This is a genomic window from Kitasatospora sp. NPDC048298 (assembly GCF_043201465.1).
Classification (GTDB): Bacteria; Actinomycetota; Actinomycetes; order Streptomycetales; family Streptomycetaceae; genus Kitasatospora.
The window spans coordinates 1-105292 of sequence record NZ_JBICYZ010000029.1 but is presented as its reverse complement, the minus strand read 5'-3'; the positions used below and the strand labels follow the sequence as shown (position 1 = coordinate 105292).

The window sequence follows — 105292 nt, the reverse complement described above, 5'->3', positions numbered from 1 at the left end:
TAGGGGGGGGGGCCGGGGGGTTCCGCCGCCGCTCCGCCCGGGCCGACGCGGCGACGGGCTAGGGGTCGGCGTGAACGGTGCTTGGCTGTGGTTTCGGCGGCCCCGGCCAACCTTGGCCGGGGCCGTTGCTTGGGGTTCCTGGGAGGGGTGGGGCAGCCAGTGTGTGGGCGGGTCCGTGTCGCTGGACACGGGCCCGCCTGTTCTTGTCCGTCCCTGTGATGTGCGAGGGCTGAGGGGCGCTCGCGGGGCCGGGCGGGTCAGCGGGCGGCGGCGCGTTGGAGGGCGCTGGCGAGGAGGGCGAGGTCGGTGGGGCCGTTGCCGAGTTCGCGGACCGGGCGGCGGGCGGGCGGGGCGCCGAGCTGCAGCGGGTCTATGGCGACGACGGTGGGCCGCAGGGTGGCGGTGCGCGGGATGCGGCCGCTGATCCGGGCGGTCTGGAAGGCGCTGACCCCGCCGTCGGGCAGACGGAGGTAGCCGCGGCCGGGGGTGTCCTCGGGCAGGGCGGCCGCGTCGCCGAGGTGGATCAGCAGGTCGGAGTCGGCCGGGTCGTCGGTGCGCAGGGCGATCCGGAGCAGCGCGGCCTCGTCCACCTCGGTGCCGGCGCTGTCCTCCGGACGGCCGGTGGCGACGGCGAGGTGGACGCCGAGCGGCCCGCCCCGGCGGGCGACGGCGGCCAGCGCGCGGGCGAGCGGGCGGCCGGCGGCGGAGGTGGGGGAGAGCAGCGCGTCGTAGTCGTCGACCACGACGACCAGCCGGGCGGGTGCGGGTGCGGGGCCGGTCGGGCGGGGGCGCTCGGCGCTGCGCGGCGGGATGATCCGGGGCTTCGTGGCCGCTCCGCCGCCCACGGCGACGGGCACCGGTACGGCCGGCGCCTCCTGCCCGTCCAGACTCTGCCCGTCCAGGATGCGCGCGGCGTGCCAGGAGGCGAAGTCCAGTCCGTCGAACAGCCGCTCCCGCAGGGCGAGTTCGTCCTCCAGTGCCTCGGCCGCGAGCAGCGCGGCGCGCGGGTCGGCGGCGGCGTTGACCCGGCCGGTGACGTGCGGCAGTTCGGTGCAGCCGTCCAGTCCGTCCTGGCCGTCCGTGACGGCCCGGCCCTCGATGATGGTGACGGCCAGCCGCTCGGGCCGCTCGGAGACGGCGAGCGAGGCGACCAGGGTGCGCAGCAACTCGGTCTTGCCGGAGCCGCGGGCGCCACCGATCAGCAGGTGCGGGCCGCCCGGGTCGGGGGAGGGGAGGGTGAGTTCCGGGTCGGCCAGGTCGAGCGTGCAGAGCTCGTCCCGGGTGGTGCCGAGCAGGGCGGTGGCGGCGCCGATGCCGCCGGCGTGCGCCTCCCAGCGGGCGGACAGCTTGGCCGGGGTGACGGTGTCGAGCTGGAGCAGGTCGAGCAGCCGCAGGACGTCGGGCAGCGGGCCGCGGACGGCCGGGGCGGCCTCGCGCAGCGGGGCGAGGACCCGGGCCAGCCGTTCGGCCCAGGCGTCCGAGACGGCGTCCAGCGAGACCTCGTGCAGGGTCTCCCGGCCGCGGGCGACCGGGCGGTCCAGTGAGAGCTGGGTGCCGACCTCGCCGGTGATCAGGGCGGTGGCGCCGAGGCCGCGGGGGAGCAGTTCGGGCTGTTCGGCGAGGCAGATCGGGAAGATGCCGACCGCCGGGCCCTGGCGCAGCAGCAGGTCGAGCGCCTGTCGGGCGGCCTCGCCGGCCGGGCGGCCGTCCACCACGACGACGGTGGCGGGGTGGCCGCCGAGGCCGCTGGGGCCGCTGAGCCGGGCGGTGAGCTCGGTCAGCCGGGCGGTGCCCTGCTCGTCGTCGAGGCCGATCAGCAGTCGGCAGTCCTGGCCGTCGACCGGGCGCAGGTGGGGCAGCCACAGGGCCCAGGCCCAGGTGTCGGCGCGTTCCTCGGCGGTGCGGGCCGGGTCGGCGTCGACCACGACCAGGCTGAGCCCGGTCGGCGGGTGCAGCGCGGCGAGCTGGGCGACGACGGCGCGGGTGAGCGCGTCCAGGCGTTCGCGCGGGCCGCTGAGGCCGAGGCTGCCGGCGGTCTGGAGGTCGAGGGTGACGGGGACGGCGGGGAGCATGGTGCCGGGGGTGGTGCCGGGGCCGCCGGGGCGGTCGGCGGTGCCGAGGCGCAGGGTGAGCGCGTCGGGGTGGCCGGGGCCGCGCTCCCAGAGCCGGGGGCCGGGGCCGACGGCGTTGAGCAGCAGGGTGGCGAGGTCGGGCCAGCGTTCGCGCTGGGCGGCGGTCTGGCGCAGCCGCACCGCGGCGTGGTGGCGTTCGGCGCTCTCCTGGGCGGGCGGCTCGGCGGCGCGGCCGGGCAGCAGGGAGAACAGGCCGCGGCTGCGGCCGGGCGCCGGTTCGGGGGCGGCGGGCGGCTCGACCACGGGCGGCGCGGGCCGGGCCGGGCCGGGGGCGGCGGCGAGCTGGAGGTGGCCGTGGCCGTCGGGGAGGGCGGCGCGGACGGCTCCGGCGGCCTCGGCCGGGTCGGGGGCGGTCACCTGGAGGGTGGACTCGCCGATCCGCAGCACGGCGCAGGGGTCCAGCGGGACGGCGGCCTCCGGCGGGCCGGGCGGGACGAGCCGGCCGTCCAGGGTGGTGCCGTTGGTGGAGCCGAGGTCGCGCACGGAGATCCGGCCGTCCTCGCCGAGGTGCAGGGAGAGGTGCAGCCGGGAGACGTCCGGGTCGTCGAGCGGGACGTCGGCCTCGGTGGAGCGGCCGACCCGGATCTCCCGGCCGTGCAGCCGGTGGACGCCGCCGGCGTCGGGGCCGCCGACCACGCGCAGCTCGGCGGCGGCGGGGGTGTCGTCGGGGTCGTCGGCGGTCGGGTCGGGCTCGTTCAGGCTGAGGACGGCGCCGTCGAGCAGCGGGGGGTGGCCGAGCAGGGTGTGCTCGTCGACCCGGTGCGCCCCGGCGTACAGGTGCACGTGGGTGGCGGCCCGGGGCCCGCGCACGCCCACGGCGCCGGCGAGCGCGCCCGCGATGGCGCCGAGCGCGGTGCCGACGGGCGCGGTGACCAGCACGTCCACGTAGGGGATGGCGGAGCCGGCGGCGGACGGGCCGCTGCGCGGTCGGAGGACGGTCAGCCGGATCTGCATCTCGCCCGCGGGTCCCTTCTGCTGGTGTGAAGCCTGGTACCGCTGCCCGGTGCCGTGGGCACCGTTGGGCCACACGAGTGGCGAGTGTCCATCCTGCCATCCGTCGAGGACGGTCCGCGCACCGTACCGGATTTGACGATCTTGCGATCATCGCCGTGACGGGGGCGACGGGGAGTCAGGTCGACCGCCCCCTCGCGGAGTGCCCCGGGACCTTCCCTAGGGGATCTCCCCCAACCCTTCCCCAGACCGTACGGATGGCCTGTCGAGCACCCCGAAATCCCGAACGGACACCGTTAGAGTGGCCGCAGACACGGGCCCGGCAGGCTCACCGCACCGGCGGAGGAGCGCCCCGCGCGGGCGGCAGGGCAAGGAGTGCGACAGGTGCGGCCAGTCGGCAGCAAATATCTGCTGGATGAGACCCTCGGGCGGGGTGCGACCGGGACCGTCTGGCGCGGCGTGGTGCGCGAGGACGTCCAGGTGCAGGGCTGCGTGCCCGGGCAGCGGGTCGCGATCAAGGTGCTGCGCGAGGAGCTGGCCGCCGACCCGGACGTGGTGATGCGCTTCCTGCGCGAGCGCTCGCTGCTGCTGCGGCTGACCCACCCCAACATCGTGCGGGTCCGCGACCTGGTCGTCGAGGGCGAGCTGCTGGCCCTGGTGATGGACCTGGTGGAGGGCCCCGACCTGGCCCGCTACCTGCGCGCCAACGGCCCGTTCAGCCCGATCGCGGGCGCCCTGCTGATGGCCCAGGTCGCGGACGCGCTGGCGGCCAGCCACGCGGACGGGATCGTCCACCGGGACCTCAAGCCGGCCAACGTGCTGCTCGCCTCCACCGTGGTGGACGGCGCCGAGCGGATGCACCCGCTGCTGACCGACTTCGGCATCGCCAGGCTCGCCGACTCCCCGGGCGTCACCCGCACCCACGAGTTCGTCGGCACCCCCGCCTACGTTGCGCCGGAGTCCGCCGAGGGCCGTCCGCAGACCTCCGCGGTGGACGTGTACGGCGCCGGGATCATGCTGTACGAGCTGGTCACCGGCCGCCAGCCGTTCCAGGGCGACAGCGCGCTCGCCGTGCTCCAGGCGCACCTGGCCCAGGAGCCGCAGCGGCCCAGCACCATGCCCGAGCCGCTCTGGACGGTGATCGAGCGCTGCCTGCGCAAGGACCCGGCCCAGCGGCCCGGCGCCACCTCGCTGGCCCACGCGCTGCGGGTGGTCGCGGCCGGCGTCGGCGTGCACGCCTCCCCGGTGGCGGTGGACGAGGCGCTGGCGGTCGGCGCCCTGCTGCTGCCGGACCCGCAGCCCACCGCCGTCCCCTCCACCGGATCGCCGCTGCCGCCCGCGACGCTGCCGGGCGCCATGGCCGCCGCGCCGGCGGCCCCGGGCGCCGAGGACCACACCCAGGTGCTGCCGTCGACCCCGCCGCAGTACGACCCGGCCGCGGCGACCCGGGTGATGGGCACCCAGCCGCCGCCGGCGCCCCCGCAGGGCGCCCCGGACCGCACCCGGGTGATGCCGCCCGCCGCCGTGCCGCCGCCCCCGCCCGCGACGCCGCCGCAGGAGGAGGCGCCGCACCCGTGGCAGACCCAGCTGCGCGCGGCGCGGGACCGCAACCAGCAGACCCAGGTCGGCTACTTCGGTCCGGAGGACTACGAGGACCTCCCGCAGCCGCAGGTCGCCCCGCCGCCGTTCCAGGCCGGGCAGGGCGGGCACCCCGGGCAGGGCGGCCACCCCGGCCAGGGCGCCCCGGGCGGCCGCCCCGGGCCGCAGCAGCCCGGCGGCTACCGCCAGTCCCCGCCCCCGCCCGGCTACGCCCAGCGCCCGCCGGTGGCCCCGCCGCCGTACCAGGCGGGTCAGGGCGGTCAGGGCGGTCAGCGCGGCGGCCAGCCCGGCCAGGGCGGCCGTCCGCAGCCGCCCGGCGGCTACCGGCAGGCCCCCGCCGGGTACGGGCAGTCGCAGCGCGGCTACCCGCCGCCGCCCGCGCCCACCCCGGTGTCGCGCCGGGCCGAGCCGCCCGCGCCGCAGTACCGGGAGGCCCCGCCGCAGCGCCGCGAGGAGCCGCCGGCACCGGCCCGCCGCGAGCCCGCGCCGGCCCGCGAGCCGCGCCCGCGCAGCCGCAACCGGATGTACATCCCGGGGCTCGGCTGCCTCAAGGGCTGCCTGATGGTGCTGCTGGTGCTGGCCGTGGCCGGGGTGGCGCTGTGGAACTTCACGCCGCTGCCGCAGTACTGGGACAACGTCGTGGGCTGGTTCGACTCGGCGAGCGGCTGGGTGAACAGCTTCTTCGGCAAGTAGCGCCGTCCGGACCGGCGCGAACGCGGATCCGGGCCGGCGCGAGCGCGGATCCGGGCCGGGCCCTGAGCCGATCCGGGCCCAGGTCCGTCCCGGACGGCAATATTGACGCTATGTCGACAATTCGCGAGATTTCTCGGCCGGGACTCCCGCTCAGGGCCCCCCGGGCGGCCCCCGCGGGGCCTCCGGACGCGTAGGTTGGTCGCTGTTGTCCCGCCCCACCGAGCGCGCCGGACCCCCGGAGCGCTCCCGCGCCGCCCACGGAGCAGCATTGGCACGCAAGATCGGCAGCCGGTACACCGTCCACCAGGTGATCGGCCGGGGTTCGGCCGGGACGGTCTGGCTCGGCGAGGGGCCCGACGGCCCGGTGGCGGTCAAGCTGCTGCGCGAGGACCTCGCCGCCGACCAGGTGCTGGTCGGCCGCTTCGTCCAGGAGCGCACCGCGCTGACCAGCCTCGACCACCCCCGGGTGGTCGGCGTGCGCGACATGGTGGTGGACGGCAGCGACCTCGCCCTGGTGATGGAGCTCGTCCAGGGCACCGACCTGCGTTCCCGGCTGGAACGGGACGGCGCGCTGCCGCCGCAGACCGCCGCCTCGATCATCGCCGACGTCGCCGACGGCCTGGCCGCCGCGCACGCCGCCGGCATCGTCCACCGCGACGTCAAGCCGGAGAACGTCCTGCTCGACCTCGCCGCCGCCCCCGGACCGGGCGGCGCCCCGCGCGCCAAGCTCACCGACTTCGGCGTGGCCCGCCTGGTCGACGCCCCGCGCCGCACCCGGGCCACCCGGATCATCGGCACCCCCGACTACCTCGCCCCCGAGATCATCGAGGGCCTGGAGCCGCGCGCCGCCGTCGACATCTACGCCCTCGCCACCGTGCTGTACGAGCTGCTGGCCGGCTTCACCCCGTTCGGCGGCGGCCACACCGGCGCGGTGCTGCGCCGGCACGTCACCGAGCAGGTCCCGCCGATCCCGGGCCTGCCGGACGGGCTGTGGCGGATCATCTCGGAGTGCCTGGCCAAGGCCCCCGCGTCCCGGCTGCGCGCAGCCGAGCTGGCCGCCCGGCTGCGCGAGCAGCTGCCCTCGCTGGCCGGCCTGCCGGTGCTCGCCGTGCCGGGCCAGGGCCGTGCCCCCGCCGAGGAGCAGCTGAGCCCCGGCGAGGCCGTCTACGCCGAGATCGACGCCGCCCCCGGCACCCACAAGCGCCGCCGCGGCCCGGCCGTCCCGTTGGTGCCCGGCGCCGCCCCGGACTCCACCCGGGACACCCACACCAGCCTGCGCCGCCCGTCCGCCGACGAGCTGGCCGCGTACGCGCTCGAGTCCCGCGCCCAGCGCGTCGCCCCGGGCCACCGCCGGGACCGCCAGGCCCTGCTGCGCCGCCGCCGGCTGCTGGCCGTGCTGATCGCCACCGTGCTGCTGCTGGCGGGCGCCGCCGCGGCCTGGACGGCCTTCGCGGCCACCGTCCCGGACGGCGGCCACCCGACCCGTCCGGCGGTGTCGGGCACGGCCCCGCGGGCGCCGTAGCCGCGGCCGCGGCCGCGCCCGTGGCCGCATCCGTACGGTGACGGTGACCGCGCCCGTGACTCCGGGGAAACCGGGGGTGTCGTCATGACCACTGCCGGAACCATTACCCTGGGGGCGTGGCAGCCGTCGATCCTTCCGAAGAGCTCAAGAACCTCGATACGACCATGGGGTCGATCGAGGCCGTCCTCGACCTGGACAAGATCCGGGCCGACATCGCGGTCCTGGAGGAGGAGGCAGCCGCCCCCACCCTGTGGGACGACGTCGCGAACGCGCAGAAGGTGACCAGCCGGCTCTCCTTCCTCCAGGGCGAACTGCGCCGGGTCGAGGGCCTTCGCGGCCGCATCGACGACCTGGGCGTGCTGTTCGAGCTCGCCGAGGCCGAGGACGACGCGGACACCCGCGCCGAGGCCGAGGTCGAACTCGTCGCCCTCCAGAAGGCGGTCGAGGAGCTGGAGGTCCGCACCCTCCTGTCCGGCGAGTACGACGCCCGCGAGGCGCTGATCAACATCCGTGCCGAGGCCGGTGGCGTGGACGCCGCCGACTTCGCCGAGCAGCTCATGCGCATGTACCTGCGCTGGGCCGAGCGGCACGGGTACCCCACCGAGGTGTACGACACCTCGTACGCCGAAGAGGCCGGCATCAAGTCCGCGACCTTCACCGTGAAGGCGCCGTACGCCTACGGCACCCTCTCGGTCGAGCAGGGCACCCACCGCCTGGTGCGCATCTCCCCGTTCGACAACCAGGGCCGCCGGCAGACCTCCTTCGCCGGCGTCGAGGTCCTCCCGGTCGTCGAGCAGTCCGACCACGTCGACATCGACGAGGGCGAGCTGCGGGTGGACGTCTACCGCGCCTCCGGCCCCGGTGGCCAGGGCGTCAACACCACCGACTCGGCGGTGCGCATCACGCACATCCCGACCGGCATCGTGGTCTCCTGCCAGAACGAGCGCTCGCAGATCCAGAACAAGGCGTCCGCGATGAACGTCCTCCAGGCCAAGCTGCTGGAGCGGCGCCGCCAGGAGGAGAAGGCGGCGATGGACGCGCTCAAGGACAGCGGCAGCTCCTGGGGCAACCAGATGCGCTCCTACGTGCTGCACCCGTACCAGATGGTGAAGGACGTCCGCACCGCGTTCGAGGCCGGCAACCCGCAGGCCGTGCTGGACGGCGACATCGACGGCTTCATCGAGGCCGGAATCCGCTGGAGGAAGCAGCGCGAGACCTCGAACGAGGCGTGAGGATTGCGGCCTCGATGAAAATCAAGCACAGCATCGAGGCCGGCATCCGCTGGCGCAAGCAGCGCGAGACCAGCGCCGAGTAGTCACCGCGCAGTCACCGCACGACGCAGAAGGCCCCCGACCGCAGCGGTCGGGGGCCTTCCCGTGTGTCCGGAAGGGTCAGGCCAGTGCCTGCCGGGCGATCAGCGCCACCGCGAGCAGGCCGGCCAGCAGGGCCAGCAGCATCGCGGGGGAGAGCGCGGCGAACGGGCTCTGCTGCTCCTGAAGCCGGGCCCGGTTCGCCCGGCACACCGGGCAACGCCCGTCGCTGACGCGGCCGTTGCAGTTGGCGCACACCAGATGGTCGCAGGTCATGCGATCTCCTCCTCGCTGCTATTGCCAACGCACCGGACGGGGCTTTGGTTCCATGCGCTGCCCTGTACGGGGGAGCGACCGTGACACGGTCGCTCCCTCCACTCTGCCAGGTTCCGGCGGTTCCGGCTCCCGGGCTGTGAGATGCCCTCCGATATTCAGGGCATAAGCGGACATTCTCTCCCATGGCCGGGTCGTTGTCACGGTCGGTCCCTGCGGGCCGGTCGCCGATTCGCGTATGGTCCGAGTCCGGGAGCGGCCCTCTGCGCTCCTTTCGCCCGCCCCCGGGCCGGGCCTCCGGGGCGGACCGACCGAGGACTGGCGCCGCCTAGGATGGCCTCCGTGATGCAGCCGTGATCAGATTCGACAACGTCTCCAAGACCTATCCCAAGCAGAACCGTCCCGCCCTGGACAACGTCTCGCTGGAGATCGAGAAGGGTGAGTTCGTCTTCCTGGTCGGCTCGTCCGGCTCGGGGAAGTCCACCTTCCTGCGCCTGTGCCTGCGCGAGGAGCGCCCCAGCACCGGTGCGGTGCACGTCCTGGGCAAGGACCTCGGCAAGCTGTCCAACTGGAAGGTGCCGCACATGCGCCGCCAGCTGGGCACCGTCTTCCAGGACTTCCGCCTGCTGCCGAACAAGACGGTCGCGCAGAACGTCGCCTTCGCCCTCGAGGTGATCGGCAAGCCCAAGAGCGCCATCAACAAGGTGGTGCCCGAGGTGCTGGAGCTGGTCGGCCTCGGCGGCAAGGAGGACCGCATGCCGGGCGAGCTGTCCGGTGGTGAGCAGCAGCGTGTGGCGATCGCCCGCGCCTTCGTGAACCGCCCGATGCTGCTCATCGCGGACGAGCCCACGGGCAACCTCGACCCGCAGAACTCGGTCGGCATCATGAAGCTGCTCGACCGCATCAACCGCACCGGCACCACGGTGCTGATGGCCACCCACGACCAGGCCATCGTCGACCAGATGCGCAAGCGCGTCATCGAGCTCGACAAGGGGCTGCTCGTCCGCGACCAGGCCCGCGGCGTCTACGGGTACCAGCACTGACCGACCGGCGCTGACCCGTAGGGCCGTCGGCCCGGCCCGCCAGACCAGAGCAGTACCGACCCTGGAGTTGTTTCCGCATGCGTGCCCAGTTCGTCCTGTCGGAGATCGGTGTGGGTCTCCGACGCAACCTGACCATGACCATCGCGGTCGTGGTCAGTGTCGCGCTCTCCCTCGCCCTCGCCGGTTCCTCGCTCCTGGTCCGCGACCAGGTGAACTCCATGAAGGGGTACTGGTACGACAAGGTCGAGGTGAGCATCTACTTCTGCACCAAGGCGGACGCCCGGAACTCGCCCCAGTGCGACAAGGGCGCGGCCACCGACCAGCAGGTCCAGGACATCAAGGACCAGCTGGACAAGATGACCTCGGTGGTCCAGTCCTCGACCTACGAGAGCTCGGCCGAGGCGTACAAGCACTGGAAGGAGATGAACCCGGACAATCCGCTCATCTCCGTCCTGGGCCCGGACGCCATGCCGCAGTCCTGGCGGGTCAAGCTCAACGACCCGACCAAGTACGACGTGATCCAGAGCGCCTTCGCCGGCAAGCCGGGCGTCAAGTCGGTCGAGGACCAGCGGAAGATCCTGGAGAACCTGTTCGGCCTGCTGAACGGCCTCCAGACGGCGGCCTTCGTGATCATGGTGCTGATGCTGTTCGTCGCCCTGCTGCTGATCGTCAACACCGTCCGGGTGTCGGCGTACAGCCGACGGCGCGAGACCGGGATCATGCGCCTGGTCGGTGCCTCGAACTTCTACGTCCAGATGCCGTTCATCGCCGAGGCGGCCTTCTCGGCGCTGCTCGGCGCGGTGATGGCCTCCGGGCTGCTGCTCGGCGGGCACTTCTTCGTCCAGAACTGGCTGGCCGACCGGGTGCAGTTCATCCACTTCATCGGGCTCGGCTCGGTGCTCGCGGTGATACCGCTGCTGATCGTGGTGGGTATGGGCATGGCCGGTGTGGCGGCGTTCTTCACGCTGCGCAAGTACCTCAAGGTCTGATCCCGGACCGCCTCGACGGCCCCGGACGGCACTGCGCCGTCCGGGGCCGTCGGCGTTCCGGGGGCCTTCGTTCCGGTTCGTCCCGTGCGGAGCGGTGTCTACACTCCGGTGCCATGCTGCAAACTCCGCGCAGGGCCCGCCAGGTGGCCGCGCTCAGCCTGGTGTTCGGCGCCGTGCTGCTGGCCGGCGCGGCCACCGGGGCCTGGGGCGACCCGGGCGACCCGCCGCACCGCCCCTCCGCCGACACCGTCCGGGCCGGCGGCGGGCTCCCGGCGGACCCGGCCGGCGCCGCCCTGTCCGAGCAGCAGGCCGAGCACCTGCTGGCGGCCGGCGGCGACCGCTGGGGCGCGTACTACAGCGCCCAGGAGTACGCGGAGTTCAGCCAGGGCCTGGACGGCCGGTACCCGGGCGTCGGCCTCTCGGTCGGCCGCGGCCAGGACGGCGTCACCGAGGTCTCCCAGGTCGCGCCGGGCGGCCCGGCCGCCGCGGCCGGGATCGCCCCCGGCGACCGGCTCGTGCGGATCGGCCGGGACCAGGCCGACCACCTGCCGGTCACCGAGGTGGTCGCGCGGCTGCGCGGCCAGGGCGAGGAGCGCCGGGCGGGCTCCGAGGTCACCCTGGCCGTCCGGCGCGGTGAGGGGCAGGAGCGCGAACTGCGGCTGCGGCGCGTGCTGCTGGACAGCCGGCAGGTCACCGCGGAGCAGCTGGGCAAGGGCGTGCTGCGGGTGACCGTGCGCGCCTTCACCAGCGGCGTGGCCGACCAGGTGCGCGCCGCCCTGCGCGCCCCGCACACCGGCGTGGTGCTCGATCTGCGCGGCAACTCCGGCGGGTTGGTCGACGAGGCGGCCGAGACCGCCGGGATCTTCCTGGACGGCGGAGCGGTCGGCTCGTACCAGGAGCGCGGCGGGACCAGGGAGTTGACCGCCCCGCCCGGCGGCGACCAGCGCACCCCGCTGGTGCTGCTGGTGGACGGCGGCACGATGAGCGCCGCCGAACTGCTGGCCGGCGCCCTCCAGGACCGCAGCCGCGCCGTGGTGGTGGGCTCGCGGACCTTCGGCAAGGGCACCGTCCAGCAGCCCAGCCGGCTCGCCGACGGCGCCGTGCTGGAACTGACCGTCGGCCGCTACTACACCCCGGCCGGCCGCTCCCTGGACGGCACCGGCCTCACCCCCGACGTCCCGGCGGGATCGGGCGAGGAGGCCGACACCCTCGCCCTGCGGGTCCTCTCGGGGCTCGGCACCCGCGCCTGAAGCCCGGCACCCGGCCCTAAAGCAGCTGCCCGATCCGGCGTCGAAGTGCGAGAATGGCCGCGCTATGGCAAAGGAAACCGGACAGAAGCTGATCGCGCAGAACAAGAAGGCGCGACACGAGTACACGATCCTCGACACCTACGAGTGCGGCCTCGTACTCACCGGCACCGAGGTCAAGTCACTGCGCGAGGGGCGGGCCAACCTGGTCGACGGCTACGCCTACATCCAGAACCACGAGGCGTGGATCGACAACGTCTTCATCCCCGAGTACACCCAGGGGACGTGGACCAACCACGCGGCCCGGCGCAAGCGCAAGCTGCTGCTGCACAAGCTGGAGATCCGCAAGATCGAGACCAAGGTCCGCGACGCGGGTCACACCCTGGTCCCGCTCTCGCTGTACTTCAAGGACGGCCGGGTGAAGCTCGAACTGGCGCTCGCGGTCGGCAAGAAGCTCTACGACAAGCGCCAGACGCTGCGCGAGAAGCAGGACACCCGCGAGACGGCCCGCGCGGTGGCGGCGGCACGCCGACGCCAGGGTTAATCCGCTGGACCCTCGCCCGTCGCCTCGCGTACTATGGCGCAAGCAACACGGACGATCACCGTCCGAGCTGTTTCTCAAAAAAACATGGGGATGATCGGTTTCGACAGGGGATGTTGAAACAGGGGAAGCGAGCCGAGGAACGCGGCAATGATCTCGTTAACCACGTGTCGCAAAAAAATAATCGCCAACACTAAGCGCGATTCCCAGCAGTTCGCTCTCGCTGCCTAATAAGCACCGATAGCGCTTGGGTGTCAGACCGGGGGGTTCCCGACCCGGACCCTGGCATAATCTAGGGAACTCAACCGTCCGCCCGGGCTGCGAGGGCGGATGGGAAATCAAACAGCAGCTGGGCCTGTTGGCGGCTTGTCCGTGTGACCGCCAGGGCCGAGAAAAGCACAGCGGACTGCGCTCGGAGAAGCCCTGAATTAACTCCACTGGACCCGGGTTCGATTCCCGGCATCTCCACCACCCCATGTTCACACCGAAGGCCGTTCTCCGCTCCAGCGGAGGGCGGCCTTCGATTTTTGTACGTTCCGGAGCAGCGCGGCCGGGGGGTCGCGGCGTAGGATCATCCGTCCGCTCGTTTTCCGGAGCCGGATTCCGCCGCAACCACCGAGGCCATGCAGAGCAACACGGACACCACCCCCACGGCCGATCACGAGACCGTCCGCACGCGCGAGATCGCCGGTGAGCAGCAGCACCTCGACACCGTCTACCACCGGTTGGAGGAGAAGCTCGCCGAGGCCGAGTACATCCTGGAGGACGCCGCCAAGCGGGTCCAGGTCGGCACCCCCGGCGCGCTCGCCGAACGCGACGCCCAGGTCTACCGCGCCGGCGCCCACCTCCAGCGCCTGAACAACGAGTTCGAGGACTTCCTGTTCGGCCGGATCGACCTCCAGCGGGCCGACGCGCCGGAGGAGCACGGCATCCCGTCGAACACCCCGCTCGACCCGGCCGACCCGGCCGTCGCCGAGACCCTCCACATCGGCCGCCTCGGCGTGCTGGACGCCGAGTACGGTCCGCTGGTGATCGACTGGCGCGCGCCCGCCGCCGCCCCGTTCTACCGCGCCACCCCCGTCGAGCCGGGCCGGGTGATCCGCCGCCGGGTGATCCGCTCCAAGGGCCGCAAGGTGATCGGCGTCGAGGACGACCTGCTGCGCCCCGACCTCACCCCGACCCTGGACGGCGAGGAGCTGGCCGTGGTCGGCGACGGCGCGCTGATGGCCTCGCTGGGCCGCGCCCGCAGCCACTCGATGCGCGACATCGTCTCCTCCATCCAGAGGGAGCAGGACGAGGTGATCCGCGCCGCCGCCGCGGGCGCCACCCTGGTCACCGGCGGCCCCGGCACCGGCAAGACCGCCGTCGCCCTGCACCGCGCCGCCTACCTGCTCTACCAGGACCGCCGCCGCTACGCCGGGGGCATCCTGGTGGTCTCGCCGACCCCGCTGCTGGTGTCCTACACCGAGGGCGTGCTGCCCGCGCTGGGCGAGGAGGGCCAGGTCGCCGTCCGGGCGGTCGGCTCGCTGGTGGACGGCATCGAGGCGGGCACCTACGACACCCCCGAGGCGGCCCGGGTCAAGGGCTCGGCCCGGATGGTGCACCTGCTGCGCCGGGCCGCCCGCGCGGCGCTGGAGCTGGGCGCGCCGCAGGAGCTGAAGGTCGTCGCCCGCGGCGAGGTGCTGAAGCTGGACGCCTCCCGGCTGAAGGCCGTGCGCGGCAACGTGGTGGGCTCCGGCGGCACCCCGCTGAACCTGCTGCGCCCGCGCGCCCGCAGGCTGCTGCTGGACGCCCTGTGGCAGCAGGCCACCCGGGACCTGCCGAAGCCCACCGACCACTACGCCCGGGAGCAGCGCCAGGAGGAGAAGGAGTCCTTCGACGAGTACGTCTCGGACGAGGCGTCGTTCCTGGACTTCCTGGCCGCCTGGTGGCCGGCGCTGACCCCGCGCGGGGTGCTCGGCACGCTGCGCCAGCACCGGCACATCAACCGGATCGCCCGCCGCGCCGTCACCCCGGACGAGGCCAGGCTGCTGGCCGCCTCCTGGCGCCACCTGTCCGCGCGGGGCGAGGGCGCGCTGTCCGCGCACGACGTCGCGCTCGTCGACGAGCTCCAGGTGCTGCTCGGCGAGCCGGCCCGCCCGAAGGTCCGCGAGGTGGACGCGGTGGACCTGCTGAGCGGCCTGGAGGAGGTCACCACCTTCGCCGACCGCAGCACCCGCCAGCGGGACCGCCAGCCGGTCGAGCGCAAGGAGTACGCGCACGTCATCGTGGACGAGGCGCAGGACCTCACCCCGATGCAGTGGCGGATGATCGGCCGCCGGTCCCGGATGGCCACCTGGACGATCGTCGGCGACCCGGCGCAGTCCTCCTGGCCGTTCCCGCAGGAGGCCCAGGCCGCGCTGGACGAGGTGCTCTCCGGCAAGCCGCGCCGCCGCTTCACGCTGACCGTGAACTACCGCAACCCGGCCGAGATCGCCGAGGTCGCGGCGAAGGTGCTGGCGCTGGCCGCGCCGGGCACCCCGTCGCCGAGCGCGGTGCGCCACGTCGGTGTGGAGCCGCGCTTCGCGGCCACCACCGACCTCTCGCCGGAGGCCTTCGGCAAGGCCGCCCGGGCCGAGCTGGAGCGGCTGCTGGCCGAGGTGGACGGCACCGTGGCGATCGTGGTGCCGATGGACCGCCGGGAGGAGGCGGCCGGCTGGGCCGAGGGCCTGGGCGAGCGCGTGGTGGCGCTGGGCAGCCTGGAGGCCAAGGGCCTGGAGTACGACGCGACGGTGGTGGCCGACCCGACCGGCATCGCCGGCGAGTCGGAGGCCGGCCTGCGGGTGCTGTACGTGGCGCTGACCCGCGCGACCCAGCGGCTGACCGTGCTCTCCGGACCGGACGACCTGCCGGACGCGGCCGGCGTGCCCGCGCTGCTGCACGGCTGACGGTTCCCGAGGCCCACGGAAGAAGGCCCCCCACCGGATGGTGAGGGGCCTTCAGACGTTTAGTACACCGACCCGCCATGCTCGCCTCGCGGCAAGTGGTCCCTCGAAGGGACGAAGGTTGGGCCCGGGGGCTTGGATCGAGCCGGTGCCTGTCCAATGTAACGCATCGGCCGGGAGAGGCAAGGAGTGAGCGGGGGAGACCGAGGGCGCCGGACGGGATTGTCGGATCCGCACACTCAATGAACGTTATTTCTGGCTTCCCCCAGGAAGGTGCGACGATCGAGGTCTAGCATGCGTAGGCGATGCCTTCAACAAAATGTTGAGCCTGCGGGACAGACGGAAGAAGGAAGCGTCGATGGCGACGGTGCCCAGTGTCTCCAACTCGATCACGGTACGGCTGGAGGTCCCGGCCCGGGGCAACGCCGTCAGTGCGATCACCACGGCCGTGGAGTCCTCCGGCGGCTCGGTGACCGGTCTCGACGTCACCGCCTCCGGCCTGGAGGCGCTGCGGATCGACGTCACGGTGGCGGCCTCCTCGGTCGCGCACGGCGAGGAGATCGTCGAGAAGCTGCGCGCGATCGACGGCGTGTCGATCGGCAAGGTCTCGGACCGTACCTTCCTGATGCACCTCGGCGGCAAGATCGAGATGTCCTCCAAGCTGCCGATCCGCAACCGTGACGACCTCAGCATGATCTACACCCCGGGTGTCGCCCGCGTCTGCATGGCGATCGCGGAGAACCCCGAGGACGCCCGCCGCCTGACCATCAAGCGCAACAGCGTCGCCGTGGTCACCGACGGCTCGGCGGTGCTGGGCCTGGGCAACATCGGCCCGGCGGCCGCACTGCCGGTCATGGAGGGCAAGGCGGCCCTGTTCAAGCGCTTCGCCGGGATCGACGCCTGGCCGATCTGCCTGGACACCCAGGACACCGACGAGATCGTCGCCATCGTCAAGGCGATCGCCCCGGGCTTCGCGGGGATCAACCTGGAGGACATCTCCGCGCCGCGCTGCTTCGAGATCGAGGCCCGGCTGCGCGAGGCCCTGGACATCCCGGTCTTCCACGACGACCAGCACGGCACCGCGATCGTGGTGCTGGCCGCCCTCACCAACGCGCTGAAGGTGGTCGGCAAGGAGATCAGCGACATCCGCGTGGTGATGTCCGGCGCCGGCGCCGCCGGCACCGCGATCCTCAAGCTGCTGATGGCGGCCGGCGTCGAGCACGCCACCGTGGCGGACGTGCACGGCGTGGTCCACCTGGGCCGCGAGGACCTCACCGAGAGCCTGCGCTGGATCGCCGAGCACACCAACCGCTCGGGCCGCACCGGCACCCTCAAGGAGGCCGTGGCGGGCGCCGACGTCTTCATCGGCGTCTCGGCCCCGAACGTCCTGGACGGCGACGACCTGGCCACCATGGCCGAGGACGCGATCGTCTTCGCGCTGGCCAACCCGGACCCGGAGGTCGATCCGGCCATCGCCCGGCAGACCGCCGCCGTGGTCGCCACCGGCCGCAGCGACTTCCCGAACCAGATCAACAACGTGCTGGTCTTCCCGGGCGTCTTCCGCGGCCTGCTGGACGCCCAGAGCCGCACCGTCAACACCGAGATGATGATCGCCGCCGCCCGGGCGCTGGCCACCACCGTGGCCGCCGACGAGCTGAACGCCAACTACATCATCCCGAGCGTGTTCCACAAGGACGTGGCCAAGACCGTCGCCTCCGCGGTGCGCGAGGCGGCCCTCGCGGGGGCCCAGGAGGCCCCGGCGCCGGCCCGTCCGACCCCCGGCATCGTCGGCACCCTCGACACCTCCGCGTTCCCCACCGTCAAGCTCTGACGGCCGGATCGGGCGACGTGCCGTAGATCGCTCAAATGTACGAATAGTGAGCATGCCTGTCCAGCCCGCCCCGAACCCTTGCGACACAAGGGCGAGGGGCGTGTTTGGGCTTGTCAGTCGTAGGGCGTACCGTAGCCCTGCACGGGGCAGGCGTGTCCGACAAGTACGGAACGTCCCCCTGGTCTTCCGGCGCGTCCTCCCGACCGCCGCCCGCGCCCGGTCCGCCGGAGCCGACGGAGCGTCACACCTCCAACGGGCGGGCGATGTTCGGGTGGCTGGGCCGGGGCCCGATTGGCTTTCTCGGGGCCGGTCGGGGCAGGATTCGTATCCAGGCGGGCGGGCGGGCCTTCGACGGCTCCGGCGCGCGGCATCGGGTGCGGACCCGGCCTGCGACCACGCATTGCCTGCATGAGCACAGTGTGCGGACCTGCGGCCCATCCGGGTGCCCCCCGGTGGGAGCACCGATGGGCCCCCGCGCACCGCAAGCGAACAGACCACAGGAGTACACATGAACCGCAGTGAGCTGGTGGCCGCGCTGTCCGAGCGCGCCGAGGTGACCCGCAAGGACGCCGACGCCGTTCTGGCCGCCTTCGCCGAGATCGTCGGCGAGGTCGTCGCCAAGGGCGACGAGAAGGTCACCATCCCCGGTTTCCTGACCTTCGAGCGCACCCACCGCGCTGCCCGCACCGCCCGCAACCCGCAGACCGGCGAGCCGATCCAGATCGCCGCGGGCTACAGCGCCAAGGTGAGCGCCGGCTCCAAGCTGAAGGAAGCCGCCAAGGGCGCTGCCTGAGCCACCCCTTGAACGCCCGAGAGGCCGGGCTCCCCGCTGGGGAGCCCGGCCTCTCGCCGTCGTGTCCGGACCGTCAGGCCTCGACCAGCTGCTCGCTGGGCAGCTCGACGTGGGCGCCGAGGTCCCGCAGCTTGTCCATGAAGTTCTCGTAGCCGCGGTTGATCAGGTCGATGCCGTGCACGGTCGAGGTGCCCTCGGCCGCCAGCGCCGCGATCAGGTACGAGAAGCCGCCGCGCAGGTCCGGGATGACCAGCTCGGAGCCGATCAGCTTGGACGGGCCGGAGACGACCGCGGAGTGCAGGAAGTTGCGGGCGCCGAAGCGGCACGGGGTGGCGCCCAGGCACTCGCGGTAGAGCTGGATGTGCGCGCCCATCTGGTTCAGCGCGCCGGTGAAGCCGAGCCGCGACTCGTACACCGTCTCGTGGATGATCGACAGGCCGGTGGCCTGGGTCAGCGCGACCACCAGCGGCTGCTGCCAGTCGGTCTGGAAGCCCGGGTGCACGTCGGTCTCCAGGGCGATGGCCTTGAGCTCGCCGCCCGGGTGCCAGAAGCGGATGCCCTCGTCGTCCACCTCGAAGGCGCCGCCGACCTTCCGGAAGGTGTTCAGGAAGGTCATCATCTCCAGCTGGCGGGCACCGCGGACGTAGATGTCGCCCTTGGTGGCCAGCGCCGCGCAGGCCCAGGAGGCCGCCTCCAGGCGGTCCGGCAGCGCGCGGTGGTTGTAGCCGTTCAGCTCGTCCACGCCGGTGATCAGGATCGTCCGGTCGGTGCCCAGCGTGATGATCGCACCCATCTTCTGCAGCACGCAGATCAGGTCGACGATCTCCGGCTCGATGGCCGCGTTGCGCAGCTCGGTGACGCCCTCGGCGAGGACGGCGGTGAGCAGCACCTGCTCGGTCGCGCCGACCGAGGGGTACGGCAGCTCGATCTTGGTGCCGCGCAGCCGCTGCGGGGCGACCAGGTAGGTGCCCTGCGGGTGCTTCTCGATGGTGGCGCCGAACTGGCGCAGCACCTCGAAGTGGAAGTCGACGGGGCGGCCGCCGATGTCGCAGCCGCCCAGGCCGGGGATGAAGGCGTGGCCGAGGCGGTGCAGCAGCGGGCCGCAGAACAGGATCGGGATCCGCGAGGAGCCGGCGTGTGCGTCGATGTCGGCGACATTGGCGCTCTCGACGTGCGAGGGGTCGAGGATCAGCTCGCCGTCCTCGTCACCGGTGCGCACGGTCACGCCGTGCAGCTGCAGCAGGCCGCGGACCACCTTGACGTCGCGGATGTCCGGGACGTTGCGCAGTCTGCTGGGGCCCTGCCCGAGGAGGGCGGCGACCATGGCCTTGGGCACCAGGTTCTTCGCACCGCGGACGCGGATCTCGCCTTCGAGCGGGTTTCCGCCATGGACCAGCAGGACGTCGTCGGTCATCGTTCTCGCAATCCGGGGTGCCAGAGGGGTGGGGAAAGGGGCTCCGGGAGAGAGCCGGTGGTGGACCGGTCGTACGGGCACGTTCGGACCCCCGGCGAAACCGAGTCGGCACCGTGAAGGGCGTCCACCAGACGTAGATGGTAGTAGGCGCGCCGATGGTTCCCGTGAGCCTCTCCCGTGATGGTGCTCTCTCCGGGCCCGCGCCCGCCCCCCGGTACGGCCGTACGGGTGTTCGTCGCGGTGGCCGGTTTCCGGGCGTTGCGGTGTCCGAGCGGTGCCGTTCTGCGGGATCATGTGGGCATGACGGCGGCCCAATCGCACGGAGGCCGGTCCCACACCGGCAGTCTGCTCGTCGCGACGCCCCTGCTCACCGACCCGAACTTCGCGCGGGCGGTGGTGCTGCTCCTCGACCACGACGTCGAGGGGGCGCTCGGCGTGGTCCTCAACCGGCCGACACCGGTCGAGGTGGGAAGCGTGCTGGACGGCTGGAACAGACTCGTCGGACAGCCCGCCGTGGTGTTCCAGGGCGGCCCGGTGGCGCTGGACTCGGCGCTCGGCCTCGCGGTGGCCCCGGGGGAGCCCGGCACCGGCGAGCCGCTCGGCTGGCGCCGGGTGCACGGCGCGATCGGCCTGGTGGACCTGGAGGCGCCGCCCGAGGTGCTGGCCGGCGAGCTGGGCAGCCTGCGGATCTTCGCCGGGTACGCCGGCTGGTCGCCGGGGCAGCTGGAGGCGGAGCTGGAGAGCGGCGCCTGGTACCTGGTGGACTGCGAGCCCGGGGACGTCTCCAGCCCCGAGCCGGAGCGGCTGTGGCGCTCGGTGCTGCGCCGCCAGAGAGGCCCGCTCGCCCTGCTGGCGACCTACCCGGACGACCCGACGATGAACTGAGCCGACCGGCCCGGTGCGGTGACACTGGCCGGGTTTCCGGAGGCGCCCATAGACTTGGCACCCATGAGCACTCTTGAGCCCGAGCGCGGCCTCGGCACCGGCACCCTGGTCGAGCCCGTCCCGCAGGTGTCCAACGGGGACGGCGACCACGAGCGCTTCGCGCACTACGTCCAGAAGGACAAGATCATGGAGAGCGCGCTCTCCGGGTCTCCCGTGGTGGCGCTCTGCGGCAAGGTGTGGGTGCCCGGTCGCGACCCGAAGAAGTACCCGGTCTGCCCGATGTGCAAGGAGATCTACGACGGCATCGGCAAGCCGCAGGGCGGCGACGGCGACGGCAAGTAGTCCGCGGCGCTCCGCGCGACGCCGTTTTGCATAGCACCCGGTTTCCTGGGTGGTCTATGCCAATCGTTCCGGGCGTGGGCAGGATGTCGGAATGGACCTCATTCCCGCACCTTCGAGTGCCGCCCGCCGCCCGGACGAGGACTATCCGCTCGACGCCACCACGACGCTGACCGCACCCCCCGCGCTGGCCGACGCCGAGCGCTGGCTGCGGGCCGCCCTGTCCGCCGCCACCGGGCTGCCGCTCGGCCCGGGCCGGCCGGGCGCGGGCATCGAGCTGGTCCAGGACGCGACGCTCGCCGCCGAGGCGTACCGGCTCACGGTGCGCCCCGGCCACGCCCTGCTCGCCGCGGGAGGGCCGGCGGGCGCCCTGTGGGGCGCGCAGACCCTGCGGCAGCTGCTCGGGCCGGACGCCTACCGGCGGTCGCCGCTGCGCCGCGAGGGCTGGGTGCTGCCCGGCGCCGACATCGAGGACGCCCCCCGGTTCGGCTGGCGCGGCGCGCTGCTCGACGTCGCCCGGCACTTCCTGCCCAAGTCGGACGTGCTGCGCTTCGTCGACCTGCTGGCCGCGCACAAGCTGAACGTGCTGCACCTGCACCTGACCGACGACCAGGGGTGGCGGGTCGAGATCAAGCGCTACCCGAGGCTGACCGAGCGCGGTGCCTGGCGGGACCGCTCGATGGTCGGCTACCGGGCCGGGCAGCGCCGCGACGACCGCCCGCACGGCGGCTACTACACCCAGGACGACCTGCGCGAGATCGTCGCCTACGCGGCCGCCCGCGGGGTCACCGTCGTCCCGGAGATCGACCTGCCCGGCCACACCCAGGCCGCCGTCGCCGCCTACCCCGAGCTGGGCAACACCGACGTGGTGGACACCGCCGCGCTCGGGGTCTGGACCGACTGGGGGGTGAGTCACAACGTGCTCAACGCCTCGGAGGAGACCCTGCGCTTCTTCGAGGGCGTGCTGGAGGAGGTCCTGGAGCTCTTCCCGTCCGAGTTCGTCCACCTCGGCGGCGACGAGTGCCCCAAGGAGCAGTGGAAGGACAGCGCCGCCGCGCAGGCCCGGATCCGCGAGCTGGGCCTGGCCAACGAGGACGAGCTGCAGAGCCACCTCATCCGGCACTTCGACCGCTGGCTGGCCGAGCGCGGCCGCCGGCTGATCGGCTGGGACGAGATCCTGGAGGGCGGGCTCGCCCCGGGCGCCGCCGTCTCCTCCTGGCGCGGCTTCGGCGGCGGGATCGCCGCCGCGAAGGCCGGGCACGACGTGGTGATGTGCCCCGAGCAGCACGTCTACTTCGACCACCGGCAGGCGGACGGACCGGACGAGCCGATCCCGGTCGGCTTCGTGCGCACGCTGGAGGACGTCTACCGGTTCGAGCCGGTCCCCGCGCAGCTGGACGAGGCCGCCGCCCGGCACGTGATCGGCACCCAGGCCAACCTGTGGAGCGAGTTCATGGACAGCGCCAGGGACATCGACTACCGGGCCTTCCCCCGGCTGGTCGCCTTCGCCGAGGTCGCCTGGTCCGAGCTGCCCGCCGCGCCGGCCGAGCGGGACTACGCCGGTTTCGAGCAGCGGTTGACGGCCCACCTGAAGGTGTTGGACGCGCTCGGCGTCGAGTACCGCCCGGCGGACGGGCCGCACCCCTGGCAGCGCTGGCCCGGAGTGGCCGGCCGGCCGATCGAGGGCCCCCCGCCGGTGCGCTAGTCCTACTCATCGGGAACTTCTGAGCGGTCATCCGACGTCAAGAACTGATGAACATCTGCCCTGGCCCGGAGCGGGTCGGGGCAGATACCGCCCGGTATCAGTCCCAATCGGGCAGTCCCGTTCACCGGTCCCGAGATGATCATCGAGCATTGTGTGCCAGAGTTGCCCAACCCGGCCCGATCGCCCGTACCCTACGGGCCAGGCCGGGCTGCTGACGCAGGACGGCACGGCCGAAGGCCGGCGGGCGGCAGGCGATCGATGAGCAAGTGGAGCACGGTGGGACCCAGGTGAACCGGACGATCATGCTGCCGGCCTCCCTCGACGAGGCCGTCGACGCGCTGGCCGCCGCCCCGGCCGCGGTACCGGTGGCCGGAGCCACCGACCTGATGGAGGCCGTCAACGCCGGCCGACTGCGCCCCGCCGCCCTGGTCGGCCTCGGCCGGATCACCGAACTGCGCGGCTGGCGCTACGAGGACGGCGGCACCGCCGTCCTCGGCGCCGGACTCACCCACGCCCGGATGGACCGCCCCGACTTCGCCGCGCTCATCCCCGCGCTCGCCGACGCGGCCCGCACGGCCGGCCCGCCGCAGGTCCGCAACGTCGGCACCCTCGGCGGGAACATCGTCACCGCCGCCGCCGCGGGCGACACCCTCCCGGTGCTCACCGCGCTGGAGGCCAGCGTCACCCTGGCCCGGGCCGGGGGCACCCGCGAGGTGCCGGTCAGTCACCTGCTCACCGGACTCGACCCGGTGCGCCCCGGCGAACTGCTCACCTGGGTGCGCGTCCCGCTGCTGCACGCCCCGCAGGTCTTCCTCAAGGCCACCGGCCGCAGCGGCCCGGCCCGCGCCACCGCCTCCGTCGCCCTCGTCCTCGACCCGGCCCGGCGCTCGGTGCGCTGCGCCGTCGGGGCCGTCGCGCCGGTGCCGCTGCGCCCGCTCGAGGCCGAGGCCTGGGTGGCCGGCTGCATCGACTGGGACGGCAGCCGGGAGATCGACCCGGCCGCGACCGCCGCCTTCGGCGAGTACGTGGCCGGTGCCTGCGTCCCCGACAACTACGGCGCCGAGGGCGCCTGGGAGGCCGTGACCGAGGGGCCGACCGCGGCCGCCGTTCGGCTGCGGCGTACCGTATCGGTGCTGGCCCGACGGGCACTGGGAAGGGCGCTGAAGTGACCACAGACCCCATCGAGACCCTCGACGCCGACCCGCTCGGCCTCTCCCCGCAGGTCAGCCGCGAGCTGCGCCCGTGCGCCTCGTACACGCTGCGGGTCAACGGTTTCGAACGGCCCGTCACCGACGCCTGGATCGGCGAGAGCCTGCTCTACGTGCTGCGCGAGCGGCTCGGCCTGGCCGGCGCCAAGGACGGCTGCGAGCAGGGCGAGTGCGGGGCCTGCTCGGTGCAGGTGGACGGCCAGCTGGTGGCCGGCTGCCTGGTGCCCGCGGCACTGGCCGCCGACAGCGAGATCAACACCGTCGAGGGCCTGTCGGCCGCCGGCGGCGCGAGCGACGTCCAGCAGGCGCTGGCCGCCTCCGGCGCCGTCCAGTGCGGCTACTGCACCCCGGGCATGGCGATGGCGGTGCACGACCTGCTCCAGCGCAACCACCGGCCCACCGAGGTGGAGGCCCGCCAGGCGCTGTGCGGCAACCTCTGCCGCTGCACCGGCTACCGGGGCGTGCTGGCCGCCGTCCAGACCGTCGCGGACGCCCGCGCGCTGGACACCGAGGAGGCCGGGGAGGCGGTCGAGACCGCCGCCGAGGCGCCGGTCGAGCCGGTCGCCGAGCCGTCAGCGGAGGCGCCCGTCGAACCCGGGCACGCCGTCGAGCCGCCGGTCTACGCCGACGCCGAGGCCTGGATCGAGCACGTCCCCCAGCAGGCCGTTCCCCAGCAGCCCGTCGAGCAGCCCCACCCGGTCGCCCACCCCGTGGAGCAGCACCTCGTCGGGCAGCACCCCGCCGTCGAGCAGCACCCCCTCGACCAGGCCCCGGCCGGGCTGCCCTACGGCGACCCCCAGGGCGGGTACGACAGCGGCGTGTACGACACCACCGTGCTGGCCCCGATCCGGGACGGCATCCCCGCCCAGGCCGTCGACGATCAGGTGTACTACCCGCCCCAGGGCTACCCCGAGCAGCCGTACCAGGCCACCCCCGCGCACGGCACCCACCTGCCCTTCCCGGACGGCCACCAGCAGCAGAGCGGCTACGACACCGGGTACGACGCCCCGGTCTACGAGTCCACCCCCGCGCACGGAACCCCGCTGCCCGGCGCCGTCTACGACGGCACGCCGCCGCACGGCACCCCGTACGCCGCCCCGCACCCGCACGGTGCCCCGGCCGAGGGCGGCGCCCCGGCCGGAGTCCCGTACGGCGCCACCCCCGCCCACGGCATCCGGCTCCCCGAGGACGACCACGCATCATGACGTCGCCTACCGACATCGGCGCAGCACTCCAGCAGGACGGCGGCGAGGGCGGCGCACCGGAGCCGATCGGCCTGGGCAGCTCCCCGCTGCGCAGCGACGCGCTGCCCAAGGCGCTCGGCATCTACCCGTACGCGGCCGACCTGTGGGCCGAGGGGCTGCTGTGGGGCGCGGTGCTGCGCTCGCCGCACCCGCACGCCCGGATCCGCGGCATCGACACCTCGGCCGCGCTGGCGCTGCCCGGGGTGCACGCCGTGGTCACCGCCGCCGACCTGCCACCCGGCCCGGACGGCACCCCCGACGGCGCCCCGGCCGGGCCGATCGTCGCCGACCGGCCGGTGCTGGCCGCCGGCGTGGTGCGCCACCACGGCGAGCCGATCGCCGCGGTCGCCGCCGACCACCCGGACACCGCCCGGCTGGCGGTCGGTCTGATCGCGGTCGACTACGAGCCGCTGGAGGCCGTCACCGATCCGGAGCAGGCCTTCACCGCGCCGCCGCTGCACCCGGACGGCAACCTGTTCCGCCACCTGCCGCTGCGCACCGGGGACCCGGACGCGGTCGGCGAGATCGTCGTCGAGGGCCTCTACCAGGTCGGCCGGCAGGACCCGGCCCCGCTCGGCGCAGAGGCCGGGCTGGCCGTGCCGCGCCCGGACGGCGGCGTGGAGCTGCACCTGTCCTCCACCGACCCGCACGGCGACCGCGACCGCACCGCCGCCTGCCTCGGTCTGGAGCCGGACCGGGTCCGGCTGGTGGTCACCGGCGTGCCCGGCGCCACCACCGACCGCGAGGACCTCTCGTTCCAGGTCACCCTGGCCCTGCTGGCGCTGCGCACCGGCCGTCCGGTGAAGATGACGCTCACCCGCGAGGAGTCCTTCCACACCCACGCCTCGCGCCACCCCGCGCTCCTGCGCTACCGCCACCACGCCGACGCCGAGGGCACGCTGGTGAAGGTCGAGGCGCAGATCCTGCTGGACGGCGGCGCCTACGCGGACGTCTCCGCCGAGGCGCTGGCCGCCGCGACGGCCTTCTCGGCCGGCCCGTACGTCTGCCCGAACGTCTTCGTGGACGCCTGGGCGGTGCGCACCAACAACCCGCCGGCCGGCCGGATGCGCGGTGAGGGCGCCCTGCAGGCCTGCTTCGCGTACGAGTCGCAGCTGGACCAGCTGGCCGCCCGGATCGGCGTGGACCCGGTGGAGATCCGCCGCCGCAACGCGATGTCCACCGGCGACCCGCTGCCCACCGGACAGGCCGTCACCTGCCCGGCGCCGGTGCTCGCCCTGCTGGACGCGGTGGCGGCCGAGCCGCTGCCGGCCCTGCCGGTGGACGACCCGGACGCCGAGTGGCTGCTGCCCGGCGGGCCCGGCGGCGCGGGCGACCCGGCGGCGGTGCGGCGCGGCATCGGCTACGCCGTCGGCATGGTGCACATGCTGGGCGCCGAGGGCGAGGACGAGGTCTCCACCGCGACCGTGCGGGTCAGCGGCGACCACGCCACCGTGATCTGCGCGGCGGTCGACGCCGGGCAGGGCTTCGCCACGCTGGCCCGGCAGATCGTGCAGACCGTACTGGGTGTCAGCGAGGTCTACATCGCGCCGGCCGACAGCGACCAGTCGATCGCCGGGCCGTCCGCCCGCGGCCGGCACACCTGGGTCTCGGGCGGCGCCGTCGAGCGGGCCGCGCTGATGGTCCGCCACCAGCTGCTGCAGCCGATCGCGGCGAACTTCGGGATGTCGGTGGAGCTGCTCCAGATCGCCGACGGCAAGATCACCTCGTACGACGGGGTGCTCGGCATGCCGGTCGCCGAGGCGCTGGAGGGCAAGGAGCTGTGGGCCACCGCGCAGTGCCGCCCGCACCCCACCGAGCCGCTGGACGAGGCCGGGCAGGGCGACGCCTTCGTCTCCATCTCGTTCTGCGCGATGCGCGCCGTGGTGGACGTGGACATCGAGCTGGGCGCCGTGCGGGTGGTCGAGATGACGGTCGCCCAGGACGTGGGCCGGGCGCTGAACCCGCGCCAGATCGAGGACCGGATCGAGGCGGGGGTGGCCCAGGGCGTGGGCCTGGCGCTGCTGGAGGACCTGCGGACGGAGGGCGGGGTGCTGCAGAACCCCTCGCTCACCGGCTACCGGCTGCCCACCGCGCTGGACACCCCGGAGGTGCGGATCGCCGCGCTGCTGGAGGAGCGCGACGTGGTGGCCCCGTTCGGCGCCAAGGCGGTCGGCGCCGTCCCCGCGGTGGTCGCCCCGGCGGCCGTCGCCGCGGCCGTGCGCGCCGCCACCGGCCTGCCGGTCGGCCGGCTGCCGATCCGGGCGGAGGACGCCGTCACGGCCTGACCGGATTTCCCGGGAAATGCCGGGAACGGCGAAAAGGAATTGCCGGCCGACTTTTCGGAGTCGACCGGCAATTCCTTTTTCCGGGGAGGCCATGGCGGGAATCGAACCCGCGTGTACCGCTTTGCAGACGGTTCCCTAAGCCACTCGGGCACACGGCCAGTGAATTCATGGTGGCCGATCCGGGGGAGCGGGGTCAATGCTCCTTTGTAAATTCTGTATGGCAGTGTGTGCTACCGTCGGAGACCGGTGGCGGCATTCCCGCCACCCCGGACGAGCGCGTCGTACCCGGTGACGACAAGACGGCGCAGTTCAGCGGCAATCCGGCCGCTGTGGACTGCGGAGGCATCACCGTCATGGCCTGGCTCGTTCTGATCGTCTCGGGTTTCCTGGAGACCGTGTGGGCGGTCGCCCTGGAGTCGTCCAAGGGCTTCACCCGTCCCGTTCCCAGCGTCGTCTTCGGCGTCGCTCTGCTGGTCAGCATGGGCGGCCTGGCGTACGCGATGCGCACCATTCCGATCGGCACCGGCTACGCGGTCTGGGTCGGCATCGGCGCGGTCGGCACCGCGGCCTACGGCATGGCCGTCCTGGGGGACCCGGCGACGGTGGCCCGGATCGCCTGCCTGCTGCTGATCGTCTCCGGCGTGGTGGGCCTGAAGGTGCTCCACTGAGCCCGTCCTAGGCCTCGGGACCGAGTCGTTCCCCGACCGGGGTCAGGGGTCATCGAGGCAGACGCCACTTACGATGATACGTATGACCACTGCCTCCCCCACCTCGGTCGACCCCGTACCGATACCCCTCGACGACGACCCCGGTGGCGGGGTCCTCGGCGGCCGCTACCGCGCGCTGACGCTGGGGATCGTCTCGGTGGTCCTGGTGATCGCCTTCGAGGCGACGGCCGTCAACACCGCGATGCCGACCGCGGCCCGTGAGCTGCACGGGCTCGGGCTGTACGCCTTCGCCTTCTCCGGCTACTTCACCACCACCCTGTTCGCCCTGGTCGTCTCCGGCCAGTGGTGCGACCGGAGCGGCCCGCTGCGGCCGCTGTTCAGCGGCATCGCGGTGTTCGGCGTCGGACTGGTGGTGGCCGGGACGGCACCCGGGATGTGGGTGTTCGTGGCCGGGCGGGCCGTCCAGGGCCTGGGCGGCGGGCTGGTGATCGTCGCCCTGTACGTGGTGGTCGGCCGGGCCTACCCGGAGCGGCTGCGGCCCGCGGTGTTCGCGGCCTTCTCCTCGGCCTGGGTGCTGCCCTCGATCGTCGGCCCGCTGGTCTCCGGGGCCGTCACCCAGCACCTGGGCTGGCGCTGGGTGTTCCTGGCCGTGCCGGTGCTGATCCTCCTGCCGCTGGCTGTGATGGGCCCGGCGCTGGCCCGCTCGGAGCAGGAGCACCCGGTGGTCAGGGGCGCGGCCTTCGACCGCCGTCGCACCCTGCTGGCCGCGATGGCGGCGGTCGGCGCCGGCCTGCTGCAGTACGCGGGCCAGCGGCGCGACCTGATCGGCCTGGCCCCAGGGATCGCCGGGGCGGCGCTGCTCGTGCCGGCCGTCCTGGGACTGCTGCCGGCGCGGACCCTGCGGGCCGGTCGCGGGCTGCCGGCCGTGATCCTGCTGCGCGGGGTGGCCGCGGGGGCGTTCTTCGCGGCCGAGGCGTTCATCCCGCTGATGATGACCACCCAGCGCGGGCTCTCGCCGACGCTGGCCGGCCTGACCCTGACCAGCGGCGGCCTCACCTGGGCGCTCGGCTCCTGGCTCCAGGGCCGGCCCGGGGCGGAGCGCTACCGCGCGGTGATGATCCGGGGCGGCTTCGTGCTGACGGCGGTGGCCATCTCGGGTGCCGCGCTGGTGCTGTTCCCGGCGGTGCCGGCCTGGGCCGCCGCGGCGGCCTGGGGCGTCGGCGGCGTCGGGATGGGGATGGCGGTCGCGAGCGTCAGCGTGCTGATGATGAAGCTCTCCACGCCGGAGGACGCCGGGGCCAACTCGGCGGCCCTTCAGGTGAGCGACGCGCTGGGCAACGTGCTGCTGACCGGCCTCGCCGGAGTGATGTTCGCGGCGCTGGGCGGCGGCTCGCTCGCCGCCGCCCACGAGGACGGCGGGGCGGCCGGCTCGCCCGGCGCCTTCGCGGTGATCCTGCTGTCGATGGCCGGGGTGGCGCTGGTCGGCGCGCTGCTCTCCGGCCGGGTGCGGACGAAGGCCTGACGGTCAGCCGGCGGCGGGGGCTCCGGCCCCCGCCGGGGCGCCGAGGAAGGCCTCCCAGCCGCCGGCCGGGGCCTGGCCCGGGGCGAGGGTCTGGAGCTTGCGCAGCACCGCCGGGTCCTGGGCGTCCAGCCAGTCGACCAGCTGCCGGAAGGAGACCAGCCGGACCTCGGGCTTGCTCGCGATGGCCCCGAGGACCTCCTCGACGGCGTTCATGTAGATGCCGCCGTTCCACTCCTCGAAGTGGTTGCCGATGACGTACGGCGCCCGGTTCCCGTTGTAGGTGCGGTCGAAGCCCATCATGTAGGCGTCGCGGGCCTGGGTCTGGAAGCCGGGGTGGAGCGCCGGGTCGGCCTTGGTGTTGGGGCCGCACTGGTTGTACATGATGTTGTAGTCCATCGAGAGCACCTGGAAGGTGTGCCCGGGGAACGGGATGGACTGCAGCGGGAGGTCCCACAGCGCGCCGCCCTGGATCTTCTGCGGCCACACCTGGGTGCCGTTGCCGCTGCTGTCGTAGCGCCAGCCGCGCCCGACCGCGGTGGGCAGCAGGTTTCGCTGGCCCTCCAGGCAGGGGGTGCGGCTGCCGATCAGCTCCTTGCGGTAGTCGAAGGGCAGCGCCGGCAGGTCGGTGAAGCCGGTGTTGGTGCGCCAGTTCATCACGAAGTCCATCGCCTGCTGGATCTCGCTGTCCCACTCCTCCGGGGACCACTTGCCGACGCCGGTGGAGCCGCAGAAGTGGCCGTTGAAGTGGGTCCCGATCTCGTGGCCCTCCAGCCAGGCCGCGTGCACGTTCTCCAGGGTGTCGCGGATGTGCTGGTCGCTCAGGTAGCCGATGTCGGAGGCGCCGGCCTTGTGCTGCGGCGGGCGGTAGAGCTCCTTCTTGGACTCGGGCAGCAGGTAGAGGCCGCTGAGGAAGAAGGTCATCTTCGCGTCGTGCTCCTGGGCCAGCCGGCGGAAGCGGGCGAACAGGCCGTTGTCGAGCTCGCCGGCGCCGTCCCAGGAGAAGACCACGAACTGCGGTGGCCGCCGGCCGGGCTCCAGCCGTTCGGCGACGGGCTGGTGCGGCTGGGCGCCGGTGTCCGAGGTGGAGCCGTCGCCGATCACGACGGTCCGCTGCTCGGGGGCCGGCGCCGGGGCCGGGACGGGAGCGGCGCCCTGCTCGTCGGCCGCGCCGGTGGCCGGGACGGCGGCGTCGGTCGCCCGCTCTCCGCCGGTGGCGTGATTGCTGCCGCAGCCGGCCGCCAGGGCGGCGGCGGTGGCGGCGCCGGCCGCCAGCAGGGTGCGGCGGGAGAGGGCGTCCATGGTCACTCCGTTCGTTGGGCGGTGGTGGGCGGTGGGCTGGAGTGCGCGGTCCCGTCGGACACACGGGTGGGGAACCGTAACCGGGTCAGCATGGCACGAGGGCGGGGCCGTTCGGAGAGGCGCAGCGGGCGGTCGTGAGCGATCGCTCGAACGACGCAACCGATCGGGTCCGTTGAACCGTCGGTAGCTCGTGTCGGGTGTGTTCCCGGGGGGATCGTGTGTGGAAGGTGTTCGTCGCACTCCGCTACCGGATGCCCACGGGGCGCAGGGAAAGGGCGATCAACCCTGCCGATCGGCGGGTGCCGGTACGACCGTCGTATGGACGTGCCATACAGTCCGTTCCGGTTGAATTGTTCCCAGGAAACTCCCAGGAAGTGGGGTTCCGTCGGCAGAGGGGAGCGCCCGTGGGCGTCCAGCAGAGCGGGGGGCCCTGGCCGGGCACCCTGGCGGCGGGTGCCGCGCTGGTGCTCGGTGCCTGGCTGCTGCACGACGGAAGCCCGTCGCTGCCGCCCGCGCCGGGGGCCGGCCAGGCCCGGGCCGGGATCGCGCCGGTCTCGATCGTCCCGCCGCTGGGCCCGTCCGCGCCGACCCGGATCCGCATCCCCGCGGTGCGGTTGGACGCCCCGGTCACGGCGCTCGGACTGGACGCCGACGGCCACCTCCAGACCCCTCCCGAGGGGGACCGGAACCTGGCGGGGTGGTACCGCGGCGGGGCCAGCCCCGGCCAGCGCGGCACCGCGATCCTCGCGGGGCACGTCGACAACAAGGCCGGCCCCGCGGTCTTCTATCATCTGGGCGCGCTCCGTCGGGGGGACCGGATCGAGATCGCCCGGGCGGACGGCGCCACCGCCGTCTACCAGCTCTACGCCATCGAAGTGCACGACCGAAAGGACTTCCCGGACGATCGGGTCTACCGTCAGGCCACTGACGCGCAGCTGCGGGTGATCACCTGCGGCGGCTCGTACAGCGAGGAGCACGGCTACGACGGCAACGTCGTCGCCTACGGCTTCCTGGCCGACACCACCCCGCCGGGCCGAGCCGCATGAGCACGTTGACCCTTGCCTCCCGCTGGAATCCGATCGACTGGCCCCTCACCGAGGGCCTGATCCCGCACGCCGTGCTGACGGCCGGCTGGGCGGCGCTGTTCGCGCTCGCCGTCGGCCGCGGCCGGAGCTGGTGGCGGGTCCGCCTGCCCGCCGCGCTGGTCACCGCCGCGGCGCTCAGCTGGCTGCTGGACGCCGTGGTCGACGGCTGGTGGCACCCCTTCCCGGAGGGCACGCCCCGGTACGTCACCTGGTGGATAGCCGTCGCCCTGCTCGGGCTCTGCCTGGCCGGTTACCGGATGCGGCGGCTCACCTGGCGCCGCCGGGGCGGCGCGCTGGCCCTCAGCGGCCTGGTGCTGCTGATGTCCTCCTCCGAGGTCAACATCGGCTTCGGCCAGTTCCCGAGCGGGCGCGTGATGCTGGCGCCGTGGCTGACCAAGACCGACGGGCTGGTCGCCACCAAGGCGGGCCAGACCGTGACCGCCCCGCCGGGCAAGTCGCTGGAGGAGGTCTGGAAGCCGCCGGCGGACCTGCCCGCGAAGGGCACCGTCTCGGTGGTGCCGATCCCCGGCACCAGGTCGGGCTTCCAGGCCCGCGACGCGTACGTCTACCTCCCGCCCGCCTACCAGGCCACCCCGCGGCCGCTGCTGCCGGTGGTCGTGATGATCACCGGTCAGCCCGGCATCCCGGGGGACTGGGTGCTGTCCGCCCAGATCAACGAGACGCTCGACGCCTACGCCGCGGAACACGGCGGCCTCGCGCCGATCGTGGTGATGCCCGATCAGCTCGGCTCGACCTGGGCCAACACGCTCTGCCTCGACTCCAAGATCGCCAAGGCCCAGACCTACCTCGCGGTGGACGTCCCCGAGTGGGTCCACCAGAACCTCCAGGCCGCCACCGGCCGCACCGCCTGGGCGATCGGGGGCGCCTCGATGGGCGGCACCTGCGCGCTCCAGCTCGGCGTCAACGCGCCCGACGTCTACGGCACCGTCCTCGACATGTCCGGGCAGGAGGAACCGACCCTGGGCAGCCGGGAACAGACTGTCAAGGCCGCGTTCGGTGGTGACGAGAAGAAGTTCGACGAGGTCGATCCGCTCCAGGTGATGGCCCGCAAGAAGTTCCCGGACACCAACGTCGCGTTGGTCGTCGGCGAGACCGACGAGGAGTTCAGACCACAGATGGAGAAGGTCTACCACGCCGCTCAGGCGGCCGGAATGAAGGCCAAGTTCGATCTGATGCCGGGCGGCCACGGATGGGTCGTCTTCCGGCCCGGCATCGGCCAGCAGCTGCCGTGGCTCGCCCAACAGACCGGGCTGACCCGGTGACCGGGGCGACCGCGCTGGCCGCCGTCGGCGAGCACCGCGGGCCCGGGCCGGAGCCGGAGCGCGCCGCCGAACGGGGCGCCGACCGGGCCCCGGTCACCCGGACGCCGGAACCGGGCCCGCAGAAGCTCCGGCGGGCGGCCGGGGCGCTCGGCTCCCGGCTGCGCTCGGCGCCGCTGACCCTGACCCTGCTGGCCGGGCTCTGGCTGCTCGGCGCGGCCACCGGCAGCCTGGGCCACGGCCCGTCCGACCGGCTGCTCGAGCGGGCCGGGATCGGGCTGTCCACGCTGGCCGAGGGCCACTGGTGGGCGCCGGTCACCTCGATGCTCTGGTGCTCGGGCACCGGCTCGTACGTGTTCACCAGCCTGCTGCTGCTCCTGGTCGGCCCGGCAGCCGAGCACCGGCTCGGGCGGCCGCGCACCCTCGCGGTGCTGGTCGGCGGGCAGGTCGTCGGCACCCTGCTGGGCACCGCCCTGGTCGCCTTCGGCTCCTCGGCGGGGGAGCAGTGGACCGCCTCGGTGGCCGACCAGATCTCGGTCGGCCCGGGCGTCGGCGCGTTCGCGCTGGCCGGGGTGCTCGGGTACCGGCTCACCGTGCTCTGGCGCCGCCGGCTGCACCTGCTGGTGCTGCTCGTCCCGCTGGTGATGACGCTGTACGTGGGCCACCTGCAGAGCGTCCAGCGGTGCGCCGGCGCGCTGGCCGGGCTCGCCCTGGGCGCCCTGGTCAGCCGGGGCCGCCCGCACCTGCGCACCCACCGCTCCTCGCACTCCGAGACCCGGGTGCTGGTCGCGCTCTGCCTGGTCGCCGCCGCCTTCGGGCCGCTGCTCGCCTCGCTGTACGACAACGCCAGCGGGCCCTTCAACACCTTCTCCGAGCTGTACTTCTCGCACCGGCTCAGCCCGGACGAGGTGGCCGACTTCTGCGCGCTGTCGGCGCACGACTGCGCCCGGGCGCACGCCGTCGTCCGGATCTTCGACACCCCGGGCCGGATGATGGCCGCGCTGTTCCCGGCGCTGCTGCTGGTGCTCGCCGAGGGGCTGCGCCGGGGGCTGCGGTTCGCCTGGCTGGTCACCGTGGCCACCGAGCTGCTCTGGGCGGCGCTGCTGTGCTGGCTGTACCTGGACGCCGGGCCGGTCAGCCGGGACGTGGTGCAGTACTTCGTCGAGGCGCTGCTGCTGCCGCTGCTGACCACCGTCCTGCTGGTCGCCACCCGCAAGCGGTTCCCGCTGCGGCTGTCCGGCCGCTCGGTGCGCCGGCTTGCCCTGGTGCTCGGCGGCGCGGCGTTCGCCTCCGCGACCGCCTACGTGGGGATCGGGCGGCTGGTCGCCGGGGAGTTCGAGCCGGGGGCGACCGCCCGCAGGCTGGTGGCCGGGCTGCCGGCCCAGTTCCTGCCGCCCGCGTACAACGACCTGCTGCCGGACTACCCGATCGCGGTCGGGCCGGTGGCGCGCCTGCTGGAGACGTACTGCGGGCTGGTGTTCTGGGTGGTCGCGCTGGCCGTGCTGCTGTCGGTGTTCCGCCGTCCGGTGCTGCACACCGACGCGGCGGCGGCCGGCCGGGCGCGGGCGCTGCTGGCCGAGCACGGCGGCGGGACGCTCTCGTTCATCGCCACCTGGGACGGCAACCACTACTGGTTCGACGAGGGCGGCCGGGCGGCCGTCGCCTACCGGGTGGTGGGCACCGTCGCGCTGACCACCGGCGACCCGTTCGGTGCCCCGGAGGACCGGGCCCGGGCGGTGGCCGGCTTCGCCCGGTACTGCGACGCGCGCGGCTGGACGCCGTGCTTCTACAGCGTCTGCGGCGACACCAGGGCCGCCGCCGCGCAGCTCGGCTGGCGCTCGGTGCAGGTCGCCGAGGACACCGTGGTGCCGCTGCCCGAGCTGGCCTTCACCGGCCGCAAGTGGCAGGACATCCGCACCGCCCTCAACAAGGCCGGCAAGCAGGGCATCTCAGCGGAGTGGTGGGCGTACCACGAGGCGCCGCTCGCGCTGCGGGAGCAGATCCGGGCGATCTCCGAGGAGTGGGTCTCCGAGAAGGGCCTGCCGGAGATGGGCTTCACGCTCGGCGGGCTGGCGGAGCTGGACGACCCGGACGTGCGGGTGCTGGTCGCGGTGGACGAGCAGCGGGTGGTGCACGGGCTGACCAGCTGGATGCCGGTGTACGAGGACGGCGTTCCGGTCGGCTGGACGCTGGACTTCATGCGCCGGCGCTCGGACGGCTTCCGCGGGGTCAGCGAGTTCCTGATCGCCTCGGCCGCGCTCGGGTTCAAGGAGGAGGGCGCGCGCTTCCTTTCGCTGTCGGGCGCGCCGCTGGCCCGCACCGGGCAGGACGAGGAGCCCACCGGGCTGCAGCGGATGCTGGACTGGATGGGCAGGGTGCTGGAGCCGGTGTACGGCTTCCGCTCGCTGCTGGCGTTCAAGGCGAAGTTCCAGCCGGAGTACCGGCCGATGTACATGGCGTACCCCGACCCGGCCGCGCTGCCGGGCATCACCAGGGCGATCGGCAAGGCGTACCTGCCGCACCTGACGGCGGCCCAGGGCGTGCGGCTGATGCGCAGGCTCTCGGGCTGAGCGGAGGTCACAGTCCCCGGGCCCCGGACCCGGGAGACCGTGCGCCGCTGCCCCGGCCGTGGCGCCGGGCCGCCCGTCAGCCGAGCAGCTGGGCGAGCGCGCGGTCGGCGTCCAGGTGCAGGTGCTCCTCGCCCTCGGGGACGAGCAGCCGGCTGCGCCACAGGAAGCGGCGCAGGTCGGCGGTGTCGAAGCGGAGCAGCGCGGTGCCCTCGGGGGCCCGCAGCTCGACCATGGTGCGCCGGCCGACCGCGGGCCGGACGTGGACGTCGCCGACGCCGGCCGGCAGCTCGATGCCGGCCGACAGCAGCTGGCGCGCGAAGATCCAGACGATGTCCTCGGAGTCCCGGCGTTCGGCGGGGTCGTCCAGCGAGAACTCGGAGGGGAAGGCCATCCGGACGGCCAGCGGGTCCTCCGGCAGGTAGGAGAGCACCACCCGCAGCCGGACGGAGCGGTGGGCGGAGAGGATCAGGCGGGCCTGGACGGTCTCTTCGACGGTGCGCACGGGGGGGATCCCTTCGGTTCGGTGCGAGGCCGCGCTTCGGCAGGTGGGGTTGGTGCGGCCTCACCCTGGTGAGAGTCACGGGGCGCCTGGTGCTTACCGGGTTTCACGGAGTATTCGATGTGATCCGGGTCACATCGATTTCCGGCCGCGCGGGCCCGCCGTGGAGCCTCGCCTGGAGGCTCGAACGGCGCCGGGCCGGTACGCTGGGCGGGTTGTCCGATCGCCGCCCGACCGCGGGGCGAGGCCGCAAAACCGCCTCTGACCTGCGATGATCCCCCTCGGAGACCGTGAGTACTGCCGCCGCCTCCTCGATGCCGCTGTTCTCCGACGTACCGGAGTCGCAGGCCCCCGTCCGATCCGTCGGCCATGCCGCGCCCGCTGGCTCGCACCACCTCTCCCCGGCCTTCCCCGGCCGCGCCCCCTGGGGCACCGCGGGCAAGCTGCGGGCCTGGCAGCAGGGCGCGCTGGACAAGTACATCGAGACGCAGCCGCGTGACTTCCTCGCGGTCGCCACCCCGGGCGCAGGCAAGACCACCTTCGCGCTCACCCTGGCCTCGTACCTGCTGCACAACCACCTGGTGCAGCAGGTGACCGTCGTCGCGCCGACCGAGCACCTGAAGAAGCAGTGGGCCGAGGCCGCCGCACGGATAGGCATCCGGCTGGACCCGGCGTACTCCTCCGGGCCGCTGTCCCGGGACTACCACGGCATCGTGGTCACCTACGCGGGCGTCGGGGTGAACCCGATGCTGCACCGCAACCGGACCGAGGCCCGCAAGACCCTCGTGATCATGGACGAGATCCACCACGCCGGTGACTCCAAGTCCTGGGGCGAGGCCTGCTTCGAGGCCTTCGAACCGGCCACCCGCCGACTGGCGCTGACCGGTACGCCGTTCCGCTCGGACACCAACCCGATCCCGTTCGTGGCGTACGAGGCGGGCGGCGACGGCATCCGCAAGTCCGTCGCCGACTACACCTACGGCTACGGGCACGCGCTGGCCGACCACGTCGTCCGCCCGGTGATCTTCCTCAGCTACAGCGGCAACATGCGCTGGCGCACCAAGTCCGGCGACGAGCTGGAGGCCCGGCTCGGCGAGCCGATGACCAAGGACCTGATCGCCCAGGCCTGGCGCACCGCGCTGTCCCCGCAGGGCGAGTGGATCCCGGCGGTGCTCCAGGCCGCCGACCGGCGCCTCACCGAGGTCCGCAAGGCGATCCCGGACGCCGGCGGGCTGGTCATCGCCACCGACCAGAACGTCGCCCGGGCGTACGCCAAGATGCTGCGCGAGATCAGCGGCGAGAAGGTCACCCTGGTGCTCTCGGACGAGACCGAGGCGTCCAAGCGGATCTCCGACTACGCGGCGGGGACCTCGCGCTGGATGGTCGCGGTCCGCATGGTGTCCGAGGGCGTCGACGTGCCCCGGCTGTGCGTGGGCGTGTACGCGACCTCGATCTCCACCCCGCTGTTCTTCGCCCAGGCCGTCGGCCGCTTCGTGCGCGCCCGCAAGCGCGGCGAGACCGCCTCGGTGTTCCTGCCGACCATCCCGCTGCTGCTGGGCTTCGCCAACGAGATGGAGCTCCAGCGCGACCACGTGCTCGACCGGCCGAAGAAGGAGGGCGAGGGCCTCTTCGACGAGGAGGACCGGCTGCTCGCCGAGGCCGAGCGGGCCAACGACGGGCCGGACGGCGCCGGCGGCGAGGAGTTCTCGTACGAGGCGCTGGGCTCCGACGCGGTCTTCGACCGGGTGCTGTACAACGCCATGGAGTTCGGCATGCAGGCCCACCCGGGGAGCGAGGAGGAGGAGGACTACCTCGGCATCCCGGGCCTGCTGGAACCGGACCAGGTGCAGATGCTGCTGCAGAAGCGCCAGCACCGGCAGATCCAGCGCAGCAAGGCCAAGCCCGCCGAGGAGGCCGACCTGCTGGAGCTGCCGGCCGAGGAGCGGCCGGTGGTCACCCACCAGGAGCTGCGGGAGCTGCGCAAGGAGCTGAACGCGCTGGTCGCCGCCTGGCACCACCGCACCGACCAGCCGCACGGCACCATCCACAACGAGCTGCGCCGCCAGTGCGGCGGGCCGCTCACCGCGCAGGCCACCGCGAACCAGCTCAAGGCGCGGATCGCGAAGATCCGGGAGTGGGCCAGGTAGCGGAGCCGGAAGCGGGCGCGGCTCCGTCCGCCGCGCCCGCTCCGCCGTGTCCGCTCCGGGGCGCTCGCTCCGGCGCGTCCGGTCACCGGACCGGGGGCGCGGCCGCGGCCCGGCGCACCCGGCGAATCGCGGGGGTTCGTCCCGAATTCGAGGCGGTGTTGAAGTCGATCACGCCCGAATTTTGGACAACCACTTCCGCCGCGTCATTTCCTTCACTACCTTTCCCCCACGCTCTTCCGTCGGGCAACCCCCGCGGGACGGCGTCGCAGGGCCGCACGCGTCAAGGACGACGCCGTGCGGACCGAGCGCGGCCACCCCCACCTGCGCGCGACACCGACCTTGGAACGGCGCCGCCCGCCCCGCGAGCGCCGCGGAAAGGATTGCCCGTCGTGACTGCCGAGACCTCCCAGACCCTGGACCGCGGCGTTCGGGTCCTCAAGCTCCTCGCCGACTCCGAGCGCGGACTCACCGTGACCGAGCTGGCCGCCCGGCTGGCCGTCAACCGGACGGTGGTCTACCGGCTGCTGGCCACCCTGGAGCAGCACGGACTGGTCCGACGGGACATCGGCGGGCGCGCCCGGGTGGGCCTCGGCGTGCTGCGCCTCGCGCACCGGGTGCACCCGCTGCTGCGCGAGGCCGCCCTCCCGGCCCTGCGCAGCCTGGCCGAGGACCTCGGCGCCACCGCCCACCTGACCCTGGTGGACGGCAACGAGGCGCTGGCCGTCGCCGTGGTCGAGCCCAGCTGGACCGACTTCCACGTCGCCTACCGGACCGGCCTGCGCCACCCGCTCACCGAGAGCGCGGCCGGCCGGGCGATCCTGGAGGCGCGCACCTTCCCCAGCCAGCGCAGGCCCGAACAGGGCTTCGTCATCACCCGTGCGGAGGAGCAGTCCGGGGCGAGCGGGGCGGCCGCCGCACTGGTCGGACTCAGCGGCATCGAGGGCAGCGTCGGCGTGGTGATGCTGAACGGCATGGTGCCCGAGCGGGTCGGCCCCCGGGTGGTGGAGGCGGCGACCGAGGTGGCCGACGCCCTGAGGTAGCACCCGCGCGGGTCGTCGGGTGTGTTTGGATTCCCCTTGTGTCCGAGACCAAGCTCACCAAGGCCCTCACCTCCCCGCGGACCCGCGCGCTCACGCTCTGCGGGGTGCTGGTCGCCGCGCTGTTCGGCGTGGCCGCCTTCGTGCCGCTGCCGTACACCGTCACCTGGCCGGGCCTGACCGCGGACACCCTGGGCACGTACGAGAACAAGCCGGTCCTCACCATCACCGGGGCGCCGCTGCGCACCACCGAGGGCGAGCTGCGGATGGTCACCATCACGGCGACCAACCCGGGGCAGAAGAACACCTTCTGGCGCTCGCTGCAGGCGTGGTTCGACCCGAAGGAGGCGGTCCGCCCGACCGAGACGGTCTACCCGGAGAGCAACCCGGCGAAGGCCGACGAGGCGACCGCCCAGCAGATGGCCGAGTCGCAGGACGCCGCCACCGCGGCCGCGCTGGACTACCTCCACCTGTCGCCGGACCAGGTGAAGGTCAAGATCGACCTGGGGGCGGTCGGCGGCCCCAGCGCCGGCCAGATGCTGGCGCTGGGCATCGTCGACAAGCTGGCCGGCGACGGCAAGGGCGGCGACCTCACCGGCGGGCGCACCATCGCCGGCACCGGCACCATCGACAAGGACGGCACCGTCGGCCCGGTCGGCGGCGTCCCCCTGAAGACGCAGGCGGCCGCCCGGGACGGCGCGACGGTGTTCCTGCTGCCCAAGGACGAGTGCACGGACGCCAAGGTGAACACCCCGGCGTCGCTGCGCCTGGTGCCGGTCGGCAACCTCGCGGAGTCGGTCTCCGCCCTCCAGGCGCTGAGGAGCGGCGGCACCGTCCCGTCCTGCTGACCGTCCCCCACGGCCGGCGTTCCCGCTGGGGCGCCGGGGCTGACCGGCCCCGGCGCGGTCAGATCCCGAAGGCCACCGAGGCGAAGTCGTCGCCCAGCCGGGTGTGCAGCTGGGCGGCGATCCCGGCCAGCCGGTGGGCCTGGGCCATCGGCAGGGACACCGAGATCGCGCCGATGCCGTTGCCCGCGACGATCGGCACCGCCGCACCGGCCGAGCCGATCTCGTACTCCTGGAACTGGGTGATCGGGACGACCCGGCGCGGGCCCTGGCGCGGCAGCAGCGGCAGGCACGCCGGGTCCCGCAGGGTGTACGGGGTGAACGGCACCATCGGGTAGCGGGCCAGGTGGTCCCGGCGCTCCTCGGCGGTCATCAGGGCCAGCACGGTCTTGCCGGCCGCGGTGGCGTGCGCGGCGGCCCGGAAGCCGGCCCGGTCGATCAGCGGCGCGCCGGGGGCCTCGGCGGCTTCGACCAGCTCCACCTCGCCGTGCCGGTACCAGGTGAAGTAGACGGCGGCGGACAGCTCGTCGGCGAGCATGCCCAGCAGCGCCTTGAGCCGGGCCCGGCCCGTCGCCGGACCGTCGTACCGGATCAGCCCGGCGACCGCGGGGCCGGTCAGGTAGAGGCCGCTGTGGCGTTCCAGGTAGTGGTCGTGCACCAGGGTGCGCAGCAGGTGGTACGTGGTGCCCAGGGCCAGGCCGGTGTCCCGGGCGAGCTGCTTGGCGGTGGCGCCCTTGGGGTAGCCGGCGGCCGCCTGCAGCAGGCGCAGGGCGCGCTGGGCGGAGGCGATGAGGGTGGGGGCGGTTCCGTCGGCCGCGACCGCGTTCGTCATGCGGGGGCCGACCCGGGGGAGGGCTCGGTCGGCACGCGTTTCAGCGGACCGGAGGGCGGCGCGAGAGTTAGTAGAACGTTCATATATAAATCTTGCGGCCACCGACGCCTCACGGATGTGCCAAATCGGCGCGTCGGGCCGTGTCTCCCCTCCTACTCGGCGGCGGCCTGGTCCACCAACGGCAGGATCCGGTACGGAACCGGGTTCTCCAGCACGATCGCGGTGGACGAGCGGACGATCCCGTCGAAGCCCAGCACCCGGTCGATCACCCGCTGCAGATCGGCGTTGGACCGGGCCACGATCCGCACCAGCATGTCCCCGATCCCGGTGATGGTGTGCAGCTCCAGCACCTCCGGCACGCTCGCCAGGTGCGCCCGCACGTCCGCGCCCTGGCCCTGGGAGATCTCCAGGGTGGCGAAGGCCGTCACCGGGTAGCCGATCGCCGCCGGGTCCACCTCCGGGCCGAAGCCGCCGATCACGCCCTTGGCCTGGAGCCGGTCCAACCGGGCCTGCACGGTTCCCCGGGCGACCTGCAGCCGGCGCGAGCACTCCAGCACCCCGATCCGGGGCTCCTCGGCGAGCAGCCGGATCAGCCGGCCGTCCAGCGGGTCGATGGCGTCGTTGGTGCTGACCGGCGGGGCGGCGGAAGCCCCTTGCGGGGCGGAGGAGTTGGCTGCGCCGGGGGAACCCGGGGAGTTCGGGGAGTGGGCGGGGGGCATTCGCGGCACCGTCCTGGGGTGGGCATTCTGTACAGCTGCGCGGCCGATTCTCCCGCTCCGGAGCACAGCTTGACCAGGAGGAAACGGAACAGTTGCGCGCAGGTCGGCCCGGCGCCACCCTCCAGCCACACCCCCGCGCCCAGGGCCCCACCCCCGGGTGCCGGGGCGGCCAGGATGGTCCGTACGCCAACCGGGAGGGCAGTCATCATGACCGACACCGCCGCCGAACCAGCCCTGTTCGGGGCAGGCCTCGCACCGTTCGGGGCAGGCCTCGCAGCGGACCCGGCGGAGGCGGGGCCGCTGCCGATGGGCCGTGCGGACGCGGTGGTCTTCGCGGTCGCCGACGCCGAGCGGGCGGCCCGCCGCTACTGCGCCGCGCTCGGGCTGCGCTGCACCGCGTACGCCGGGCCGGAGACCGGCGAGCCGGAGACGCTCTCGTACGTCCTCGCCGCACCGGGGACGCGGATCGTGCTCACCTCCCCGGTGCGGAGCACCGGCCGGCGCGGCCGGGAGCTGACCGAGCATCTGGACCGCCACGGGGACGGGGTGCTGGACCTCTCGGTGAGCGTGCCGGACGTCTACTACGCGTACGACTACGCGGTGGACCGGGGCGCGCTGTCGCTGGCCGAGCCGTACGAGGCGCGGGACGACTACGGCGCGGTGGTGCTGGCCACCATCGCGGTGCCGGGCGGGACCAGGCACACGCTGGTGGACCGGGCGGGGTACGCGGGGCCGTACCTGCCGGGGTACGTACCGTGCGAGGGCTTCTGACGACCTGACGCCTGACGGGACCGTCGAGAGGCGGGCCTCAGCGGATCACCGTCTCCACGATCGGCGGGTGGCCGTTCCAGGAGGCGATGACCGAGTTGGTCTCGGTGTCCCGGACGAAGTCGACCCGCAGCCACTGGCCGTCCGTCCACACCAGCATCTGCCAGCCCGGGTCCGGGGTGGCGGAGACCAGGGTGGCCCGGTCCGGCTTCAGGTCCAGCGCGACCTTGCCGCCCGGGATCGGATAGCTCTTCACCGTGGACGTCGTGGTGGCGGTGGGGGCGGGCCGGCGGGTCGGTGACGCCGTGGTGGTGGCGGGAGCCGGGCCGTGCGGGGTGGTGGCGGCGGTGGAAGTGGCGGTGGTGGCGGCGGTGGTCGGTGAGGCCGCCGGGGAAGGGGGCGTCGACTGTGCGGCGGAGTGCGGCGGGTCCGGGGTGGCGGGCGCCGGGTGCGGCGTGCCGTCGGCCTTCGGGGAGGGCAGCGGCAGCGCCGTGGGCTGCTCGAACGCGGCGCCGGTCAGCACCGCGTGCACACCGAGCCAGGACAGCGCCACCGCCGCCCCGGTGGCCGCCGCCCAGGCGCCGAGCTGTACCAGTCCGTTCCGCATCGTCCGCACATCCTGCCGTATTTCCATTCGGAAGGAGACCGGCACCCCCGGTATTCAGCAGGGCAGTTGCACAATGTCCGGACCCACCCCCGAGGTACAGACCACTCACCGGCGATGGCGTACCGTGCAGGCCCATGGCAACAGTGCTCGTGGTCGAGGACGACCCCTTCGTACGTTCCGCCCTCATCCGCCACCTGACCGACACCGGTCACGCGGTCCGCAGCGTGGGCACGGCTCTGGAGGCGCTGCGGGAGGTCGCCCAGGTCGGCTGCGACCTGGTGATCCTCGACCTCGGCCTGCCCGACCTGGACGGCAGCGAGGCACTCAAGATGATCCGGGGCCTGACCAACGTGCCGGTGATCGTCTCCACCGCCCGGGACGACGAGGCCGAGATCATCCGGCTGCTCAACGACGGCGCCGACGACTACTTGGTGAAACCTTTCTCCGGGGAGCACCTCAGCGCCCGGATGACCGCCGTGCTGCGCCGGTTCGGCGGCGGCGCCGCGCCCGTCGCCCAGGTGCTGCGGGTCGGCGGACTGGCCATCGACCTCCAGCGGCGGGAGGCCGCGCTGGACGGACGGCCGCTCGACCTGACCCGCCGTGAGTTCGACCTGCTGGCCTTCCTGGCCGCCCGGCCCGGCGTGGTGGTGCCCCGCAAGGAGATCCTCGCCGAGGTCTGGCAGCAGACCTACGGCGGCGACCAGACCATCGACGTCCACCTCTCCTGGCTGCGCCGCAAACTCGGCGAGACCGCCTCCAACCCCCGCTACCTGCACACCGTCCGGGGCGTCGGGGTCCGGCTGGAGGCCGCCGGGGGCCTGGCGGAGCACCGGACATGAGGCGGTTCGGGCGCTCGCTGCGCTGGGCCCTGATCAAGGCCGCCGTGGCCGGCACCACCATGGTCGCGCTGGCCTTCCTGATCCCGCTCGGGATGATGGTCCAACAGACCGCGCGGGACCGGGCGTTCACCGCCGCCGAGCGGCAGGCCGCGGCGCTCGGACCGGCGCTGGCGATCACCACCGACGAGGACGCGATCACCCGGGCCCTGGCCAGCACGGACGCCGGCGGGCAGGGGCGGATGGCGGTCCACCTCCCGGCGGCCGGGCAGCCCGCCGGGGCGGGGGGCGGCGACGCGCTCCACGACGGCGGTGCCGGGGGCGCCGGGGTGGGTGGTGCCGGCGTGGGTGGTCCCGCTGCGGGTCCGGGCGCGGGGAGTCCTGGTGCGAGCGGTCCCGGTGTGGCGGCCGCCGCGGTCGGCGGGCCCGGGGGGCCGATGCTGGGGGAGGGGCGCGCCGCGGCGGCCGACGTGGCCACGGCCGGCGGGCAGGGCCGCTCCTTCACCGTGCAGGTGGCCGGCGGGTACGCCCTGCTCCAGCCGGTCGCGGTGGACACCGGGCGGACCGCGGTGGTCGAGGTGTTCGTGGCCGAGAGCGACCTCACCAGGGGCGTCGCCACGGCCTGGCAGGTGCTCTCCGCCGTGGCGCTCGGCCTGGTCGCCATCTCCGTGCTGGTCGCCGACCGGATGGGCAGCCGCATCGTCGCCTCCGCGCGCAAGCTCGCCGCCGCCGCCCGCTCGCTCGGCGCCGGGAACCTCTCGGTGCGGGTCCCGGTGGAGGGCAAGCAGGTCGAGGGCAGCCCCGAGGAACTGCGCGAGGCCGGCCAGGCGTTCAACACCATGGCCGACCGGGTGGTCCAACTCCTCGCCGCGGAACGGGAACTGGCCGCCGACCTGTCGCACCGGCTGCGCACCCCGCTGACCGTGCTGCGGCTCAACGCGGCCTCGCTCGGCGAGGGCGACGCGGCCGACGCCACCCGGCACGCGGTCGCCCAACTGGAGCGCGAGGTCGACCAGATCATCCGCTCGGCCCGCCGCGCCCCCGAGGACGCGCCCGCCGTCGCGGTCGGCTGCGACGCCGCCGAGGTGATCCGGGAGCGGGTCGCCTTCTGGTCGGCGCTGGCCGAGGACGAGGGGCGCCGCTGGCAGCTGGCCGGCGCGGAGCAGGCGGCGCCGGTGCCCGTCCAACGCGGGGACCTGGCGGCCGCCGTCGACGCGCTGCTCGGCAACGTCTTCCGGCACACCGCCGTCGGCACCGCCTTCTCGGTCGACGTGCTGGCCACCGGCTGCTCGGTGATCGTCCTGGTCGGCGACGCCGGACCGGGGTACAGCGACCCGGCCACCGCCCTCAGACGCGGCGAGGGACACGGCGGCGAGGGCTCCACCGGCCTCGGCCTCGACATCGTCCGCAAGCTCGCCGAGTCCACCGGCGGGGACGTCGTGCTCGGCCGCTCCGCGGTGCTCGGCGGCGCCGAGACCCGGCTGCGGCTGCGCACCGGGCCGCAGGAGGCGCCGCCCGCGCGGGGCGGACGGCGGCGGACCCGGGGCGCGCTGTTCCAGAAGTGACGGCAGGGCGCGGCGACGGCGGTGGCTTGAGCGGCCCGGGCGGTGGGGCGGCTGGGAGCGGCCCGGGCGGCTGGGCGCGTCGGGCGGGTCCTTCTCGTACGGGCTCATCCTTAACGGCGACCTAAGGGAGTTCTACCCCTCGCTCAGCCCGGCGGTCACGGCCCCGGGCCGCGGCTAGCGTCGGTCGTGCCGGTCACCCGACCACCCCGGCGCCGACCCGCACCCCGACCGTCACCCCCACGGCGACCGGTGTGCCCTTCCCCCGGGTCGGCGCCGGGGCCGGTCAGAGCCGACGCGTCACGCTGCGTAGTTGATCGTGTCCGATCCCAGTCGGGCGGCATCCGGTATCGTCGCTGGTTGGCCGAGCCGTGGACGGAGTGGACAGTGACAGCGGTGCAAGACGAGCGCAGCCCGGTGCGGACCGCACCCGACCCCTCGCCCGCCCCACTGTCGGACCGGCTGCGCCGGGCCCTCGGTGCCCCCGTCCGGGCGCTGCGCGAGGCCCCCCGCCGCCCGCTGCTGGCCGCCTCCGCCGTGGCGCTGCTGTCCCTGCTGGTGTACGCGGTGGTCCGGCACTTCGTCCACACCTCGATGGTGGACATGATCGTCTACCGGGCCGAGGGCGCCGCCGTGGCCGACGGCACCGACCTGTACGCGCTGCGCGTCACCGAGTGGAACCTGCCCGCGACGTACCCGCCGTTCGCGGCGATGCTGTTCGTCCCGACCACCTGGTTCCCGGTCCCCTTCCTCCGGGTGGCGATCACTCTCGGCAACCTCGGGCTGCTCGCCCTGCTGACCCACCTGTCGTTCAAGCTGGTCGGCTGGCCGCGCCGCGAGCTGCGGCCGATCGGCGTGATCCTGGTGACCGGCCTCGGGGTCTGGCTCGAACCGGTCTTCACCACGCTCCGCTACGGCCAGATCAACCTCGCGCTGGCCTGCCTGATCCTCTGGGACCTCACCCGTGCGGACGGGCGGCGCAGCAAGGGCGTGGCGATCGGCATCGCCGCCGGCATCAAGCTCACCCCCGGCCTGTTCGCGGTCTACCTGCTGATCACTGGCCGGATCCGGGCCGCCTTCGTGGCCGGCCTCACCTTCCTCGGCACCTTCCTGCTCGGCGCCCTCGTCCTGCCCGACGCCACCTGGGGCTTCTGGACCAAGTACCTCTACGACTCCTCCCGGGTCGGCAAGACCTGGATCGTCGACAACCAGTCGATGCGCGGCGCCTTCGCCCGCCTGCTGCACTCGGCCGACCCCGGCACCGTCGCCACCGTCGGAGCCGGCATGGTCGCGCTGGCCGGTCTCGGCGTCGCCGCCTGGGCCGCGCGCAGCGGCCGCTGGCTGCCCCGGTCCGAGGCCTGGGGCGTCTGCTGCGCCGCCGTCACCGCCGTGCTGATCTCGCCGATCAGCTGGACCCACCACTGGGTCTGGTGCGTGCCGATGCTCGTCCTGCTCGCCGCCGAGGCCTCGGTCGAGCACGCCCGCCCGGTCGGCGTCCGTCGGCTGCGCTGGCGGGCCGTCTTCTGGGCCACGCTGGTCGCCTTCCTGTCCTTCGCGATGTGGGCCGCGAAGCCGGTCGGCCTGGCCGTCCTCGACATGCCGCTCTGGCGCCAGCTGCCGACCTCGGTCTATCCGTGGGTCGGACTCTGCTTCCTGCTCGCCGCCGCCGTCCGGATAAGGGCCCGACGGCTCTCGGCCGGCGCGCCGCTGGTGCGGCTGCCCGGACAGCGGGACGCCGGCGGCCCGGACGCCGCCCGCGGTCGTCAGCAGGCCCCCGCGGCCCGCTGAGCCGGCGGGGGCGCCGCTCCTGCTTCTCTGGATCCTGCTTCTTCCGGTCGTTCCGGTCGTTCCGGTCCTTCCGGTTTTTCCGCCGAGCCCGCCGCTCGTTCTCGCGCTCGCGCCCGGGCTCGTGCTCGTGTTGCCGTACGTGCCACTGCACGCTGCGGCGCACGCCTAGGCGAGCAGCTCGGCGAGCGAGCCGTCCATGTCCAGCGCGGCCAGCTCGCTGCCCGGCGGGACGAGCCGGTGCGCCCGCTCCAGCCAGGCCGCGACGACCGGCAGCGGGGCCTCCAGCAGCGCGTCCCCGGCGGGCGAGCTCAGCGCCAGGCAGAGCACGCTGCGCCGACCCGAACGGGTCGGCCAGATCCGCACGTCGCCCTGGCCGCACGGGCGGAAGGTGCCCTCGACGAGCAGCTCGCGGGCGAACACCCAGGTGACCGGGGAACCGGTGTCCAGGTGGAAGGTCATGTACACCGCGTACGGGTCGTGGCTGCCGTAGGAAAGCCGGGCCGGGACGGGGACGCTGTGCTCCGGCGAGAGCACCAGGTTGAGCTCCAGCTCGTGCTCGACGACGCTGACGGGACGCTCCATGATCGTCTTCCTCTCTGTCTTCGGGTTGTGCCCGGCTTCGGGCCCCTGTGACCTTTGAGAGGGCGGTCCGCACCGGCTCTTACACACGTTTCCGGGATTTCTTCGGGAAGTCCGGTGAGGGGTGGTGAACAGCGGATGACACGGCGTGCGGGCAGTCGCCGTGCGCCTGGTTCTCTACCTTGAGCAGCCCTCCGCTGTCCGGCGAATCGCGAACTTTCCGTCACGGCTCCGATGAGGTACTACCCTTTGTGACTGCCCGGCGACTTTCCGCCCACCGGCGGTGCCCCCACGCGCGCCGACCGCCGGGAGCGCGCCGGGTCGTGCGCGCGGGTGGACGCGCCTGCGGTGGTCGGGCCCGGTCGGCCCGCACCCTCCTCGTCAGGACCTGCCAGGAAAGAAGACCCCCATGACGGACCGCCCCTTCGCCGCCGACGGCGACCCGGCCGTCGCGCCCGAGCCCGGTTACTACCCCGACCCGTCCATCCCCGGCTACGTCCGGTACTGGGGCGGCGCGGCGTGGGTGCCCGGCACCAGCCGGCCCGCGCCCGCCGGGGGAGAGGTGCTGGAGCCGCCCCGGTACGTGACCCGGCGGCCCGCCCCGGGCGGTGCGGCGGCGCGGGTGGTGCCGCCGCCGGTGGTGCCGGAGGCCGCGCTGCCGGGGGCGGTCGGGGTGCCGGAACCGGTGGTCGTGGAACCGGTGGTCCCGGGACTGGCGGTCTCGGGATCGATGGCCTCGGGGTCGATGGCCTCGGAGGCGGTGGCCTCGGAGGCGGTGGCCTCGGGGTCGGTGGCGGAGATGCGGGCCGGGCTGCCGGCGGGTGGGGGCGACACCGGGCCGGTGTACTTCGACCAGACCTCGGGTGGGGCGTCCTTCGTGCTCGGGCCCCGGGTGGCGGAGGTGATCGGCGGGCCGGTGTTCCGGACGGTCGACGGACCGGGGGCGTCGCCGGGAGTTTCGGCGGGGATGCCGGCCGTGGGGGTATCGGCCGTGGGGGTGCCGTCCGCGGGGGTGCCGTCGGGCTTCGCCGGCGCCGAGCCGCCCGGGGCCGTCCCGGTCCAGGCTTCGGCCGCTTTCTCGGCCCCGCCCCTGTCCCCGTCGCCTTCCCCTTCCCCTTTCCCTTCCCCGGCCCCGTTCCAGGGTGTCGGGGAATCCGGCTGGCAGGCCGATCCGCGGGCGCAGCGGGGCCTGATGGACACGGGCGACGCACCGCGTTGGGTCTCCTGGGGGGTGCTTCCGGAGGCACTCGATGTGGAGCAGGGGCGCGCGGAGCCCGAGCGCACTCCGGCTGCCGCGGAACTGGCCGCCGCCGGCGCTCCCGTCGTGGCGGTCGCGGTGCGGGAGGTGCCCGTGCCGGCCGTCCTGGCCTCGGGGTCGGTGCCGGTGATCGGCGAAGAGGCGGTGGCGGCCGCCCCTCCGGGCCCGGGACCGGGGCCGACCGCGACCGCGGTCGCGGCCGCCTCGAAGTCCATGGCCACGGCGGCGGTCGCGGCGACGGCGCCCGTCACTCCGCTGCCCGCCGTGCGGACGCTCCGCGAGACCGCCGTCCAGCCCCGCCCGTCCGCCTCGGCCTCCGCCGCCACCGTTACCGCGTCCTCCGGGGCCGCGCGGGCCGCCGGGGCCGCCGGCAGCGCTCGGGCCGGCCGGACCGGCCGGACCGGTCGGACAGGTCGGACAGGTCGGGCCGGCAGGAACGCCCGGGTCGCCGAGCCGGCCGGCCTCGGCCGCCGACTGGCGGCGCGGGCGGTGGACACCGCCGTCCTGCTGGTGGTCGCGGTCGCCGCCGGGATCCCGCTCGGCCGCTCGGTGACCGACCACCTCCAGCGGAAGGTCGACCAGGCCCGGATGGCCAGCGTCCTCGCCCGGCGCCAGGTCCAGGTCTGGCTGGTGGACGACGTGGTGCTGGGCAAGGTCGCCGTGCTGCTCGGCATCCTGCTGTTCGTCAGCCTGCTCTACGAGGTGCTGCCGGTCGCCCGCACCGGCCAGACCTTCGGCAAACGACTGACCCGGATCCGCGTGGTGGACGCCGCCGCGCCGGCCGCCCGGGCGGCGAGGCTGAGCCTCGGCCGCTCGCTGCTCCGGTGGGTCGTGCGGCAGTTGGGCACAGTGCTGCTGCTCGGACTGGTCTGGCCGGTGTTCGACCGTACGGCCCGGCGGGGCTGGCAGGACCGCGCGGCCCGTACCCGGGTGGTGCGCGGCTGAGGGCAGCCAGGGGCCAGTGCAAAACGGACAGAATGTCCCGAATATCGAGAATTCGTGATGTTCTACTCGGGGACATGAGCACCCACGACCCCTCAGGCTCCCAGCCGGAGGGGGGCGGCAAGCCCTCCTTCGACAAGCAGCCCCCGCAGCCGGGCGGCGGCACGCCGGAAGGCGAGCCGTCGGGCCCGACCCCGTCCAACGGCCAGTCCGGCGGCGAGTCCGGTGACCAGTCCGGCGGCCCCGGCGCCTACCGGGGAACCTACGGCGGCAGCCCGTACGGCGAACCGACGCCCGGTCAGGACCCCTACGGGCAGTCCCCCTACGGCCAACCCCCGTACGACCAGCCGCCGCCCGGCCACGGCACCGGCTACGGACCCGGCGCGTACGGCACACCCGGCGCCGGCCCCGTCCCCGGTATGCCGCCGCTCGGCACCTGGCCCAAACGGATCCTCGCCCGGCTGATCGACTACATCCTGGTGCAGGTCATCGCAGTCATCGTCGTGGGGCCCTTCGTCGACCTCAGCACACGCAACGGCTCCACCGAGGCGTTCTGGCTCGGCTGCGCCATCTACCTCGTCTACGAGGCCCTGATGCTCAGCCGGGACGGCCAGACCCTCGGCAAGAAGGCGATGAAGATCCGCGTCGCCATGCTCGTCGACGGGAACAAACCCACCCCGTCCGCCGCCTGGACCCGCGCCGCCGTCTTCATCCTCCCGGCCGTCATCTGCTGCGCCGCGCTCTGGTGGATCGTCGACGGATTCTTCGGCGTCTTCGACAAGCCCTACCGGCAGTGCCTGCACGACAAGGCCGCGAAGACCGTGGTGGTCACCACGGAAGTCTGAGCGGAGCGGCAGGACACGCCCGCGCCCGGCGGCCGATCAGCGCTGCCGGGCGTACGCGTGCCCGGCGGCGGCCGCGGTGCGGCCGGCCGCACCGGCCGGATCCGCGGGAGCAGCCGTCCCGGCGGCCGACCTGGCCGCGGCGGCCGACATCGAAAGCACCGTCACCACGGTGCCGAGCGCCAGCGCGAACCCCACCAGCACCGCGACCGCCAGGACGCCCGAGGCGCCCGAGACGGCCAGCAGTGCCACCGTGGAGGCGACGACGGTGAACGAGCCGAGGCAGGCCTGGGCGACGGAGGGGCGCGGCATGGCGGGGGGTCCTTCGCACGTCGGGGGGAACGGGCGGGAATGGTGCCGGATCCCGTGGTCCAACCCCACGGGGAGACGGGTACGTCCAGGCTAGTCCCCGAACGCGGGGGCACAGGGGGCGCACGGGCTCACCCCGGGGTCGTCCGACCCGGTCGGTACGGTGAACCGAAACCCGTCGACACCACGCGTCACCGCACACGCCACCACCACCCGGGGGAACCGACCATGCCCATCCCCGCCGACTGGCCCACTACCGAGGCCGAGGCACTCGCCGAACAGGAGCGGCTGCGCCCGCTCGTCCAGGCCCACGACGACCCGGGCCACGACCCCGCCGCCCCCGGCACGCTCATCGCCGGCGTCGACGTCGCCTACGACGACGACCGCGACCTCGTCGCCGCCGCCGCCGTCCTCCTCGACCAGGACACCCTGGAGGTGGTCGAACAGGCCACCGCCGTCGGCCGGATCGCCTTCCCGTACGTCCCCGGACTGCTCGCCTTCCGCGAACTCCCCGCCGTCCTCGACGCCCTGGCCGCACTCACCCACGCCCCCGACACCGTCGTCTGCGACGGCTACGGCCTCGCCCACCCCCGCCGCCTCGGCCTCGCCAGCCACCTCGGCATCCTCACCGGACTGCGCACCCTCGGCGTCGCCAAGACCCCCTTCACCTTCGACCACCACACACCCGAAGCGGCCCGCGGCTCCTGGACGCCCCTCACCGACCCCGCCACCGGCGAGGAGGTCGGCCGCGCGGTGCGCACCAGGACCGGCGTGAAACCCGTCTTCGTCTCCGTCGGCCACCGGACCGGCCTCGACACCGCCGTCCGCACCACCCTCGACCTCGCCCGCCACTACCGCCTCCCCGAGACCACCCGGCACGCCGACTCCCTCTGCCGCCGCGCCCTCGCCGACGCCCAACAGACGGGGACGAACGCGAACTGACCAAGCCCCGGGCCGGATTCGGACCCGGTGTGTTAGACATGAGACACCGGGGCCCGGCCCCGACCGCCAGGGACGGACGCACGGGGGGCGCCGAAATGGGAACAGGGACCACCGGTACCGGCTCCACCGGCGGAGCCGGACAGGGCTACCGCATCGAAGTCGAACAGCTTCGCACCTTCGCCGGCCAAGTACGGCTCCTCCTCGCCGACTTCCAGAAGCACGCCGACGGCACCGACACGCACGGCCGCAGCGCCATCGGCAAGAACGCCTTCGGGACCTTCGCCGAGGCCACCGAGATCCACGGCCGCTACGGCACCATGCGGGACGCGCTGCGCGACGTCCTCAACCAGCTCCAGGACGCCGTGGACGAGGCCCAGCAGAAGGCCGACCTCACCGCCGTCAACTACGAGGAGCAGGACCGGCACGCCGCCACCAAGCTCAAGGTCGGCGACGACGGCTGGTCCGTCGCCCACCCCTCCGCGAGCAGCCAGGCCGCGGCCCAGCAGAACCGCACCCCGTCCACCCGCGGCAACGCCACCGTCTGACCCGCGCCCGCCCGGACCGAACGGAGGCCGACCGCCCGTGGTCTACACCGACTTCACCAAGTACAGCCACGCCCAACTCCGCACGATGGCACAGGCCCTCGACCCCGGCGCGGTGATGGCCGCCGGCGACCCCTGGCGCAAGGCCGCCGACACCCTCAAACAGATCCGCCAGACCCTCACCAAAGCCAGCACCGAAGCCGCCACCTCCTGGGAAGGCACCACCAGCGACGCCTTCCACACCCGCATGCTCACCCTGGCCGCCAGCATCAACAACGCCGCCGCCTACGCCAACGACGCGGCCAACATCCTCCACAACGCCTCCGAGGCCATGGCCAAGGCCAAACGCGACATGCCCGAGGAACCCGGCAACTGGGACAAGGTCAAGGACACCGTCGGCGACGCCCTCTTCGGCGACGACGACGAACACATCCCCCTCGCCGACCGCAAGAAGGCCGAAGCGGCCGCCATCATGCAGACCCTCGCCATGCACTACCGCATCGCCACCCCGGCCCTGAAGCCCCCACCGCCGTACGACCCGAAGAGGCCGCCGGTGAATCCCGGGGGACGGGACGACTTCACCGACCAGACGGCCAGTGATCAGAGTGCGTTCGTTGCGGCGGGCGGTGTGATGACCGGAATGGGTGCCGGAAACCTGCGCGCGGTCGGAGGGCCCTTCGAGAAGTCCGCGGAGGCTCCACCGGTTCCCCGGAACCGCAGTGGGAGTAGCGGTGGCGTCGCTCCCAAGCGGTCGGCAGTATCAGGAAGCACGCCGATTTCCTCAGAACCCGGGATCAAAGGCGGAACGGCCAAGGCTCCGACGAAGCCCGAAGGGGCCAGCTACGGTGCGGGCACGGGTGTTGACGGCGTGACCGCGGTTGCGAAGCCGACAGCGGCCGGGCCGCAACCGGGTGGCGTCGCAGGTACGCCTACCCCCGCTGCGGCCGGACCGCAGACCGGAACCGGGCCCACTTGGATCGGGCCCGGCAAGGGGGAGACGGTGCGTGGCCCGTTCACCGGTGGACGTGAGAACCAGACGCTCGTTGAGCGGGGGACTACCAGTTGGAACGATCAGGGAGGACGGCTGGGTGACGCTCGTGGCGGTGCGGCACGGGGTGCTGCGGGTATTCACGGGGGCAGCCCCGGCCAGTTCGGCCCCGGAGCGGGCCGAACCGGCGGCACCGTGGTCGGCGACAGCGGGAGAGCGGCATCCGGAGGCAAGGCGCCTTCGGGTGAGGCGGCGCCTGGCAGCAAGAGGGCTTTCACCGAAGGCGGCTCCGGCCTGGGTCAGCGCAACCGTCTCCGCACGGAGTCGGCGATTCCCTCCGGAGCATCCGCGGGTTCCGCGGTCCCGTTCGGAGGGGCTCATGGGCGTGCCAAGGAAAAGGAGAAGGCCAGGAGTCGACCGGATTACCTCGTGGAGGACGAGGAGACCTGGGAGTCGGGCAAGCCCGCCAATTCGAACGTGGTGAAATGACCTTGGTTCTTGTGGAGACCCAGGTGATTCGATTGGGGCCCCGGTGGTTCATGGACCACGGGCGCCACCGCTGTGCTGAGTGGGGTGACCAGCCTTGGGAGACTGGCGGCTTCGGCGTGGAGTGACTGCGCTGACGGTTGGCGGCCTGGTCGCTGCGATCGGGACGGGGCAGGCCTGCGCGGACGGTACTCGTGACGCCCAATGGGTGCTGACTGGCTATCGAGCCGACAGTGCGCTCTGGCCGGTGTCGCGGGGCAGTGGTGTCACGGTTGCCGTCGTCGACAGCGGTGTGATGAAGGACCATCAGGACCTGGTCGGCCAGGTCCTCTCCGGCGCCGACTTCACTGGCGAGGGTGGTGACGGCACAGTCGACAAGGACGGCCACGGCACCGGGATGGCCAGCCTCATCGCAGGTCACGGGCACGGGGAAAACGCCGGAATCATGGGCCTCGCCCCAGCGGCAAAGATCCTTCCCGTGAGGGTGAGCTGGAATCCCAACGATGCCGTGGCGCAGAGCGGCCTGGCGAAGGGGATCCGGTTCGCGGTCGACCACGGCGCCAAGGTGATCAATATGTCGATCGGCGGCTACTCAGGTACCGATCAGGAGACCCGAGCGGCGGTCAAGTACGCCGTCGACCACGATGTGGTCCTCGTCGGGTCCAGCGGGAACAGCGGCCAACAGGCTGCACCCGTCGAGTACCCGGCCGCCTTCCCAGGAGTGGTGGCGGTCGGCGCGGTGGACCGGCAAGGACACCTGTGGGAGAAGTCGACGTACGGACCGGAGACCACGTTGGCAGCTCCCGGAGCGGAGATCTACCGGGCGAGTGCGAAGTCCTCGGCAGGCTACGGCGTCGGCAACGGCACGTCGGACGCCACCGCCTACGTGTCCGCCACCGCGGCGTTGATCAGGGCGAAGTACCCGAACCTGTCGGCCGGGCAGGTGGTCAATCGACTGATCAAGACGGCCACTCCTCCGGCTGACGGGTCTGCGGTGCCGAGTGACCGGTACGGGTACGGGGTGCTGGCGCCGGGGAAGGCGCTGGAGGCGAATCCTGGGGTGGACGACGGGCCTCGGGAGAATCCGTTGGTGGGGCGGAAGGAGTCGCAGGGGGCGCCGCCGGCGGATGATCCGACGGATGGGGTGTCGGAGGAGGCTGTTGCTCCCGGGGCTGAGGGCGGGGGTAGCAGCGGGAACGGGATGGGGGCCGTCGTGGGGGTGGCGGCGGGTGGTCTGGCGCTGGTGGTCGGGCTCGTCGTGGTGCTCGTGGTGCGGGGGCGGCGGCGGGGTCAGTGAGTGGCGAGCCATTCGGTGCGTAGGGCGGCCATCTGGAGGACGTCCCAGTAGCGGTCGTCCCAGTGGTGGGCTTGGCGGGAGCGGCCTTCGAGGGTGAAGCCGGACTTGCGGTAGGCGTGGGCGGCGCGTTCGTTGTACTCGAAGACTTCGAGGTGGACGCGGTGGAGGCGGATGGTCTCGAAGGCGTGGCGCAGGACCAGGAGGGTGGTTTCGGTGCCGATGCCGCGGCCGGTGGCGTCCGGGGTGAGGGCGATCCGGTAGCTGGCGGAGGAGTTGTCGGGGTCGACGTCGGTGAGGGCGGTTTCGCCGAGGAAGCGGCCGGTGGTGGGGTCTTCGACGGCGAGGTCGAGGCGGTCGGGTTGTTCGGCGCGGGTGGTGCACCAGTGGTGGATCCGGTCGCGGGTGAAGGCGGTGCGGGTGCCGGTGAGCCGGTTGGTCTCCTCGTCGGCGCAGAGTTCCCACATCGGGTCGGTGTGCCGTTCGTCGAGGGGGACGAGTCGGATGGTGGGGCCGTGCAGGGTGGGTTTGACGGCGAGGGCGGCGAGATCGGCGGTCATGGTGCCCAGGATGGGTGGTCGGGTTCCGGTTCGTCCACGTATTTGTCCTGGAGTGCGCGTGGGGATGGGGGCGCGTGTCGGGCGAGTCGCCGGGTGGGGCGCCGGGGTGGCAGTAATTCGGCGACGGCTGGCGTCAATGCCGCTGGTGGGGCCCTCCGGTGGCGGGGATGCTGGGCCCATGAGTACTTCTGAGAGCACGCCGGGGGCCACCGTCGACGCGGGGATCGTCCCGGACACCAAGGACTGGACCTGGGTGCTGGAACGTCCCTGCCCCGACTGCGGGTTGGACACCCCGCGGGTGGTGCGGGAGGGCGTCGCCGGGATGGTCCGGGCCAACGCGGAGGGCTGGCTGGCGGTGCTGGCGGGGGACGGGGAGGGGCTGCGCCGGCGGCCGGCGCCGGGGGTGTGGTCGGCGCTGGAGTACGCGTGCCACGTCCGGGACGTCTTCCGGCTGTTCGACGTCCGGCTGGGTCTGATGCTGGACCGGGACGACCCGCTGTTCCCCAACTGGGACCAGGACGGGACGGCCGTCGCCGAGCGCTACGGGGAGCAGGATCCGCGGGTGGTGGCCGGGGAGTTGGCGCGGGCCGCGGAGACGCTCGCCGCGGCCTTCGAGCGGGTGGCCGCTACGCAGTGGGAGCGGACCGGGAACCGCAGCGACGGGGCGCGGTTCACGGTCGAGTCGTTCTCCCGGTACCTGATCCACGACCCGGTGCACCACCTGTTCGACGTGACGGGCGAGCGGGTCTGAGACCGGGCGGGGGGTTGGCGGAAGGGCCGCGGCCGGCGGCCGGGGCGCGGCGTCACCAGCCGGAGGCCTCGCGCAGCATGGTGCGGCGCAGCCGCCCGGCCACGCTGGCGGCGTCGGTGCCGATGACGTCGGCGATCTCGGGGGCGGCGAGGCCGACGACGTAGTGCAGGATCGCCAGGTCGTCGTCGGCCGGGTGGCGGTCCCGGTCGGCGGGCATCCGGCGGCTGTGTTCGGCGACGGTGCCGCGCAGGATATCCCAGGCGTGCGCGGTCGGGTTGGAGCTGCCCATCAACTCCCGCCAGAGCACCGCGATTTCCGCGAAGGCCTGCTGGACGGCGGCGGTCGCGGCGCTGTGCTCGGTCAGCCACACGTGCGCGTAGCTGAGGTACCGGGGGCGGTGGAGTTCGCAGAAAGCGGTGAACTCCAGTGGTACGTCCGCCGGCTCGCCGGGCCCCGGGGGCGGCTCGGCGGGACTCTCGTGACGGTTGGTCATCTCGGCTTCTCGAAAAGGGAGATGGGTTTCTGACGGTCGATCATCTGTGCTCACTCTACGGTAGGCCCTCGGTGCGCTGGGTGACCAATCCGATGGAATGCCCGGAACCCGCCGCCGCCAGGCCGGTTCCGGTGGAGAAACGGGTGCGACGAGGCGGCGGGACGGCCGGGCGGGGGGCCGGCGAGGGCCGGCGGGGCAGGGCTGCGCAGTGGCGTGGGACTCGTAGGTGCGAGCGTGTCGCGGCTGGTCAGAGGGTGTGGACGGCGATGGCTGCAAGGCAGTTGATGTGCCACCGTAGGGCCTGGGGAGGCTGGCGTCCACGCCCAGGGCGCGAACCTGTGCGCGCACAACCACCCGCACAACCGCGCTCGCGATCAGCACGGAGATCGTCGTGAAGATCACCACGGACGGGGGCATGGTCGTCACCGCGGTGACGACCGCACGGGGGACGGCGCCCACTGGGGACGGCGTGCACGGGGGACGGCGCCCATCGGGGCCGGCGTGCGCGGGACGGCGGGCACGGAGGCGGCGGGCCGGGGCTCGCCGCGCCCATCGACCGCGCCCCGGCGGTCTGGACGGGACCGGCCGGGGCGGTGGGGCGGGCGGATCGACTGCCCGTCAGGAGGTGGTCCGGGCCTCCGTGGGGGAGATCCGGTCGGCGGCGCTGTCCCGTTCGACCTGGGTCGGGAAGGCTTCGACGGCCCGCCGTCGGGCCGCCTGTGCCGCCGTGGCGGCAGCGGCCGCAGCCGCCGCGGCCGCCCCGGCGGCGGCCTCCTCGCGTTCGCGCCGGTGCGCCGCACCCGAGGAGTGCCCACCCGCGCCATGAGTGCCCGCGCCATGAGTGCCTGAGGCGTGAGTGCCCGGGGCGTGTCCACCCGCGGCGTGCCCCCCGGGGGCGTGCCCGCCGCCGGTCAGCGTTCCGGGGGTGAGGCCGCCGGCCGCGAGGGTTCCGGCGGGCCGTCCCGCCGCCCGTCGTCGGCGGCCGAGCGCGGCCCGGGCGGCGTGTTCCTCGGCTGCCTGTCTAGCGGCCAGGTAGGCCTGCACGGCCGCCATGCCGTAGACGGGTTGGATGAGTTGGTGGCCCTTGAAGAAGGGCCTGGCCGGGGCGAACCCGGCGGCGACCACGAGGTCGCGGATCTCTGCTATCTCGGCCTCACTGCGGGCGGTGAAGCGGACCTCCCAGCCCTTCTTGTACGTATGGCCCTTCTCGCCGCTGCGGCGGGCGGGGTCCGGGCGGCGGACGTATCCGGGCAGGCGGCCGAGGCGGAGCTGGGCCGCGCGGAGGCCGGCGGTCTCGTCACGTGACATGACGTAAGCCTAGGCAATCCCCGGGGCGGGATTGACGCCTTGGGGGTCCCTCGCCGTATGCCCTTGGTCACTCTGGGTCAGGCGACCAGGTCGGCGATCGTTTTCGATCACATATGACAACCTGATGAGCGTCAATTACTCCAAATGAGTGAGGGTATGAGGACTTTAGTGCGGGCTGATCCCGGTTTCGCGACGGTTGAGTAACAGTGCGTCAGGGTCCCGGTCGCGGGTCCTGGCGGTTGGGGATGGTGTCGGCATGAGCTACCGGATTCCGTCCCCGCCGCCGTCCCTGGAGGACCTGGCGAAGCGTCAGCAGAACGTCGTCACCGCGAGTCAGTTGCGCGCCCGGGGCGTGCCGGCCCGGATCATCACCGAGCACTGCCGCCGGGGCGGTCCCTGGCAGCGGATGCTGCCCAGGGTCTACCTGCTGCAGGCCGCCGAGCCCACCCCCGAGCAGCGGATGTGGGCCGCGCTGCTGTACGCCGCGCAGAACGGGCGCCAGGAGGGCCGCGGGGAGGGCGCGGTGATCACCGGCGCGGCCGCGCTGGCGCTGTACGGCTTCACCGTCGTGCCCCGGCTGCCCGCGGTGACCGGGGTGGACGTCCTGGTGCCCCGGCAGCGCCGGCTGAAGGACGTCGGCGGGGTGCGGATCCGGCGCACCGAAAGGGAGTTGGTGGCCCGCTCGGTGCACGGCCTGGCCTGTGCGCCGGTGGCCAGGGCGGTCGCCGACGCGCTGGTCGAGTGGACGGCGGAGCCGGGTGGCCCGGCGCCGGTGCGCGCGGTGCTGCGGGAGGCCGTCGCCGGGCCCGGGAACCGTTGCACGGTACAGGAGTTGGTGACCGAGCTGGCCGACTCCGGGTTGACCCGCGAGCCCCGGGTGCGGGCCGCGCTGGACGAACTCCTCGCCGCCGAACGGGACGTGGTGCTGGAGCGGCTGGGCCGGCTGGTGGATGAGTGGCGGCTGCCCGCCCCGCTGAACGCCCCGGAGCTGCGGATGGGCGGCGGCACCTACATCGCCGTCCCGGACCTCTACTGGCCGGAGCGGGGCGTCGCGGTGGAGGTGGACCCGGAGCTGCGCTGCGTGAGCGAGGGCGAGGCCGCCTGGGTGCGCGGCGGCCGGCAGCGGATGGAGTACCTGGGCGTCCGGGTGGTGTACGTCTGCGGGGCGCGGCTGGCCGCCGACCCGGACGCGGTCGGCGGCGAACTGCGCGAGGCGTACCGGGCCGGCGGGACGGACGTGGTGGAGCTGCTGGTGGTCTGAGCGGACGGCGGCTCCGCGGGCACCGCGCCCGCGTCCACCGGAGCCGCTACGGACGCACCACCGGTTCGCCGACCAGCTCGACCCCGGCCGCCCGCAGCTCCGCCAGCGCGGCGGCGGTGGTCTCCGGGGCGACCCCGGCGGTGAGGTCCAGCAGCACGCGGGTGGTGAAGCCCGCCCGGGCGGCGTCCAGCGCGGTCGCCCGGACGCAGTGGTCGGTGGCGATGCCGACCACGTCGACCCGGTTGACCTGCCGCTCGCGCAGCCACTCCACCGGACCGCGGTTGTTCTCGTCCAGCCCCTCGAAGCCGCTGTACGCCGCCGAGTGGGCGCCCTTGTCGAAGACCGCCTCGACCGCGCCGGAGATGACGGCGGGTGCGAAGTTGGGGTGGAAGCCCACGCCCTCGGTGCCGGCCACGCAGTGCGGCGGCCAGCTGTCGACGTAGTCCGGCTCGGCGGAGAAGTGGGCGCCCGGGTCGATGTGGTGGTCGCGGGTGGCGAGGATGTGCCGGTAGCCGGGGGAGGACTCGGCGATCAGGTCGGTGATGGCGGCGGCCACCTCGGCGCCGCCGGCGACGGCCAGGCTGCCGCCCTCGCAGAAGTCGTTCTGCACGTCGACGACGATCAGTGCCCGGTACATGGCTCGCAACCTCGGATCTCGGGGGCCCGCGGGAGGCGGCGCCCCGGTGGGGGAGCCCTCGGGAGTGCGCGGCCCGGCCGTGCCGGGCGCGGGGGGTCCTCGGGGAGCTCCGGGGGAACTCGGGGAACTCTACGGCTGACTCTAGGGAGTGGCGCGCGGGGGCGGAAGCCCCGGGGCGGGTCCGGCGCCCGGGGCCGGAACGCCGGACCGGCCCCGGGCTCGGCTCAGCGGGCCGGCCCGGCGGGCAGCACCAGTTCGGTCGGCAGCACCGGGTCGCCCTTGGACAGCTGGGTGGCCGACAGCGGCAGCGCGGCGCGGGCGCGCACGTGCCGGTCGCGGGCGGCGCTCAGCGGCTCCCGCCCGACGGTCTCGCCGGCCAGCACCAGCGGCACCTGCACCAGGTGCGGCCGCAGCTCCTCCGGGACGGGCCCGGTGCCGACCACCTCGGCCTCGGCCGCGCCGTCGGCGTCGGGCCGGCGGGCGGCCCACTTGCGGCCGCCGATGCTGGTCTTGCCGCCGGCCGCGCGCTTGGCCACCGGCACCAGCGGCCCGCCGTCGGTCTCGGCGCGGGCGACGAGCTTGTAGACCATCGCGCAGGTCGGGTGCCCGCTGCCGGTGACCAGGCTGGTGCCGACGCCGTAGCCGTCCACCGGGGCGGCGGCCAGGGCGGCGATCGCGTACTCGTCCAGGTCCGAGGTGACGATGATCCTGGTCCGGTCGGCGCCGAGGTCGTCCAGCTGGCGGCGGACCCGGTGGGCCAGCAGGGTGAGGTCGCCGGAGTCGATCCGGACGGCGCCCAGTTCGGGGCCGGCCACCTCGACCGCGGTGCGCACGGCCTCGCGCAGGTCGAAGGTGTCGACCAGCAGCGTGGTGCCGCGACCCATGGACGCGATCTGCGCCTTGAAGGCGTCCCGCTCGCTGTCGTGCACCAGGGTGAAGGCGTGGGCGGCGGTGCCGGTGGTCGGGATGCCGTGGGTGAAGCCGGCCTCCAGGTCGGAGGTGGCGGCGAAGCCGGCCACGTAGGCGGCCCGGGCGGCGGAGACGGCGGCGTGCTCGTGGGCCCGGCGGGCGCCCATCTCGATCACCGGGCGGCCGCCGGCGGCGGCGGTCATCCGGGAGGCGGCCGCGGCGATGGCCGAGTCGTGGTTGAGGATCGAGAGGATCACCGTCTCCAGGATCACGGCCTCGGCGAAGCTGCCCTCGACGGTGAGCAGCGGCGAGCCGGGGAAGTAGACCTCGCCCTCGGGGTAGCCGTGGACGTCGCCGCGGAAGCGGTAGTCGGCGAGGAAGCGCAGGGTGTCCTCGTCGACCACGTCCTGGCCGGCCAGCCAGTCCAGCTGGGGGGTGGTGAAGCGGAAGTTCTCGACGGCGTCCAGCACCCGGCCGGTGCCGGCCATGACGCCGTAGCGGCGACCGCTCGGCAGGCGGCGGGTGAACACCTCGAACACGGAGCGGCGGTGCGCGGCCCCGCTGCGCAGGGCGGCCTGCAGCATGGTGAGCTCGTAGCGGTCGGTGAGCAGCGCGGTCGAGCCGGCCGCGCGCACTGAAGTGGCGTCCATACGGATGATGCTACTACCACTTAGCGTCAGAGTGACGATTTCTCGCGGAGCATGCCGGGCCGGAATCGCCCGGGTGTCGCCCGGATGGCAGCATGGGGCGTGAGGGGTTACGGACGACTGTGCAGCGAGGAGGATCCGGCGTGAGCGTCGCGCCCGTGGAGATCGAGCGCCCGGAGGTCGAAGGGGTACCGGTGACCGAGCCGGACACGCCCTGGGTGACCATCGTGCACAACGACCCGGTCAACCTGATGAGCTATGTCCAGTACGTCTTCCAGGCCTACTTCGGCTACCCGAAGGACAAGGCCAGGAAGCTGATGATGGACGTCCACACCAAGGGTCGGGCGGTGGTCTCCAGCGGCTCCCGCGAGGAGATGGAGCGCGACGTCCAGGCGATGCACGGCTACGGCCTCTGGGCGACGCTGCAGCACGACTGACGCCGGGCCGACCGGCGCCGGCGGAACGGACGCCGGCGCGACCGGGCACGGGCGGCCGGTACCGACCCGATCGGTGCCGGGCCGCCGGCCGTACGACCGAAGACGACGAAGACGGGCTGACCGATACAGATGGCTGGGTTGTTCGAGAGCACCGGCGGTGGCGGCGCGGCGATCGCGCTGGACGAGTGGGAGGCCTCCATCCTGCGCTCGCTGGAAGTGCAGTTGCTGGAGCTGATCGGCCCCGGCCCGGGCGGGGGCGGCGACGACCCGCTGGCCGCGCTGTTCGCCGAGGGGCCGACCGAGGCGCCCGCCGACCCGGTGCTGGCCCGGCTCTTCCCGGACGCCTACGGCGACCCGGAGAAGCCGAGCGACGAGGAGGCGAAGGTCGCGTCCGGGGAGTTCCGCCGCTTCACCGAGCTGGACCTGCGGGCCCGCAAGCGGGACGACGCGCTGTTCGTCGTCCGGGCGCTGGACGGCCTCGGCGACGGCGGCGGGGTGCTCAAGCTGGCCGTGCCCGACTGCCTGCGCTGGCTGGGCGCGTTGAACGACCTGCGGCTGGCCGTCGGCGTCCGGCTGGAGGTCACCGAGGACGACGAGGACGGCCTCTACGAGCTGCCGGACGGTGACGAGCGCAAGCCGCTGGTGATGGCGTACCTGTGGCTGGGCGCCCTGCAGGAGTCGCTGCTGGAGGCCATGGCGGACTGATTCCGCGCGGGCTGACCCCCTTGGGGGAGTGATCCTGCCCGATTCCGGGCAAGCCCCGGCCGTTTTGTCCAGAGTATGGACGATCGGCCGGGGCATTTCTTATGAAAATCGGGCAAACCATACCAGGTCATGCTCAAATAACGCTCAGATGGACACCGCTATCCGAACCCCGCGTGGTACGACTTCTCCACCCCCGAGACCGACCAGGACGGTGCACAGTGGCCGAGAAGTTGTACGACGAAATGGTCGACAATCCACCGGATGCGGAGGGCTACGAGCGCGGGCTCGGCAGCCGCCAGATCCAGATGATCGCGATCGGCGGAGCCATCGGCACCGGCCTGTTCCTCGGCGCGGGCACCGCGATCTCCCGCTCCGGCCCGAGCCTGATCCTCTCCTACGCCGTCGCCGGCCTGGTGATCTTCGTGATCATGCGGGCGCTCGGCGAACTGCTCACCTACCGCCCGGTTTCCGGCAGCTTCGCCGAGTACGCCCGGGAGTTCCTCGGCCCCTTCGCCGGCTACGTGACCGGCTGGACGTACTGGCTGTTCTGGGTCGTCACCGGCATGGCGGAGACCACCGCCGCCGCCGTCTACGTCCGCTTCTGGGCGCCCGACATACCGCAGTGGATCAGCGCGCTGACCTTCCTGGTCGTGCTCTACGCGGCCAACCTGATCTCGGTGAAGCTGTTCGGCGAGATCGAGTTCTGGTTCTCCATGGTCAAGGTCACCGCCATCATCGGCATGATCCTGATCGGCGTCGGGGTGCTGACCCTCGGCTTCAGTAAGGCCGGTGACACCGCGTCACTCGGCCACCTCTGGCAGGACGGCGGCTTCTTCCCGCAGGGCATCGGCTCCACCGTGATGACCCTCCAGATCGTCATGTTCGCCTACCTGGGCGTCGAACTCGTCGGCGTCACCGCGGGCGAGAGCGAGAACCCCGAGAAGACCCTGCCGCGCGCCATCAACACGCTGCCCTGGCGGATCATGCTGTTCTACATCGGCGCCCTGGTGGTCATCCTCTCGCTCGTGCCGTGGACCGAATTCCAGCCCGGCGTCAGCCCGTTCGTCGCCGCCTTCGGCAAGATCGGCATCCCGGCGGCGGCCGGCATCATCAACTTCGTGGTGCTCACCGCGGCGCTCTCCTCCTGCAACTCCGGGATGTACTCCACCGGCCGCATGCTGCGCGACCTCGCGCTGAGCGGCCAGGCCCCGGGGCGCCTCACCAGGCTCAACTCCCGCCGCACCCCGGCCTTCGCGATCACCGTCTCCAGCCTGCTGATGGGCGTCGGCGTGGTCCTCAACTACCTCGTCCCGGCGCGGGCGTTCGAGTACATCACCTCGGTCGCCACGGTCTGCGGCCTGTGGACCTGGGCGATGATCCTGATCTCCCAGATCCGCTACCGGCGGGCCTGGCAGGCCGGCCACCTGCCGCCGCCCACCTTCAAGGCGCCCGGCGGCGCCTGGGTCAGCGGGGCCGCGCTCGCCTTCCTCGCCCTGGTCGTGGTGCTGATCGGCCTGGACCGGGACAACCGGATCTCGCTGTTCGTCTTCCCGGGCTGGGCCCTGCTGCTGGTGGTCGGCTACCAGGTGCTCAAGCGCCGCGACCCGCGGGCCCTGCGCGGCGGCGCCCAGGACCCGGAGCCCGCCGCCGGCGCCGCCGCGGACGCCCGCGACGGGAACGTGGACACCCACTGACCGCGCCCCGGACGCCCCGGCGGCCATCCGCCGGGGCGTGGCTATCCTGAGCCGCATGCTGACCATCACCCGAGAACTCCGCGACCGGATCGTGGCCCACGCCCGCGCCGACCACCCGGACGAGGCCTGCGGCGTGGTCGCCGGACCGGCCGGCAGCGGCCGACCCGAGCGGTTCGTCCCGATGCTCAACGCCGCCCGCTCGCCCACCTTCTACGAGTTCGACTCGGGCGACCTGCTCAAGCTCTACCGCGAGATGGACGACCGCGACGAGGAGCCGGTGATCGTCTACCACTCGCACACCGCCACCGAGGCCTACCCCTCGCGCACCGACGTGAGCTACGCCTCCGAACCGTTCGCCCACTACGTCCTGGTCTCCACCGCCGAGGGCAACGGCGAGGACGACCCCTACCAGTTCCGCTCGTTCCGCATCGTGGACGGCGAGATCACAGAGGAAGACGTTCAGGTCGTCGAGGCCCACCCGGCCTGACCGGCCCGCCCGCGGACCCGGCCCGCCGACCCCTCCCGAGGGGCGGCGGGCCGCCGTCGTCTCAGCCCTGGGAACGGGAACATCCGGATCCCGAGACGGGCATGTCGGAGCGGACCCGGGAATCTATACGATGAGTCCATGCGTTCCGTCGATGTGAGCACTCAGGCCCCGGGCACCCGCCTCGTGGCGCGCCTGCACATCGACCTGTGCCGGCACGCCGGTGCGATCTGTCCCGGCACGCCCGCGCGCTCGCGCTGAGAGCCGCTTCACCTCACCCGGGCCCGCCGCCCACCGGCGACGCCGAGCCCCGGGCACCCCTCCGCCCTGCCGCGTCCGCAGCGGCCCACCCACTCCACGACCCGCACAGGAGCGCACTCATGGCCATCGAGGTCCGCATCCCGACCATCCTCCGCACCTACACCGACGGCGCCAAGGCCGTCGAGGGCAACGGCAGCAACCTCGGGGAACTCTTCGCCGACCTCGACGCCCGCCACCCGGGCATCGCCGCCCGCCTGGTCGAGGGCGGCGAGCTGCGCCGCTTCGTCAACGTCTACCTGAACGACGAGGACGTCCGCTTCCTGGAGGGCATCTCCACCGCCCTCGCCGACGGCGACAGCGTCACCATCCTGCCCGCCGTGGCCGGCGGCGCCCGCTAGACCACCCGGTTCCCCCGCCGCGGGGGGGGGGCCCCCCCCCCCCCCCCCCCCCCCCGGGGCGGGGGGCCCCCCGGCGCCCCCCCCCCCCCCGCGAAGCCCGCGGCCACACCCCCCCCGGCCGCCAGCCCCGGCGGGGCGCCCCCCGCCCCCGCCCCCGCCGCGGGCCACCGCCCCCCCCCCCGCCCCGCGGGGGCGGGGGGCGCCCGCCCCCCCCCCCGGGCCCCCCGCCGGGGGGGGGCACCCACCCCCGCCACCCTCACCGCCTTGGCCGGAGGCCCCCCTTGCGTTACGACAGTCCGCTCGAAGCCGTCGGCAACACCCCGCTGGTCCGCCTGCCGCGGCTGTCCGCCGCCGTCCCCGGCAACGACGAGGGCCTGGTGAGCCTCTGGGCCAAGCTGGAGGACCGCAACCCCACCGGCTCGATCAAGGACCGCCCGGCCCTGCACATGATCGAGCGCGCCGAGGCCGACGGCCGGCTCACCCCCGGCTGCACCATCCTGGAGCCCACCAGCGGCAACACCGGCATCTCGCTGGCCATGGCCGCCAAGCTCAAGGGCTACCGGATGGTCTGCGTGATGCCCGAGAACACCAGCGAGGAACGGCGCGAGCTGCTCCGCATGTGGGGCGCCGAGATCATCTCCTCCCCGGCCGCCGGCGGCTCCAACACCGCCGTCCGGATCGCCAAGGAGACCGCCGCCGAGCACCCCGACTGGGTCATGCTCTACCAGTACGGCAACCCCGACAACGCGGGCGCCCACTACACCGGCACCGGCCCCGAGATCCTCGCCGACCTGCCGACCGTCACCCACTTCGTGGCCGGCCTCGGCACCACCGGCACCCTCATGGGCGTCGGCCGCTACCTGCGCGAGAAGGTCCCCGGCGTGAAGATCGTCGCCGCCGAGCCGCGCTACGACGACCTGGTGTACGGGCTGCGCAACCTGGACGAGGGCTTCGTCCCCGAGCTGTACGACGCCGAGGTGCTCACCACCCGCTTCTCCGTCGGCTCCGCGGACGCCGTCCGCCGCACCCGCGAACTCCTCCAGCAGGAGGGCATCTTCGCGGGCGTCTCGACCGGCGCCATCCTGCACGCGGCGATCGGCGTCGGCCGCAAGGCGGCCGCCGCGGGGGAGCGCGCGGACATCGTCTTCGTGGTCGCCGACGGCGGCTGGAAGTACCTGTCCACCGGCATCTACACCGCCGAGTCCACCGAGGCCGCGGTCGAGGCGCTGCAGGGCCAGCTCTGGGCCTGAGGCCTCGGCCTCAGCGGCTCTGAAGGGCCCGCTGGGTACGGGTCCAGACCTGCCGGTCCACCGCGCCGGCCCGGCGGCGGAACGCCGACAGCGGCACTTCGCGCAGCTCGTCGGTCTCCAGCCAGCTGGTCCGGCCCTGCCGGTCGCCCACCGAACCGGGCGGCAGCGCCAGCACGCCCGGGCGCTCGGCGTGGTGCTTGCTGGTGATCTTCGCGACGGTGGCGGTCCGGCCGCGCACCCGCAGCACCAGGCACGGGCGGTCCTTGGAGCCGGGGCCGTCCTCGAACGGCACCTGCGCCCACCAGATCTCCTGCGGCTGCGGGCCGGCCCCCGTCCGCGGACGCGGCTGCGGACCGGCCGGCCCGGACGGGCGCGGGGCCGGACGGGCGCGCCGCACCAGCGCCGCCGCGGCGGCGGCCAGCAGCGCGACACCGAGCAGCGACAGGACGAGCCAGGCAGCGGTCATGCCGTTCATGCGGCGAACCGTACCGGGCCGGGGGCGCACGCCACCACCGCGCGGTCCGTGACGGTCCGGCGGTCGGCCGCCGGACGTTCGTCCGCCCATTTGTCCGCGCACTGCTCCCGGTTCGTCACGGAACTGCCACAATGCCCGTTCTGCGCCCGGAGTTCCGCCCGGTCCGGCCAGGCTGCGTCACGAACGTCCGCCCCCGTCCCCCCGGAGGTGCCCCCGTGACCCGTGGCCCCGAGCTGTGGTCCTACGCCGAGATCGCCCGCCACATCAACGTCCGGCGCGAGACCGTCCGCAGCTACCGCCGGCACCGGCTGCTGCCCGATCCGGACGTGATCGACGGCAGCGGCCACCCCCGCTGGTACCCGTTCACCATCCGCACCTGGGCCCGCAACCGGCCCCGGCGGCGCTGATCCCCGGCCCGTCAACCGGCCCCGCTCCCGCCCCGGGCGTTCTGGTGATTCCGCCCACAGCCCGGCACGGGGACGGGGGCAAAGTGCCGCTCCGCCCTTACCCTCGACACACCAACGCAGTGCTACCGGCCGGTCCACCGGCCCCGGCCTGCCGTTTTCCATGCTGTTTTCCATGGAGGACGGTGATGCCGTTTTCCAGCAGCAGCCAGGACGTGTCGGGGCGGAGGGGCTCGGATGAAACTGACCGTGGTGGGGTGCTCGGGGAGCTTCCCGTCCGCCGACTCGCCCTGCTCCAGCTACCTGGTCGAGGCCGAGGGCTACCGTGTCGTCCTCGACCTCGGCAACGGGGCCCTCGGCGCCCTCCAGAAGCACGTCGGCCTCTACGACGTCGACGCCGTCCTGCTCAGCCACCTGCACGCCGACCACTGCGTCGACCTGTGCGCGTACTGGGTGGCCCGCAACTACCGTGCCGAGGGCTGCCCCGAACTGCTGCCCGTGTACGGCCCGGCCGGCACCGCCGAGCGGCTCGCCCGCGCCTACGACATGCCGGAGAACCCCGGGATGAAGGAGGTGTTCGAGTTCCGCACCCTCACCCCCGGCAGCTTCGAACTCGGCCCGTTCCGGGTCACCGTCGCCCAGGTCAACCACCCCGTCGACGCCTTCGCGTTCCGGCTGGAGCACGACGGCCGCTCGCTGGTCTACAGCGGGGACACCGGCGAGAGCCCCGAACTCGTCGAACTCGCCCGCGACACCGACCTCTTCCTCTGCGAGGCCGCGTACATCGACGGGCGCGACACCTACCAGGCCGTCCACCTCAACGGCCGTGAGGCGGGCGAGCACGCCGCCGCGGCCCGGGCCCGCCGGCTCGTCCTCACCCACATCCCGCCGTGGACCGACGCCGAGCACAACCGGCGGGCCGCCGCGGCCGCCTACCCCGGGCCGGTCGAGGTCGCCCGGGCCGGCGCGGTGTACGAGGTCTGAGCAACTCGGCGCGGTGCCGGTGGGCGTGCTCGGCGTCCGGTCCGCGGGTTCCCGGAAGAAACCCGGGAACCACCTGCAACCTCCGTGCCCCCCGCATGTCTTGGCCGCACGGCATCTCCGCGGTCGACGTCTCCGCGGTCGGCGTCTTCGTGGGCGGCGCCGCGCCGGGCACGGAGCAGCCCGCCGGGATCCGCTGACCGATGTGGGCGGGAGCGCCGGCTGACCGTCCCTCCGTTCACGGCCCGCCCGGAGCACCCGGGCGGGCCGTGCCCGTTCAGCGCCGCCCGGGCACCGGCAGTCCGAGGTGCTCCCGCAGGGTGGAGCCGGTGTAGTCGGTGCGGAACACCCCGCGCTCCTGGAGCAGCGGCACCACCCGGTCGACGAACTCGTCCAGGCCGCCCGGGGTGAGGTGCGGGACGAGGATGAAGCCGTCGGCCGCGTCGTTCTGCACGAAGTGGTCGATCTGCGCGGCGACGGTTGCCGGCGAGCCGATGAAGGACTGTCGGCCGGTCAGCTCGATCACCAGCTCGCGGCTGGTCAGCCTCTTCTCCGCGGCCACCGCCCGCCACCGTTCGGCGACGGCCACCGGGTCGACGTGCCGGACCCTGCCCTGGACCAGGTCGCTGTCCGGGTCGGGGTCGACGGTGGGCAGCGGTCCGTCCGGGTCGTGGTCGGACAGGTCGATGCCCCAGACCTGTTCCAGGAAGGCGATCGTGGTCTGCGCGCCGACCTGGGCCCGGCGGATTTCGTGGGCCCGCTCGGCCGCCTCGGCGTCGGTGTCGCCGAGGGCGAAGGTGGCCGCGGGCATGATCTTCAGCTCGTCCGGCTTGCGCCCGTACGCGCCGAGCCGGCGCTTGACGTCGGTGTGGAAGGCCTGGCCGTCGGCGAGGGTGGAGTGCCGGGAGAACACCACGTCGGCGGTGGCGGCGGCGAACTCCCGCCCCTCGTCGGAGTCCCCGGCCTGGATCACCACCGGGTGGCCCTGCGGCGGCCGTGGCAGCGAGAGTCGGCCCTCGACCTCGAACTGCGGCCCCGAGTGCCGGACGGTCTCCTCCCCGGCGTCCCAGAACTCCCGTGCCAGCTGGACGGATTCGGCGGCCCGGGTGTAGCGGTCGGCGCGGTCCAGGTAGCCGCCGCGGCGGAAGTTCTCCCCGGTGAAGGCGTCCGAGGAGGTGACCACGTTCCAGGCCGCGCGGCCGCCGGAGAGGTGGTCCAGCGAGGCGAAGCGGCGGGCGAGTTCGTACGGCTCGTTGAAGGTCGCGTTGACGGTGGCGGCCAGGCCGAGCCGTTCGGTGACGGCGGCCAGCGCGTTCAGCACGGTGATCGACTCGGGGCGGCCGACCACGTCCAGGTCGTGGATGCGGCCCTTGGACTCGCGCAGCCGCAGGCCCTCGGCGAGGAAGAAGAAGTCGAACTTCCCGCGCTCGGCGGTCTGCGCGAGGTGGCGGAAGGAGGAGAACTCGATGTGGCTGCCGGAGGCCGGGTCGCTCCACACCGTGGTGTTGTTGACGCCGGGGAAGTGTGCGGCGAGGTGGATCTGCTTGAGCGGTCGGTCCGTCATCGGGTCACCTCGGCGAGGGCGGGAGAAGCGGCGGGGGAAGCGGTGGGGGCGTCGGCCGGGCGGGCGGCGTAGCGGCTGGCCGGGCGGGCCAGGCCGAGGTGGTCGCGCAGGGTGCGGCCGGTGTACTCGGCGCGCAGCAGTCCGGCGGCGCGCAGCGCGGGGGCGATCCGGTCGGCCAGCGCGGCCAGGTCGCGCGGAGGGTCGGCGGGGGAGAGGTGGAAGCCGTCGACGCCGGTGCCGGTCGCGGTGAGCTCGGCGAGCAGCCGATCGTCGGCGGCGCGGTCGGGCAGGGCGGAGAGGTCGGCGTCGAGCCGGGCGAGGATGCGCAGGCCCTCGCCGGCCCGCAGCCGCAGTTCGGTGGCGGCGGTCAGCCGGGCGGCGCGGTCGGGGGCGTCGAGCAGTACGACGTCGGCGTGCCGGACCGCGGCGGCGACCCGGGCGCGCCCGCCCGGGGAGGCGTCCGGCGCGAGGTCGGCGGCGGAGACGGGCACCGCGACCACCGGGCGGCCCTGGGGCGGGCGCGGGGTGATGGACGGGCCGCGGACCGAGAAGCGCGGGCCCGCGAAGTCGATGTAGTGCACCTTGTCGCGGTCGATGAACCGCCCGGTGGCGGTGTCGCGGATCTCCGCGTCGTCCTCCCAGCTGTCCCAGAGCCGGGCGGCCACCTCGACGGCGTCGGCGGCCTCGGCCCACAGCTCGTCCTCGGCGGCGACCGGTCGGCGGCCGAAGGCCCGCGCCTCGGCCTCGGTCGTGGAGACGCCGACCAGCCAGCCGGCCCGGCCCTCGCTCGCCCAGTCCAGGGTGTTGACCGAGATCGAGGTGTGGAAGGGCTCGGTGTGGGTGGTGGTGACGGTCGGCACCAGGCCGACCCGGCCGGTCAGCGGGGCGATCCGGGCGAGGGCGGCGAGCGCGTCGGGGCGGCTCGGCGCGGCGGCGAAGGAGTCGTCGAGGGTGACGAAGTCCAGGGTGGCCCGCTCGGCGAGGCGGGCGAGGTAGGCGTAGTGCCCGGCGTCGAAGCGGCCGGGGCTGTCGAGGGCGGCGGACAGGTGCAACTGGCGGGGCATGGTGAGCCTGACTTCCTCGTGCGGACGCGTGCGCGCACCGGAGCGGCCCGTGCCGGGGCACGGGTGCGCGGGGCGCGCGGGAGCGCGGTGGCGGCCCGCGGGCGGAGCCCGTACGGGCGGGGGAGGGAAGGACCGGCGCCGGGCGGGTCGTCAGCCGGGCGGCGGCGGGGGAACGGTCAGCTCAGCCGCGACACGCCGCGGACCACACGCGACCGAAGTCGATGTGGCTGCGGGTGACCAGCGGGCACGAGGCGTTCACCGCTTCAGTTGACCAGGGCCTCCGGCGATTCGTCAACCGCCGTTTCCGTCCGTGGACACGGTGGCACGGCGTTCGTGGACACAGTGGCACGGCGTTCGTGGACACGGCCGATCGGCGGGCCCGGGGACGCGCGGGGCGGGCCCGGGTACGCCGAAGGCCCCGCCCGGTCGCCGGGGAGCAGCGGCGGGGCGGGGCCTTCGAGGCGTGCGGTGACGCGGGCTTCGGGCGTCGGGCCTCAGGCCTTGGTGACGTCCTCGATCTCGTCGTCGTCCTCGCGACCGGGGGTCTTGAGGTCGAACTTGGCGATCGCGAAGCGGAACAGGAAGTAGTAGATCGCGGCGAAGACCAGGCCGAGCGGGATGATCATCCACGGGTCGGTGGCCTTGTTCCAGGCCAGCAGGTAGTCGATCAGGCCACCGGAGAAGGTGAAGCCGTCGTGTACGCCGAGCGCCCAGGTGACGGTCATCGAGACGGCGGTGAGCAGCGCGTGGATGACGTACAGGACCGGGGCGATGAAGACGAAGGCGAACTCGATCGGCTCGGTGACACCGGTCACGAAGGAGGTCAGGGCCAGCGAGACCATCATGCCGGTGACGGCCTTGCGGCGGTGCGGCTTGGCGGCGTGGGCGATGGCCAGCGCGGCGGCGGGCAGCGCGAACATCATGATCGGGTAGAAGCCCGACATGAACTGTCCGGCGGTCGGGTCGCCGGCGAAGAAGCGGGTCAGGTCGCCGTGCACGACGGTGCCGTCGGGCTTGGTGAAGTCACCGGTCTGGAACCAGGCGTAGGAGTTCACGAACTGGTGCATGCCGACCGGCAGCAGACCGCGGTTGACCAGGCCGAACGCGCCCGCACCGAACGCGCCGGCGCCGATCAGGGTGTCGTTCAGGCTCTTGATGGCGTCGCCGATCGGGCCCCAGGCCAGACCGAAGAAGACGCCGACGGCGGTGCCGACGAAGGCCATGATGATCGGGACCAGGCGGCGGCCGTTGAAGAAGCCGAGCCAGTCGACCAGCCTGGTGCGGTGGTACTTCTGCCACAGCACCGCGGCCAGCAGGCCGATCACGATGCCGCCGAGCACACCCGGGTTCTGGTAGGTGGCAGGCTCGTCCTTGCCGGGGAGGATCTTGTACTCGGTGATCGGGAACGCGGTGAGCACGTTCTTGTAGACCAGGAAGCCGACCAGCGCGGCCAGAGCGGTGGAGCCGTCGGCCTTCTTCGCGTAGCCGATCGCGATGCCCACCGCGAAGAGCATCGGGAGAGCGTCGAAGACCGAGGAGCCGGCGGTGTTGAACACCGCGGCGACCTTGTCCCAGCCGAGACCGTCCTTGCCGAACACGTCGTCCTGGCCGAGACGCATCAGCAGACCGGCGGCGGGGAGCACCGCGATGGGCAGCTGGAGGCTGCGGCCGATCTTCTGCAGACCCTGGAGGAGGTTCTGGCCGAACTGCTTGGCGGGGCTTGGCGAGGCCGGAGCCTTAGCGGGCGCCGGTGCCTGCTCAGACTGACTCATGGGGGTGGGTTCCTAACGGCATGGCGGTCGGTCGGGGGAGGCACAGGGGGCCAACCGCAAACTGGTCTACACCACACGTGGTGTAGACCAGTTTTGTAGCACGGGCGGGGAAGTCGAGGAACCCCGGAAAGCGCTGTCGCCGGGAAGCGCTATGAAATCGAAACCTACTTACCGAATGGCGATCTTGGTGTCGGTCGCGATTGGGACTTTGGCCGACGGCGCAACAAAATCGATTTTGGATAATCGCGCAACAAAAGCACGGCGTGTCTGACGGGGCGTCCGGCCTGGGCCGGGCCCGGGACGTCCGCCACCGGCCCGGCCCTTTCGGGAAATGCCGAAGGCCCCCGGACCGGTGATCCGGAGGCCAATGCGGGGATAACCCGGGCGCCGCCCGGTTTCAGGCCTTGGTGACGTCCTCGACCTCCGCCTCGTCCTCCCGGCCGGGAGTTTTCAGGTCGAATTTGAGGATGATGAACCGGAAGAGCGCGTAGTACACGGCGGCGAAGCAGAGCCCGATCGGGATGATCAGCCACGGCTTGGTGGCCAGCCCCCAGTTGATGACGTAGTCGATCAGGCCGGCCGAGAAGCTGAACCCGTCGTGCACCCCGAGTCCCCAGGTCGCCGCCATCGACGCGCCGGTCAGCACCGCGTGCACGGCGTACAGGGCCGGGGCGATGTAGGCGAAGGAGTACTCGACCGGCTCGGTGACACCCGTCACGAAGGAGGTCAGGCCGACCGAGAGCATCAGGCCGTAGATCTCCTTGCGCCGGTGCGGCTTCGCCGAGTGGGCGATCGCGAGCGCGGCGGCGGGCAGCGCGAACATCATGATCGGGAAGAAGCCGGACTGGAACTGGCCGGCCGTCGGGTCGCCCGCCAGGAAGCGCGGGATGTCGCCGTGCACGATCGTGCCGTCCGGCTTGACGAACTCCCCGAACTGGAACCAGACGAAGGTGTTCAGCAGCTGGTGCATGCCGATCAGCAGCAGTGCGCGGTTGAACAGGCCGAAGATGCCGGCGCCGCCCGCGCCCAGGTCGGCGAGGGTCTGCGAGAAGTCGTTCAGGCCGCGGCCGATCGGCGGCCAGATCCAGAGCGCCACCACGGCGGTGGCCAGGCCCACCAGGGCGGTGATCATCGGTACCAGGCGGCGGCCGTTGAAGAAGCCGAGCCAGTCCACCAGCCTGGTGCGGTGGAACCGGACCCACAGCCAGGCCGTCATCAGGCCGATCAGGATGCCGCCCAGCACGCCCGGGTTCTGGTACGTCGCCGCGGCGATCCTCGCCGACGAGTAGCTCACGCACTGGCCGGACCAGGCGTCCGGGATCAGCGTCGTCCCCGCCGGGCACTTCTCCGGGAAGGCGTGCAGGACCCGGAAGTAGACCAGGAAGCCGACCACGGCGGCCAGCGCCGTCGAGCCGTCCGCCTTCTTCGCCATGCCGATCGCGACGCCGACGCAGAACAGCATCGGCAGGCCGAAGGAGGAGTCGAGCAGCGCGCCGCCCGCAGCGGCGAACACCCTGGCGACGTCGTCCCAGCCCAGCCCGTCCTTGCCGAAGACGTCGGGCTGGCCGAGCCGGTTGAGGATGCCGGCGGCCGGGAGCACCGCGACCGGCAGCTGCAGGGAGCGTCCCATCTTCTGGAGGCCGCCGTAGAAGGTGTGCCACCAGGTGGTCTGCGGGGCCGTGGCGCCTGCCGAACTCATCCTTCGCCCTCCGGGAGCAGTTGCCGACCGCAGGGCCCCCGCGGGACCCTCGGGCAGGGGTCGGGAACACCCGGGGCCGTTCCCGCGTTCCTCGGAGTACACATATATTGGTGTAGACCACTTGGACGCGGGCCGTACTCCGAGGGCACCGGCCCCGCTGATCGTCATCCTCGGGCGGCGATCGGGACCCTGCCCGCCGAGATGGGCCAAAAGTGGACTAACGTGGCGGACCGGACCGGCACGGGTGATGCTGGTCGCGCTGCTCGCCGGCCGACCGCAGCCGAACCCGCGTCAGCCACCGGCACGGACCTCACCACCCGACGGTCGAGGGACACCCCAGCACCAACGCAGGACGGCACCCGGCAGAGCCGCCGAAGGGCCGAGACAGAGGGAGAAACCAGATGGCCAGCAAGGCTGAGAAGATCGTCGCCGGTCTGGGCGGCATCGACAACATCGAAGAGGTCGAGGGCTGCATCACCCGCCTGCGCACCGAGGTCAAGGACGCCTCCCTGGTCGACGAGGCCGCCCTCAAGGCCGCCGGCGCCCACGGCGTCGTGAAGATGGGCACCGCGATCCAGGTCGTCATCGGCACCGACGCCGACCCGATCGCCGCCGACATCGAGGACATGATGTGAGCTGAACCACCCGGGTTCAGCCCGCCCGGCCCGCCGACCCGCTCAGGGGGACGGCGGGCCGCGGCGCATCCGGAGCCGACCCGGGACCCGGCGGGGCCCGGCGCGGCGACGCATCGGGACCGGGCGCGGCGACGCATCGGGACCGGGGCTCCGGAGCGACTACGCTCAGTTCCTATGTCACGCATCGACGGCCGCACCCCCGAACAGCTCCGCCCGATCACCATCGAACGGGGCTGGAGCAAGCACGCCGAAGGCTCCGTCCTCATCTCCTACGGCGACACCAAGGTGCTGTGCACCGCCAGCGTCACCGAGGGCGTGCCCCGCTGGCGCAAGGGCAGCGGCGAGGGCTGGGTCACCGCCGAGTACTCCATGCTCCCGCGCGCCACCAACACCCGCGGCGACCGCGAGGCCGTCAAGGGCCGCATCGGCGGCCGCACCCACGAGATCAGCCGGCTCATCGGCCGCTCGCTGCGCGCCGTCGTGGACCACCGCGCGCTCGCCGAGAACACCATCGTCCTCGACTGCGACGTCCTCCAGGCCGACGGCGGCACCCGCACCGCCGCCATCACCGGCGCCTACATCGCCCTGGTCGACGCCGTCGCCTGGGCCCGCGACAAGAAGCTGCTGCGCGCCAAGGGCCAGCCGATCACCGGCGGCGTCAGCGCCGTCAGCGTCGGCATCATCGACGGCGTCCCGATGCTCGACCTCCAGTACGAGGAGGACGTGCGCGCCGAGACCGACATGAACATCGTCTGCACCTCCGACGGCCGCTTCGTCGAGGTCCAGGGCACCGCCGAGGGCGCCCCGTTCGACCGCGAGCTGCTCGACCGGCTGCTCGACCTCGGCAGCCTCGGCTGCGCCGAACTGGACGAGATCCAGCGCAAGGCCCTGGAGGGCTGAACCGGCGCGGGCCCCGAAGCCGTCGACCGGATCGGACGCACGGTCAGCCCCCGGGCCCGGACGGCCGTTCGGGCCCGCGGAGCGAACGGCCCGCCGAACGATCCGCCTGCTGTACAGGCCGGGCCCGGAGACCGTACGGTTCCCGCAGCACTCCCGCTGCGGGAACCGCGCACCTCCCGGCGCGCGTCCCACCCCATGGAACCCGCGCCCCACAGGAGGATCGGATGCCGTCGAGCATCGCCCGCCCCACCGCCCTCGCCGTGGCCGGCCTCATCGCGATCCTCCCGCTCAGCATGGTGAGCTGCTCCGCCGCCCAGAAGGCGCTCGACTGCGGCAACACCGCGGTGAAGATCACCGGTGACATCGCCGACGTCACCCAGGCCTACGACAACGCCAGCAACGACTCGGCGGCCGCCGGCCGGGCCCTGCAGAAGCTCAAGAACGACCTCGACCAGGTCGGGAAGAACTCCAAGAACACCGACGTCGCCAAGGCCGTGACCGACCTGCAGAAGCAGGTCGAGAACGTGCAGCGGGCGGCCGACAGGAACGAGGTCCCCGACCTCAAGCCGCTCGGCGACGCGGCGGGCAACCTCACCTCGGTCTGCACCGGCTGACCGTCCCCGGCCACTCGGTAGGGTGGGCGATATGTCCACCCGCCTGATCCTCGCCACCCGCAACCAGCACAAGGTCACCGAGCTCCGCGCCATCCTGGCGGACGCCGGCCTGGACGTCGAACTCGTCGGCGCCGACGCCTACCCGGAGATCCCGGACGTCCCCGAGACCGGCGTCACCTTCGCCGAGAACGCCCTGCTGAAGGCCCACGCCCTGGCCCGCGCCACCGGCCTGCCCGCCGTCGCCGACGACTCCGGCCTCTGCGTGGACGTGCTGAACGGCGCGCCCGGCATCTTCTCCGCCCGTTGGTCCGGCAAGCACGGCGACGACCGCGCCAACCTCGACCTGCTGCTCGCCCAGCTCTCCGACATCGCCGAGCCGCACCGCGGCGCCCACTTCTTCTGCGCCGCCGCCCTCGCCCTCCCCGACGGCACCGAGCGCGTCGTCGAGGGCCGCCTCCTCGGCACCCTGCGCACCGCCCCCGCCGGCGACGGCGGCTTCGGCTACGACCCGATCCTCCAGCCCCTCGGCGAGACCCGCACCTGCGCGGAGCTCACGGCGGAGGAGAAGAACGCCATCAGCCACCGCGGCCAGGCCTTCCGCGCCCTCGCCCCGGTGGTGAAGGACCTCGTCGGCTGACGCCCCGTCCGCTGAACGTCGAAGGCCCGCCCCGAGAGCTTCTCGGGGCGGGCCTTCGATTTCAAGGCTAGTGCGGCCTGAGGGACTCGAACCCTCACGGGATTTCTCCCACGGGCACCTAAAACCCGCGCGGCTGCCTGTTACGCCAAGGCCGCATGGCCTTCAGTCTAGGGCTTCGCCCTTGGTGGGAACACCGCGATTCAGTGCGGCGACGTGCGCCTGTTCCCGTTCCCTCGCAGTGTCCGTCCGTGACGGAGCGGCAGGCGGAGCGGAGCGGTCGGAGGTCGTCCCGTCGGTCGGCGGCGGGTTCGGTTGCGGGTGGGGTGGGTTTCGGCCATCGGCTGACTGATTGTCGTGGGGCTCCGACCTGTGATGTTTGGTCGTTGATTACCAATTGGTACAGACCTATTGACCTATGTGGTTCAGACCACATAGCTTCTGCGCCAATTGCAATCCCCCACGTGCGTGCTCCCCCACAGGCACGCGCCGACACTCTCTCCTGGAGGACCGAGTGTTGATCCGAAACACGGCGGAGCGGCGTCCCACCGCTGCCCACCGCCGGAAGAGTCCGGCGGCTCGGGCCGGTGTGGCCTCGCTGGCGGCGGCCTCGTTGGCCGGGCTGCTGATGGCGACGCTGGGTGCGGCGCCCTCGCAGGCGTCGGCGGCGGTCGACAACGCGGCCTGTCGGCCGGACGGCCTGTACCAGACGCCCGGGGTGGACGTTCCGTACTGCTCCGTCTACGACACCAGCGGGCGCGAGAAGATGGGCGCCGACCACCAGCGCCGCATCATCGGGTACTTCACCGGCTGGCGCACCGGCAAGAACGGCGACGCCCCGTACCTGGTGAGCGACGTCCCCTGGGACAAGGTCAGCCACCTCAACTACGCCTTCGGCCACGTCGGCGGCGACAACAAGCTCTCGGTCGGCACCGACGGCCCGACCAACGAGGCCACCGGGATCTCCTTCCCCGGCGTCCCCGGTGCCGAGCTGGACCCGAGCCTGCCGTACAAGGGGCACTTCAATCTGCTGACGAAGTACAAGAAGCAGTACCCGAACGTCAAGACCCTGATCTCGGTGGGTGGTTGGACCGAGACCGGCGGCTACTTCGGGGACGACGGCAAGCGCGTGAACTCCGGCGGCTTCTACTCGATGACCGTCAACGCGGACGGCAGCGTCAACCAGGCCGGCATCGACACCTTCGCCGCCTCCTCGGTCGACTTCATCCGCAAGTACGGTTTCAACGGCGTCGACATCGACTACGAGTACCCGACCTCGATGAAGGACGCCGGCAACCCGCTGGACTGGCAGCTCGCCAACGCCAAGCGCGGTTCGCTGGCCAAGGGCTACGCGGCGCTGATGAAGACCCTGCGCGAGAGCCTGGACAAGGCCGGCGCCGCCGACGGCAAGCACTACCTGCTGTCGGTCGCGGCCCCGTCCTCCGGTTACCTGCTGCGCGGCATGGAGACCTTCCAGGTGGCCAAGTACCTGGACTACGTCAACATCATGTCGTACGACCTGCACGGCGCCTGGAACAAGTACGTCGGCCCGAACGCCTCGCTGTTCGACGACGGCAAGGACGGCGAGCTGGCCGCCGCCAACGTCTACGGCACCGCGCAGTACGGCGGTATCGGCTACCTGAACGCGGACTGGTCGTACCACTACTTCCGCGGCTCGATGCCCGGCGGCCGGATCAACGTCGGCCTGCCGTACTACACCCGTGGTTTCAAGAACGTCCAGGGCGGCACCAACGGCCTCTGGGGCACCGCCTCGGCGACCACCTGCCCGGTCGGCTCCGGCCTGACCGCCTGCGGTGACGGCGCGGTCGGCATCGACAACATCTGGAACGACAAGGACGACGCGGGCAAGGAGTCCCCGGCCGGGTCGAACCCGATGTGGCACGCCAAGAACCTGGAGAAGGGCATCCTGCCCGACTACCTGGCCAAGTACGGCGTGTCCGACACCGCGCTGCAGGGCACCTACACCCGCAACTACAGCTCCACCCTGGTGGCGCCGTGGCTGTGGAACGACACCAAGAAGGTGTTCCTCTCCACCGAGGACGAACAGTCGGTGGGCGCCAAGGCGGACTACATCGTCAACCAGGGTGCCGGCGGCGCGATGATCTGGGAGCTCGCCGGCGACTACCGGTGGGACGCCACCGCCAACGGCGGCAAGGGCCAGTACGTGCCCGGCAACACGCTGACCACGCTGATGTACGACAAGTTCAAGTCGTCGACCCCGTACGGCGCGATCCGTTCGACGACCGCGCTGCCGCAGCAGACCCTGCCGATCGACGTGTCGTTCAACAACTTCGCGCTGGGCGACTCGAACTACCCGATCAACCCGAAGCTGCACATCGTCAACAACTCGACGCTGACCCTGCCGGGCGGCACCGAGTTCCAGTTCGACTACGGCAACTCGGCCCCGGGCAACGCCAAGGACCAGTCCGGCTTCGGCCTGCAGGTCGTCAAGCAGGACAACCCGGGCCCGGGCAACGTGGGCGGTCTGAAGGGCAACTACAACCGGGTGTCGGTCAAGCTGCCGGGCTGGCAGTCGCTGGCGCCGGGCGCCTCGATCGACATGGACTTCGTCTACTACCTGCCGGTGTCCACGCCGTCGAACTGGACGGTCAACGTGGGCGGCACGCTGTACGGGATCAAGGGCGACCTGACCCGCGGCGCGGTGGACGGCGGCACGCCGACCCCGACCCCGACCCCGTCGCAGACGGCCACCCCGACGCCGACCCCGACCCCGACGGGCACCGCCACCCCGACGCCGACCCCGACTCCGACCCAGACCTCGGGCGCCTGCACGGCCGCCCCGAGCTGGGACGCGGGCACCACCTACGCGAGCCCCACCAAGGTCTCCTGGAAGGGCCACTACTACCAGAACAAGTGGTGGACCAAGGGCGACGACCCCGCGGCCAGCGGTGCGTGGGGCGTCTGGAGCGACCTCGGGGCTTGCTGATCAGGGCGGTCCGCTGAGGTGAGATGCGGCGGTGGCGGTGCACCCGGTCGGGGGGTGCGCCGCCACCGCTTCGTCGTGGGTCGGGCTCAGTACCTCAGTACCTCGGGCCCTCAGTGCCTCAGGCCCCGACCTTGAGGTCGCGCAGCAGCTTGGCGACGTGGCCGGTGGCCCGCACGTTGTAGAAGGCGTGCTCGACCTTGCCGTGCTCGTCCACGACGATCGTGGAGCGGATCACGCCCAGGTAGGTGCGGCCGTAGTTCTGCTTCTCGCCGAAGGCGCCGTACGCCTCCAGCGCCGTCTTCTCGACGTCGGACAGCAGGGTGACCTTCAGGTCCTCGGCCTCGCGGAACTTGCCGAGCTTCTCCGGCTTGTCCGGGGAGATGCCGATGACGTCGTAGCCGGCGCCCGCGAAGACCTCGAGGTTGTCGGTGAAGTCGCAGGCCTGCTTGGTGCAGCCGGGGGTCAGGGCGGCGGGGTAGAAGTAGACGATGACCTTGCGGCCCGCGTGGTCGGCGAGGGACACCTGGTTGCCGTCGGCGTCGGGCAGGCTGAAGGCGGGTGCGGTGTCGCCGGGCTGGAGACGCTCACTCACGGTCGTACTCTCCTGGAAGCTGGGGCGGGCGGTCGTACCACGGCAAACCTACCTCCGATGGTGGGTGGGGCCGCGCGACCGTTCCCGGCAGCTGACACACTGGGTCAGTCGCACCGATCGTACGGATCGGACGGAACAACATCGGCGAGTGAATGGGGTGGCCCGAGTGGGCGACGCGAGCACGCAGGACAAGTCGGCGAGGACGACCGCCCAGATCGAGGCGGACATCGAGCGGACGCGTGACCGGCTGGCGGGAACCCTCGACGAGCTGGCCGTCCGCGTCCACCCGAGCACCATCTCCGCCCAGGTCAAGGCCAAGGCGGCGGCCGCCGTCGAGGAGCGGACCGCCCGGGCCTACGTGGCCGCCAGCGGCGTGGTGGAGAAGGTCCGGGCGCAGTTCGTGGACGAGAAGGGGCAGCCGCGCCGCGAGCGGATCGTCCCGGCCGCGCTGGTGGGCGTGGGCCTGGTGCTGCTGGTCGCCTCGGCCCGCAAGCGCCGCAAGGGCTGAGCACCGCGGGACGGAAGGGCCGGGCGCAGCACGCGTGCCCGGTCCTCCGCATGTCCGGCTCCGCTGCCCGGCGTTGGGCGTGCCCGGCGTTGAGCATGCCCGGCGTTGGGCGTGCCCGCGTTCCGCATGCCGGGCCAGCGTCACGCCCCGCGCCCGGGGGAGGTACCTTCGGGACCGTGAGTACGAACCACGAGAGCCACTCGGACCACCTGCAGGAGCACGCCCGCCACGACCGGCTCGGCGAGAAGCTGCCGATCCGGATGCTGCACGACCGCGTGCTGGTGCGCATCGAGGGCGGTGAGGGCGAGCGCCGTTCGACCGGTGGCATCCTGATCCCGGCCACGGCGGAGCTGTCCAAGCGCTGCACCTGGGCGGAGGCCGTCGCGGTGGGCCAGAGCGTGCGCTCGGTGGAGCCCGGTGACCGGGTGCTGTACGACCCGGAGGACAAGCTGGAGGTCGAGGTCCGCGGCGCCACCTACGTGTTGCTGCGCGAGCGCGACCTGCACGCCGTGGCCGCGACCCGGTTCGGCGACACGGAGGGCTCGACCGGGCTCTACCTGTAGGCGCGGCCCGCGGTCCTCGTCGCGGGTCCTCGCGTGGTCGTCCGCGGGTGGGCGTGTCACCTGGTCGGTTCAGTTCCCGTTGTGCCTTCCGGCGCCGCAGCGGACGGTGGGAGCGGCCGGATACGGCCATCCGCCCGTGGGGCGTCCACGGTGACCGCGCGAGGGAAGCCATGACACCGACCAGAGAGAGCGGTGCGGACGCGCGTGTCCGCGTTCGTGCCACGGTGGTGCTCGGTACGGTCGCCGCCCTGTTGGCCGGCTGCTCCTCGCCGCCGAAGAGCGGCCCGACGCCGTCCGCCCCTGCCGGGGCCTCCGCCTCCGCGGGGGCCTCCGCCGCCGGGGCCGCGGAGGTGCGACAGAGTCTCGCGGCGTTCGAGAAGCCGCTCGGTGCGGAGGACGCTCAGCGGGCGTGGGAGGGGTTGGCGGCGGCCGTGGGCGCCGCCTCCGCCCGGGGCGTCGACCACGACACGATCAGCAGGGAGGTCCTGCTGTGGGAGTCGCGCCGGCTGAGTACGCCGGAGGGGCAGCAGACCTTCATGGCCAACGCCGCGGCGCTGAACGGGCGCGTGGTGTCGGTGGGTGGTACCTCGGGGGTGCCGGCGCCGACGCTCGGCGCGCCCCCCGCGGGGGGACCGGGGCGGCCGGCCGCGTTCCGGCAGGCGTCGCCGGGCGCCGGGCTGTCCTTCTACTTCGTCAACGGGGTGCTGAACAACTTCGACTCCTCGACGGTGAACGCGAACCTGCTGTCCACCACGCTGAGCGGGCAGTTGGGCTATCCGGTCCGCGTCAACCTCCAGTTCAACGCCTCCAGCGCCAGCATCGCGATGTACACGTACAGCGCCTGTCAGGAGGCGCAGCGCGCCACCGCGGGCAACCCGATCCAGGAGAACCGGGACCTCGCGAAGGCCGTCTGCGGGCTCAGCGCGGCTGGGGCGGTCGTCCTGCCGGACGCGGTCATGGCGGACGTCAGCGGGACGATCACCCGGAAGCTGGCGGATCCGGACTTCGCGTTGGACGGGGTCAACGTGAACCTGCTGAAGAACGTGCAGGACGACCTGGGCAAGGGGCTGCGCGTGGTGCTGATCTCGCACAGCGAGGGCGGCCTCTACCTGCGCAACGTGCTGCCGCGGATCGGCGCCGGGAAGCCCGTCGGGGCGCTCTACATCGCCCCGCCGTTCGGCAGCGGGCAGGAGCTGAACGCCAATCCGACCCGCTATGAGATGTTCGAGTGGGACTGGTTGTTGATGGGGGTCTCCAGCGTGGACTTCACGACCAGGGCCGTGGCCCCGCAGATCGTGTACGACGGCTCCACGGCGTCGCGGTTCAACCTCCACTACCTCTCCAACTATCTTTACTGCGGGTCGGATTCGGCCAAGCAGGCCGGTGACCGGACGCGTGAGCTGGTGGACTTCGTCAACTCGGTTCCGGCCTCCCGGGGCGGTGCTCGTCCGGGGTTGTCCGGGGGCGACGGGCTGCGGCCGGGGCAGGGCGTGCAGGGTTGTCCGGTGCCGCAGCCGGAACAGACCCCGTCCGAGACGCCCACCGAGACGCCCACCGAGACCCCGTCCGAGACGCCCACCGAGACTCCGACGGGGACCCCGTCCGAGACGCCCACCGAGGTGACGCCCTCCGGCTCGCCCTCTCCCTCGGCCGGCGCCTACTACGTCTTCCTGCTCACCAACGTCTCCGGCGGGAACGTCCTGGTGGGCTCGCTGGACGACGTCCAGGGCAAGCGCACGTGCGACTTCGCGGACGGCGGTCTGTGCGCCGATGCCGGCGGTCAGGACGTCCCGGTGCAGTACACCGCCGAGTTGGGCCCGTACCCGACGCTCGCGGATGCCCAGGCCGCGTACTGCGCGAACGCCACCAACCCCCATCCGGGCCCGGGGGCCGCAGGTACCAAGGTCGACATCTTCGGCGGCAGTTACTGGACCGACAACATCGGCTTCGGCTGTCCGACGCCCAGCCCCTGACGCGGGTGGGCCCGCGCCTCGACCGGCCGGGCTTGTCGGTGGTGCGCGCTAGGGTCCCGGCATGAGTGTGCCGGTGATCGGGGATCGGGAGCGTCGGGCCAGGCTGGGGCGGCGGCAGTTGCTGGCGCCGTCGGTGCGGGCGGCGCGGGCGGAGGACGTGGCCGACGGGGTGGTCGGGCTGCACGCGTCGGACGCGGCCACGGTGTACCTGTCGGCCTGCGCGCGGTTGGCGGAGCCCGCGGCGGCGGAGGTGGACCGGGCGCTGTACGAGGACGTCTCGCTGGTGAAGCTGTTGTCGATGCGGCGGACGATCTTCGCGGTGACGGAGGGCTTCGCCCCGTACGTGAGTTCGGCGGCGGCGCGGGCGATCGCGGCGAAGGAGCGGGCGGGGCTGCTGAAGCACCTGCGGGACCACGCCGAGGGCTGGGACGAGGCCCGGTTGGCGCGGACGGAGCGCGAGGTGCTGGCGGCGCTGGCCGCGCGCGGTGAGGCGACGACCAAGGAACTCTCCGAGGACGTGCCGCAGTTGCGCGAGACGATGCTGATGTCGGCGGGCAAGCCGTACGAGGCGAGGCAGAGCGTGGGCAGTCGACTGCTGCGGCTGCTGGCCTCGGACGGGCACGTGCGCCGCTGCCGTCCGCGCGGGTCGTGGCTGAGCAGCAGCTACCCGTGGGCGCCGGTGCCGCAGTGGCCGGACGTGCCGGTGCGGGAGGCGAAGGCCGAGGTGGTGCGGCGCTGGCTGGCGGCGTACGGGCCGGGGACCGTGGAGGACGTGAAGTGGTGGACGGGCTGGACGCTGGGGGACGTCCGTAGAGCGCTGGCGGACCTCGGGGCGTCGGAGGTGGCGCTGGCCGACGGGGCGCCCGCCCTGGTGCTGCCGGGGGACGAGGCGCCGGTGGCGGAGCCGGAGCCGTGGGCGGCGCTGCTGCCCTCGTTGGACCCTGCGGTGATGGGCTGGCGCGGGCGGGACTGGTACCTGCGGCCGGAGGACGTGCCGGCGCTGTTCGACCGGGCGGGCAACTCCGGGCCGACGGTGTGGTGGTGCGGCGAGGTGGTGGGCGGCTGGGCTCAGCGCGCCGACGGAAGCCTGGTGTGGCGGCTGTTCCGGGACGTCGGGGCGGATGCGGAGCAGGCGGTCGCGGTGGAGGCGGAGCGGTTGGCGGGTTGGCTGGGGGAGGTGCGGGTGACGCCGCGGTTCCGTACCCCGCTGGAGCGTGAATTGGTGGCTTAGGGGCGGCGGTTCAGGGCCGGCGGTTCAGGGCGTGGTCGGTGCCGCCGGGCGGCTGGCGGGGCCGCCGGTGGCGCTGGGCAGGCTGGTGGGGCGGGTCGGCTGGGTCTGGCTGGGTTTGGGGGTGGGGCTGGGCTGGTCCGGGCCCGTCGTGGGCTGGGGGGCTTGGGGGCTGGGGGTGTTCGGCCCGGGGGCGGGTCGGTCGGTGGTGGCGGGGGCGCTGGGCGTGTGGTCGGGGGGAGTGCCGGGGGCCTGGCCGGTGCTGGTGGGTGCGCCGCCGGGCGGCGGGGTGGTCGGGGTGGTGGTGGCGCTGGGGCTGGTGCCGGGGGTGAGGTCGGGCCAGGGGGTGGTGGTGGGCTCCTGTCCGGTCTTGAGGTCGAAGTCCTGGGTGGGGGTGCCGTCGAGGGCGGCGGCCGTGTAGGCGGTCCAGATCCGGGTGGGGAAGGCTCCGCCGTTGATCCGGGTGAGTCCTGCGGTGCCGGCCAGCGGTTCCTTGGCGTGGGTTTTCGGGTTCTCCCTGAACAGGCCGACGGTGGTGGCGAGTTCGGGGGTGTATCCGGCGAACCAGGCGGAGAGGTTGGAGTCGGTGGTGCCGGTCTTGCCGGCTGCCGGGCGGTTCAGGTCGAGGGCGGCGGCGCCGGTGCCGCGGGGGCTGATGACGTCGCGCAGCACGTCGGTGACGGAGTCGGCGATCTCCCGGTCGAGGGCGTCGGTGGGGTTGTGTTCGGGCATCTTGGGGACGTCGACGGCGCCGCCGGTGTTGACGCGTTCGAGTTTGAGGACGGACCAGGGGGTGTGGGCCTGGCCGTGGTTGGCGAAGGTGGCGTAGGCGCCGGCCAGGTCGAGGGCGCTGGGGGTGGCGGTGCCGAGGGTCATCGAGGTGTTGGCCGGGTCCATGCCGCGGACGCTGTCGGGGATGCCGAGTCTGACGGCGGTCTCGCGGACGCGGGCGAGTCCGGCGTCCACGCCCTCCTGGGCGTACACGGAGTTGACGGACTTCACCATGGCGTAGCGCAGGGTGATGTTGCCGTAGGAGATGTCGTCCTCGTTGGGAGGGGCGTAGGGGGTGGGGCCGCCGGTGACGGGGCGTTCGCTGGTGCCGTCGTAGCGGGACTCGGTGGTGATCGGGCGGCCGTCGACGGCGTGTTGGGCGACGAGGCCGGCGGCGAGGTCGATCGGTTTGAAGGTGGAGCCGATCTGGTTGTCCTGGCGCAGTGCGTCGTTGTAGGGCTGCTTGGCGTAGTCGGGGCCGCCGTAGACGGCGACGACCCGGCCGGTGGCGGGTTCGACGGAGGCGCCGGCGACCCGGACGTCGGTGTCGGTGGTGGGGCGGGCCTGGGGGTCGAGTTCGCCGGTGAGTTCGTCCTGGACGGCCTTGGTGAAGGCGTCCTGGCGGGGCTTGTCGAAGGTGGTGGTGATGCGCCAGCCGCCGGCCTTGAGGGTGGCGGCGTCGAGGGTGCCGGAGGAGACGAGGTAGTCGTCGGCGACGCCGACCAGGTAGCCGGCCTGGCCGGCGAGGCCGGTGGCGGGCTGGGGGTCGATCGGGTCGGGGAAGGTGGTGGCGGCGCGGTCGGCGGGGGTGAGGAAGCCGAGTTGGACCATGCCGTCGAGGGTGTAGTTCCAGCGGGCGACGGCCTTCTCGCGGTTGGCGGGGGTGGCGGTCTTGACGTCGTAGAGGCTGGGGGCCTGGAGCAGGGATGCGAGGTAGGCGCCCTGGGGGAGGGTGAGCCGGGAGACGTCGACGCCGTAGTAGGCGTGGGCGGCGCTCTGGATGCCGTAGGCGCCGCGGCCGAAGTAGCTGCTGTTGAGGTAGCCGGCGAGGATCTCGCGCTTGTCGCGCTGCTGGTCGACCTTGAGGGCGATGAGCAGTTCGCGGCCCTTGCGCTCGATGGTCTGGTCCTGGGTGAGGTAGTAGTTCTTGACGTACTGCTGGGTGATGGTGGAGCCGCCCTGCATGCCCTTGCCGAGCAGGGTGTTCCAGCCGGCCCGGAGCATGCCCTTCAGGTCGATGCCGCGGTTCTGGTAGAAGGTGCGGTCCTCGGCGGAGACGACGGCCTGCTGGGTGGCGAGCGGGATCCGGTCGATGGTGACGTCGGTGCGGTTGACGGCGCCGGTGCGGGCGATCTCGGTGGTGCCGTCCGCGTAGAGGTAGATGTTGTTCTGGGCGACGGCGTGGGCGTTGGGATCGGGCACCGGGACGATGACGTAGAGCACGGCGAAGCCGCCCACGGCGAGCAGGAACAGCGTGGTGAGGGTGCCGAGGGTGACCCGCCAGGTGGGCAGGAGCCGGCGCCAGAGCGGGAGGGCGCGGCGGGCCTCGCGGCGGGCGGCCCGTTTGGCCTGGCGGCGGGTGCTCAAGGTCATGCCGAGATTATCTGCTATTTGACGCGCGATCAGGCCGGAAAAACCGGGTGCGGGTGGGGTCGTCCGGAGGTACGGTGAAAGGTGAAAACCACATAGCGCACCCGCTTTCGCAGCTCCGCCCGCCCGCCCGGCACCCCCCGGGTACGGCCGGTCGGGGCCGTTGGGGCGTGCGCGGATGTCGAGGGGCGCCTCTCTCTGCTCGCATTTGTCGACAAGGAGACAATATGCTCTACGCCGCCGTTGCCCGCGGCGCCTTCCGCCGCTACTCCACCTACCGGGCCGCCACCGTGGCCGGTACCTTCACCAACACCGTCTTCGGCATCATCCTGGCCTACACCTTCCTCGCCCTCTGGCAGGCCCGCCCCGGACTCGGCGGCTACGACCAGAGCCAGGCCGTCACGTACATCTGGGTCAGCCAGAGCCTGCTGGTCACCGTCGCGGTCTGGGGCGGCGGCTTCCAGGACGACCTCCAGGACCGCTTCCGCAGCGGCGACATCGCCGTCGACCTCTACCGCCCGGTCGACTTCCAGGGCTGGTGGCTGGCCTCCGACCTCGGACGGGCCGGCTTCCAGGCGCTGGTGCGCGGCACCGTGCCGATGCTGATCGGTGCCCTGGTGTTCCGCATCCGACTGCCCGAACACCCGCTGACCTGGGCGTTCTTCCTGCTCTCCGGGCTGCTGGCGGTGGTCGTCAGCTTCGGGTTGCGCTTCCTGGTCTCGATCACCGGCTTCTGGCTGCACGACTCGGAAGGGGTGCGCTCGGCGATGCTGGTGGTCTCGATGTTCTTCTCCGGGATGCTGCTGCCGATCGCCCTGTTCCCCGGCTGGCTGGGCGCGCTCGGCCGGGTGCTGCCCTGGTCCGCGCTGGTGAACGTGCCCACCGACGTCTTCCTGGAGCGGACGCGGGGCACCGCCGTGCTCGGGGCGCTCGGCTTCCAGCTCGGCTGGGCGGCGGTGCTGCTCGCCGCCGGGCGGGGCGCCCAGTGGCTCGCCACCCGCAGGGTGGTGGTGCAGGGTGGCTGAGCAGCTGGTGAGGCTCCGCCGGGAGCCCTTCACGGCCCGCACCGCCTGGGCGCTGCGCTCCTGGTGGCTCTGCGCCCGGATGTGGATGCGCTCGATGATGGCCTACCGGGCCTCCTTCGCGCTGAACCTGGCGGCGAGCGTGGTCATCCACGCCCTCGACTTCGTGGTGCTGGTGGTCATGTTCCTGCACACCGACCGGCTCGGCGGCTGGAGCCTGCCGGAGATCGCCTTCCTGTACGCCACCGCCGCCTTCTCGCTCGGCGTCGCCAACCTGCTGGTCGGCTCGGCCGAGTCGCTCGGCGCGCGGATCGTCAGCGGCTCGCTGGACACCATGCTGATCCGGCCCGCGCCCGCGCTCTCCCAGCTGTGCGCGGAACGCTTCTCGCTGCGCCGGCTCGGCCGCCCGCTGCAGGCCGTGGCGGTGCTGGTCTGGTCACTGGCCGCGCTGGACGTGCACTGGACCTGGGACCGGGTGCTGCTGGTGCCCGTCCTGCTGGTCTGCGGCACCGTCATCTTCGGCGCGATCTACATCGGCGGCGCCACCGTCCAGTTCTGGTGGGGCGAGTCCAAGGAGATCCAGAACTCCTTCACCTACGGCGGCGCGACGCTGCTGCACTACCCGCCGACGGTCTTCGCCAAGGAACTGGTCGCCGGGGTCGTCTTCGGCGTCCCGCTGGCCTTCGTCAACTGGCTGCCCGCGCTGCGCATCCTCGGCCGGCCTGACCCGCTCGGCCTGCCCACCGCCTTCCAGTTCGCCTCCCCGGTCGCCGCCGCGGTCTGCGTCCTCGCCGCCGGGCTCGCCTGGCGGGCCGGGCTGCGCGCCTACCGCGGCACCGGCAGCTGAACTCCCCCTGACCAGAAGGAGCCCACCATGGCACTGATCGAACTCCAGGACGTCCGCCGCAGCTTCACCGTGCGCACCCGCACCGGCCGGTTCAGCCGGGCCAAACGCGAGGTCCGCGCGGTGGACGGGCTCAGCTTCACCGTCGAGGCCGGCGAGTGCGTCGGCTACATCGGGCCCAACGGGGCCGGCAAGTCCACCACCATCAAGATGCTCACCGGCATCCTCGTCCCCAGCTCCGGGCGGCTGCGGGTGGCCGGGGTCGACCCGGCCCGCGAACGCGTCGCGCTGGCCCGCCGGATCGGCGTCGTCTTCGGGCAGCGCACCACCCTCTGGTGGGACCTGCCGCTGCGGGACTCCTTCGAACTCGCCCGCCGGATCTACCGCGTCCCCGACGCCCGGTACCGCGAGAACCTCGACCGCTGCGTCGAACTGCTCGACCTCGGCGGCCTGCTGGACACCCCGGTGCGCCAGCTCTCACTCGGCCAGCGGATGCGCGGCGACCTCGCGGCGGCGCTGCTGCACGACCCCCAGGTGCTCTACCTGGACGAGCCGACCATCGGCCTGGACGTGATCAGCAAGGGCCGGGTGCGCGAGTTCCTGCGCGAGGTCAACCGGGACCGGGGCACCACCGTGCTGCTCACCACCCACGACCTGACCGACATCGAGCAGCTCTGCGGCCGGGTGATGGTGATCGACCACGGCCGGGTGGTGTACGACGGCGGGCTGGAGGGCCTGCACGCCGCCGGCCGCAGCGAGCGGACGCTGGTGGTGGACCTCGCGCAGGAACTCGCCCACCCGGTCGAGGTGCCCGGGGCCAGGGTCACCAGGGTCGAGGGGCCGCGCCAGTGGCTGGCCTTCCCGGCCGAGGAGAGCGCCGCGCCGATCGTGGCGGCGGTCGCCGCGCGCTACCCGCTGGTGGACCTGTCCGTGCGCGAGCCGGCCATCGAGGACGTGATCGCCCGGATGTACGCGGAGGTCGCGATCGGCTGACGGGGACGGGCGCGGATGCCTGAAGGGACGGGCGCGTACGGCTGACGGGGACGGACGCGCACGACTGGAGGGGGCGGGCGTACGGCGGCCGGATGCCGTGCGCCCGTTCGTCGTTCGGCGGCGCGTTCGGCTCTCCTTCGCCGGTGTGGGTGATCACCGTGACCCCCGGCCGCTGACGCGAGTTGACCGGGTGTCACCCGCCGATGCCGGAAACCGGAGGCTCCCCGCCCGATGGCCCTACCCGACGTGACCGTGGTGGTCGCGGTCCACAACACCATGCCGTACCTCACCGCCTGCCTGGACTCGCTGGTCGGGCAGTCCCTGGCGCCGGGGCGGCTGGAGGTGGTGGCCGTGGACGACGGCTCCACGGACGGCGGCGGGGAGCTGCTCGACGAGTACGCCGCCCGCCACCCCGGGCTGTTCACGGTGGTGCACCAGGCCGACTCGGGCGGCCCGGCGGGCCCGGCCAACCGCGGCATGCAGCTGGCCCGCGGCCGCTACGTGCTGTTCCTCGGCGCGGACCACCGGCTCGGCGAGGAAGCGCTGGAGCGGCTGGTCACGGCCGCCGACGCCTGGGGCTCGGATGTGGTGGTGCCCAAGCAGGCCGGGGTGAACGGGCGGCCGGTGCCGCAGGGGATCTTCCACGCCGACGCCGAGTCGGTGGACTTCACCGACTCGGCGCTGGCCTGGGCGCTGGCCGACACCAAGCTCTTCCGGCTCGACCTCCTCCGGCGCCACCGGCTGCGCCGCGACGAACGGCTGAAGGTCTTCTCGGACCAGCCGTTCACCCTGGAGGCCTGCCTGCGGGCGGCCAGGGTGTCCGTCCTCGCCTCCTACGACTGCTACTTCCCGGTGCCGCGCGAGGACCGGGGCGACCTCGCCGAGCGGGCCGGGGTGCTGGACCGGCTGCGCGGGATCACCGCGCTCCAGCAGGTGGCCGCCGAACTGGCCAGGCCGGGCGAGGAGTCGGACGCCATCCGGGTGCGCGGCTTCGGTCGGGACGTGCCGCGCCTGCTGCAGGACGGCTTCCTGCTGCTGGCCGACGACATGCAGGAGCGGGTGTGCGTCGAGGTCGCCCGGCTGATCGAGCGCTTCGGCGCCCGCGAGGTGTACCACCGGCTGCCGGTCGCCGAGCGGGTACGGCTCGAACTCGCCTGCGCGGTACGGCCGGAGGCCCTGCGCCACCAGATCCGCTACGAGGCGGCGCACGGCGATCCACCCGTGGTGGTGGACGGGCGGCGGCGGTTCGCGGGCTACCCGGCGTTCCGGGACGCCCGGCTCGGGCTGCCGGACGCGCTGTTCCTGCTGCCGGAGGAGGACTCGGGCGCCGCCGTGGCGCAGGCCGCGCCGCGGCTCGACCTGGCGCGGCAGCTGTGGCGCGGACTCGTCCCGGAGCAACTGCGCCGCGGACTGCGGCGCCACCCGGCATGGCGCCGGCTGGCCGACTCGGTGAACGGAGGACGGGAATGAGCCTGGACGTCTGCGTGGTCGGGCTGGGCAGGCTGGGCCTGCCCCTGGCGGTGCAGTTCGCGCTGAAGGGCCACCGGGTCACCGGCGCGGACATCGCGCCCGGTGTGGTGGAGAGCGTCAACCTGGGCGTGCCGCCGTCCCCCCGGGAGGCGGGCCTGGAGCAGGTGCTCAAGCGGGTCGTCGCCGAGGGCCTGCTGCGTGCCACCACCGACACCACGGGCGCGGTGGCCGGGGCCGAGGCCGTGGTGCTGGTCGTCCCGCTGGTCACCGCCACCGACGGCAGTCCGGACTTCACCGCGCTCGACGCGGCCACCGACGCCGTCGCGGCCGGGCTGCGCCGGGGCACCCTGGTCAGCTACGAGACCACCCTGCCGGTCGGCACCACCAGGGAGCGCTGGGCGCCCCGGCTGTCGTCCCGCTCGGGCCTCGCCGCCGGGACGGACTTCGCGCTGGTGTTCAGCCCGGAGCGGGTCCGCACCGGACGGGTCCTCGCCGACCTGCGGCGCCACCCCAAGCTGGTCGGCGGCCTGGACGCGTCCTCGACCCGGCGCGGCGCCGAGTTCTACCGGGCGGTGCTGGACTTCGACCCGCGCCCTGACCTGCCCCGGCCCAACGGCGTCTGGGAGCTGGCCTCGGTGGAGGCGGCCGAGTTCAGCAAGCTCGCCGAGGCCACGTACCGGGACGTCAACATCGCGCTGGCCAACCAGTTCGCCCGGTACGCGGACGAGGTCGGGGTGGACTTCGCGGAGATCGCCGACGCCTGCAACTCGCAGCCGCACAGCCACCTGCACCGGCCGGGCATCGCGGTCGGCGGGCACTGCGTCCCGGTGCACCCGCGGCTGTACCTGTGGAACGACCCGGGCGCGACGGTGGTCCGGGCGGCGCGCGAGGCCAACCTGGCGGTGCCGGGGTACGCGGTGGGCGTGCTGGCGGGGGCGGTGCCGGGCGGGATCGCCGGGCAGGGCGTGCTGGTGCTCGGGGCCTCCTACCGGGGCGGGGTCAAGGAGACGGCGCACTCCGGGGTGTTCCCGCTGGTCGAGGCGGTGCGGTCGGCCGGCGGGCGGCCGTACGTCAGCGACCCGCTGTACGGGGCCGAGGAGTTGGCGGCGCTCGGGCTGCCGCCGTACGGCGGGGAGCCGGTGGTGGCGGCGGTGCTGCAGGCGGACCACCCGGAGTACCGGGACCTGTCGCCGGTGGACCTGCCGGGGGTGCGGGTGCTGCTGGACGGGCGGCGGTGCACGGACCCGAAGCGCTGGGCGGGCGCGGAGGTGCGGCGGATGGTGCTGGGCGGGGAGTGAAAGCCGGTCCCGTGTCGGTCCCGGGACCGGTCTCGGGCCCGTTCTCGCCGGGCCCGTTCGGCGCGTGACGTCTGGCGGGGGCGCGTGATCGCGAGGCGCGCCCCCGTCCGCACCGGGCACCGGGCAGACTGGCGGGGTGAGTGACGATGCCTTCAGCGGGACCGGCCACGGGGTCCGGTTCACCGCGGCCGACGAGCAGAAGAGACGCGGCGTCCGCCGGATGAAGACCATCGCGACCGGCCTGCTGGCCTTCGCGACCCTGGTCTTCGCCCTGTCCACCTGGGCGAAGGCGGCCGGCGCCGGCCCCTGGGCGGGGTACGTGGCGGCCGCCGCCGAGGCGGGCATGGTCGGCGCGCTGGCCGACTGGTTCGCGGTGACCGCGCTGTTCCGCCGCCCCTTCGGCCTGCCGATCCCGCACACCGCGATCATCCCGACCAAGAAGGACGCCTTCGGCCGCTCGCTCGGCGAGTTCGTCGGCGAGAACTTCCTCTCCGGCCACGTGGTCCGCGGCCGCCTGGCGGCGCTCGGCATCGGCCGGCGGCTGGGGGAGTGGCTGGCCGCGCCGGGCAGCGCCGAGCGGGTCACCAAGGAGGCCTCGGCGGCGCTGCGCGGCCTGCTCGCGGTGCTCCGCGACGACGACGTGCGGGCGGTGGTCGCCGAGGCGGTGACCAGGCGGGCCGCGGCCACCTCGGTGGCCGAGCCGATGGGCCGGATGCTCGGCAAGGTGGTCGCCGACGGCGGGCACCACGGGGTGGTGGACCTGGTCGCCGTCCGGGCGCACGGCTGGCTGACCGCCAACCACGAGGACGTGGTCCGGAAGGTCACCCAGAAGACCCCGGGCTGGACGCCCCGGTTCATCGACCACCAGGTCGGCGAGCGGGTCTACAGGGAGCTGCTGCGCTTCGTCACCGAGATCCGGGACGACCCGAACCACCCGGCGCGCGGCGCGATCGACAACTTCCTCGCCGACTTCGCGACCGAGCTGCAGACCGACCCGGAGACCATCGCCAGGGTCGAGCGGGCCAAGGGCGAGCTGCTGGCCCGCCCCGAGGTGCAGGACCTGATCAACTCCACCTGGGCGGCCGTGCGCACCCTGGTGATGGGTGCGGCCGAGGACGAGGACAGCGAACTGCGCCGGCGCATCCGCGACGGCGTGCGCGGCTTCGGCGAGCGCCTGGCCACCGACGCCAAGCTGCAGGCCAAGGTGGACGGCTGGCTCCAGGACGCCGCCCAGTACCTGGTCGACACCTACCGAACGGAGATCACCTCGCTGATCTCCGAGACGGTGGCGAGCTGGGACGCCGACGACGCCTCCCGCAAGATCGAGGCCAACGTCGGCCGCGACCTCCAGTTCATCCGGATCAACGGCACCGTGGTCGGCGCCCTGGCCGGGCTGCTGATCCACACCGTGGCGGTCGCGCTCGGGGGCTGATCCCGGGGACGGCGGTGCTCGGGGCCGATCCCGGGGACGGCGGCGCCGACTCGGGCCTATCCTGGGCCGAAACCACGCGATACGCGCGTAGAGGCACGGAGCAGGAAGAAGGGAACCACCGTGGTCCAGCCGGACGGAAGTCGGATCGGCCCCAGTGACATTCGGAACGGCGACAGCCGGACCGAGCCCGCGGACCGGAGCATCGAGGCGTTCATCGCCGGGATGCCCAAGGCGGAGCTGCACGTCCACCACGTCGGCTCGGCCTCGCCGCGCGTCGTCGCGGAGCTCGCCGCCCGGCACGCCGGGAACTCCAAGGTGCCGGTCGACCCGGCGGCGCTCGCCGAGTACTTCACCTTCACCGACTTCGCGCACTTCATCGACGTCTACCTGAGCGTCGTGGACCTGGTCAGGGACGCCGAGGACGTCCGCTCGCTCACCTACGGCGTGGCCGAGGACATGGCCCGGCAGAACATCCGGTACGCCGAACTGACCATCACCCCGTACTCCTCGGTCCGCCGGGGCATCCCCGACGTCGCCTTCATGGAGGCGATCGAGGACGCCCGGCTGCGCGCCGAGAAGGAACTCGGCGTGGTGCTGCGCTGGTGCTTCGACATCCCGGGCGAGGCCGGGCTGCAGTCGGCCGAGGAGACGGCCCGGCTGGCCACCGAGCTGGCCCCCGAGGGCCTGGTCAGCTTCGGCCTGGGCGGCCCGGAGATCGGCGTGCCGCGCCCCCAGTTCAAGCCGTATTTCGACCGGGCCCGGGCGGCCGGCCTGCGCAGCGTCCCGCACGCGGGCGAGACCACCGGGCCGGAGACGGTCTGGGACGCCATCCGGGTGCTCGGCGCCGAGCGCATCGGGCACGGCACCCAGGCGGTGAAGGACCCGGCGCTGGTCGACTACCTGGGCGAGCACCGCATCCCGTTGGAGGTCTGCCCGACCTCCAACATCGCCACCCGGGCCGTGGAGCGGATCGAGGACCACCCGATCAAGCAGATGGTGGACTCCGGGCTGCTGGTGACGGTGAACAGCGACGACCCGCCGATGTTCGGCACCGACCTCAACACCGAGTACGCGGTGGCGGCGCGGCTGCTGGGCCTGGACGAGGCCGGGGTGGCCGGGCTGGCCCGCAACGCGGTCGAGGCCTCCTTCCTGGACCAGGCGGGCAAGACCCGGCTGGCCGGGGAGATCGACGCCTACCTGGCGGGCTGGCGGCGGGCGTAGGAGCCCCCGAACCCGCCCCCGAACCCGCCTCCGAACCCGCCTCCGAACCCACCTCTGAATCACCCTTTGGACCGCCCCGTCGACCTCCGGTCGGCGGGGCGGTCCTGTCGTCGGCGCCGGCCGGCGCCGACTCCGTTGGGGTGATGGCGCCAAAGTGGTGCCACAAATGGCTCGACATGGCGCCATCGCCGTGCCAAGCTATCGGCCATGGACCTCACGCCCTACGTGGAAAACCTCCGGAACGAGCTCGCGGTGGCCGCCGCCACCGGCGGGGAGGAGGCCCGCGCGCTGGCCGAGCGGCTGACGCTCCCGCTGGAGTCGGCCGTGCGGCTCACCCTGCTCAACGCGCTCTCGGCCGCCATGGGCGAGGTCACCCGTGATCTCGCCCCCGGCTCGGTGGACGTGCGCCTGCGCGGCCTCGACCCGGAGTTCGTGGTGACGGCGCCGCCCGGCTCGGGTGCCTTCCACGGCGATCTGGCGCCGCTGGCGCCATCCGTGGCGCCAATGGTGCCGGCGGTGCCACCGGTGGTGCCTCCGGTGGCACCTTCGGGGGTGCCTTCCGGGGTGCCGGAGGCGGACGAGACGGGCACGGCCCGGATCAACTTCCGCCTGCCCGCCCACCTCAAGGCCAGGGCGGAGGAGGCCGCCGCCGAGGCCGGCCTCTCGCTCAACGCCTGGCTGGTCCGGGCCCTGGCCGGTGCGCTCGAGGGCGGCGAGCCGGCCCGCCGCCCGGCGGCCGATCCGGGCAACCGGATCGCGCGCAGCATCGGCGGCGAGGGCTTCACCGGCTGGGTCCACTAGCACTTCCGCAGTACCGGGATCGTCTGCACCACCTTCTGCACCTTCGACGTCACCCCCGCTCCGACCAGCGGGAACACCCACACGAGTCAAGAGGACGGGACAGCCATGCCTACGTACGAGACCGACGGACCGATCTCCGCCATCCTCGAGTTCGACATCGGCTCGGTCTGGATCAAGGCGAGCAAGCGCACCGACACCGTGGTCGAGGTCCGGCCCGCCAACCCGGCCAAGGAGGCGGACGTCAAGGCCGCCGAGCAGACCCAGGTCGACTTCTCCGGCGGTCGGCTGGGCATCAAGGCCCCCAAGCAGCGCTCCGTCTTCACCAGCAAGAAGGGCGCGATCGAGGTCCTGGTCGAGCTGCCGATCGGCTCCGAGGTCCACAGCGAGTGCCCGATGGCCGAGTTCATCACCGAGGGGCCGCTCGGCGCCTGCCGGCTGAAGACCTCGCTCGGCCGGATCCAGGTCGAGCAGGCCGACAGCGTGCGGCTCGACAGCGGCTTCGGCGACGTCCGGCTCGGCGGGACGGCCTGGGACGCCGAGGTGACGGGCGCCGGCCGGATCGAGATCGGATCCGTCGGGGGCCGGCTGACGGTCAAGAACAGCAACGGCGACACCGAGATCGACGAGGTGCGCGGCGAGCTGCACGCCAACGCCTCCAACGGCCGGATCCACATCGGCGCCGCCGAGGGCAACGTGGACGCCAAGTCGGCGCACGGCCACATCCGGGTCGACCGGGTGGTCCGCGGTCAGGTCACCCTCCAGACCAACGTGGGGGACGTCGAGGTCGGCATCGCGGAGGGCACCGCGGCCTGGCTCGACGTGCACAGCAAGGTCGGCGGCGTCCGCAACGACCTCGGCCCGACCCAGGGCCCGGGCGACGCGGTGGAGACGGTCGAGGTGCGCGGTCGCACCCAGGTCGGCAACGTCATCGTCCGGAGGGCGTGATGGCGGCGGCCTCGGGGGGCCCGGTGGTCCCGGTGAACCGGACGGTCCCGGCGATCTCGGCGACGGCCCTCACCAAGTCCTACGGGGACAAGCCGGTCCTGAGGGGCGTCGACCTGGAGGTCCCGGCGGGCAGCGTGTTCGCCCTGCTCGGGCCCAACGGCGCCGGCAAGACCACCACCGTGCAGATCCTCTCCACCCTGATCCCCGCCGACGGCGGCTCGGCCCGGGTGGCCGGGCACGACGTGGAGCGCGAGGCCGACGCGGTGCGGCGGGCGATCGGGGTGACGGGCCAGTTCTCGGCGGTGGACAATTTGCTCACCGCCGAGGAGAACCTGCTGCTGATGGCCGACCTCAACCACCTCCGCCGTCGGGAGGGGCGGAGGCGGGCGGAGGAACTGCTGCGGCGCTTCGATCTCACCGAGGCCTCCCGCACGGCCGTCACCACCTTCTCCGGCGGCATGCGGCGCAAGCTCGACCTCGCGATGACCCTGGTCGGGGATCCGAAGGTGATCTTCCTGGACGAGCCGACCACCGGGCTGGACCCGCGCAGCCGGCGCACCATGTGGGAGATCATCCGGAGCCTGGTCGCCGACCACGGGGTGACGATCCTCCTCACCACCCAGTACCTGGAGGAGGCCGACCAACTCGCCGACCGGATAGCCGTCCTGGACGGCGGCCGGATCGTCGCCGAGGGCACGGCCGAGGAGCTGAAGCGGTTCGCCCCCGGCGGGCGGATCCGGCTCCGGTTCGCGGACGCCGGCCGACTGGCCGCCGCCGCGGCGCTGTTCGAGTACGCCACGGCGGACACCGAGGCGCTGCGGCTGGAGATCCCGGGGGACAACTCCGTCCTCACCGTGAAGGCCGTGCTGGACACGCTCGACAACGCGTCCGTACCGGCCGAGTCACTGGTCGTGGAGACGGCCGACCTGGACGACGTGTTCCTTCAACTGACCGGGGAGGGCGTGCGATGAGCACGGCCACGGGCACGGCCGGCCACGCGTTCGGCGACTCGCTGACCATGCTGCGCCGCAACCTCAAGCACGCGCTGCGGTACCCGTCGCTGACCTTCGCGGTCGTGGTGACGCCGGTCATGATGCTGCTGCTCTTCAACTACGCCTACGGCAGCACACTGGGCGCCGGGATCGGCGGCGGCCACTACATCGACTACGTGACGCCCGGCATCGTGCTGATGGCGGCCACCTCGGGGTCGCTGGTCACCGCGATCGGCATCTGCACCGACATGACCGAGGGCATCGTCAACCGCTTCCGCACGATGGCGATATCACGCTCCGCCTTCCTGGCGGGGCACGTGGTCGGCAGCGTCATCCAGACCATGATCGGGCTGGTCCTGGTGGTCGGTACGGCCCTCGCGATGGGCTTCCGGCCGAACGCCGGGCCGGTGGAGTGGCTGGCCGCGGCGGGCCTGCTGCTCTTCCTCACCATCGCCCTGACCTGGATATCGGCCGGCATCGGCCTGGTGGCCAAGACGGTCGAGAGCGCCAGCAACCTGCCGATGCCGCTGCAGTTCCTGCCCTTCGTCGGCAGCGCCATCGTCCCGACCGACTCCATGCCGACAGCCATGCGCTGGTTCGCCGAGTACCAGCCGTTCACCCCCATGATCGAGACCCTGCGCGGGCTGCTGATGGGCACCGGGATCGGCGCCGGTGCCTGGAGCGCCCTGGCCTGGTGCACCGGGCTGACGCTGGTCGGCTACTTCTGGTCGCGGAGCGTCTTCCACCGGCGGTGACGGGGGGACGGCCGGTGGCCCGGACGGCGGAGCACCCGTCGCCCGGGCCACCCGGCGGCCCCGTAGTAAAGTCCCGGCAAAGGGCAACTCCGGGGGGAGCAAATGACGGTGGCGCGCCGCAGGCAGGTCGTGTGGTGGCTCCGGGGTGCGGCGCTGGCGGCCTTCCTGGTGTACCTGCCGGGGTACTTCGCCTCCCGGCAGGGCGGGCTGATCGAGGTCGAGCGTTGGCTGAACCACCCGGTGCTGCTGCTGGGGACGGCGGTCGCGCTGGCGGTGGCCTCGGCCGTGGCCCAGGTCGAGTTCCGCACCAGGTGGGCGCAGATCGGCTGCGCGGCCGTCCTGTCACCGCTCCTCTTCATCGGGGCGGCGGTGGGGGCCCTGGCGTACTACTTCGGTGGGGACGGCCGGCTGGTCGCCCGCACCCCCGACCCGAACCGCGCCGACCACGTGCTGAGCGTCACCGACGTCGCCTTCTCGATCGACCCGGTCTACCGGGTGGAGTTGCTGACCGGCAGCGGCTGGTCGGCCCGCCACTGGGGCCTCGGCACCTGGGAGGAGCACGACGGCTTCGTCAGGGCCGAGTGGTCCGGTCCGGACCGGATCACGGTGACCTTGGAGAAGGAGATCGAGGTCTTCACCGTGGGCGAGGACGGCGTACTGGGCGGCCCCTCGGTGACGCCGAGGCCTCGGTAGGCCCGGCGGTGCGGTCCGTGCCGAAGTCCGGAGAGGAAACCGTGGGGGAGCGAGGGATGGCAGTGGCGCGCCGCAGGCGGATCGCGTGGGGGCTCAGAGGGGTGGCGCTCGTGGCGCTGCTGACCTACCTGGTGGGCCGGCACGCCGCTCGTTCGGGCGGGCTGGTGGAGCTCGAACTCTGGTTCCACCGGCCGGTCCTGCTGGCCGGGTCGGCGGTCGCGCTGGTCCTGATCTCGGTGGTCGTCGAGCTGGAGTTCCGCACCCCGGAGTCGCAGATCGGCCTGGCCGGCGGTCTGGTGGCGCTGGTCTTCCTCGGGGTGCCGCTCGCGCTGTCGACGCTGGTGACCGCCGACGAAGGGGTGGAGACCCGGCGGGAGGCCGCCCCGGACCACCCGGAGCGGGTGCTCGTCTTCGCCAACGTCGCGGACTCGATCGATCCGGTGTACCGGGTGGAGCTGCTGACCGGTAGCGACTGGTCGGCCCGCCACTGGAGCCTCGGCCCCTGGGTGGACGGCAAGGGCCTGGTCAGGGCCGAGTGGTCCGGTGCGGACCGGATCACGGTGACTCTGGAGAAGGAGGTCAGGGTCTTCACGGTGGACGAGGACGGGAGGCCGGGCGGCCCCTCGGTGACGCCCCGGCAGCGCTAGGCCCTGCCGGTCCCAACTGCCCCACGAGTCCCTGTAGTAACGTCCGCGCCGAAGATCGGCAAAGAACCGTCGGGGGCGAGGGATGACAATGGTGCGCCGCAGGCAGATCGCGTGGGGACTCAGGGCGGTGGCGCTGCTGGCGTTGCTGGCGTGCGTGGCGGGCTGGCGCGAGTCCCGTTCGGGCGGGTTGGTGGTGGTCGCGGAGTGGTGCGACCACCCGGTCCTGCTGATCGGGTCGGTGCTCGTGCTGCTCGTGGCCTCGCTCGTCGTCGAGCTGGGGTTCGGCACCGGGACGGGGCAGCTCGTCTGCGGCCTCGGCCTGGGGCTGCTGGTCCTCTACGTGCCGTTCGCCCTCCTGGCGAGCCTGTTTCCCCCCATGGACCCGCCTCGCCGGGAGGCGGCCCCGGGCCGCCCGGACCGGGTGATCGTCATCACGGACCTGGGCGGCTTCGACCCGTTCTACCGCAGTGAGCTGGTGTCCGGTTTCGGCTGGTCGGCCCGCCACTGGGAACTGGACTCCTCCAGGCACGACGACGGCGTCAACTGGTCAGGTCCGGACCGGATAACGATCACCAGGGGCAAGACGCTCACGGTCTTCGACGTCCTCCCGGACGGCAGTCTGAGCGAGCCGCGGGAAGAGCCCCTGCCTCCGAAGCACTGAAGCCGTCCGGCTCCCCTCCGGAAAGCGGAGGAGAGCCGGGCCGTGCGTCCTGGTGGGGAAGGTGTCACCAGGTGTCGATGCCCATGGTCCTGGCCGCGCTGTGGATGGCGTTGTAGTGCGGGATCGACATGTCGGACCTCTTCTGGTTGGCCGGCAGGTTCCGGTCGGCGGCGCGGAACTCGTCGCGGGCCTCGGCCAGCAGGCTGGTGCCGTGGGAGACCGGGACGTCCTTGGTGCCGTGGGCCGGGTGGGACTTGGCGGCGGTCTTGCTGCCCGCGTTGATCAGGGTGTTGCGGGCCTGGTTGTAGTCCGCGACCTTGACCGTCTTCGGGTTGCGGAGCTCCGCCCGCACCCCGGCCGTCGACGGCGCCTGCTCGGCGGCCAGGGCGGCCGGAGCGGCGGCGGTGAGCGCGCCCGTCACGATGACGGTCGCGAGGGCGTTCCGAAGGGTCCTGTGCATGAGGGTGTCCTTCCGAGAAAGAAAAGCGTCAAGGATTCGCCCCTTCGTGAGCAGTGAAACGGTCGGGGCGCGAACGCTTCGGCACTACCCCGGCCCCTGGTGGCGGAAAACCGGCTTCCGCTCGGGAAGTTCGCCGACGATGAGATCAGGCCTTTTTCCGATATTGCTCCAATATGATTGGCACAGTGAGGAGATGGGGAATCACCTGCCTCGGTGTCGCTCCTTGGCCTGCCGCCTGGCGGCCGCCCGCCGTTCGAGCGCGGCTTCGGCGGCGCGGCGCTTGGCAGCAGCGCGGTTGAGGTGACCGGCCCCTCGCGGGCCCGCGATCTCCAGCACCCCGACCCAGAACGGGCCTTCGAAGAACACGGTGAACGTGCTCGGCATGGTGCGTTTCCTCCCATGGTTGTCATGCCGTGTCCCGCACGCGCGGCACCTCATATGCTCTTTCGACTTGCGACCGATCCAGCCGCAACACTTGGAAGGCACGATGACCCGCTTCACCACCGCTGCCCTGCTGGGGGCAATGGCCCTGATGCTGCTCGAAACGATCGCCATCGTTCTCTTCTTCTGCATCGCCATGCCGCTGTTCGTGGGCGGTATCGCCTTCGAGGACGAGGTGGCGCCCGTCCCGCGCTTCCTGCCGCAGGGGTTCCTGCTCGCGGGACTCGTCATGGTCGGGGTCAACGGCTGGGCGGCTCTGGGCCTGTGGGCGATGGGGTCGCCACAGAAGGCGTCCCGCGGTTCCTCCGCCTTGGTCGGGGCGGGATCGGTGCAGGTCATGCTGCTCGGTTACGGCCTGCTGTCGGGGAACTACCTGTTCACGCTCTTCGCGCTGGCAGTGCTGGTTCTGCTCGCCGCACTCGTGCGGCCCGCATTCGCGAAGCCCGCGGCCTGACGCGGAGTGGCTGCTGTGGGGTGGGAAACGCGGAAGGGTCCGGCACCTGTGTTGGTGCCGGACCCTTCCGACTGTGGAGCGCCAGGCCCGGGTTGCACGGACTCTTCCTACTGAAAGTAGGACGTGCTCTGGTAGCACCGCTGACGCCTGACGAGGTTTCATGTCCCTCGCGACATCAGGAACATTAGCAGGTCAGCGCCTGTGTGCCGAATCGTGCGCCGCTGGTGGCCGGCTCATGGCCGTCACGGTGCCAACACCCGGCAGTAGAGGCTCCCTCCGGCGGCCACCGCGATCGTCGCGAGCTGTGCGACGGCTCGTACGATGGCCGGCAGGTCGTCGTCGGTCATGTCATCGCCGTCCTCGCGGCGGAGCCTCTCGCTCCAGCGGTGGGCCAGCTCCGTCAGTTCGGCAGCGCCGGCGCCGGCGAGCGCGTGGGTGAGCCTGGGCGGGAAGGCGAACGTGCCGCTGCCGTCGTTGGTCATGGGTACGATCCAGCGGATCGACCCCCACGAGGCCTGATCCGGCGGCAGGCTCACGAAGTAGTCGCCCCACTCGTCGACCGCGTCGTCGCCGTAGAAGTCGCGGCCCGTCATCGAGGTGAACCGGCCCTGAGGGCCGCCCAGGTGCACGCCGGCGGCGCTTAGGTCATCGGGAGCGAGGAAGAACGCGGCGCTGGTGGTCATCACGCAATGATGGCCGCCCCTGGGGCCCCGGGGGCCGGCAATCCTGGGCCGTGAAACGCGGAAGGGTCCGGCACCTGAGTTGGTGCCGGACCCTTCCGACTGTGGAGCGCCAGGCCCGGGTTGCACGGACTCTTCCTACTGAAAGTAGGACGTGCTCTGGTAGCACCGCTGACGCCTGACGAGGTTTCATGTCCCTCGCGACATCAGGAATATTAGCAGCTCAGTGCCCGTGCGCCGAATCGTGGCCCCGGGGCAGTCAGGCCGGGACGTGTGCGGGCGGGCCGGCCACGCCGACACACGCCTCGTTCCCCTCGGGGTCGGCCAGCACCCAGTTCGACGGCGCGTCGGCGTCGTTCACCAGGCGGCCGCCGGCCGCGAGGGCCGCGGCGATCCGGGCCTCGGCCTGGTCGTAGGGCACCCAGACGTCGACGTGGACCCGGTTGCGCTGCGGGCGCGGTGAATCCATCCGCTGGAAGTAGAACGGCGCCCCGCGGCGGTGCGGGTCGATCAGGTCCTCGCCACTGCCCGCGCGCTCCTGGTAGCCGAGCAGAGCGCGCCAGAACGCCACCACGTCGGGACCGGCGAGGGCGTCGACGGTGACCTGGACGGTCTGCACGGCGGACGGGTCGGCCGGCACCTCCAGCGCCTGGGCCACCGCCGAGATCCGGCGGGCCAGTTCGATGTGCCGTTCGGTCAGTCCGTAGTAGTCGTCCGTGATCGTGATCAGCCGCACGAGCACGCCCGCCTGCCGCACGTCGACGTCCGGGTGGTCGTCCCCGACGCCCGGAATCTCACTGATCGCCTGCACGAACCGGGCGCCGACCGCGAACGACCCGGTGCGGAAGTACGCACAAGCCCCCTCGCCCACCACGCGCCAGTCCTCCAGGCCGACGGCCTCGTGGAACCGCTGCGGCCTGATGCGCTCCATCGTGCTCTCCCCGTAGGTCATGCGCCCCAACAAGCGTGCGGATTCGATCGCCCCGGTCGATCATTCGGCACTGCGGAAGCGTTTGTCCAGGCTTCGTGATCATGTACGAGCGTTGGGACGTGCTGCCGGACGGCGAGCGCGAGCAGTGGGTGCTGGAGCCGTTCGAGAGCGTGGGCCCGCTGCGGTTCGGGATGCTGATCGACGAGGTGTCCAACATCCTGAGCCGCCGCACCGACGACCTCCAGCGGTACTCCGGCCCGTGCCTGGCCGAGGACCCGTACGGGCTGGTGACCGGCCGCTACCGGAGCTTCGGACTCACGCTCTACTACTGGGACGAGCGGCTGCGGGGCGTCTCGGCGGACGCGCTGTGCGGGCCGCAGGTGTCGGTGGAGGGGGTGGCGCTGACCGGGCGCCGCCCGTCCGAGCTGGGGAAGTGGCTGTGGGGCCGGGCCGATGCCCTGGCGCCGGCGAAGGTGCTCGTCGTCATGGGCGGGGGAGAGTTCTGTTCGGAGTCGCTTGGGGATGGGAATGCGGAAGGGGGGCGGCCCCCCGGGGTGGGGGGGGCCCCCCCCCCCCGGGGGGGGCCCCCCCCCGGGGGGGCCGCCACCTACAAAAGAAAAAATGGAGGGGAAAGGTGTGGAACCAAAA

The 105292-nt window shown here is 73.1% G+C and carries 96 protein-coding genes, 2 tRNA genes, 1 other RNA gene, 2 pseudogenes and 1 riboswitch; of the genes and pseudogenes, 72 read left to right on the top strand and 29 right to left on the bottom strand.

What is annotated here, in order from left to right; all coding sequences use genetic code 11:
• Positions 1-257: 257 nt before the first annotated feature.
• Positions 258-3086 (bottom strand): FtsK/SpoIIIE domain-containing protein, encoded by a 2829-nt coding sequence (locus tag ACGF0D_RS22110; RefSeq protein WP_392918648.1) that lies wholly within the window; start codon positions 3084-3086, stop codon positions 258-260.
• A 381-nt stretch (positions 3087-3467) separates the two neighbouring features.
• Between ACGF0D_RS22110 and ACGF0D_RS22105 the strand changes: the two genes are divergently transcribed.
• The 3 genes from ACGF0D_RS22105 to prfB all read left to right on the top strand — a co-directional run bounded on the left by ACGF0D_RS22105 (position 3468) and on the right by prfB (position 8129).
• Positions 3468-5375 carry a serine/threonine-protein kinase gene (locus ACGF0D_RS22105; protein WP_392918645.1) on the top strand — a complete coding sequence of 636 codons (1908 nt, stop codon included), beginning with the start codon at positions 3468-3470 and terminating at the stop codon, positions 5373-5375.
• A 268-nt stretch (positions 5376-5643) separates the two neighbouring features.
• Complete coding sequence (locus tag ACGF0D_RS22100) at positions 5644-6897, top strand: serine/threonine-protein kinase (RefSeq protein ID WP_392880919.1); 1254 nt, start codon at positions 5644-5646, stop codon at positions 6895-6897.
• A gap of 116 nt (positions 6898-7013) precedes the next feature.
• Positions 7014-8129: a peptide chain release factor 2 gene (gene prfB / locus ACGF0D_RS22095; RefSeq protein ID WP_392880921.1), complete on the top strand. Its 1116-nt coding sequence runs from the start codon at positions 7014-7016 to the stop codon at positions 8127-8129.
• Positions 8130-8288: 159 nt separating this feature from the next.
• On the opposite strand, the gene ACGF0D_RS22090 is transcribed toward prfB, so the two are convergent.
• Complete coding sequence (locus ACGF0D_RS22090) at positions 8289-8483, bottom strand: hypothetical protein (protein WP_359904255.1); 195 nt, start codon at positions 8481-8483, stop codon at positions 8289-8291.
• A gap of 350 nt (positions 8484-8833) precedes the next feature.
• On the opposite strand from ACGF0D_RS22090, the gene ftsE reads away from it, so the two are divergent.
• The 8 genes from ftsE (at position 8834) to ACGF0D_RS22050 (ending at position 17848) form a co-directional block, all read left to right on the top strand.
• Entirely contained in the window at positions 8834-9523 is a 690-nt protein-coding gene (gene ftsE / locus ACGF0D_RS22085) for a cell division ATP-binding protein FtsE (RefSeq protein WP_030059730.1), read from the top strand.
• Positions 9524-9600: 77 nt separating this feature from the next.
• A complete protein-coding gene (gene ftsX, locus ACGF0D_RS22080) occupies positions 9601-10512 on the top strand; it encodes a permease-like cell division protein FtsX (protein ID WP_392880923.1) in 912 nt (303 codons plus the stop codon).
• 113 nt (positions 10513-10625) lie between these two features.
• Positions 10626-11762 carry a S41 family peptidase gene (locus tag ACGF0D_RS22075; protein ID WP_392880925.1) on the top strand — a complete coding sequence of 379 codons (1137 nt, stop codon included), beginning with the start codon at positions 10626-10628 and terminating at the stop codon, positions 11760-11762.
• A gap of 64 nt (positions 11763-11826) precedes the next feature.
• Positions 11827-12303, top strand: coding sequence for an SsrA-binding protein SmpB (gene smpB / locus ACGF0D_RS22070; protein WP_045695776.1), 477 nt, complete (start codon positions 11827-11829; stop codon positions 12301-12303).
• A gap of 86 nt (positions 12304-12389) precedes the next feature.
• Positions 12390-12771: a transfer-messenger RNA gene (gene ssrA, locus ACGF0D_RS22065) on the top strand.
• Between the two features lie 152 nt (positions 12772-12923).
• The gene (locus tag ACGF0D_RS22060) at positions 12924-15227 is read left to right on the top strand and encodes a HelD family protein (RefSeq protein ID WP_392918642.1); all 2304 of its coding nucleotides are present in this window, start codon (positions 12924-12926) and stop codon (positions 15225-15227) included.
• A 355-nt stretch (positions 15228-15582) separates the two neighbouring features.
• The gene (locus tag ACGF0D_RS22055; protein ID WP_392918639.1) at positions 15583-17055 is read left to right on the top strand and encodes an NAD-dependent malic enzyme; all 1473 of its coding nucleotides are present in this window, start codon (positions 15583-15585) and stop codon (positions 17053-17055) included.
• 508 nt (positions 17056-17563) lie between these two features.
• Positions 17564-17848 (top strand): HU family DNA-binding protein, encoded by a 285-nt coding sequence (locus tag ACGF0D_RS22050; RefSeq protein WP_030242980.1) that lies wholly within the window; start codon positions 17564-17566, stop codon positions 17846-17848.
• A 73-nt stretch (positions 17849-17921) separates the two neighbouring features.
• On the opposite strand, the gene murA is transcribed toward ACGF0D_RS22050, so the two are convergent.
• Positions 17922-19262 (bottom strand): UDP-N-acetylglucosamine 1-carboxyvinyltransferase, encoded by a 1341-nt coding sequence (murA, locus tag ACGF0D_RS22045; protein WP_392880932.1) that lies wholly within the window; start codon positions 19260-19262, stop codon positions 17922-17924.
• A gap of 300 nt (positions 19263-19562) precedes the next feature.
• Here murA and ACGF0D_RS22040 point away from each other — a divergent pair, with 300 nt between their 5' ends.
• The 6 genes from ACGF0D_RS22040 to ACGF0D_RS22015 all read left to right on the top strand — a co-directional run bounded on the left by ACGF0D_RS22040 (position 19563) and on the right by ACGF0D_RS22015 (position 26928).
• Positions 19563-20147: a YqgE/AlgH family protein gene (locus tag ACGF0D_RS22040; RefSeq protein ID WP_392880935.1), complete on the top strand. Its 585-nt coding sequence runs from the start codon at positions 19563-19565 to the stop codon at positions 20145-20147.
• A 63-nt stretch (positions 20148-20210) separates the two neighbouring features.
• Positions 20211-20489 (top strand): DUF3039 domain-containing protein, encoded by a 279-nt coding sequence (locus tag ACGF0D_RS22035; protein ID WP_392880938.1) that lies wholly within the window; start codon positions 20211-20213, stop codon positions 20487-20489.
• 91 nt (positions 20490-20580) lie between these two features.
• Complete coding sequence (locus ACGF0D_RS22030; RefSeq protein WP_392918636.1) at positions 20581-22191, top strand: beta-N-acetylhexosaminidase; 1611 nt, start codon at positions 20581-20583, stop codon at positions 22189-22191.
• A gap of 302 nt (positions 22192-22493) precedes the next feature.
• Positions 22494-23360 (top strand): FAD binding domain-containing protein, encoded by an 867-nt coding sequence (locus ACGF0D_RS22025; protein ID WP_392881353.1) that lies wholly within the window; start codon positions 22494-22496, stop codon positions 23358-23360.
• Complete coding sequence (locus tag ACGF0D_RS22020) at positions 23357-24604, top strand: 2Fe-2S iron-sulfur cluster-binding protein (protein WP_392918634.1); 1248 nt, start codon at positions 23357-23359, stop codon at positions 24602-24604. Before ACGF0D_RS22025 ends, ACGF0D_RS22020 begins: the two co-directional genes overlap by 4 nt.
• Positions 24601-26928, top strand: coding sequence for a xanthine dehydrogenase family protein molybdopterin-binding subunit (locus tag ACGF0D_RS22015; RefSeq protein ID WP_392880946.1), 2328 nt, complete (start codon positions 24601-24603; stop codon positions 26926-26928). The genes ACGF0D_RS22020 and ACGF0D_RS22015 overlap by 4 nt, the downstream gene beginning before the upstream one ends.
• An 86-nt stretch (positions 26929-27014) precedes the next feature.
• Here the strand turns inward: ACGF0D_RS22015 and ACGF0D_RS22010 are convergent.
• Positions 27015-27086, bottom strand: a tRNA-Cys gene (locus tag ACGF0D_RS22010).
• Between the two features lie 85 nt (positions 27087-27171).
• Positions 27172-27237, top strand: a riboswitch (guanidine-III (ykkC-III) riboswitch).
• Positions 27238-27281: 44 nt separating this feature from the next.
• Here ACGF0D_RS22010 and ACGF0D_RS22005 point away from each other — a divergent pair.
• Positions 27282-27596 carry a DMT family transporter gene (locus tag ACGF0D_RS22005; RefSeq protein ID WP_392880948.1) on the top strand — a complete coding sequence of 105 codons (315 nt, stop codon included), beginning with the start codon at positions 27282-27284 and terminating at the stop codon, positions 27594-27596.
• Between the two features lie 82 nt (positions 27597-27678).
• Entirely contained in the window at positions 27679-29118 is a 1440-nt protein-coding gene (locus ACGF0D_RS22000; RefSeq protein ID WP_392918631.1) for an MFS transporter, read from the top strand.
• 3 nt (positions 29119-29121) lie between these two features.
• Here the strand turns inward: ACGF0D_RS22000 and ACGF0D_RS21995 are convergent, their stop codons facing one another.
• A complete protein-coding gene (locus ACGF0D_RS21995; RefSeq protein ID WP_392918629.1) occupies positions 29122-30417 on the bottom strand; it encodes a hypothetical protein in 1296 nt (431 codons plus the stop codon).
• 404 nt (positions 30418-30821) lie between these two features.
• Between ACGF0D_RS21995 and ACGF0D_RS21990 the strand changes: the two genes are divergently transcribed.
• Genes ACGF0D_RS21990 through ACGF0D_RS21980 form a run of 3 tightly spaced genes read left to right on the top strand, consistent with a single transcriptional unit; the run spans position 30822 to position 35352 of the window.
• Positions 30822-31463 (top strand): class F sortase, encoded by a 642-nt coding sequence (locus ACGF0D_RS21990; protein WP_392918626.1) that lies wholly within the window; start codon positions 30822-30824, stop codon positions 31461-31463.
• Positions 31460-32785 carry an alpha/beta hydrolase gene (locus ACGF0D_RS21985; RefSeq protein ID WP_392918624.1) on the top strand — a complete coding sequence of 442 codons (1326 nt, stop codon included), beginning with the start codon at positions 31460-31462 and terminating at the stop codon, positions 32783-32785. Before ACGF0D_RS21990 ends, ACGF0D_RS21985 begins: the two co-directional genes overlap by 4 nt.
• Positions 32782-35352: a rhomboid family intramembrane serine protease gene (locus tag ACGF0D_RS21980; protein ID WP_392918621.1), complete on the top strand. Its 2571-nt coding sequence runs from the start codon at positions 32782-32784 to the stop codon at positions 35350-35352. Before ACGF0D_RS21985 ends, ACGF0D_RS21980 begins: the two co-directional genes overlap by 4 nt.
• Positions 35353-35428: 76 nt before the next feature.
• Here the strand turns inward: ACGF0D_RS21980 and ACGF0D_RS21975 are convergent, their stop codons facing one another.
• Entirely contained in the window at positions 35429-35854 is a 426-nt protein-coding gene (locus ACGF0D_RS21975) for an SsgA family sporulation/cell division regulator (protein ID WP_392918618.1), read from the bottom strand.
• Between the two features lie 311 nt (positions 35855-36165).
• Here ACGF0D_RS21975 and ACGF0D_RS21970 point away from each other — a divergent pair, with 311 nt between their 5' ends.
• The 3 genes from ACGF0D_RS21970 to ACGF0D_RS21960 all read left to right on the top strand — a co-directional run bounded on the left by ACGF0D_RS21970 (position 36166) and on the right by ACGF0D_RS21960 (position 39883).
• Positions 36166-37998 (top strand): DEAD/DEAH box helicase, encoded by a 1833-nt coding sequence (locus tag ACGF0D_RS21970; protein WP_392881355.1) that lies wholly within the window; start codon positions 36166-36168, stop codon positions 37996-37998.
• Positions 37999-38387: 389 nt separating this feature from the next.
• On the top strand, positions 38388-39038 hold the full coding sequence (locus ACGF0D_RS21965) for an IclR family transcriptional regulator (RefSeq protein WP_049654777.1): 651 nt from the start codon (positions 38388-38390) through the stop codon (positions 39036-39038).
• A gap of 38 nt (positions 39039-39076) precedes the next feature.
• Positions 39077-39883: a S16 family serine protease gene (locus ACGF0D_RS21960; protein ID WP_392880966.1), complete on the top strand. Its 807-nt coding sequence runs from the start codon at positions 39077-39079 to the stop codon at positions 39881-39883.
• A 58-nt stretch (positions 39884-39941) separates the two neighbouring features.
• Here the strand turns inward: ACGF0D_RS21960 and ACGF0D_RS21955 are convergent, their stop codons facing one another.
• Positions 39942-40712, bottom strand: coding sequence for an IclR family transcriptional regulator (locus ACGF0D_RS21955; protein ID WP_392918615.1), 771 nt, complete (start codon positions 40710-40712; stop codon positions 39942-39944).
• A gap of 152 nt (positions 40713-40864) precedes the next feature.
• Positions 40865-41431 carry an Lrp/AsnC family transcriptional regulator gene (locus ACGF0D_RS21950; RefSeq protein ID WP_392880971.1) on the bottom strand — a complete coding sequence of 189 codons (567 nt, stop codon included), beginning with the start codon at positions 41429-41431 and terminating at the stop codon, positions 40865-40867.
• A 207-nt stretch (positions 41432-41638) separates the two neighbouring features.
• Between ACGF0D_RS21950 and ACGF0D_RS21945 the strand changes: the two genes are divergently transcribed.
• Positions 41639-42202, top strand: coding sequence for a VOC family protein (locus ACGF0D_RS21945; protein WP_392918612.1), 564 nt, complete (start codon positions 41639-41641; stop codon positions 42200-42202).
• 37 nt (positions 42203-42239) lie between these two features.
• On the opposite strand, the gene ACGF0D_RS21940 is transcribed toward ACGF0D_RS21945, so the two are convergent.
• Positions 42240-42806, bottom strand: coding sequence for a hypothetical protein (locus tag ACGF0D_RS21940; RefSeq protein ID WP_392918610.1), 567 nt, complete (start codon positions 42804-42806; stop codon positions 42240-42242).
• 134 nt (positions 42807-42940) lie between these two features.
• Between ACGF0D_RS21940 and ACGF0D_RS21935 the strand changes: the two genes are divergently transcribed.
• From ACGF0D_RS21935 to ACGF0D_RS21925, 3 genes are all read left to right on the top strand, one after another.
• Complete coding sequence (locus ACGF0D_RS21935; protein ID WP_392880979.1) at positions 42941-43645, top strand: response regulator transcription factor; 705 nt, start codon at positions 42941-42943, stop codon at positions 43643-43645.
• Positions 43642-45207: a sensor histidine kinase gene (locus ACGF0D_RS21930; protein WP_392918608.1), complete on the top strand. Its 1566-nt coding sequence runs from the start codon at positions 43642-43644 to the stop codon at positions 45205-45207. The genes ACGF0D_RS21935 and ACGF0D_RS21930 overlap by 4 nt, the downstream gene beginning before the upstream one ends.
• 384 nt (positions 45208-45591) lie before the next feature.
• On the top strand, positions 45592-46992 hold the full coding sequence (locus ACGF0D_RS21925; RefSeq protein WP_392918605.1) for a glycosyltransferase 87 family protein: 1401 nt from the start codon (positions 45592-45594) through the stop codon (positions 46990-46992).
• A 165-nt stretch (positions 46993-47157) separates the two neighbouring features.
• Here the strand turns inward: ACGF0D_RS21925 and ACGF0D_RS21920 are convergent, their stop codons facing one another.
• The gene (locus ACGF0D_RS21920) at positions 47158-47574 is read right to left on the bottom strand and encodes an SsgA family sporulation/cell division regulator (protein ID WP_188298732.1); all 417 of its coding nucleotides are present in this window, start codon (positions 47572-47574) and stop codon (positions 47158-47160) included.
• Between the two features lie 406 nt (positions 47575-47980).
• Here ACGF0D_RS21920 and ACGF0D_RS21915 point away from each other — a divergent pair.
• Positions 47981-48082, top strand: a pseudogene (locus tag ACGF0D_RS21915) (hypothetical protein); the annotation flags it as partial.
• Here the strand turns inward: ACGF0D_RS21915 and ACGF0D_RS21910 are convergent.
• Positions 48064-48405: a hypothetical protein gene (locus ACGF0D_RS21910; protein ID WP_392918659.1), complete on the bottom strand. Its 342-nt coding sequence runs from the start codon at positions 48403-48405 to the stop codon at positions 48064-48066. The pseudogene ACGF0D_RS21915 and the gene ACGF0D_RS21910 overlap by 19 nt on opposite strands.
• Positions 48406-48823: 418 nt before the next feature.
• Between ACGF0D_RS21910 and ACGF0D_RS21905 the strand changes: the two genes are divergently transcribed.
• Positions 48824-49774 carry an RDD family protein gene (locus ACGF0D_RS21905; RefSeq protein ID WP_392918656.1) on the top strand — a complete coding sequence of 317 codons (951 nt, stop codon included), beginning with the start codon at positions 48824-48826 and terminating at the stop codon, positions 49772-49774.
• Between the two features lie 74 nt (positions 49775-49848).
• Positions 49849-50616 carry an RDD family protein gene (locus ACGF0D_RS21900; protein ID WP_392918602.1) on the top strand — a complete coding sequence of 256 codons (768 nt, stop codon included), beginning with the start codon at positions 49849-49851 and terminating at the stop codon, positions 50614-50616.
• Positions 50617-50652: 36 nt separating this feature from the next.
• Here ACGF0D_RS21900 and ACGF0D_RS21895 read toward each other — a convergent pair whose 3' ends face one another.
• On the bottom strand, positions 50653-50925 hold the full coding sequence (locus ACGF0D_RS21895) for a hypothetical protein (protein WP_392918599.1): 273 nt from the start codon (positions 50923-50925) through the stop codon (positions 50653-50655).
• 225 nt (positions 50926-51150) lie between these two features.
• Here ACGF0D_RS21895 and ACGF0D_RS21890 point away from each other — a divergent pair, with 225 nt between their 5' ends.
• The 4 genes from ACGF0D_RS21890 to mycP all read left to right on the top strand — a co-directional run bounded on the left by ACGF0D_RS21890 (position 51151) and on the right by mycP (position 55177).
• Positions 51151-51864, top strand: a complete 714-nt coding sequence (locus ACGF0D_RS21890) for an endonuclease V (protein WP_392918597.1) — start codon at positions 51151-51153, stop codon at positions 51862-51864.
• A gap of 95 nt (positions 51865-51959) precedes the next feature.
• Positions 51960-52409, top strand: coding sequence for a hypothetical protein (locus ACGF0D_RS21885; protein ID WP_392880999.1), 450 nt, complete (start codon positions 51960-51962; stop codon positions 52407-52409).
• 37 nt (positions 52410-52446) lie between these two features.
• The gene (locus ACGF0D_RS21880) at positions 52447-53883 is read left to right on the top strand and encodes a WXG100 family type VII secretion target (protein WP_392918595.1); all 1437 of its coding nucleotides are present in this window, start codon (positions 52447-52449) and stop codon (positions 53881-53883) included.
• A gap of 121 nt (positions 53884-54004) precedes the next feature.
• Entirely contained in the window at positions 54005-55177 is a 1173-nt protein-coding gene (gene mycP / locus ACGF0D_RS21875) for a type VII secretion-associated serine protease mycosin (protein WP_392918592.1), read from the top strand.
• Here mycP and ACGF0D_RS21870 read toward each other — a convergent pair.
• Complete coding sequence (locus ACGF0D_RS21870; protein ID WP_392881003.1) at positions 55171-55734, bottom strand: GNAT family N-acetyltransferase; 564 nt, start codon at positions 55732-55734, stop codon at positions 55171-55173. The genes mycP and ACGF0D_RS21870 overlap by 7 nt on opposite strands.
• A gap of 178 nt (positions 55735-55912) precedes the next feature.
• On the opposite strand from ACGF0D_RS21870, the gene ACGF0D_RS21865 reads away from it, so the two are divergent.
• Positions 55913-56485: a DinB family protein gene (locus tag ACGF0D_RS21865; protein WP_392918589.1), complete on the top strand. Its 573-nt coding sequence runs from the start codon at positions 55913-55915 to the stop codon at positions 56483-56485.
• Between the two features lie 52 nt (positions 56486-56537).
• Here the strand turns inward: ACGF0D_RS21865 and ACGF0D_RS21860 are convergent, their stop codons facing one another.
• Both ACGF0D_RS21860 and ACGF0D_RS21855 read right to left on the bottom strand, forming a co-directional pair.
• Positions 56538-56978 (bottom strand): hypothetical protein, encoded by a 441-nt coding sequence (locus ACGF0D_RS21860; protein WP_392881007.1) that lies wholly within the window; start codon positions 56976-56978, stop codon positions 56538-56540.
• Positions 56979-57596: 618 nt separating this feature from the next.
• Positions 57597-58286: a hypothetical protein gene (locus ACGF0D_RS21855; RefSeq protein WP_392881010.1), complete on the bottom strand. Its 690-nt coding sequence runs from the start codon at positions 58284-58286 to the stop codon at positions 57597-57599.
• A 256-nt stretch (positions 58287-58542) separates the two neighbouring features.
• On the opposite strand from ACGF0D_RS21855, the gene ACGF0D_RS21850 reads away from it, so the two are divergent.
• A complete protein-coding gene (locus ACGF0D_RS21850; RefSeq protein ID WP_392881012.1) occupies positions 58543-59547 on the top strand; it encodes a hypothetical protein in 1005 nt (334 codons plus the stop codon).
• Between the two features lie 46 nt (positions 59548-59593).
• Here the strand turns inward: ACGF0D_RS21850 and ACGF0D_RS21845 are convergent, their stop codons facing one another.
• Positions 59594-60184, bottom strand: coding sequence for an isochorismatase family protein (locus tag ACGF0D_RS21845; RefSeq protein ID WP_392918586.1), 591 nt, complete (start codon positions 60182-60184; stop codon positions 59594-59596).
• Positions 60185-60408: 224 nt separating this feature from the next.
• Positions 60409-61743 (bottom strand): nicotinate phosphoribosyltransferase, encoded by a 1335-nt coding sequence (locus tag ACGF0D_RS21840; protein WP_392918583.1) that lies wholly within the window; start codon positions 61741-61743, stop codon positions 60409-60411.
• Between the two features lie 140 nt (positions 61744-61883).
• On the opposite strand from ACGF0D_RS21840, the gene clpS reads away from it, so the two are divergent.
• From clpS to ACGF0D_RS21805, 7 genes are all read left to right on the top strand, one after another.
• On the top strand, positions 61884-62177 hold the full coding sequence (gene clpS, locus ACGF0D_RS21835; protein WP_049654313.1) for an ATP-dependent Clp protease adapter ClpS: 294 nt from the start codon (positions 61884-61886) through the stop codon (positions 62175-62177).
• A 129-nt stretch (positions 62178-62306) separates the two neighbouring features.
• Positions 62307-62882 (top strand): DUF2017 domain-containing protein, encoded by a 576-nt coding sequence (locus ACGF0D_RS21830; RefSeq protein ID WP_392881017.1) that lies wholly within the window; start codon positions 62307-62309, stop codon positions 62880-62882.
• Between the two features lie 242 nt (positions 62883-63124).
• Entirely contained in the window at positions 63125-64576 is a 1452-nt protein-coding gene (locus tag ACGF0D_RS21825; RefSeq protein WP_392918654.1) for an amino acid permease, read from the top strand.
• 55 nt (positions 64577-64631) lie between these two features.
• Positions 64632-65063: a Mov34/MPN/PAD-1 family protein gene (locus tag ACGF0D_RS21820; RefSeq protein ID WP_392881019.1), complete on the top strand. Its 432-nt coding sequence runs from the start codon at positions 64632-64634 to the stop codon at positions 65061-65063.
• 138 nt (positions 65064-65201) lie between these two features.
• Positions 65202-65321 carry a putative leader peptide gene (locus ACGF0D_RS21815; protein ID WP_310593142.1) on the top strand — a complete coding sequence of 40 codons (120 nt, stop codon included), beginning with the start codon at positions 65202-65204 and terminating at the stop codon, positions 65319-65321.
• 119 nt (positions 65322-65440) lie between these two features.
• A complete protein-coding gene (locus ACGF0D_RS21810) occupies positions 65441-65719 on the top strand; it encodes a MoaD/ThiS family protein (RefSeq protein ID WP_030257420.1) in 279 nt (92 codons plus the stop codon).
• 281 nt (positions 65720-66000) lie between these two features.
• Positions 66001-66969, top strand: a complete 969-nt coding sequence (locus ACGF0D_RS21805; RefSeq protein WP_392881021.1) for a PLP-dependent cysteine synthase family protein — start codon at positions 66001-66003, stop codon at positions 66967-66969.
• Positions 66970-66979: 10 nt separating this feature from the next.
• On the opposite strand, the gene ACGF0D_RS21800 is transcribed toward ACGF0D_RS21805, so the two are convergent.
• Entirely contained in the window at positions 66980-67444 is a 465-nt protein-coding gene (locus ACGF0D_RS21800) for a type II toxin-antitoxin system PemK/MazF family toxin (RefSeq protein WP_392881024.1), read from the bottom strand.
• A gap of 215 nt (positions 67445-67659) precedes the next feature.
• On the opposite strand from ACGF0D_RS21800, the gene ACGF0D_RS21795 reads away from it, so the two are divergent.
• Both ACGF0D_RS21795 and ACGF0D_RS21790 read left to right on the top strand, forming a co-directional pair.
• Positions 67660-67851 carry a MarR family transcriptional regulator gene (locus ACGF0D_RS21795; RefSeq protein WP_392881027.1) on the top strand — a complete coding sequence of 64 codons (192 nt, stop codon included), beginning with the start codon at positions 67660-67662 and terminating at the stop codon, positions 67849-67851.
• Positions 67852-68085: 234 nt separating this feature from the next.
• On the top strand, positions 68086-68832 hold the full coding sequence (locus ACGF0D_RS21790; protein WP_392881029.1) for an MBL fold metallo-hydrolase: 747 nt from the start codon (positions 68086-68088) through the stop codon (positions 68830-68832).
• Between the two features lie 274 nt (positions 68833-69106).
• Here the strand turns inward: ACGF0D_RS21790 and ACGF0D_RS21785 are convergent, their stop codons facing one another.
• From ACGF0D_RS21785 to ACGF0D_RS21770, 4 genes are all read right to left on the bottom strand, one after another.
• The gene (locus ACGF0D_RS21785) at positions 69107-70393 is read right to left on the bottom strand and encodes an LLM class flavin-dependent oxidoreductase (protein WP_392918581.1); all 1287 of its coding nucleotides are present in this window, start codon (positions 70391-70393) and stop codon (positions 69107-69109) included.
• Positions 70390-71457, bottom strand: a complete 1068-nt coding sequence (locus tag ACGF0D_RS21780; RefSeq protein ID WP_392881033.1) for an LLM class flavin-dependent oxidoreductase — start codon at positions 71455-71457, stop codon at positions 70390-70392. The genes ACGF0D_RS21785 and ACGF0D_RS21780 overlap by 4 nt, the downstream gene beginning before the upstream one ends.
• Before the next feature lie 494 nt (positions 71458-71951).
• On the bottom strand, positions 71952-73229 hold the full coding sequence (locus tag ACGF0D_RS21775; RefSeq protein ID WP_392881036.1) for a PTS transporter subunit EIIC: 1278 nt from the start codon (positions 73227-73229) through the stop codon (positions 71952-71954).
• A 397-nt stretch (positions 73230-73626) separates the two neighbouring features.
• On the bottom strand, positions 73627-74928 hold the full coding sequence (locus ACGF0D_RS21770; protein WP_392918579.1) for a PTS transporter subunit EIIC: 1302 nt from the start codon (positions 74926-74928) through the stop codon (positions 73627-73629).
• A 401-nt stretch (positions 74929-75329) separates the two neighbouring features.
• On the opposite strand from ACGF0D_RS21770, the gene ACGF0D_RS21765 reads away from it, so the two are divergent.
• From ACGF0D_RS21765 to rdgB, 4 genes are all read left to right on the top strand, one after another.
• On the top strand, positions 75330-75563 hold the full coding sequence (locus ACGF0D_RS21765; protein WP_030060521.1) for a glucose PTS transporter subunit EIIB: 234 nt from the start codon (positions 75330-75332) through the stop codon (positions 75561-75563).
• Positions 75564-75737: 174 nt separating this feature from the next.
• Positions 75738-76463, top strand: a complete 726-nt coding sequence (rph, locus tag ACGF0D_RS21760) for a ribonuclease PH (protein ID WP_392881042.1) — start codon at positions 75738-75740, stop codon at positions 76461-76463.
• Between the two features lie 224 nt (positions 76464-76687).
• Positions 76688-77077: a hypothetical protein gene (locus ACGF0D_RS21755; RefSeq protein WP_392881044.1), complete on the top strand. Its 390-nt coding sequence runs from the start codon at positions 76688-76690 to the stop codon at positions 77075-77077.
• Between the two features lie 31 nt (positions 77078-77108).
• Positions 77109-77714: an RdgB/HAM1 family non-canonical purine NTP pyrophosphatase gene (gene rdgB, locus ACGF0D_RS21750; RefSeq protein WP_392881047.1), complete on the top strand. Its 606-nt coding sequence runs from the start codon at positions 77109-77111 to the stop codon at positions 77712-77714.
• Positions 77715-77785: 71 nt separating this feature from the next.
• On the opposite strand, the gene ACGF0D_RS21745 is transcribed toward rdgB, so the two are convergent.
• A tRNA-Leu gene (locus ACGF0D_RS21745) sits at positions 77786-77869 on the bottom strand.
• 356 nt (positions 77870-78225) lie between these two features.
• On the opposite strand from ACGF0D_RS21745, the gene ACGF0D_RS21740 reads away from it, so the two are divergent.
• A complete protein-coding gene (locus ACGF0D_RS21740) occupies positions 78226-80679 on the top strand; it encodes a chitinase C-terminal domain-containing protein (protein ID WP_392918576.1) in 2454 nt (817 codons plus the stop codon).
• Between the two features lie 118 nt (positions 80680-80797).
• Here the strand turns inward: ACGF0D_RS21740 and bcp are convergent, their stop codons facing one another.
• Complete coding sequence (gene bcp / locus ACGF0D_RS21735; protein ID WP_392881052.1) at positions 80798-81271, bottom strand: thioredoxin-dependent thiol peroxidase; 474 nt, start codon at positions 81269-81271, stop codon at positions 80798-80800.
• A gap of 166 nt (positions 81272-81437) precedes the next feature.
• Here bcp and ACGF0D_RS21730 point away from each other — a divergent pair, with 166 nt between their 5' ends.
• The 4 genes from ACGF0D_RS21730 to ACGF0D_RS21715 all read left to right on the top strand — a co-directional run bounded on the left by ACGF0D_RS21730 (position 81438) and on the right by ACGF0D_RS21715 (position 85546).
• Positions 81438-81779 (top strand): DUF3618 domain-containing protein, encoded by a 342-nt coding sequence (locus ACGF0D_RS21730; protein ID WP_392918573.1) that lies wholly within the window; start codon positions 81438-81440, stop codon positions 81777-81779.
• Positions 81780-82039: 260 nt separating this feature from the next.
• Positions 82040-82342 carry a co-chaperone GroES gene (locus ACGF0D_RS21725; RefSeq protein WP_049655715.1) on the top strand — a complete coding sequence of 101 codons (303 nt, stop codon included), beginning with the start codon at positions 82040-82042 and terminating at the stop codon, positions 82340-82342.
• Positions 82343-82512: 170 nt separating this feature from the next.
• The gene (locus tag ACGF0D_RS21720; protein WP_392918570.1) at positions 82513-84315 is read left to right on the top strand and encodes a hypothetical protein; all 1803 of its coding nucleotides are present in this window, start codon (positions 82513-82515) and stop codon (positions 84313-84315) included.
• 61 nt (positions 84316-84376) lie between these two features.
• Positions 84377-85546, top strand: coding sequence for a winged helix DNA-binding domain-containing protein (locus ACGF0D_RS21715; protein ID WP_392918568.1), 1170 nt, complete (start codon positions 84377-84379; stop codon positions 85544-85546).
• Positions 85547-85570: 24 nt separating this feature from the next.
• Here ACGF0D_RS21715 and ACGF0D_RS21710 read toward each other — a convergent pair whose 3' ends face one another.
• The gene (locus ACGF0D_RS21710; protein WP_392918566.1) at positions 85571-87907 is read right to left on the bottom strand and encodes a transglycosylase domain-containing protein; all 2337 of its coding nucleotides are present in this window, start codon (positions 87905-87907) and stop codon (positions 85571-85573) included.
• Between the two features lie 224 nt (positions 87908-88131).
• On the opposite strand from ACGF0D_RS21710, the gene ACGF0D_RS21705 reads away from it, so the two are divergent.
• From ACGF0D_RS21705 to ACGF0D_RS21640, 14 genes are all read left to right on the top strand, one after another.
• Positions 88132-88929, top strand: a complete 798-nt coding sequence (locus ACGF0D_RS21705; protein WP_392881063.1) for an ABC transporter permease — start codon at positions 88132-88134, stop codon at positions 88927-88929.
• A complete protein-coding gene (locus ACGF0D_RS21700; RefSeq protein ID WP_392918563.1) occupies positions 88922-89773 on the top strand; it encodes an ABC transporter permease in 852 nt (283 codons plus the stop codon). Before ACGF0D_RS21705 ends, ACGF0D_RS21700 begins: the two co-directional genes overlap by 8 nt.
• Before the next feature lie 27 nt (positions 89774-89800).
• Positions 89801-90763 carry an ATP-binding cassette domain-containing protein gene (locus ACGF0D_RS21695; RefSeq protein WP_392918560.1) on the top strand — a complete coding sequence of 321 codons (963 nt, stop codon included), beginning with the start codon at positions 89801-89803 and terminating at the stop codon, positions 90761-90763.
• A 231-nt stretch (positions 90764-90994) separates the two neighbouring features.
• Positions 90995-92233: a glycosyltransferase family 2 protein gene (locus tag ACGF0D_RS21690; RefSeq protein ID WP_392918558.1), complete on the top strand. Its 1239-nt coding sequence runs from the start codon at positions 90995-90997 to the stop codon at positions 92231-92233.
• Between the two features lie 2 nt (positions 92234-92235).
• The gene (locus ACGF0D_RS21685) at positions 92236-93531 is read left to right on the top strand and encodes a nucleotide sugar dehydrogenase (protein WP_392918651.1); all 1296 of its coding nucleotides are present in this window, start codon (positions 92236-92238) and stop codon (positions 93529-93531) included.
• 136 nt (positions 93532-93667) lie between these two features.
• Positions 93668-94963 (top strand): DUF445 domain-containing protein, encoded by a 1296-nt coding sequence (locus ACGF0D_RS21680; RefSeq protein WP_392918556.1) that lies wholly within the window; start codon positions 93668-93670, stop codon positions 94961-94963.
• Positions 94964-95122: 159 nt separating this feature from the next.
• The gene (locus tag ACGF0D_RS21675) at positions 95123-96184 is read left to right on the top strand and encodes an adenosine deaminase (protein WP_392881365.1); all 1062 of its coding nucleotides are present in this window, start codon (positions 95123-95125) and stop codon (positions 96182-96184) included.
• Positions 96185-96391: 207 nt separating this feature from the next.
• Positions 96392-96985, top strand: a complete 594-nt coding sequence (locus tag ACGF0D_RS21670; RefSeq protein ID WP_392918553.1) for a toxin-antitoxin system HicB family antitoxin — start codon at positions 96392-96394, stop codon at positions 96983-96985.
• A gap of 105 nt (positions 96986-97090) precedes the next feature.
• Positions 97091-97930: a DUF4097 domain-containing protein gene (locus ACGF0D_RS21665; RefSeq protein ID WP_392918550.1), complete on the top strand. Its 840-nt coding sequence runs from the start codon at positions 97091-97093 to the stop codon at positions 97928-97930.
• Positions 97930-98901 carry an ATP-binding cassette domain-containing protein gene (locus ACGF0D_RS21660; RefSeq protein WP_392881078.1) on the top strand — a complete coding sequence of 324 codons (972 nt, stop codon included), beginning with the start codon at positions 97930-97932 and terminating at the stop codon, positions 98899-98901. Before ACGF0D_RS21665 ends, ACGF0D_RS21660 begins: the two co-directional genes overlap by 1 nt.
• On the top strand, positions 98898-99677 hold the full coding sequence (locus ACGF0D_RS21655) for an ABC transporter permease (RefSeq protein ID WP_392918547.1): 780 nt from the start codon (positions 98898-98900) through the stop codon (positions 99675-99677). The genes ACGF0D_RS21660 and ACGF0D_RS21655 overlap by 4 nt, the downstream gene beginning before the upstream one ends.
• A gap of 108 nt (positions 99678-99785) precedes the next feature.
• Positions 99786-100370 (top strand): hypothetical protein, encoded by a 585-nt coding sequence (locus ACGF0D_RS21650; RefSeq protein WP_392918545.1) that lies wholly within the window; start codon positions 99786-99788, stop codon positions 100368-100370.
• 56 nt (positions 100371-100426) lie between these two features.
• A complete protein-coding gene (locus tag ACGF0D_RS21645; protein WP_392918543.1) occupies positions 100427-101017 on the top strand; it encodes a hypothetical protein in 591 nt (196 codons plus the stop codon).
• 82 nt (positions 101018-101099) lie between these two features.
• A complete protein-coding gene (locus ACGF0D_RS21640) occupies positions 101100-101678 on the top strand; it encodes a hypothetical protein (RefSeq protein ID WP_392918540.1) in 579 nt (192 codons plus the stop codon).
• Positions 101679-101742: 64 nt separating this feature from the next.
• Here ACGF0D_RS21640 and ACGF0D_RS21635 read toward each other — a convergent pair whose 3' ends face one another.
• Positions 101743-102138, bottom strand: a complete 396-nt coding sequence (locus ACGF0D_RS21635) for a hypothetical protein (protein ID WP_392918537.1) — start codon at positions 102136-102138, stop codon at positions 101743-101745.
• Between the two features lie 201 nt (positions 102139-102339).
• Positions 102340-102522 carry a hypothetical protein gene (locus tag ACGF0D_RS21630; RefSeq protein WP_392918535.1) on the bottom strand — a complete coding sequence of 61 codons (183 nt, stop codon included), beginning with the start codon at positions 102520-102522 and terminating at the stop codon, positions 102340-102342.
• Between the two features lie 103 nt (positions 102523-102625).
• Between ACGF0D_RS21630 and ACGF0D_RS21625 the strand changes: the two genes are divergently transcribed.
• The gene (locus ACGF0D_RS21625; protein ID WP_392881096.1) at positions 102626-103033 is read left to right on the top strand and encodes a hypothetical protein; all 408 of its coding nucleotides are present in this window, start codon (positions 102626-102628) and stop codon (positions 103031-103033) included.
• 242 nt (positions 103034-103275) lie between these two features.
• Here the strand turns inward: ACGF0D_RS21625 and ACGF0D_RS21620 are convergent, their stop codons facing one another.
• Both ACGF0D_RS21620 and ACGF0D_RS21615 read right to left on the bottom strand, forming a co-directional pair.
• Positions 103276-103716, bottom strand: a complete 441-nt coding sequence (locus ACGF0D_RS21620) for a hypothetical protein (RefSeq protein ID WP_392918532.1) — start codon at positions 103714-103716, stop codon at positions 103276-103278.
• A 256-nt stretch (positions 103717-103972) separates the two neighbouring features.
• Entirely contained in the window at positions 103973-104665 is a 693-nt protein-coding gene (locus ACGF0D_RS21615) for a VOC family protein (RefSeq protein WP_392918530.1), read from the bottom strand.
• A 74-nt stretch (positions 104666-104739) separates the two neighbouring features.
• On the opposite strand from ACGF0D_RS21615, the pseudogene ACGF0D_RS21610 reads away from it, so the two are divergent.
• Positions 104740-105292, top strand: a pseudogene (locus tag ACGF0D_RS21610) (hypothetical protein); the annotation flags it as partial.

What these genes read in the sequence shown, in the direction of transcription:
- ACGF0D_RS22050 (WP_030242980.1), top strand. Translation starts at nt 17,564, where the DNA reads ATGAACCGCAGTGAGCTGGTGGCCGCGCTGTCCGAGCGCGCCGAGGTG.
- smpB (WP_045695776.1), top strand. Translation starts at nt 11,827, where the DNA reads ATGGCAAAGGAAACCGGACAGAAGCTGATCGCGCAGAACAAGAAGGCG.
- ACGF0D_RS21950 (WP_392880971.1), bottom strand. Translation starts at nt 41,431, where the DNA reads ATGCCCCCCGCCCACTCCCCGAACTCCCCGGGTTCCCCCGGCGCAGCC.
- ACGF0D_RS21970 (WP_392881355.1), top strand. Translation starts at nt 36,166, where the DNA reads ATGCCGCTGTTCTCCGACGTACCGGAGTCGCAGGCCCCCGTCCGATCC.
- ftsX (WP_392880923.1), top strand. Translation starts at nt 9,601, where the DNA reads ATGCGTGCCCAGTTCGTCCTGTCGGAGATCGGTGTGGGTCTCCGACGC.
- ACGF0D_RS21620 (WP_392918532.1), bottom strand. Translation starts at nt 103,716, where the DNA reads ATGACCACCAGCGCCGCGTTCTTCCTCGCTCCCGATGACCTAAGCGCC.
- ACGF0D_RS22030 (WP_392918636.1), top strand. Translation starts at nt 20,581, where the DNA reads ATGGACCTCATTCCCGCACCTTCGAGTGCCGCCCGCCGCCCGGACGAG.
- ACGF0D_RS21720 (WP_392918570.1), top strand. Translation starts at nt 82,513, where the DNA reads ATGACACCGACCAGAGAGAGCGGTGCGGACGCGCGTGTCCGCGTTCGT.
- ACGF0D_RS21945 (WP_392918612.1), top strand. Translation starts at nt 41,639, where the DNA reads ATGACCGACACCGCCGCCGAACCAGCCCTGTTCGGGGCAGGCCTCGCA.
- ACGF0D_RS21725 (WP_049655715.1), top strand. Translation starts at nt 82,040, where the DNA reads ATGCTGCACGACCGCGTGCTGGTGCGCATCGAGGGCGGTGAGGGCGAG.
- ACGF0D_RS22040 (WP_392880935.1), top strand. Translation starts at nt 19,563, where the DNA reads ATGACGGCGGCCCAATCGCACGGAGGCCGGTCCCACACCGGCAGTCTG.
- ACGF0D_RS21635 (WP_392918537.1), bottom strand. Translation starts at nt 102,138, where the DNA reads ATGCACAGGACCCTTCGGAACGCCCTCGCGACCGTCATCGTGACGGGC.
- ACGF0D_RS21615 (WP_392918530.1), bottom strand. Translation starts at nt 104,665, where the DNA reads ATGACCTACGGGGAGAGCACGATGGAGCGCATCAGGCCGCAGCGGTTC.
- ACGF0D_RS21710 (WP_392918566.1), bottom strand. Translation starts at nt 87,907, where the DNA reads ATGACCTTGAGCACCCGCCGCCAGGCCAAACGGGCCGCCCGCCGCGAG.
- ACGF0D_RS21995 (WP_392918629.1), bottom strand. Translation starts at nt 30,417, where the DNA reads ATGGACGCCCTCTCCCGCCGCACCCTGCTGGCGGCCGGCGCCGCCACC.
- ACGF0D_RS21810 (WP_030257420.1), top strand. Translation starts at nt 65,441, where the DNA reads ATGGCCATCGAGGTCCGCATCCCGACCATCCTCCGCACCTACACCGAC.
- murA (WP_392880932.1), bottom strand. Translation starts at nt 19,262, where the DNA reads ATGACCGACGACGTCCTGCTGGTCCATGGCGGAAACCCGCTCGAAGGC.
- ACGF0D_RS21785 (WP_392918581.1), bottom strand. Translation starts at nt 70,393, where the DNA reads ATGACGGACCGACCGCTCAAGCAGATCCACCTCGCCGCACACTTCCCC.
- ACGF0D_RS21765 (WP_030060521.1), top strand. Translation starts at nt 75,330, where the DNA reads ATGGCCAGCAAGGCTGAGAAGATCGTCGCCGGTCTGGGCGGCATCGAC.
- rdgB (WP_392881047.1), top strand. Translation starts at nt 77,109, where the DNA reads ATGTCCACCCGCCTGATCCTCGCCACCCGCAACCAGCACAAGGTCACC.
- ACGF0D_RS21940 (WP_392918610.1), bottom strand. Translation starts at nt 42,806, where the DNA reads ATGCGGAACGGACTGGTACAGCTCGGCGCCTGGGCGGCGGCCACCGGG.
- ACGF0D_RS21770 (WP_392918579.1), bottom strand. Translation starts at nt 74,928, where the DNA reads ATGAGTTCGGCAGGCGCCACGGCCCCGCAGACCACCTGGTGGCACACC.
- ACGF0D_RS22000 (WP_392918631.1), top strand. Translation starts at nt 27,679, where the DNA reads ATGACCACTGCCTCCCCCACCTCGGTCGACCCCGTACCGATACCCCTC.
- rph (WP_392881042.1), top strand. Translation starts at nt 75,738, where the DNA reads ATGTCACGCATCGACGGCCGCACCCCCGAACAGCTCCGCCCGATCACC.
- ACGF0D_RS22035 (WP_392880938.1), top strand. Translation starts at nt 20,211, where the DNA reads ATGAGCACTCTTGAGCCCGAGCGCGGCCTCGGCACCGGCACCCTGGTC.
- ACGF0D_RS21755 (WP_392881044.1), top strand. Translation starts at nt 76,688, where the DNA reads ATGCCGTCGAGCATCGCCCGCCCCACCGCCCTCGCCGTGGCCGGCCTC.
- ACGF0D_RS21900 (WP_392918602.1), top strand. Translation starts at nt 49,849, where the DNA reads ATGAGCACCCACGACCCCTCAGGCTCCCAGCCGGAGGGGGGCGGCAAG.
- ACGF0D_RS22005 (WP_392880948.1), top strand. Translation starts at nt 27,282, where the DNA reads ATGGCCTGGCTCGTTCTGATCGTCTCGGGTTTCCTGGAGACCGTGTGG.
- ACGF0D_RS22075 (WP_392880925.1), top strand. Translation starts at nt 10,626, where the DNA reads ATGCTGCAAACTCCGCGCAGGGCCCGCCAGGTGGCCGCGCTCAGCCTG.
- ACGF0D_RS21800 (WP_392881024.1), bottom strand. Translation starts at nt 67,444, where the DNA reads ATGAACGGCATGACCGCTGCCTGGCTCGTCCTGTCGCTGCTCGGTGTC.
- ACGF0D_RS21670 (WP_392918553.1), top strand. Translation starts at nt 96,392, where the DNA reads ATGGACCTCACGCCCTACGTGGAAAACCTCCGGAACGAGCTCGCGGTG.
- ACGF0D_RS21850 (WP_392881012.1), top strand. Translation starts at nt 58,543, where the DNA reads ATGAGCTACCGGATTCCGTCCCCGCCGCCGTCCCTGGAGGACCTGGCG.
- ACGF0D_RS22055 (WP_392918639.1), top strand. Translation starts at nt 15,583, where the DNA reads ATGGCGACGGTGCCCAGTGTCTCCAACTCGATCACGGTACGGCTGGAG.
- ACGF0D_RS21715 (WP_392918568.1), top strand. Translation starts at nt 84,377, where the DNA reads ATGAGTGTGCCGGTGATCGGGGATCGGGAGCGTCGGGCCAGGCTGGGG.
- ACGF0D_RS21845 (WP_392918586.1), bottom strand. Translation starts at nt 60,184, where the DNA reads ATGTACCGGGCACTGATCGTCGTCGACGTGCAGAACGACTTCTGCGAG.
- ACGF0D_RS21825 (WP_392918654.1), top strand. Translation starts at nt 63,125, where the DNA reads ATGGTCGACAATCCACCGGATGCGGAGGGCTACGAGCGCGGGCTCGGC.
- ACGF0D_RS21920 (WP_188298732.1), bottom strand. Translation starts at nt 47,574, where the DNA reads ATGGAGCGTCCCGTCAGCGTCGTCGAGCACGAGCTGGAGCTCAACCTG.
- ACGF0D_RS21690 (WP_392918558.1), top strand. Translation starts at nt 90,995, where the DNA reads ATGGCCCTACCCGACGTGACCGTGGTGGTCGCGGTCCACAACACCATG.
- ACGF0D_RS21705 (WP_392881063.1), top strand. Translation starts at nt 88,132, where the DNA reads ATGCTCTACGCCGCCGTTGCCCGCGGCGCCTTCCGCCGCTACTCCACC.
- ACGF0D_RS21860 (WP_392881007.1), bottom strand. Translation starts at nt 56,978, where the DNA reads ATGACCAACCGTCACGAGAGTCCCGCCGAGCCGCCCCCGGGGCCCGGC.
- ACGF0D_RS21645 (WP_392918543.1), top strand. Translation starts at nt 100,427, where the DNA reads ATGGCAGTGGCGCGCCGCAGGCGGATCGCGTGGGGGCTCAGAGGGGTG.
- ACGF0D_RS21895 (WP_392918599.1), bottom strand. Translation starts at nt 50,925, where the DNA reads ATGCCGCGCCCCTCCGTCGCCCAGGCCTGCCTCGGCTCGTTCACCGTC.
- ACGF0D_RS21870 (WP_392881003.1), bottom strand. Translation starts at nt 55,734, where the DNA reads ATGACCGCCGATCTCGCCGCCCTCGCCGTCAAACCCACCCTGCACGGC.
- ACGF0D_RS21855 (WP_392881010.1), bottom strand. Translation starts at nt 58,286, where the DNA reads ATGTCACGTGACGAGACCGCCGGCCTCCGCGCGGCCCAGCTCCGCCTC.
- ACGF0D_RS21840 (WP_392918583.1), bottom strand. Translation starts at nt 61,743, where the DNA reads ATGGACGCCACTTCAGTGCGCGCGGCCGGCTCGACCGCGCTGCTCACC.
- ACGF0D_RS21630 (WP_392918535.1), bottom strand. Translation starts at nt 102,522, where the DNA reads ATGCCGAGCACGTTCACCGTGTTCTTCGAAGGCCCGTTCTGGGTCGGG.
- ACGF0D_RS21660 (WP_392881078.1), top strand. Translation starts at nt 97,930, where the DNA reads ATGGCGGCGGCCTCGGGGGGCCCGGTGGTCCCGGTGAACCGGACGGTC.
- ACGF0D_RS21775 (WP_392881036.1), bottom strand. Translation starts at nt 73,229, where the DNA reads ATGAGTCAGTCTGAGCAGGCACCGGCGCCCGCTAAGGCTCCGGCCTCG.
- ACGF0D_RS21820 (WP_392881019.1), top strand. Translation starts at nt 64,632, where the DNA reads ATGCTGACCATCACCCGAGAACTCCGCGACCGGATCGTGGCCCACGCC.
- ACGF0D_RS21865 (WP_392918589.1), top strand. Translation starts at nt 55,913, where the DNA reads ATGAGTACTTCTGAGAGCACGCCGGGGGCCACCGTCGACGCGGGGATC.
- ACGF0D_RS21935 (WP_392880979.1), top strand. Translation starts at nt 42,941, where the DNA reads ATGGCAACAGTGCTCGTGGTCGAGGACGACCCCTTCGTACGTTCCGCC.
- ACGF0D_RS21655 (WP_392918547.1), top strand. Translation starts at nt 98,898, where the DNA reads ATGAGCACGGCCACGGGCACGGCCGGCCACGCGTTCGGCGACTCGCTG.
- ACGF0D_RS21885 (WP_392880999.1), top strand. Translation starts at nt 51,960, where the DNA reads ATGGGAACAGGGACCACCGGTACCGGCTCCACCGGCGGAGCCGGACAG.
- ACGF0D_RS21640 (WP_392918540.1), top strand. Translation starts at nt 101,100, where the DNA reads ATGACAATGGTGCGCCGCAGGCAGATCGCGTGGGGACTCAGGGCGGTG.
- ACGF0D_RS22110 (WP_392918648.1), bottom strand. Translation starts at nt 3,086, where the DNA reads ATGCAGATCCGGCTGACCGTCCTCCGACCGCGCAGCGGCCCGTCCGCC.
- ACGF0D_RS21780 (WP_392881033.1), bottom strand. Translation starts at nt 71,457, where the DNA reads ATGCCCCGCCAGTTGCACCTGTCCGCCGCCCTCGACAGCCCCGGCCGC.
- ACGF0D_RS21830 (WP_392881017.1), top strand. Translation starts at nt 62,307, where the DNA reads ATGGCTGGGTTGTTCGAGAGCACCGGCGGTGGCGGCGCGGCGATCGCG.
- ACGF0D_RS21815 (WP_310593142.1), top strand. Translation starts at nt 65,202, where the DNA reads ATGCGTTCCGTCGATGTGAGCACTCAGGCCCCGGGCACCCGCCTCGTG.
- ACGF0D_RS21985 (WP_392918624.1), top strand. Translation starts at nt 31,460, where the DNA reads ATGAGCACGTTGACCCTTGCCTCCCGCTGGAATCCGATCGACTGGCCC.
- ACGF0D_RS22015 (WP_392880946.1), top strand. Translation starts at nt 24,601, where the DNA reads ATGACGTCGCCTACCGACATCGGCGCAGCACTCCAGCAGGACGGCGGC.
- ACGF0D_RS22090 (WP_359904255.1), bottom strand. Translation starts at nt 8,483, where the DNA reads ATGACCTGCGACCATCTGGTGTGCGCCAACTGCAACGGCCGCGTCAGC.
- ACGF0D_RS21955 (WP_392918615.1), bottom strand. Translation starts at nt 40,712, where the DNA reads ATGACGAACGCGGTCGCGGCCGACGGAACCGCCCCCACCCTCATCGCC.
- ACGF0D_RS21930 (WP_392918608.1), top strand. Translation starts at nt 43,642, where the DNA reads ATGAGGCGGTTCGGGCGCTCGCTGCGCTGGGCCCTGATCAAGGCCGCC.
- ACGF0D_RS21890 (WP_392918597.1), top strand. Translation starts at nt 51,151, where the DNA reads ATGCCCATCCCCGCCGACTGGCCCACTACCGAGGCCGAGGCACTCGCC.
- ACGF0D_RS21625 (WP_392881096.1), top strand. Translation starts at nt 102,626, where the DNA reads ATGACCCGCTTCACCACCGCTGCCCTGCTGGGGGCAATGGCCCTGATG.
- ACGF0D_RS21695 (WP_392918560.1), top strand. Translation starts at nt 89,801, where the DNA reads ATGGCACTGATCGAACTCCAGGACGTCCGCCGCAGCTTCACCGTGCGC.
- ACGF0D_RS22060 (WP_392918642.1), top strand. Translation starts at nt 12,924, where the DNA reads ATGCAGAGCAACACGGACACCACCCCCACGGCCGATCACGAGACCGTC.
- ACGF0D_RS22025 (WP_392881353.1), top strand. Translation starts at nt 22,494, where the DNA reads ATGCTGCCGGCCTCCCTCGACGAGGCCGTCGACGCGCTGGCCGCCGCC.
- ACGF0D_RS21790 (WP_392881029.1), top strand. Translation starts at nt 68,086, where the DNA reads ATGAAACTGACCGTGGTGGGGTGCTCGGGGAGCTTCCCGTCCGCCGAC.
- ACGF0D_RS21665 (WP_392918550.1), top strand. Translation starts at nt 97,091, where the DNA reads ATGCCTACGTACGAGACCGACGGACCGATCTCCGCCATCCTCGAGTTC.